This window comes from Luteimonas sp. AC640a, assembly GCF_979256585.1.
Map to the genome: position 1 here is coordinate 1 of NZ_CEEDOV010000001.1, position 112,758 is coordinate 112,758.

Here is a 112,758-nt window from a genome sequence, read left to right on the forward strand (position 1 = left end):
AAACTCGCTACGCTCAGACATGGGCTGCTCTTCGACCCCGCCGCCCTGCGATGCTCGGCTCGCTTTACGGCTCGATTGAAATCAAAAGCTGAAAGCGAAAGCAAAGCCGCAGCTGAAGCGAACGCGAGAATCAACGTCCATGGACTTCCGCCTACGCGGGAGTGACGACATCAGAACGACAGGGGAAAGCGATGGCGCACAGCCGCTAAGCGCAAATCAATCAGCCGCCAAGGCTGTCCTGATCTTCCTGCAGCTCCGGCTTCCACGGCACATCCGGCGGCGGGCGACCGTCGGTCTCCACGTCCTGCATGTTCGGATCGGTGATGCCGCAGGCGCCGCCGAACATCAGCAGTGCCACGTTGCACTGCACGGTCTTGCTGGTGCCGGGAATCGGGATCAGCACGGTCTTGACGCTGCGGCGCACCCATTCCTGCAACAGGGTTTCGCTGGGCGTCCAGAAACGGTCGAAGCTCGTCGGCTCGTAGTCGGTCGGCGGGCGCTTGAGCCAGGTGCCTTCGCGATCGATGCGGGCGAAATCCTCGGTGACGGTGCCGGGTGGCAGGCCGCCCCCCACACGTCCGTCACCGGCCAGACGCGGGCGACCGTCGGCGCCGAGCAGGCCGGATGGACTGCCGGGCTGGCCGCCTTGGCGCGCGGTGGCGGCGGCGCCCCAGTCGTCGGCAGCGCGTGTCGACGGGGCTGCGCCCGGCGGCATGCCCGCGCGCGTACCGGCGCCCGCTGTCGGATTCGGCGCAGGTGCGCGCGTCCCCGGCGGCGCAGGCGTCGATGGGCGTGGCGATGGTGTAGCGGCAACAGGCGCGGTGGGCGCTGGCGACGCGGGTGCCGGTGTGGGCGCAGTCGCTTCGCGCATGGGCACCGCGCGTTCGCGTGCGACGACGTCCGCGACCTGTCGGGTCGGCACGTCGGGCGTGTCGACCACGACCGAGGGCGCCTCGCGCGTCGGCAGGCGCAAGGTCTCGGTCGGCTGCGGCACGCTGCGATCGCGGACTTGGACCTCGACCTCGCGCTGTTGCACGGTGATTTCGGCCAGCGGCGCGGGCGTACGCAATGCGGGGATCTCGACGGCCTGCAGCTGCGCCTCGGGCACCTGGCGATCGCGCACGACGACCTCGGGCGCAGCGCCCGGACGCGGCGGCGGCAGGGTGAAGTCGATATCCGGCACGGGTGTCTGCGTGACCTGCAGCACCTGCTCGGTCGGCTCGACGGGCTCGATCGCAACCACGGCGTCCTGCGCGGTCGACGTGTCCTGCGGCGCGGTCGGCGCCGGCTGCGCGTCCGAAGGTGCGGGCGTCGCCGTCGGCGCGGGCGGCACTTGCACAACCGTGACCGGAACCGGCTCGCCTGGCTCGCCGGCGCCCGCATCCTCGGGCGTGCCGTCACCGATGAAGACGGCCTGCACCACGTGCTCTTCGCCCTGCGCGGCCGGCGCCGGCGCCGCGAAATGGGCTTGGGTCAGCAGCAACAGACCGCTGACCCAGAGCAGCTGCGCCAGCAGCGCGAGCGCCATCGACACGCGCTTCGGCCCGCGATGCTCGCGGGGCTCGGGCTCCCAGCGCGGATGCAGCAGGCTGCTCCAGGCGGCCAGCGCGTTCTTCGGTACGTGACCCTTGCGCCGCGGCGGTGCGGGCCGCGCGACGAGCACTGCGACGATCGCGCCGGCGGTCGCGCCGGTCACCGCGCCGACGCGCGCACGCATCGTATCGAACCAGCGGGTCCAGCCTTCGGGGAATCCTTCGGGCGCGTCTTCCGGCCGGATCGAACGGCGCCGGCGGCGGCGCAGCACGTCGATCAGATCGGCAGCAGTGAACATCCGGGGACGGCCGCCGGGTGCGGAGGCGTCAGGCCGCGTCGCGCGGCATGTACGGCGCGTCGCCGGTGTCGTGATCGGTCGCGTCGCGGACCGCGGTCACACCCGGTGCTTTTTCCATCAGCGTCTTCTCGATGCCCTGCTTCAGGGTGACATCGACCAGGCCGCAGCCGTGACAGCCGCCGCCGAAGCGCAGCACGACCACGCCTTCGGCCGTCACTTCCTGCACGCTGACATGGCCGCGGTGCTGGGCGAGCTGCGGATTGACCTCCTGCTCGACGACCCAGCGCACGCGCTCCACCAGGGATGCAGCTTCAGGCGGTGCCTCACCCTTGATCTTCGGTGCGCGGATCTGCAGCTGGCCGCCGGTGGCACGACTTTCGTAGTCGATCTCGGCGCCATCGAGGTACGGCACGCTCGGCGCGTCGAGCCACAGCGTGAAGCCCTCGCAATCGATCGCCCACTCGTCGCCCTGCAGGTCGTCGCTGCCGGCGAACTCCAGGCGCACATCGGCGCGCGGGGTACCGGCATGCACGGCCGACAGGCGCACACCCAAGCCCGGCAGCGTCTCGCGCTCGATCAGCTTGCGGAAATGCGTCTGCGCGTTTTCGGAGATGTTGATCATGCCGCGTATTCTAGCGGGCCAGCGCCCGCGCACACGCCGGTCGCCGTCTGCCGCATGAACGGCCCCAGACAGGAGATTTCACGATGTCAGACCTCGTTTCCCTCAGCCAGGCCCACTGCGTTCCACGCCGCGGCGACGACCACCGCCTGCCCGAAGCGCGCGTGCGCGAACTGCTGCCGCAGGTGGCCGACTGGACCCTCGCCGAAGACGGCCAGGCGCTGACCCGCACGTTCCGCTTCGACGACTACCACCGCACGATGGCATTCGTGAACGCGCTGGCGTTCATCGCCCACCGTGAAGACCATCATCCCGATCTCGGCGTGCACTACGACCGCGTCAACGTCCGCTACTCGACCCACGACGTCGGCGGCCTCAGCGAGAACGACTTCATCTGCGCAGCCAAGGCCGACCAGCTGGTCGCGTGAGAGAACACCCGATCCGGGCGCGCTGCAGTCGCGACGCGTGGTGCTTTCGAACGCGCGGACTGCCCGGCTCAGCGCAACCGGTCGAGCGCCTCGCGCAGATCGTCGGCCAGCGGGGCGTTGAGGACGTAGGCCTCGCCGTCGTCGAGGGTGAACTCCAGCGATGCGGCGTGCAGGAACAGCCGTCGCAGGCCGATCTGCTCGCGCATCCGCTTGTTGACCTCGACATCGCCGTACTTGTCGTCGCCGGCGACCGGGTGGCCGATGTGCTGGGCGTGGACACGGATCTGGTGGGTGCGGCCGGTTTCGATCCGGACTTCGCAGTACGACTGCCCGCCGCGCCGCTCCAGCACGCCGAAATGGCTCAGCGAGACCTTGCCCTGCGGATTGACCTGGACGTGGCGCTCACCGCCCTGACGCAGGCCGACGTGCAGCGGCGCATCGACGCTCATCGTGCCGTCGGGCATGCGTCCGGCTAGCAGCGTGAGGTAGCGCTTGCGGATGCCGGCGCCGTGGTCTTCGCGCAGCAGCGCCTGCAGTTGGGTCAGCGCCGAGCGCTTCTTGGACAGCACCATCAGACCCGAGGTGTCGCGGTCGAGACGGTGCACCAGCTCGAGCGGCTGGTTCGGCCGCAGCGCGCGCAGGGTCTCGATGACGCCAAAGCTGATACCGCTGCCGCCGTGACTGGCGATGCCGCTGGGCTTGCTGATCGCCAGCAGCCGTGCGTCCTCGAACACGATGCTGGCGTCCATTGCCGCCAGCAGGCCTTTCGAGGGCGTGCCGGCTTCGCCCGGAACCTCCAGTCGGACCGGTGGCACACGCACCTCGTCGCCGGCCTCGAGCTTGCGCTCGGCCTTGGCGCGGCCGCCATTCACACGGACCTGCCCGCTGCGCACGATCTTGTAGATGATCGACCTCGGCGCGCCCTTGAGCAGGCCGAGCAGGAAATTATCGAGGCGTTGGCCGTCGCGATCGTCCGGAACCCGGACCAATCGCACGCCACCGCCGCCGGCGGAGCCGGAACCGTTGTCAGTCATCGTCGCCTGTTTATCTGGTACACTCGGGCCGCGATCTAAGGTGCTGATTTCTTTGAAAGAACACGGGCCAAAAGCCTGCCTTTCAAAGGCTTCCGGACAGTGCGCGGCCACCGCCCCAGGGGCGGCCATGTTAGCGGCTGTCAGGCAGTACCGGCCATCGCCCGATGCCTGGCATCGGCGCTGAACACGTCCCGCGTGACGTTCGCGACCGCCCAACACCGGTCGCAAGCGGTCCGCGGCCTGCACTACCCAGACAAATCAAGAGCGCTCCCGCGGCCCGCCGTGGTGTCGTAGCGCTGGACAATCCGGTTCGTCGCTGCGCGTGCGCGGCGGCTTCAGGCTTCATCCAGGCGAAACGCCCCGGCGTTCCGCGCGTGAGAGCGCGCAAGGAAACGCAACCATGAAGCGCATGCTGATCAACGCGACGCAGGCAGAAGAACTGCGCGTCGCCATCGTTGATGGCCAGTCCCTGTACGACATCGACATCGAACAGCCGTCCAGGGAACAGAAGAAGTCCAACATCTACAAGGGCCGGATCACCAGGATCGAACCCTCCCTCGAGGCGGCGTTCGTCGAGTATGGCGCCGCCCGCCACGGCTTCCTGCCGCTGAAGGAAGTCTCCCGCGACTACTTCCAGGCCGGTGCCGACCCGAACAAGGGCGTCATCAAGGAACTCCTGCGCGAAGGCCAGGAAGTCGTGGTCCAGGTCGACAAGGAAGAGCGCGGCAACAAGGGCGCCGCCCTGACCACGTTCATCTCGCTGGCCGGCCGCTACATGGTGCTGATGCCCAATTCGCCGACCGCCGGTGGCGTGTCGCGCCGGATCGAAGGCGAAGACCGCGCCGAGCTGAAGAAGGCGATGGACGCGCTCGACATCCCCGACGAGATGGGCGTGATCATCCGCACCGCCGGTGTCGGCCGTGACGCCGAAGAGCTGCAATGGGATCTCGACTACCTGCTGAGCATCTGGCGCGCGATCGCCGAGGCCGCGCTGAGCAAGCCCTCGCCGTTCCTGATCTACCAGGAATCGCGTCTGATCACCCGTGCGCTGCGCGACTACATGCGCGCCGATATCGCCGAGATCCTCGTCGATACGCCGGAGATGTACGCCGAGGCGAAGGAATTCGTCGAGCAGGTGATGCCGCACAACCTGCGCAAGCTCAAGCACTACACCGACGATGTGCCGCTGTTCAACCGCTACCAGATCGAGTCGCAGATCGAGAGCGCCTACGAGCGCACCGTGCGTCTGCCGTCCGGTGGCGCGCTGGTCATCGACCAGACGGAAGCCCTGACTGCGATCGACGTGAACTCCGCCCGCGCCACCAAGGGCGGCGACATCGAAGAGACCGCGTTCAACACCAACCTGGAAGCAGCCGAGGAAGTGGCCCGCCAGCTGCGCCTGCGCGATCTCGGCGGCCTGGTGGTGATCGACTTCATCGACATGTCGTCGAACAAGCACCAGCGCGACGTCGAGAACAAGCTGCAGAACGCGCTCAAGTACGACCGCGCCCGCGTGCAGCAGAACAAGATCTCGAAGTTCGGCCTGCTGGAGATGAGCCGGCAGCGCCTGCGCGCGTCGCTGGGCGAGTCGAGCCAGATCGTCTGCCCGCGCTGCGAAGGCCATGGCCGCATGCGCAGCATCGAATCGCTGTCGCTGTCGATCATCCGCGTCGCCGAAGAGCACGCGATGAAGGACAACACCGGACAGGTGCTGGTGCAGGCCCCGGTCGAGATCGCGAACTACCTGCTCAACGAGAAGCGCAGCGCGCTCGAGGAAATCGAGAAGCGCCACGCCGCGCCGATCATCATCGTCGCCGACGAGCAGCTGCACACGCCGCACTACGAAGTCTCGCGCATCCGCGAGAACGAACTCGGTGAGGAAACCGCGCGTCCGAGCTACCAGCGCGGCACGCCGCGTCGCGTCGCGACGATCGCGCTGAGCAAGAACAACCTCAACGTGCCGCCGCCGGCCGTCACCAATGTGCGTCCGACGCAGCCTGCGCCGGTTCGCGAGCCGAAGCCGGAAGCCGTCGCGCCCGCACCGGCGCCCGTGCCGCAGCCAGCGCCTGCGCCTGCCGCACCGGTCGCCACCGGTGGCGTCATGGGCTGGCTGAAGACACTGTTCGCCCCCCCTGCCCCGGCCAAGCCGGCCGCACCCGCGCAAAGCGAACGTGCACCGCGCGCCGACAGTGGCGCACGTGGCGAGAACCGCGGTGATCGCAACGACCGGGGTCGCAACGGGGGTCAGCGACGTGACCGTCGCGGTGGTCGTCAAGGCCAGGGCGCATCGAACCAGGCACCTGTCGCGAACGAAGCGAGGTCTGCAGCGCCGACGCAGCCGGCCCGCGACGACACGCAGCGTGAAGCGCGTCGCGAACCTGCAGCTGTCGCCGATAGCGGCGCCCGCAAGGAGCGTCAGCAGGAACGTCGCCAGCGTCAGAAGCAACGTGGCCCGCGACAGAAGACCGAAGGTGACGTCACCGAGGCCCAGGCAGCGATCGCTGTCGTCGCGCCGGCTGCTGCGGCGTCGATCGACGCGCCCCGCGCTGCCCAGCTCGACACCGAGCAGACGGCGCCGGCTGCCGGAATCGACAGTGCGCCGGCTGCAGTGGCCGCGCACGCTACCCCGCGACGCGAGACAGCGCCGGTGAGCACCGATGCGGATGGCGATACGGACGACATCAACGACACCAGCGCGTCCGATGCCGATGGCAACGGCGAGGCCGGTGATGAAGACGGCAGCAACGGCCGTCGCCGTCGCGGTCGTCGCGGTGGCCGTCGTCGTCGTCGCGGCAAGGCTGGTGACGGCGCGGCCGGTGACGAGACGTCGCTGGACAGCGATGACGCAGGCGACGACGACACCGCCGTGGCCACCGGTCATGGCCAGCCCGAGTTCGATTTCGACGACCTGCCCGCACCTGCGGTGCGGCCGACCAGCGAACCGCGTCCAGCTGTCGAGCAGGACACGCGTCCAGCGTTTGCGGCGGCCGCTGTCGAGGCGACTGCAGTGGCGGCGGCGAGCGAGCCCGCGTCGCCGGCCGTTGAGTCGCCGGCGGTCGAAGCGTCTGCGCCCGCGCAGCCGGTCGACACCCGGACCGCGGCGCCTGTACCTGTCGAGGCCGAGGAGCCGCGCACCCCGCCCGAAGACGTGTCGCCGACCCTCGCAGCGCACGTGCCGCAGCCGGTGATCGACACGCCGGTCGCTGCAGCCGTGACGCCGATGCAGGATGCGGCGCCTGCCGATACCGCGGCGGCCGATGCCGCGAACGCCGCCCAGCCCGCGGAACCGGTCACGGCCGATCCGTCGCTCGACGCGTTGCCCGAAGCCGCGCCGAGCCCCCTCGCCGGGGCACCGGTCGCGGCCGCGCCTGCGATGGACGCGGACAGCGCTCCGGCACAGGTCGACGAGGCGCCGGCTGGGCCGCGCGCGCCGGTGACCCAGGGTCTGTTCGACGCGCCTGCAGCGGCTTCCGCACAGGTCGACCAGGCGCCGTCGTACGCGTCTGAAGCGACGGGCATCGCACCGGGCGAATCAGCGCTTCAGGACGATCCCGTGGCTGCGCCGCCGGCTGATCCAGGCCTCGGTGACGTGACGCTGGTCGAGACCGAGATTGTCGACGAGGACGAGGAGCCGGAGTCGGACTACCGCAACGACCCGCGCCTGCGTTCGCGTCCGAACGACGCCTGAGCCAGTCCGCGTCGCTGACAACGAAAAACCCCGGCCCAGGCCGGGGTTTTTTCTTGGGTGATCGCCCCGCCACGGCGGACGAGCGCCCACGCGATGCAGGCGACGCCGCAACGTCACCCGCTGCGCTAGATCGCAAGCTCCACCGGCGCGACGCGGTACTGGCTCGCGAGGCGTGCGAGCGCGATCGAATCCTGGATCTGCAGTTTCTCGAACAGACGCGACTTGTGCGTGTTGACGGTCTTGGCACTGAGACTCAATCGCCGCGCGATGTCTTCCTGCCGCAGCCCCTGCAGCAACAGCATCGCGACTTCCATCTCCCGCGGTGACAGCGCGTCGAACGGCGTTTCGTTGCCGCCGATCCCCGACAGCGCGAGATTCTGCGCGATGTTGCTGGCGAGATACCGTCGTCCGCGTGCCACGTCACGCACCGCGCGCACGAGCTCCGCGGCATCGCCGCCCTTGCCCACATAGCCCGACGCACCGGCTTCGATCATCCGGCGCGGCATCGGCCCGTCCTCGAGAATCGAGACCACGATCACCCTTGTTTCCGGCTGCCCGCGCACGACACGCTCGGTGACCTCGAGCCCGCTGACACCCGGCAGATGCAGATCGCACAGCACGATGTCCGGCTTGAGTCTGCGGATCAACGGCAGTGCTTCCTCGCCGCTTTCTGCCTCGCCGACCACTTCGATATCCGACTCGTTGGCAAGAATCATGCGCATGCCGGTGCGAACGAGCGCATGGTCGTCGACCATGAAGACGCGAATCGTCATCCCTGTTTCTCCATTCCCCTGCACCCCGGCGTCCGAGGCTACGCTGCGCAGGAGACGAATCGCAAGTCGGGAAATGCTGACTGCGTCGTCAGCCCGCGGCGCGCGCCGGCGTCATCGCCAGACGGATGTCGTCGACCATCGCATCGACAGGCTGGTCGTACTGGAATGCGAGGCGCAAACGTCCGTCGGGACCGATGAGGTAGTTCACCATCGTGTGGTCCATCGCGTATGACGAGCTCGTCGGCACTTGGCGATAGGTCACGCGGAACGACTGCGCGGCGAGCCGTGTCTGCATGTCGTCGCCGCGCAGCGCGACGATGTCGCCGCCGAATGCGCCGACGTACTGCGCGAGAATCTCGCCGGTATCGCGCTTCGGATCGACCGTGACGAACGCGATCTGCAGCCGCTCGCCATCCGCACCGAGTGCACGACGGATCTGCGAGGCCTTCAGCAGGCTGGTCGGACACACTTCCGGACAATGCGTGTAACCGAACGACAGCAACACGTAGCGTCCGCGGAAATCACCCAGGCCACGCGGTCGTCCCTGCGTGTCTTCGAGATCGAGACTGCGGCCGTAGGACACGCCGCGCAGGTCGGTGGCCGTGTACGGACCAGGCGGCGGCGTACTGCAGGCTGCGAGCAGGCACAGGGCTACGGCGATGGTGGCGAGGCGGGAGGACACGGTCGGACAGTCGGTCGAAGTCACAGAGCGGGATGCACAGCCGCCAAGTCTAGCGACGCATCGCTGAAGGTCCGCCGCGACCGATCGTCGCAGCGCGCGCCCTCAAAGCGTCTGGAGACGTTCGATCGCCGCGTCCAGTGTCGCGTCGTTCTTCGCGAAACACAGCCGCGCCAAGCGCTGACCAGCCGGAGGCGCCGCATAGAACGGCGACAGTGGAATCGCGGCCACACCCTTCTCGATCGTCAGCCAACGACAGAATTCGGCGTCGTCGAGATCGCTGACCGCCGAATAGTCGACCAGCTGGAAATAGCCGCCGGGCACCGGCAGGCACTGCAGCCGCGTGGTGGCGAGCTGCGCGGCGAAGGCGTCGCGCTTGGCCTGGTAGAACGCGCCCAGCTGCTCGTAGTGTTCCGGTTCTTCGCGCAGCATCTCGGCGAACGCATGCTGCGCCGGCGCGAACGTGCAGAACACGTTGTACTGGTGCACCTTGCGGAACTCTGCGCTCAGCGGCGGCGGCGCGATGCAGTAGCCGAGCTTCCAGCCGGTGCAGTGGTAGGTCTTGCCGAAACTCGACACGATGAAGCTGCGCTCGCGCAGTTCAGGCCAGCGCAGCGCCGACTCCTGGCGCGCGCCGTCGAACACGATGTGCTCGTAGACCTCGTCCGACAGTAGATAGATGCCGGTGTCGCGGAGCAACTCGGCGATCGCCTGCATGTCGGACGCGCCGAACATCGCGCCGGACGGGTTGTGCGGGCTGTTGACGATCAGCAGGCGCGTCTTCGGCGTGACCGCGTCGCGCACGCGCTGCCAGTCGGGCGCGAATGTCGCCGGATCCAGTGGCACGTGCACGGCCACCGCGCCGGCCAGCTCGATCGCCGGCTCGTAGCTGTCGTACGCGGGGTCTAGGACGATGACCTCCTCGCCCGCCCGCACCACGGCGTGGATGGCGTTGAACAAGGCCTCGGTGGCGCCGCTGGTGACGGTGATCTCCGCGTCGGCGTCGGGCAGATGCCCGTACACGCGTTCGGTCTTCTCCGCGATCGCCTGTCGCAACGCCGGGATCCCCGTCATCGGCGCATACTGGTTGTGGCCGGCGCGCATCGCCGCGGCGAGTGCGTCGACCAGGCGTTGCGGCACGTCGAAATCGGGGAAGCCCTGTCCGAGGTTGACGGCGCCGTGTTCGGCCGCCAGTTGCGACATCACGGTGAAGATCGTGGTGCCGACCTTCGGAAGCTTGGTCCGGATCATCGCCTGCGTGCCGTTGAGGATCTGAGGGGCCACGAGTGTACGGACGCGGAGCAAGGGGATAAACCGCCGCCATGAACAACCAGCATCCCATCGACGACACCCGTCTGGTCGCGTTGCTGCACGCCTATCTCGCTGCCCGCTACCGCTGGCAGCACCGCGACGACTGGCATGACATCGTCATCGGCCTGCCCACGCCGGGCCTCGATCTGCGCTATCCCGACGCCGAGGGCTACGGCCTGCTCTCGGCGTGGAATCCGATGTCCGACGCACGTGCGCCCACCGAGAACCGGCGCTCGGACAAGGCACTGGAAGCCGAACTCACCGCGCTCGGCCTGCCGCACATGCCGGCCTTCGCCAGCGCCACCGACCGCAGCTGGCGCGAGCCGAGCTGGATCGTCTTCGGCATGGAGGCCGCACCCTTCGACGCGCTGGCAAGCCGCTACGGCCAGCTCGGCACGCTGTGGTGGCCGCGCGAGGCACCGGTGCGCCTGCGCATGAATGCCCGGCGACCCGCCGGGCTGGAAGGCGACCAGCACGTCGACTGGCTGCGCTGACGCAAACCGCGTCGCTGCGGATAGGATGGCCGCGCGACCAGAGGGGTCGCGTCGAGGGCCTAGCGCCGCCGCATGTCCGAGTCCGCTTCCGTCCCACCGCTGCTCGCCGCCCGCGGCCTGTGCTTCCTGCGCGACGAGCGGCCGGTGTTCGGACCGCTCGATTTCGACGTCGCCGCCGGTGAGGCCCTGCTTGTGCAGGGCGGCAACGGTGCCGGCAAGACCACGCTGCTGCGCGTGCTGGCCGGGTTGCTGGAGGCCGAAGGTGGCACGGTCGAGGTCGGCGGCGCCCCGGTCGCCCGCGCAATGCGTGCCGGCACGATGGCGTATCTGGGGCATCTGCCCGGACTGAAGGCCGATCTCGACGCGGTCGAGAATCTGGATTTCCTCGCCCGTCTGCAGGGGCATCGCGCCAGCCAGACCGCCGAACGTGCGCTCGCGCTGGTCGGACTGGCCGCGCATGCGCACCTGCTGGTGCGGCAGATGTCGGCCGGGCAGAAGAAGCGGCTCTCGCTGGCGCGGCTGTGGATGTCGCCGGCGCCGCTGTGGCTGCTCGACGAGCCCTACGCCAACCTCGACCTGCAGGGCATCGAACTCGTGAACCGCATGGTCCGCGCCCAGCTCGGGGACGGCGGCGCGGCGCTGGTGACCACGCACGGCGCCTACGCCGCGCCGCCGGTGCGCACCCGCGAACTGGTCCTGGACGCCGCCGCATGAGCGCCACGCCGACCCTGCCCGGCAGCGCATCCGCGCTGATCACCCGCGACCTGCGCCTGCTGTGGCGGCGGCGCGGCGATGCGCTGCAGCCGGCGCTGTTCGCGTTGCTGGTGGTGGTGCTGTTCGCATTGGCACTGGGTAATGAACCCGCAACGTTGCGGACGGTGGCACCGGGCGTGTTGTGGGTCGCGGCGGTGCTCGCCGGCCTGCTCGCACTCGACACACTTTTCCGCGGCGACGCAGAGGACGGCTCGCTCGAACAATGGATGCTCAGCCCGGTGCCGCTGGCCTGGCTGGTACTGGTGCGTACCGCGGTGCACTGGGCGACGACGACGCTGCCGCTGCTGGTCGCCACCCCGCTGCTGGCCGAACTGCTGGGCCTGCCGCGCGCGCAGTTGCCGGTGCTGCTGGCCGGTCTCGCGCTGGGCACGCCGCTGTTGAGCCTGCTCGGCGCCGTGGTCGCCGCGCTGACCATCGGCATGCGCCGTTCCGGTATCCTGCTGGCACTGCTTGCCCTGCCCCTGTACGTTCCGGTGCTGGTGTTCGGTGCCGGCAGCGTCGCGATCGCGGCGCAGGGGCATGATCCATCCGGCGGGCTGTTGCTGCTCGCCGCGGGCCTTGCCGCCGCGCTCGTGCTGGCACCCGTCGCCGCGGCGACCGCCATCCGCATCGCACTCAATTGACCGGCCCCGCGACGGGTCTGGAGGGTCCCGTCGCCGACGTGCAATCCGTCCCGCAACGCCGCGCCACGCCCGCGACCGCATGTCCGTCATGCGCGCTCCGAGACCGCAAGCCAGCGACCCGCACGCCTAAATGAATTCCGTCCTCCTCTGGTTCCACCAACTCGGTTCACCCCCCACCTTCGACCGCTTCGCGCGGCGCTGGGCGCCTTGGGGCTATGGGCTGGGTCTGCTGACGATGGCCGTCGGCCTGTACGGCGCGCTCTATGTGGTGCCGGCCGATTACCAGCAGGGCGACAGCTTCCGCATCCTCTACATCCATGTGCCGAGCGCATGGATGAGCCTGGCCGTGTTCGCGGCGATGGCAATCTACGCCGCGATCGCACTCATCTGGCGGATCAAGCTCTGCGAAATCCTCGCCATGGCCTGCGCGCCGATCGGCGCCGCGTTCACCGTGATCACGCTCGCCACCGGCTCGATCTGGGGCCGGCCAATGTGGGGTACATGGTGGGACTGGGATCCGCGCCTGACCACCGAGCTGATCCTGCTGTTCCTGTATCTGGGCGTGATCGGCCTGTATCAGGCGATCGAGGACCGCCGCACCGCCGCACGCGCGGCCGGGCTGCTGGCGATCGTCGGCGTCGTGCTGCTGCCGGTGATCCGCTACTCGGTGGTGTGGTGGGATTCGCTGCACCAGGGCCAGACGATCCGCGTGTTCGGCGAATCGAGCATCGACGGCAGCATGCTGTGGCCGTTGCTGTGGATGGTGGTCGGCACCAAATTCTGGTTCGCCGGCTCGCTGCTGGCGCGCGCGCGCGCCGACAACCTGCGCCGCGAAGCCGGCAAGGACTGGGTGCGGGCCTTGGTCGCACCGACCGGAGACCGTGCATGACCTACATCGAATACGTCGTCGCCGCCTATGCGGTGTTCGCCGCCGTGCTGGCCTGGGATTTCATCGCGCCGCGCATCCGCACCGCGCAGCTGCTGCGTGCGGTGCGCCTGCTGGCATCGCGTCGGGCCGCCGCCACGACCGCGGCCGCCGACGACAACGCGGAGCTGACCCGATGAATCCGGTGCGTCGCCGCCGTCTGCTGTTCGTGGTCGCCATCGTCGCGGCCAGCGCCTTGTCGATGACGCTGATCGCGTTCGCGCTGCAACGCAATGTGTCCTATCTCTACACGCCGCACGAAGTACTGGGCGGGATCGCGGGCGCCGCGGTGTCGTCGGGCGAGGCGCGGTTCCGGCTCGGCGGCATGGTCGCCGGCGATTCGTTCTCACGCGCCGAAGGTTCGATGGAGGCGCGCTTCCGCGTCACCGATGGCGACGCCGAGCTGCCAGTGCGCTACACAGGACTGCTGCCGGATCTATTCCGCGAACACCAGGCGGTGATCGCGACCGGGCGCATGGACGGCGATACCTTCGTCGCCGAACAGGTGCTCGCGCGCCACGACGAGACCTATGTACCCAAGGAAGTCGCCGACAAGATGGGCCTCGCGCACGACAAGCACGGCATCGTGACGCCGGCCGACACGGACGCTGCGCAGTGATCGACGTGGTGCGTGGCGCACAGACCGGATTCGCCGATGCTGCCTGAGCTCGGGCAGATCGCACTGTTGCTGGCGCTGGTCGCCGCATTGCTGCAGACCGTGCTGCCACTGGTTGGCGCGCACCGCACTCTTACACCGTGGATGGCGACGGCGCGCCCGGCCGCGTACGCGCAATGGGCACTGACATTTCTCGCGTGGGCGGCGCTGACGGCCGCGTTCGTGCAGCAGGATTTCTCGGTGCGCTACGTCGCCGAGAATTCCAACTCGCTGCTGCCCATGGTCTATCGCTTCACCGCGGTCTGGGGCGGTCACGAAGGTTCACTGCTGCTGTGGGTGTTCGTGCTCGCGTGCTGGAACGCGGCGGTGGCGTGGTTCTCGCGCTCGCTGCCGGACGTGGTGCTGGCGCGCGTGCTCGCGATCATGGGCATGGTGTGCCTGGGGTTTCTCGCCTTCCTGATCTTCACCAGCAACCCGTTCGAACGCATCCTGCCGATGCCCCTCGAAGGCCGCGATCTGAATCCGCTGCTGCAGGATCCGGGGATGATCGTGCATCCGCCGATGCTCTACATCGGCTACTCGGGTTTCATGGTGCCGTTCGCGTTCGCGATCGCCGCCCTGCTCGACGGCAAGGTCGACGCGCACTGGCTGCGCTGGACGCGGCCGTGGACGAACGTGTCGTGGGCGTTCCTGACGATCGGCATCGCGTTGGGTTCTTGGTGGGCCTATTACGAACTCGGCTGGGGCGGCTGGTGGTTCTGGGATCCGGTCGAGAACGCGAGCTTCATGCCGTGGCTCGCCGGCGCGGCGCTGATCCACTCGCAAGCGGTGACCGAGAAGCGCGGCAGTTTCCACGGCTGGACGCTGCTGCTGGCGATCGCGACGTTCTCGCTGTCGCTGCTGGGCGCATTCCTCGTGCGCTCCGGGGTCTTGACCAGCGTGCACAGCTTTGCCGCCGACCCGACGCGCGGACTCTTCATCCTGGTGTTCCTCGGCCTCGTCGTCGGCGGTTCGCTGCTGCTGTACGCGCTGCGCGCGCCCGATGGCCGCGACGGCAAGCCGTTCGCCGCGACTTCGCGTGAAACGCTGCTGCTCGCCAACAATCTGTTGCTGGTCGCGGCTTGCGCGATGGTGCTGCTGGGCACGCTGTATCCGCTGCTGGCCGACGCGCTGAACCTCGGCAAGATCTCGGTCGGCCCGCCGTACTTCGGCCTGCTGTTCCTGCTGCTGATGGCGCCGCTGGTGCTGCTGTTGCCGTTCGGTCCGCTGACCCGCTGGCAGAACGAGGACATGTCGCGCCCGCTGCGCATGCTGCTGCCGTGGGCGGCCCTCGCGCTGATCGCGGCGACGCTCGCATTCTTCACCGCGCCGCAGGGCCCGTGGAAGGTCGCGATGGGCGTGGCCGGTGCGGTGTGGGTGGCCGGCGGCACGGCGCGATTCGTGTGGACCCGCCTGCGCGCGCCAAGCGGGCGCATGGGCGCGGAGATGACCGGCATGGTGCTCGGACACCTCGGCATCTCGGTATTCCTGGTCGGCGCGCTGCTGGTGGAGGGCCTCAATGTCCAGCGCGAAGTTGCGCTGCTGCCGGGCCAGTCGCTGGAGATCGGACGCGACGCGTTCGTGCTCGACAGCGTTGTGCATCACGTTGGTCCGAACTACGAATCCGACCGCGGCACGGTACGCATGCTGCGCGACGACCGTTTGGTGACGACGTTGCATCCCGAAAAGCGCACTTACGCCAGCGGCGGCCAGGTGATGACCGAAACCGCGATCCGTCCCGGCGTGTCGCGCGATGTCTACGTTGCGCTCGGTGAACCGCTCGGCGGCGGCGCCTGGGCGCTGCGCGTGCACATCAAACCCTTCGTGCGCTGGGTCTGGGCGGGCGCGTTCCTGATGGCACTGGGCGGCTTCGTGACCGCGGCCGATCGCCGCTTCCGCCGGCCGCGTCGCGAGAAGACCGCATGAGTGCCTCGCGCGCTCGCTGGCTGCCGCTGGCCGTGTTCGGTGTGATCCTCGCGCTGCTCGCCGCGGGTGTTTGGCTGAGCCGCAGTCCCGATCGCGACGCCCTGCCCTCGCCATTGATCGGCAAGCCGGCGCCGGCATTTCGGCTGCCCGTGCTCGGCGCACCGGAACGTCTGGTCACGCAGACCGATCTGCGCGGCACGCCGTATCTGCTCAACGTCTGGGGCAGCTGGTGCCCAGGGTGCCGCGAGGAACACGCGGTGGTCAGCGCGTTCGCCAAGACCGGCCGCGTACGCGTGATCGGCTTCAACTGGAAGGACGAGCCCGAAGACGCGACGCGCTGGCTCGCGCAGTTCGGCAATCCCTACGACCTCGTGCTCGCCGACTACGACGGCAAGGCCGCGATCGAATGGGGCATCTATGGCGCGCCGGAAACCTTCCTCGTCGATGGCGGCGGCACGATCCTGTGGAAGCACGTCGGCCCGATGACCGATGCGACCATTCGCGAGCAGCTGATGCCCCTCGTCGAACGACTGGAGGCGCCGTGATCCGCGCGGCATTGCTCGCGTTGCTGTTGTGTCTGACGTGGCCGCAGGCCGCGCGTGCACAGGTCGCGGTCGACGCCGCGCCGCTGCGCTTCGAGGACACGGCCGAAGAACACCGCTTCCACAGCCTCGTCGCCGAGTTGCGCTGCGTGATGTGCCAGAACCAATCGCTGGCCGATTCCAACGCGCAGATTGCCCACGACCTGCGCCGCGAAGTGCTGATGCTGATGCGCGAGGGACTGGATGACCCGGCGATCAAGGCGCATCTGGTCGCGCGCTATGGCGAGTTCGTGCTGTATCGCCCGCAGATCGGCCCGTCGACGTGGCTGCTGTGGTTCGGTCCGCTGCTGCTGCTCGGCGCCGGCGGCGTAGTGATCTGGCGCGTCGTCGCGTCTCGCAAGCAGGCAGCGCCGCTGCCGCCCGACGACACGGAGACCTGGTGATGCTGCTGTTCGTCGTGCTCGCGATCGTGCTGACGCTGGCGACCGTCGTCGCCCTGACCTGGGGGCTGCGCCGTGGCGCGTCGCGGGTGGCGATCGCGGTGACCCTGCTGGTGCCAGTGCTCGTGGCCGGTATGTACATGCTGGTCGGCACGCCGCAAGCGCTCGATCCCGCCGAGCTCGCCGCGCCCGATTCGCTCGACGATGCGATCGCGCGTCTGGAAACCGATCTGCAGCGCGATCCGCGACAGCCCGAAGGCTGGCTGCTGCTGGGCCGCGCATACGCGGGACTGGAGCGACACGCCGACGCGCGCGATGCGATCGCACGCGCGGCGAAGCTGCTGCCCGACGACGACGCGGTGCAGGTCGAAGCCGCGCAGGCGAGCGCGCGCGCAGCGCCGGATCGGCGCTTCGATGCGGCCGCGGTGCAGACGCTGCGCGATGTGCTCGCGCGCAATCCCGATCATCAACACGCACGCTGGTATCTGGGCATCGCCCTGCGTCAGGCCGGCGACGATGCCGGCGCGGTCACGACGTGGACACCCTTGCTGCCGCTGCTCGATGGTGCTGCTGCCGACGCGCTGCGCACCCAGATCGCCGTCGCGCGCACTGCCGCCGGCATGCCTGCGGGCGACGCATCGGCGACCACCGCAGCCCCGGCACCCGGCACGCATGCGTTACGCGTCCGCGTACGACTCGAACCTGCCGGCGCCACGCTGCACGGCGACGCGACGGTGTTCGTCATCGCCCGCCAGCCCGGCGGTCCGCCGATGCCGGTCGCGGTACAGCGCCATCCGGTCTCGGCACTGCCGCTCGATATCGTGCTGGGCGACGGCGACAGCCCGATGCCGACCCAGCCACTGTCGGCACTCGATTCGGTCGAGATCATCGCGCGCATCTCGCGCAGCGGTGACGCATCGCGCAGCGACGGCGACCTCGAATCCGCACCGGTGCGGGTGACGCTGCCGGCGCGCGATCCGGTCGAACTCGTCGTGCCCGCCGCAACGACGCCCTGACCGTCGCCACACACCGAGTCGCTACACTGGCGCGATGACCGAATTCATCCCGCCGGGCAGCCGCTTCATCGACCTGCCCTCGCCGTTCCCGATGAAGCGTGGCGGCGCGCTCCGTGGTGCACGCATGGCCTACGAGACCTGGGGCACGCTCGACGCCGAACGCGGCAACGCGATCCTGATCGTCACCGGCCTGTCGCCGGACGCGCATGCCGCCAGCCACGCCGACGACGACACACCCGGCTGGTGGGACGCGATGCTCGGCCCCGGCAAGCCGATCGACACCGACTGCTGGTTCGTGATCTGCGTGAACTCGCTCGGCAGCTGCAAAGGCTCCACTGGCCCCGCATCGAACAATCCCGACACCGGCGCGCCGTACCGGCTCGCGTTTCCGGAACTGTCGGTCGAAGACGGCGCCGACGCCGCTGCGCATGTCGTCGCCTCGCTCGGCATCGATCGCCTGGCCTGCGTGATCGGCAACTCGATGGGCGGCATGACCGCGCTTGCGTTGCTCGCGCGGTTTCCGGGACTCGCGCGCACGCACATCAACATCTGCGGCGCGGCGCGCGCATTGCCTTTCTCGATCGCGATCCGCTCGCTGCAGCGCGAAGCGATCCGCCTCGATCCGATGTGGCAGAGCGGCGCCTACACCGATGCCGCGTACCCCGAGAGCGGCATGCGCATGGCGCGCAAGCTCGGCGTGATCACCTACCGCTCGGCGCTGGAATGGGATGGCCGCTTCGGCCGCGTGCGGCTCGAATCCGATCGCCGCGAGGACGAAGAACCGTTCGGCCTCGAGTTCGAAGTCGAGAGCTATCTCGAAGGCCACGCGCGCCGTTTCGTGCGCCGTTTCGATCCCAACTGCTATCTCTATCTCAGCCGCTCGATGGACTGGTTCGACATCGGCGAAAGCTGCGGCGGCAGTACCGACGAGGGTCTGGCGAAGCTGCGCGTCGAACGCGCGCTCGCGATCGGCGTGCACACCGACATCCTGTTCCCACTGCAGCAACAACAGCAAATCGCCGACGGCCTGCGCGCCGGCGGCGTCGACGCGACATTCCTGCCGCTGGAGTCACCGCAGGGGCACGACGCGTTTCTCGTCGACATCGCGCGTTTCGGGCCTGCGATCGCTGGCTTTCTTGCTGCACTGCCGCCTGCAGCGCCCGCGGCCTCGGGCTAGACTCTTCGGATGCGCACAACACCCAGCATCACCGAGTGTCCCGACATCGCCTTCCAGGGGCGCGAACAGCTCATCGCAGCGATTGATGCCGCTATCTCTGCCGGCGACGACCACGCCGTCACCGCTGCCCTCCGCGGCGCGATGTGCAGCCTGATCCGCGACCCCGCGGTCGAACTACCGGCCTGCACGCAATCGCCGGTCGACGGCCATTACGCGCGACGCGAGCTCTATCGCAGCCCCGCGCACGGCTACAGCGTCGTCGCGATGACCTGGGCGCCCGGCCAAGGCACGCCGATCCACGATCATGACGGCCTGTGGTGCGTGGAAGGCATCTGGCGCGGCGCGCTGGAAATCGCCCAATACGAACTGCTGGAGTCCGATGGCGAACGCTTCCGGTTTCGTGCGGCCTCCGGCATGCAGGCCGGCGTCGGCAGCGCCGGCAGCCTGATTCCGCCACACGAGTACCACACGATCCGCAATGCGAGCCAGGACGCGGTTGCCGTGTCGCTGCACGTCTACCAGGCACCGATCGTGCATTGCGCACGGTTTCGTCTGGACGCCGATGACTGGTATCTGCGTTACGACGCGTCGCTGGTCGTCGACACCCTCGATTGAGCGCGCTGCGCGGGTGCGCTGCAACGTGAACAGGGGGGCGCATCCTGCGACCCCAGCCGCTACAGTGAGCCGGCTTTCCCCCGCTCTCTGTCGAGGCCGATGACCCGATCGCTGCTGACCGCCTCTGTGGCGATGTTGCTTGCCGCCTGCGGCCAGTCCCCCACCGTGCCCGACGCCGATGGCCGCGCCGTTGATGCGCTGGTCGACGCGCAGTTCGATGCGCTACTCGCCAACGATCCCGAAGCGATGACCATGCTCGGCATCGACAATCCGGATTCGCGTATCGCCGCCGGTCGCCTGACCGATGCCTCGCTGCTGCATCGCGCCGAATTGCGCGACACGCTCGCGGCAAACCTCGCTGCCCTCGACGACATCGACGACGATGCCTTTGCGCCCCAGCAGCAACGCACGCTGGAAATGGCGCACTGGTTCTATCGCAGCCAGGCCGATCTGCTCGGCTTCGACTGGTCGCCGGCCTGGTTGCCGCTGGGCACCAACCTCTATGCCGTCGACCAGCTGTCGAGCATTCCGATGTCGCTGCCGGGCTTCTTCAAAAACGCGCAGCCGGTGACCGGCGCGGCCGAAGCGCGCAACTACGTCGCACGGCTGCACGCCGTAGCGACGAAGATTGACCAGGTGCGCGACAACCTCGATCTGCAGGCGCGTCATGGCGTGATCCCGCCGCGCGTCGCGCTGGAAGGCGCGGCTCTGCAGATCCGTGATCTCGTGCGCGTGGGCGTGGACGGCAGCCCGTTCGTGCAGTCGTTCTCGCGCAAGCTCGACGGCGTGCCGGGTATCGACGCCGCGTTGCGCGAAGAACTGTTGGGTGACGCGCGCAGCGCGATCGAAGAGGCGACGCTGCCGGCCTACGCACGACTGCTCGCCCGCCTCGAAGCCGCCATCGCCACGCAGGATGCCGACAACGGCGTCTGGGCCTTGCCCGATGGCGACGACTATTACGCCGCCGCGCTGCGCTGGAACACCGGCGTGGGCATCGACGCGAGCCAGCTGCATGCACTCGGCCACGCCGAGGTCAGCCGCATCCGCGGCGAGATGGCCGCGATCGTGCGGGATCGTCTACCGCTGACAGAGATCGCCGCGCTGCCGACCGAGGATAGCGTCGATGCCGCGACCGAAGCAGCGGCGGCGAGCGTCACGGAGGAAGACCGCGAGGCCCTGCGCGCTTCCGTGCAAGCGCGGCTGGATACCATCGAGGCTGCATTGCCCGGTTACTTCAGCACGCTGCCGACGCAGCCGCTGGATGTCCAGCTGGCGCCGCCCGATGCGAGCGGCACTGCCGCCGTGTATTACATCCCGCCTGGCGGCGACGTCCGGCCCGGCACGCTGGTGCTCGATGTCGCACAGGTGCGTGCGCTGCCCGAAGGCGGGCTGCCGACGCTGGTCTACCACAACGGACTGCCCGGCCATCACCTGCAGGTCGGTCTCGCTCAGGCGCACATCGCGCTGCCGCGGCTGCGACGCAGCCTCGCGCCCACTGCGTTCACCGAGGGCTGGGCGATGTACGCCGAGCGACTCGCTGTCGAGATGGGCGTCTACGACGATGATCCGCAAGGCGATCTCGGCCGCCTGCGCGCCGAACTGGTACACGCCGCGCGACTGGTCGTCGATACCGGCCTGCACTCCGAACGCTGGAGCCTTGCGCAGGCACAGACCTATCTGCGCGATGTCGCCGGTTTGACCGAAGCGCAGGCGCGCAACGAAGCGCAACGACAACTGGTGCGTCCGGGCCGTGCATGTGCGCATACCGTCGGACTGCACACCCTGCTCGCGTTACGCAGTCATGCACGTCAGTCGCTGAAGAAGCGGTTCGACCTGCGCGCCTTCCACGGTGTGTTGCTGGAGAACGGCGCGTTGCCGCTCGATGTGGTGTCGCGCGCGGTCGATGCGTGGATCGCCGCGTCGAGGATCGAGGATGAAGGCGGCGCCGGCTGACGCGGCGCCCCACTGTCACTCGGTCAGCAGCCGCTTCACCTCGACCCGCAACGTGCGACCGCCTTCGATCAACCAGGCGCGTCCTTCGACGACGATGCCGTCGCCGACATGCGCCTTCTCGACCAGACCGTCCTCGACCGCGCCACCCGACGCGGCATCGAAGCGGACGTGCTCCGGCATCCGCGACACCGGCTGCGGGACGTCGGGGCGCAATGCAGGCGGCTGGTCTTCCACGTTCGAGACCATGTAGCCGTTCGGACACGGCGCGCGCACGCAGCGGATGTTGCTCAGATGCACACGGAACACGCCGTCGGCCAGACGCACCTGACCATTAGGCTGCGACGGCACGGTGTGGGTTCCCGCCGGCAACGCGACTTCGCGTTCGGCGACCGGTTCCGCATCGGCAACGCGCGTGGCGGGCTGACTTGCGCAGGCGGCTGCAGCCAGCGGCAGCAGCACCGCGAACAGGACCTGCAGACGGCGCGCGCGCGCGGCTGAAGGACGTGGCCGCGCAAGCATCCTGGCCGCCATCCGTTGCGGCTTCATTCGATCGTGCATGTCCCCTCCCGGGCTCCCGGCCCTGCGCCGGCACGCGCATCATGCCGGGCCGCATGTTTGAAGAACGCAAAGACGCCGGGATTCAGGCCGAGCCGCGCTTCCGCTATACTTCCGCGTCCGTGCCGGAGTGGCGGAATGGTAGACGCAGCGGACTCAAAATCCGCCGCCCTTAAAAGCGTGCGGGTTCGAGTCCCGCCTCCGGTACCAGTCGACGGCCCGCGTATGCGGGCCGTTGCCGTTTCAGTCCATCGAAACGCGTGCGCGCGGAGCCATCGACCCTCGCGTCACACGCCGGATCTCTCGGCTAGCATGCCTGCATGTGCCTGATCGCCATCGCCTGGAAAACTCGCGCCGATCTGCCGCTCGCGTTGATCGCGAACCGCGACGAATTCCACGAACGCCCGACCGCGGGCGCCGCGTTCGATCCGCAGCATACGGGCGTCTACGGCGGCCGTGATCTCGTGCAGGGCGGCAGCTGGCTGCTGGCCTCGTCGCGACGCCGGCTGGCCGCGGTGACCAACGTGCGCGCAGGCAGCGTGCCGGAAGCAGCCGCGCTGTCGCGTGGCTGCCTGGTGCGCGATTTCGTATCCGGCGGCGCATCGGCAGCCGACTTCGCGCAGGGTCTGTCAGAGACAGCGCAAGCCTATGGCCGCTTCAACCTGCTGGTCTGGGACGGCGATGCGCTGTGGTTCGCGAGCAATCATCCGCGCTTCGATGCCGCGCCGGTCGCGCCGGGTCTGCACGCGATGTCCAACGGCGCCTTCGACGCTCCATGGCCCAAAAGCACGGGGGCGACGCGGACGCTGGCGGCCTGGCTGGAGACGACTGCGGACGGCGGGCTGCCGGCATCGATCGACGATGCAGCGCTGGCGCCCCTGTTTGCCGGTCTGCGCGATACGCGGACGGCGCCGGATGCGACGTTGCCGGATACCGGCGTCGGACTCGCGCTGGAGCGGCGCCTGTCGCCCGCGTTTATCGAAGATCCTCGCTATGGAACGCGCTGCAGCAGTGTGGTGCTGGTGGATCGCGATGGCGTGCTGTTCTGCGAACGGCGCTTCGATGCGAATGGTCAGGTGATCGATACGTCGCGGCGGCGGTTGAACACGCGAAAACTATAACGCCCGATGTCGCGCATCTGCGCTCGCTGGCAATTGCGCCCGCGCTGCGTACACCCCCACCCGACCGGCCTCCGCAGACGTGCGAAAGCGCTGTCTCGGCGAGTCAGCACGCGGACTACTGTTACTCGGCCGCATGCGTTCAAGCTTGCTGCGATGCGGTTTCATGACTCTCCCTACCCGCGGGGCCGGCCGGGTGGGGGCAATCCGTGCGAGTGGATCAGGCGCTATCGAGCGCAACGATGATGCCGATGCACTCAGTTCGAAGTCGCCTCACACCGCACCGGCGCATCATTTTCCAGCGCCTGCTCCCAACCGTTGGGATTGCGCGTCGCAACCGTGTTGTTGATGCAGCTCTCGCTCTCGCCCGCCTGACGCGCGGTCATCGGCCCCGAGAGTCGTCGTACGCCATCGTCCACCGGCGTCACAGCTGCCAACGGCGCGCCCGCAGTGTCAGGCGCCGCAAGCTGCGCCGCGTCGGGATTCGGTGCTTCGGCCACGGGCTCGGGCTGCGCGAGCGGCGCATCCGCAGCAGGCGCCGGCTGGGCTGGCGCCACTGTTTCGACAGGCATCGTGTCGACCGGCGTCGGCGCCTGCTCGACGACCGCCGGCGGTGCAGCGTCAAAGCGGTCACGCAGCATGCCGCCGATGGCATCGGCGACGAGACTGCCGACCAGCACGGCGAGCGCGATCGGCAGGAAGAAGGCCCAGGGGGATACGGCATCACGGTCGTAGCGCATCGTCGGCTCCAGAAACCTCAGGGTCACACCGGCATTTCAAATGCCGGAAGCGAAGCGCGAGTCTGCCGTATTTCCGCGGCCGCCCGGTGCTTCGGGGACAGCGCCCTCGCATGTGGATGCACGCGTCCGGGCTTTGTCGGAAAGAACCACTACCCGGGGGACGCTCAGGGACGCGGCCACGGCCACCAGCCGCGACCGGTCAATGCATAACGATCGGCGGCGCGTTCGAAGCGGTTACGTACGCTGACCCCGCCGAACAGCAGGTACATCGGCAGGAACAATGGACCGAGCACCATGTACTGGTACACGTGTGCGCGTTCGTGGTCGGCCAGCTGGATCGGCGCGTCCTCGCACCAGGCGGCGCGATGCGCGTAGGTCGTGCAGCGCACGTCCAGTGAGTCGCCGGTGTGCAGGATCACGTTGCCGAAGGTGATCGCCCCGCCAGGCCCCCAGGGCCAGCGGTCGAACACGAGTGCGAGATCCGCGCGACGCAAGCGGCAGCACGCGCCGAACGGCAATCCGACGACGCCGCCAACGAGTCCGATCAGCGTATTGGGCGCCGTCCAGATCGCGCCGAGCAACAGCGTCGCGGCGCGCACCGCCGGATCCACGCTCAGCCCTCGCCTTCCGGCATCAGCATCCACAGCAGCAGGTAGACGAGCAGACCCGGAAACGCGGCGGACACCACCGAAATGATGACGAACAGCGCGCGTACCACGGTCGGGTTCCAGTCGAACCGACGGGCAATGCCGCCGGCGACGCCAGCGAGCACGCGATCCTCGCGCGTGCGACTCAATGCGGGCGATGTCGACATCAGTGCGCGCACGCGGGACACAGGCGCGTCATGCGCGCTGCGCCAGCCAGTCGTGGATCGCCGACGGCACCTGCGTCTGCGCGCGACCCGACACGTAGATACCGATATGTCCGCCACGGAACGACAGCTCCGAGTAATCCTGCGTGCCGACAAGCCCGCGCAGCGCGCGCGAGGCGTCGGGCGGCACCAGATGGTCCTGCTCGGCGAAGATGTTGAGCACCGGCATCTCGACCAGTCCTAGGTGCACTTCGCGATCGCCGATGACGATGCCGCCGTTGACGAAGCCGTTGCCCTGGTAGAACTGCTTGATGTACTGGCGGAAGGTTTCGCCGGCCTGGTCGGGCGAATCGAAGATCCACTTTTCCATGCGCAGGAAATCCTCCAGCGCAGGCGCGTCGTCGAGGATGTCGACCACGCCGACGTACTTCTGCACCAGCAGGCGCCACGGCTTCAATGTGAGGTAGCACGCGTTCATCATGTCGGCCGGCACGTTGCCGAGCGTGTCGACGAACAGGTCGACATCGAGATCGCGCGTCCAGTGCGCAAGCATGTTGTCGTCGGTGTGGAAATCCACCGGCGTGACCATCGTGATCAGATTGCGCACGCGCTCGGGATGCAGCGCGGCGTAGCTCAGTGCGAAGGTGCCGCCCTGGCAGATGCCGAGCAGGTTGATCGCATCGAGCCCCGCGCTGCGACGCAGGTGATCCACCGCGCCGCCCAGAAAACGTTCGATGTAGTCCTCGAGCATCAGGAATCGATCGGAGCGGTCCGGATAGCCCCAATCGAGGATGTAGACATCCTCGCCGCGTTCGAGCAGGCCCTTCACGATCGATCGGTTGTGCTGCAGGTCGACCATGTACGGGCGGTTGACCAGCGCATAGGCGATCAGCAGCGGCACGCGCGCGGTGGGCGCCTTCTCGCCGATGAAGCGGTACAGCACGACCTTGCCGTCGCGCCAGACTTCCTGCTTCATGGTCGCGCCGTAATCGAAGTCACCGACCTCGCGCAGCGTGCGCAGGCCGGCCCCCAGCTTCTGCTGGACGCGCGCGGCTTCGTCGGCAATGCGATCGGGCGTGATGTGCAGCGGTCCGGTCATGGTCAACGCTTCCCTTTACGCGGCTTGCCGCCCTTGCCCTGCAACGGCTCGGGCGCGATTGGAATCGGCGAGATGAAGCCGAGGTTGGGCAGGCTGGCGACGCGTGTCGGCGACCGTGCTGTCTTGCGCGACGCGCGCGCCGGCGCAGTCGGTGACTGCGTCGTGCGACGGGCGGACCGCGTGCTGCGCGCGGATGTTTTCTTGGCCGCGGCAGGACTGCGACCGCGGGGACTCGCTGCGGATCGCGACTTCGCTGCCGGCGCGGGCTTCGACACAGCCGTCTTCGCAGGTGTTGTCTTCGCGCCGGCCTTCTTCGCCGGTGCGACTTTCTTGGCAGGCGCTTTCGTGACGGCGCGCTTGGCCGTGGCGTTCTTCGCGGCCACTTTTTTGGCCGCGGTCTTCTTGACCGCAACCTTTTTCGCCGCCGACTTCTTCGCAGGCGCTCGTTTCGCGGCTTCCCGTCTCGCAGCCGGTTGCGCCGGCGCTGCGTCCTTTGCCGCAACACGCGGCTTGGACGCCACCGGATCGGGCGCCGGCGTCACGACACGCGTCGGCCCCGCGGGCCGGCGTGGCGGCACGCTCGATGTGGCGGCAGCATGCGCGCCCGCACCATCCACTGCATCGAGACGATCACGCATCCGGCGCAGGGCTCGTTCCAGATCGGCGATCTTGCGGTGCGCGCCGTCGAGCTCGGTGCGCGTCGGAAGGTCGAGCACGCGGCAGGCCTGTTCGACCTCGCGCTGCACGGCCTGACGCAGGCGCATCTGACCGCCGACCATCTCGGCATACGCCTTCCGGAACGCGGGCGACAGCGCAACGTCGGCATAGGCCTCTTCGGCGGCGTCGATCCATAGATCGAACAGCGCGCGAGGCGTTTCGATCGGGGTTGCCGGATCGCGCGTGGCGAGCTTGCCCTCGAAGATGCCGAACGCGGCCGTCGACGCCTGCATGAGCAGCGTCTGGTAACCCTGCTGGCTGCTCTGGTATTCGGAGAACGCGCGACCGAGGTGCTGCCAGCGCTCCTGATGTTCGCGTGTCAGACCAAAGGTCGGAAGCGAGAACGCATCGCGTCCACCGCCGCCCATCGCCTGGCCGGCACCGGCGGCGTCGAGCCAGGGCTTGAGCCGTTGCAACCACGTGTCCCAGCCTTCGATGCCCGGACCCTGCAGGCCACCGAACATCCTGCCGACGGGGTTGCCGCCCATGGCCTCGCGCCACGCTGCGGTGATTGCCGCGGGCGATGCCTCACGGCCCACGAATCCCGCAGCGACGCGTTGCATCTGCTCGACCCAGGGTCCGGCCATCGACTGGACGTGCCGCAGCGCATCGGCCCCGGCGTCGGGCGCCTGTGCGCCGCCTTTGAACCACTCCGACGGGTCGCCCCAGGGCGGCGCGCCCACACCCGGAGGCGCGGCGCCCATCGGGTTCCAGTCGTTCCCCGGCATCGTGCGCTGCAAGGCATCGCGCCACGCATCCCAGTAGCGGTGCGCGAGGCGCTCCAGATCCGCGACCTGCGCGTCCGGTCCCTGTCCCATGTTGAACATCGTCGACTCCTGCGAACCGCGTTCGATCATAGCAACGCCGCGTGGCGCCGTCGGGTCAGAACTTGGGAATGCGCAGCGTCTTGCTGACCATCATTGCGCCGGAGGCCGCGAATACCAGCACCAGCGGATGCAGCAGCCAGGGACCGAGGCGCAGCTCACCCAGCCACAGCGCACTGCCAATGCTGCCCTGCCATGCCGCAACCGCAAGCAGGACGACCAGCAGCAGGCTCGACGGGATCGGCGTGCCCTCGAAGAACTTCACCTTGTCGCTGCCCTGCGACAGCGTCTCGGCGGTCACGTTGTAACGCGCGAGGCGACTGACACCGCAGCAGACGAAGCCGGCGAGCACGAGCACATCCCAGCCGCCCTGCATGCCGCAGGCATAGGCCAGCGCCGCCGGGGCGACACCGAACGAGATCACGTCGGCCAGCGAGTCCAGTTCCCGGCCCAGCGTGGAGGCCACCTTGCGCCAGCGTGCGACGCGTCCATCGAGCGCGTCGAAGATGAAGGCCAGCGGGATCAGTGCCATGCCGACCAGCAGATCACGCACGCTTCCATCCTGCAGGTAACGCATCGCCGCGAAGACCGCGCCGGTGCCGCAGAAGGCGTTGCCCAGCGTGAACCAGTCAGCGAGCTGGAAGTCGCGGAGCATCGAAAAGTGGCGGGGTCGGGACATCGGGGCTCCAGGGGATGGCGTCGGGCGATGGTGCCCGGCTGGACCATGCGGTTGCGTGAGTATTGACAGGAAGATATCAATTCGATATCAATTCATAAACCACTCGAGGATGCCGCGATGCAAGAGAACCCGATCCGCTCCCTGCCCGGCATCCCGGTCCTGCTGGTCCAGCTGATGGTCCTCGCCCTGTGCGCGTGGACGCTGATGGGCACCGGCGGCGTGCTGCCGGTCGTCGCGATCGTCGTCGCCCTGGCGACCGCGTTCACTCTGATCGGCCACTACATGATCGAACCCAACCAGGCCGCAGTGCTGAGCCTGTTCGGCAAGTACGTCGGCACGGTCAAGGACGCCGGCCTGCGCTGGAACAACCCCTTCTTCACCAAAAAGAAGGTGTCGCTTCGCGTGCGCAACTTCGAGAGCGGCCGACTCAAGGTCAACGAGCTCGACGGCAGTCCGATCGAGATCGCCGCGGTCATCGTCTGGCGCGTCGTCGATTCGGCCGAGGCGGTGTTCAATGTCGACGATTACGAGAGCTTCGTGCACATCCAGTCCGAAGCAGCGCTGCGCGCGATGGCGACCAGCTATCCCTACGATCAGCATGAGGATGACCAGATTTCGCTGCGCAGCCATCCCACCGAGATCTCCGACCGCCTCAAGGAACACCTCGACGAACGCCTGACCGCGGCCGGCGTCGACGTGCTCGACGCGCGCATCAGCCATCTCGCCTACGCGCCGGAAATTGCCCACGCGATGCTGCAGCGACAGCAGGCAAACGCGGTCATTGCCGCGCGTACGCGCATCGTCGCCGGCGCCGTCGGCATGGTCGAGATGGCGCTGGCGGAACTGGAGAAGAGCGGCGTGGTCACGCTGGACGAGGAGCGCAAGGCGTCGATGGTCAGCAATCTGCTGGTCGTGCTGTGCAGCGATCGCGGCACCCAGCCGATCGTCAACACGGGTTCTCTGTACTGATGGCCCCGCACCACCTCGCCGCGCTGGTGTTCGCGTTGATGGCGGTACCGGCGTTCGTGTCGGCGCGCTGGCTGGTGCAGGGCCGTCTGCCGCTGTCGAGCGGCAGCAGCGGCATGACCGTGCGCGACAAGGCCGTCCTGGACCACAAACTCGCACGGCTGTTGCGCATGATCGGGCTGGCGATGCTGGCCACTGCGGTCGGGCTTGCGCTGTGGGGCGATCAGGAACGCCGTTTGCTCGTGTTGATCGTGGTGATGTTTCTCGCGGTCAACGGCCTCGCCGCGGCCTGCATCTTCACCGTGGCCAGCGCCAAGCGCCGCGCGCGAGGCGGTCGCGGGTGAGCGACAAGAAGGCCTATCCGCTGCGCATCAATGCCGCGATCCTCGCGGCCGTGCAGCGCTGGGCCGACGACGACCTGCGCAGCGCGAACGCGCAGATCGAATTCCTGCTGCGCGATGCGCTGCGACGCGCGGGCCGTATCGCGCCGCCAGCCGAACCCGAGCCGGAACCGAGCAAGGACACCGATCATGAGTGAACGCTGGCATTACAAGGTCGAGGAAATCAAGGTCAGCCTGCTGGGTGGCCTCAAGCCGGCGGCCATCGAGGAGCGCCTGCAGGCGCTGGGGCTGCAGGGCTGGGAACTCGTGAACGCCGTGCACACCGCGCCTGTCGGCCCCACATTGCTGTTCCTGAAGCGTCGGACATGACCTTGGCCCTCCATGCGCCGCGCCCGCGGCAGGACCTGCGCATCGCGGTGCTGCTCGCCGCTGCCAGCGCCGTTGCCACGCTCGCAGTGATTCCCTATCTGCTGCAGATCGATGCGGCGCGGATGACCGGCAATGGCGCGATCCCGCTGCCTGCACTGGTCGCGATCCAGGCAATGTCGATGTTCATTCTCTGCGCGCTGCTCGCCTGGGCAGGACTGCGCGTGGGCCATCGCGTCGGCCTGGGCGCGCCGCTGCTGCAGCACTGGGTCAGCCGCCATGGCGAGGCGCGCATCCGTGATCGCAAACCATTGCAGGCGATCGGTCTGGGGGTTGCTGCCGCGATCGCGATCCTGGTGCTGTCGCGGGTATTTGATCCGCTGTTGTTACCCACGACCGACGTTGAGATGACCGACATCGCAGGTGCGCGCAATGCGCTGTACGGGCTGATGGCCTCGTTCCATGGTGGCATCGTCGAAGAACTGCAGCTGCGGCTGTTCCTGATGACGCTGATCGCATGGGCCGCGACCTGGTTGCTGCGCAGGCGTGCCGGCTTCGACGGCACGTTGTCGCCTCGCGTCGCGTGGGCCGCGATCCTGGTCGCCGCGCTGCTGTTCGGCCTCGGCCATCTGCCGACCGCATCGATGGTCTGGGGCCTGGACGCCGGCGTCGTGTCACGCACCCTGCTGCTCAATGGCATCGGCGGCATCGTGTTCGGCTGGCTGTACTGGAAGCGCGGTTTCGAGATGGCCGTGCTGTCGCACTTCACGGCCGACCTCGTGCTGCACGCATTGGTGCCCCTGCTGCTGCCGCAGAGTGTGCTGTAGGAAGGCACGCTCCCATCCTGCTTCTTACCCAACGCCTGACGAAAGCACTCGATCATGCGCACCCGTTCCCGGCTGCCTGCTGCCCTGCTCTGCACCACCACGGGCAGTGCGTTTGCCCAGATGGCGACCGCGACCGCAGAGGCCGCTGAGCCGCTGCTCCCCGCATGCTCGAACAGCTGGACACCGTCGCCTACGTCTCTTTCGACCCGCAGATGATCGCCGCCGATGCATTGCGCCAAGTGCAGACACAGATCGCCGCGGGCGGTCTGGTCATCTCACGCGACGCCACGCGTCACACAGCATCGAGACATGACGGTCTTGGTGACACGCGTCCATCGCCTACAGGCGGCCTCGATGCGACGGTCGCGCTCAACGCAGAAGGCTACGTGCCGGCCTGCATTCCGTACCGGCTGCCGCAACAGCCTGCCGTCACCGACAGGCGACGCTAAGCTGTAGCCATGCACGCCAATCCGCCGCCCCGGTTTCTGCTCAACACCCCCGACATCGAACTCTGGCCCGCGCGTCTGCTGCGTGCGCGCAGCAATCGCGATGCGCGAGTGCTGTCGCGCGCGACCCAGGTGTTGCGACGCAAGCGCGATGGCGCATATCTCGCCGCTGTGCTGCCTGAAGGCGTGATCGGTCTGATGCCGCGCTGGCAGCGCGAGGCCGGCATCGATGACGCGCTGGACCTGCTGGATGCCGGCGCGTTACCGGCCCCGCAGTCTTCGGCGCCGGACCTGCCGCTGTCGCAGGTCGAGGCGCGGCTGGAGGCGCTCGGTCTCGATGCCGACGACTACGCTGCGCGCACCGGCCTGCGTCTCGTCGCCGAACCCGCGTGGCTGACGCTCGCCGGGTTCGATCGCTATCGCCGTCCCTTGTGGCTGGAGACGGGAACCGCCCGCGCCTGGCACGACATGCGGACAATCGCGGCGCGCGACGGCATCGCGCTCGATGCGGTATCCGGCTATCGCAGCCATGACTACCAGCTAGGCATCTTCGATCGGAAACGCGCGCGCGGCCTGTCGCTCGACGACATTCTCGCGGTCAACGCCGCACCCGGTTACAGCGAACACCACGCCGGCAGCGCCCTGGACATCAGCGCGCCCGGGGAGCCGCCGGCCGAGGAATCGTTTGAAAAGACGACGGCTTTCGAATGGCTGACCCGCCACGCCCCCGATCACGGCTTCACGATGAGCTACCCGCGCGACAATCCGCACGGCATCGTCTACGAGCCCTGGCACTGGCGATACCGGACAGCCGCAGACTGAGCGGCAACTGCTCCGCAATCAGCGCCGCAATGCGGCCACCGCCTGCAGCAGCCAGCCGAGCATCGTCAGCATGCCGCCCCAGGGCGCGAAGAAAGACGGCCCGCCGAACAGATGGCGCGACACCAGCGCGCCGGCGAACAGCAGCGTGCCAAGCAGCAACGCCGCCAGTGAAAGGAATTCGAGTGTGCCGCGCACCGCGCGCCCAAGCACCACGAGTGCGATGCCGTGGCCGAAGGCGAATACCGCCGCGGTCTGCAGCGCCGCGCGTGCGTCGCCGTCCACCGCATGTGCCGCATAGGCCGACAGCCCAACCGACACCCCCGCCAGCAGCGCGCCGGCCGCGACCAGTCCACCGACGTGCCGAGCGTTGCGTCCAGATCCGATGCCCATTGCCTGCTCCAATGCCGCATGTGCGGCGAGGTGTGGACCATCCGTCGAGAAAACGGCGGCCCTGAAACGACACACGCCGCATCCCGGAGGATGCGGCGTGTGATGCACAGCCTGCGCGTATGTGCGCCTGATTACTCGGCAGGAGCCGCTTCAGGTGCCTCGGCAGCCTCGGCAGGCGCCGGGGCTTCAGCAGGAGCCGGCGCTGCCGCCGGAGCCGCTGCGGCAGGTGCCGCATTCGGATCACGCAGCGTCCAGAACACTTCGAACTCTCCGTTCTCGGTGAACGCGGTGTCGATGCCGTTGGTGTAGTTCTCGTACGGGCGATCGGTGACTTCGTAGCCCTGCGTCAGCGCCCAGGCGCGGACGGCATTGCGCACGTTGTCCAGCTCGGCCATGAAGCCCTTGTAGCTCGCCTTGGCGACGCGAGCGCGCGGCACGAACATCGCCTTCACCGGGCCCAGCAGTTCCAGACCAGTCAGCTCGACGGCGTCGGTGGTCGATGCAGCGACCGGCGGCGCGGCGGCCGCAGTCTCGTCACCCTCGGCGGCTGCGGCAGGCGCAGCAGACGCGGCCGGACCGGTGCCCTTCTTGCGGACCGGCAGACCGATGTCGAACGTGTAGGTCTCACGACCCAGTTCGGTGGTGATGATGCGCAGCGGACCAGCGGCCTCGAGGTTGTTGGCGGCCATGGTGCGGTTGATCCACTCCACGTTGGCCTTCATCGAGTCCTGGATGACCTGGTTGTTGCGCTCGACCGCGCCGGCGGCGACGACCAGCAGGTTCTCGGCCGGACGATCGGCAGCGGCCAGGTTGGCCAGCGTGCTGCCTTCAGCGCGGTAATCGACGTTCGGCACCGCGGCCAGCATGTTGGTCAGACGACCCAGGCCCAGCTTGATGCCGTCGCCGACGTTACGGCTGACATACAGACCGGCGAAACGACCCAGCAGATCCCAGCCGTAATCAACGCTGTAGCTCTGGGTGATTTCGATGTTGCGGTTGTTGCGACCGGTCGGCTTCAACGTGAAGGTGGTCTTCTTGTTGTTGCCGCGGGTCGGGTTTTCCACGGCGTACACCACGCGGGTGCCCGGCTCGGATTCGGTGATCTCCCAGCTGCCGTCGCCGACACGCTTGAGGCTCGAGCTGTAGTCGATGCGGGCACCGACGCCGGCTTCTGGACCGGAGACCTTCAGCGTCGCATTCGGGTCATAGGCGGTGACCGGCGACCAGTCCTTGAAGCGGAGCACGCTGTTGAGCGTGTCGAACACGATCGTCTGACGACGGTTGGTTTCCGCTGATTCGGTCAGGGTGCGGCTGGAGGGAAGCAAAACGGCCACCACGAGAAACAGCACGGCGACGATGACGCAGGAAATCAGCAGTTCGAGCAGACGGGTCATTCAGAGTTCTCCAGGACCAAATCCGGCCTGAGGCGGCACAGACCGGCAATCGTATCAAGTTGCGTGTAACCGGGCGAGTGCAATCAAGCATCGATTCGCGAGTGGGCCCAACCTGCGCCATGCGCATCCGCGAACCGCCGCCACGCCAGGCGACGGCACATTCAGCAAGTCGATGTCGGCGCCCGGTGAAGCGGCCGCGTGATGCGGCGTACGGGCAGCAGAGGTTCCACTGCGAACGGGGCGAGGCGCTAGAACTGCCACGCACCCTTCGACGGGCGCGCGGGTCACTCAGACCAGTTGCAGTTCAAAGGCCTTGAGTACAGCGCGGGTGCGGTCGCGCACGCCGAGCTTGGACAGGGTGAGCAGGGCCCGCTTGCGAGGCATCGCCTCGCGGGCCACGCGAACGCCCGCCGTGCTGCGGCGGGCCGGACATCCTGCCGTCAGACCAGTTGCAGTTCGAAGGCCTTGAGCACGGCGCGGGTGCGGTCGCGCACGCCGAGCTTGGACAGGATGTTCGACACATGGTTTTTGATCGTGCCCTCGGCCACGCCCAGCGAATTGGCGATTTCCTTGTTGGAAAAGCCGCCAGCCATCAGGCGCAGGATCTCCGTCTCGCGATCGGTCAGCGGATCCGGCTTGTCGAGACTGACGAATTCGTTGCGCATCTGCTCCAGGCCCGTCAGCAGGCGCTGGGTCACCGCCGGCTGCACCAGCGAACCGCCGCCGGCGACGGTGCGGATCGCGCCGACCAGTTGATCCAGCGACACGTCCTTGAGCAGATAGCCCTTGGCGCCAGCCTTGAGCCCGGCCAGCACCAGCTGATCGTCATCGAACGTGGTCAGGATGATCGTCGGCGGCAGCGTGCCCGCGCGCGACAGCGCCTGGATCGCCTCCAAGCCCGACATTGCCGGCATGCGCATATCCATCAGCACGACATCGGGCTTGCACTCGGGAATCGTCTCGACCGCCTGACGGCCGTCGGAGGCCTCCGCGATCACTTCGATACCGCCGTCGAGCGCGAGCAGCGAGCGGATGCCCTGGCGCACCAGGGTCTGGTCGTCGACCAGGCAGACTCGGATCATGGTGCCTCCCATTGAAGATTCATGCCGGCGACTGCGCTTCGCCCCGGCGCGCAGCATCGCGCAGCCCGGTCGCATCCGCCAGCGGCAGTTCCAGTTTCAATACGAAACCGCGGTCGGGCGCGGTTTCCACCTGCAGCGTGCCGCCGTATGCGGCCAGGCGTTCGCGCATGCCGGTCAGACCGTTGCCGATCCGCGCCGCCTCCGCGCCGCGGCCGTCGTCGCGCGCATCGACACGGATGGTGTCGCGATCCTGGCTATAGCGCAGGCGCAGCAGGCTCGCGCCGGAATGGCGGACGGCATTGGTGATGATTTCCTGCGTGCAGCGCAGCAGCACATGCGCGCGTTCCGGATCGTCGACAACGAACTGCACCGGCAACTGCATGTCGACCTGCAGACTGGGCACATGCTCGGCGAGCGGCAGCAACGTCGCGCGCATGTCGATCGCATCGTCGTCGCGCAACTGGCTCACCGCCTCGCGCACATCGCTGAGCAACAGCTTGGCCAGGGTCTGCGCCTGCCCCACGTGTTCCTGCGCCTGGCCGCTGGCGAGATGGCTGGCGATCTCGAGATTCAGGCTGAGGGCTGTGAGATGGTGGCCGAGTAGATCGTGCAGTTCACGCGAGATGCGGGTGCGCTCGTTCACGCGCACGCTCTCGGCCAGCAACGCGCGGGTCGCGCGCAGCTCGGCATTGAGCCGGCGCTGGTTCTCGCGCGCCTGCGCCTGCTGGTGGGCGACGAAACCGGTGACGAAAGCGAATCCGGTGAAGCCGACGTACAGCGCCGCCTGCAACACGGCTTCGGGCCAGGTGAAATCGAGGCCGCGTACATAGACCGGCACGATCACGAGCTCGCAGGCCACCAGCAGCGCAACGCCCACCCACAGCGGCAGCAGCCACGGCAGCACGCAGGCCACGACCATCAGCAGGATGCTGCCCAGGCCACTCTGGCTGGAATAACTGATCGCGATCGCGCTGCCGGCCAGCAACAGCACCAGCAGATGATCGAACGCGCGGATCCGACGCTCACCCAGCCCGCGGGTCAACCAGGCATAACTCAGGCCGAAGACCGCCCACGCCGCCCAGGTCGGCCAGCTGTCGAGCACCAGACGCAAGCCGCTGTCGGTCAGTTGCTCGACCGGTGCCAGTGACAGCATCAACAGCGGCAGGCCGATCACCGCCCAGGTGAACAGGCCGGCGACACGCAATAGACGGTTGTGGTTCAGATCACGGAGCATGCCGGCATGTTAGGCGCATGTCGCCGCGTCCGGACGGGCCTGAAGTCATGCAGGCGATGTCGCCGCCGGTCGCCCGGTGGTCCCCGGCATGCAATAATCCGCCCTTGTGCGACGCGCAGCGGCAGGAGCGCCGCGACCGGTCGTTTCGCGCGTCCATCGGTTGTCTCTGGAGTCTGGAATGTCGATCGTCGTCCGCGACGTGCATGCGCACGAGCTGGATTCCATCCTCGAACTCAACAACGCTGCCGGTCCCTCGATCCTGCCGCTGGATGCGGCCCGTCTTCGCCACCTGCATGACACCGCCGAGTACTTCCGGGTCGCCGAACGTGATTCGGCGATGGTGGGGTTCCTGATCGGCTTCGGCGCCGGCAGCGGTCACGACAGCAGCAACTTCCGCTGGTTCGAATCGCACTATCCCGATTTCTTCTATATCGACCGCGTCGTGGTCGCCAGCCGCCGTCGCGGCGGCGGTGTGGGACGCGCTTTCTATGCCGACGTGCAGAGCTATTCCGAGGTCCGCCACCCGCTGCTGACCTGCGAAGTGTTCCTCGAACACGACAACGATCCGGTGCGTCTGTTCCATGGCAGCTTCGGCTTCCGCGAGGTCGGCCAGCACGTGATGCCGGGCACCGACATCCGCGCCTCGATGCTGGTCAAGGACCTGTGCAGCTATGCATGGGTGCGCGAAACCTACGGCGGCGCGCTGCCCGACGAACCCTGGCTGGGCCGCCCCCGCGTGCCTGCCCGCACCACCGAGGAGACGAAAGCCTGATGGCGTCCCGCCCCGCCCCCGCCGCCGATTTCGAACCGGCCGGCGAACTGAAGATCGGCCAGGTCGGCATCGCCAACCTGCGTGTGCGCACGCTCGACGTCGCGCGGCTGGCCGAGGAGATGCGCAGCCGCGTGACGCGCGCGCCCAAGCTGTTCGACCGCGCCGCGGTGATACTGGATTTCGGCGGTCTGGCCGAATTGCCCGACAAGACCACCGCACAGGCCCTGATCGACGCACTGCGCGACGCCGGCGCGCTGCCGGTTGCGCTGGCCTGGGGCAGCCCGGCCAACGCCGCGCTCGCCGAAGCGCTGGACCTGCCGGTGCTGTCGAAATTCCGCGCCCAGTACGAAAACGCCGACGCCGTGCCCGCACCCGTGCCGTCGCGCGCAGCGGCTGCGCCGGAGCCGGCCGCCGCGCCGCCGGCCACGAAGGTGGCGGCCGCGGCCGGGGAACCGGGCCTGGTCCAGGCAGGCGCCGTGCGCTCGGGCCAGCAGCTCTACGCCCAGAATCGCGATCTGACCGTGCTGTCCTCGGTCGGCGCCGGCGCCGAAGTCATCGCCGACGGTTCCATCCATATTTACGGCCCGTTGCGCGGCCGTGCACTGGCAGGCGCACAGGGCAGCGCGACTGCGCGTATCTTCTGCCGCAGTTTCCACGCCGAACTGGTCGCAGTAGCGGGCCATTACAAAGTGCTGGACGATATTCCCCGCGAACTCCATGGCAAGGCCGTCCAGGTCTGGCTGGAGCATGACGAATTGAAGATCGCCGCACTCGAGTGACGGCGACACACCAGGAGATGTGTTTTGGCTGAAATCATCGTAGTCACCTCGGGCAAGGGCGGCGTCGGCAAGACCACCAGCAGCGCGAGCATCGCCATCGGCCTCGCCCGTCAGGGCAAGCGCACGGCGGTCGTGGACTTCGACGTGGGTCTGCGCAACCTCGACCTGATCATGGGCTGCGAGCGCCGCGTGGTGTACGACCTGGTCAACGTGGTGCAGGGCGAAGCCTCGCTCAAGCAGGCGCTGATCAAGGACAAGCGGTTCGACAATCTGTACGTGCTGGCCGCGTCGCAGACCCGCGACAAGGACGCGCTGACCACCGAAGGCGTGGAACGCGTGCTCAAGGAACTCGCCGACGACGGTTTCGAATACATCGTCTGTGATTCGCCGGCCGGTATCGAAAAGGGTGCGTTCCTGGCGATGTACTTCGCCGATCGCGCTGTCGTTGTGGTCAATCCGGAAGTGTCGTCGGTGCGCGACTCCGACCGCGTCATTGGTTTGCTGCAGTCCAAGACGCGCCGCGCCGAGAACGGCGAGCGCGTGCAGGAGCACCTGCTGCTGACCCGCTACAGCCCGGCGCGCGTTGAGACCGGCGAAATGCTGTCGATCACCGACGTCGAGGAAGTGCTGGGCCTGAAGACGATCGGCGTGATTCCGGAGTCGGGCGACGTGCTCAATGCGTCGAACAAGGGCGAGCCGGTGATCCTGTCGGCCGAGTCGAACGCCGGCCAGGCCTACGACGATGCGGTTGCACGCCTGCTCGGCCAGGAGCGCCCGATGCGCTTCACGACCACCGACAAGAAGGGCTTCTTCAGCAAGCTGTTCGGAGGCTGATCATGGGTATGTTCGATTTCCTCAAGCCGAAGAAGAACACCGCCACGATCGCGAAGGACCGGTTGCGCATCATCGTCGCGCAGGAGCGGACCAATCGCGGTGCCCCCGATTACCTCCCGCTGCTGCAGCGCGAGCTGCTGGAAGTGATCCGCAAGTACGTCAGCATCGACGTCGAAGCGGTCAAGGTGGATCTGGTCAAGGATGGCGACCACGACGTGCTCGACATCTCGGTCGCGCTGCCTGAAGAGCGTCAGGCCACCGCCTGAGTCGTACGGGTGGATGCGCCTCGCGACATCGAAACGGCCGACGCGGCCGGACACGTGCTGTGTCTGGCCGAGATCGGGTTCGACGCGCCCGCCGCCCTGCTCGCCCGTTACGGCCTGACCCTGCATCGCGTGCCCGACGGCGCGCCGATTCCAGGCAGTTACTGGGGCGCGCCGGAGGCCGGCATCATCGGCGTCGACGTGCACGCGCGTGGCGATACACCGGTGCATTCGCTGCTGCACGAAGCCGGCCACCTGATCGTGCTGCCGCCCGAGCGCCGCGCCGCGGTGCACACCGATGCGACCGATTCGGTCGAGGAAGAAGACGCGACCTGCTACCTGCAGATCGTGCTGGCAGACGCGTTGCCGGGCGTCGGCCAGGATCGCCTGATGGCAGACATGGACACCTGGGGCTACACCTTCCGCCTGGGTTCGGCGCGCGCGTGGTTCGAACACGACGCCGAAGACGCACGCGCCTGGCTGATCGCGCGTGAGCTGCTGCCCGCTGTGGATCGGCTGGACGCCGCCGCGCTGTAGACGCGCGACGCGAAACGACGCACGCACAGCTGCACGCGAACGCAGCGCCCGGCCACGCTTGAGAGACATCTCAAACACTGTCATCCAGCACCCGCCTTCGGCACATCGACACTTGCAGCCCCGTGGGCGGCGCACTAGCCTCCCGGTTCCCTAGCTGACCGGAAGCTGTCCGTGAAACAACGCCACGCCCTGCTCGCCCTCGCCGTGGCCGCGAGCCTGACGCTCGCCGGCTGCAACCGCTCCGAATCCCCCGATGCCGCCGTGCCGGCCGGCAATGCCGCGGCGCCGGCCGGCGAAACCGCCGACCAGTTCATCGCGCGCGTCAATGAAGAAGTGCGCACGCTGATGCCGGAGCTGACCGCCTCGCAGTGGCTGTCGGCGACCTATATCAACGACGACAGCCAGTTGCTGGCCGCCAAGTACAACGAGCGCTATCTCGCCCAGCTCAACAGCTGGATCGAGCAGGCACGCAAGTTCGAAGGCCAGCAGATGTCGCCCGAGACCGCGCGCGCGATCAACCTGCTCAAGCTCGGCGCGGCGATGCCGCCGCCGCGCAATCCCGAACACCTCGCCGAACTCACGAAGCTCGCGTCGAAGATGGAAGGTACCTACGGCGCAGGCCAGTACTGCACCGGCGAAGGCGAAGCGCGCAGCTGTCGCCAACTGGGCCAGCTCGAAGACGTGCTGCGCAGCAGCCGCGATTACGACGCGCAGCTCGATGCCTGGCAGGGTTGGCATACGATCGCCCAGCCGATGCGCGCCGACTACACGCGCTTCGTCGAACTCGTCAACGAAGGCTCGCGCGACCTCGGCTTCGCCGATGCCGGCGAAGCCTGGCGCTCGGGCTACGACATGCCGCCCGCCGAGCTCGCCGCCGAGACCGATCGCCTGTGGAACCAGGTCAAGCCGCTGTACGAGCAGCTGCACTGCTACACCCGCACCCGCCTCGAAGCGCGCTATCCGGGCCGCGGCACCGTCGACGGCGGCCTGCTGCCGGCGCATTTGATGGGCAACATGTGGCAGCAGGACTGGGGCAACCTCTGGGACGTGTTGCAGCCCTACCCCAACGCCGGCGACCTCGATATCACCGGTGCGCTGGAGAAGAACTACCAGGCGCAGCTCAACGAGCGGATGGTCAAGGAGAACGCGCTGATCGATTCCGATCGCCGCGCCGACATCGCCCACGCCGCGCAGCTCGACAACGCCAAGCAGATGAACGAGCGCGCGCAGGATTTCTACACATCGCTCGGCATGCCCGCGCTGCCCGAAAGCTTCTGGACCAAGGCACAGTTCATCAAGCCGCGCGACCGTGACGTGGTCTGCCACGCCAGTGCCTGGGACATGAACATGGCCGGCGACGTGCGCACCAAGATGTGCACCAAGCCGAACGAGGAAGACTTCACGACGATCTACCACGAGCTCGGCCACGTCTATTACTACCTCGCCTACAACGGGCGTCCGCCGCTGTTCCAGAACGGTGCGCACGATGGTTTCCACGAGGCGATCGGCGACACCATCGTGCTGTCGATGACGCCGCAGTACCTGCAGTCGATCGGCCTGGTCGGCGAGCAGCAGCAGACGCAGGAATCGCTGGTCAATTCGCAGATGCGCATGGCACTGGCGAAGGTGTCGTTCCTGCCGTTCGGTCTGATGATCGACCGCTGGCGGTGGGGCGTGTTCGACGGCTCGATCACGCCGGAGAACTACAACAGCGCGTGGTGGTCGTTGAAGGCGCAGTACCAGGGCGTCGCCCCGGCCACCGCACGCGGCGAAGAGTTCTTCGACGCCGGCGCGAAGTACCACGTGCCGGGCAACACGCCGTACACGCGTTACTTCCTGTCGCACGTGCTGCAGTTCCAGTTCTACAAGGCGCTGTGCGATGCGTCCGGCCACACCGGTCCGTTGAACGAGTGCAGCTTCTACGGCAACAAGGCCGCCGGCGAGAAGTTCTGGGCGATGTTGGAGAAGGGCAACAGCCAGCCTTGGCAGCAGACGCTGAAGGAGCTGACCGGTGGAGAGCAGATGGACGCTGCGCCGGTGCTCGAATACTTCGCACCGCTGCAGACGTGGCTCACCCAGCAGAACGAAGGCAAGACCTGCGGCTGGACCGCGCCCGCCACCGCGCAGTCACCCGCACCTGCACCGGCCGCGCAGCCTGCCGCACCGGCGCCGACGCAGGGCTGATCCCACGTCGCGTGGACTCGAAGAAGGGCCGGCATTCGCCGGCCCTTCTTCGTTTCAGCGGAGCACCGGACTCACATCTGATCGGTCGGCTCCAGCGATGCGGGATCGCGCGGACAAGCCGGAAGTCGCGTGTCGCGCGAGAGTTCCCAACGCCAGAACATCCAGCCGACCAGCATGAAAGCCGCCGACGTCACCGCCAGCAGCAACGGCTGGTGGCTGACCAGCGGCGACAGCAGACCGGCGACCGCAGCATTGAGTACCAGACCGGTGAAGGCCTGCAGCGAAGACGCCGAGCCACGCTGGCGCGGATACATGTCGAGGATCGCGAGCGTGAGAATCGGAAACGTCAGCGCGATACCGAAGGAATTGAGCATCGCCGGCATCACCGCCCACGGAATTTCGGGCTGATCGACCAGCAGGTTGTAGGCGACGTTCAACGCCACCGCGACGCCACTGCAGGCGAAGCCGATGTTCGCCAGCCGCGTGCCGGTGATGCGCCCCGCCGCCCGGCCCGAGACCCAGGAGCCGATCATCATGCCGCTGATCATCGGCACGAAGAACCAGCCGAACTGGCGTTCGTTGAGGCCGAGCACGTCGACGACGAACACCGGGGTCGAGGCGATGTACAGGAACAGCGCCGAGAAATTGAACGCACCGGCGGCGGCGATCCGCTGGAAGCGACTGTTCGCGACGATCGACACGTAATCGCGCAGCAACCGCCGCGGCGCGAGCGAGATCCGGTGTTCGCGCGGATGGGTTTCCGGCAGCCACAGCCAGACGACGACCAGCAGCACCAGCGAGAACGCGACCAGGAACCAGAAGATCAGCGGCCAGCGGCCCCAGCCCAGCAGCCAGCCACCGATGATCGGCGCGATCGCCGGCGCGATGCTGAAAATCATCATGACCTGGCTCATCAGGCGCTGGGCGTCATCGCCCTGCAGCACGTCACGGATCACCGCGCGGCCGACGATCAGGCCCACGCCGGCCGACAGGCCCTGCAGCGCGCGGAACGACAGCAGCGTGGGCAGGTCGGTCGACAGCGCGCAGCCCACCGACGCGACCACGAAGATCGCGAGCCCACCAAGAATCACGGCGCGCCGGCCGATCGCATCCGACAACGGACCGTGGACGATGCTCATCAGCGCGTAGGCGATCAGATACACCGCGATCGTCTGCTGCATCGCCGCCGGGTCAGCATCCAGATCGCCGCCCATCGCCGGGAACGCCGGGAAGATGGTGTCGATCGAGAACGGCCCGAACATCGCCAGGCCTGCCAGCAGCAAGGCGAGTGTGCGGATCGACGGCATGCGCGGCTGTCTCACGCGCACACCTGCCACACGCTGGTCGGGAGAGACGCATCGGATAGCGCCGGCGCGCAGGCGACGGCAGGACAACAGGATTCGGACATCGGAACACCGGCGGACGTCCGCATTCACGGACCGGGCGCGGCGCAGGCGCCGCTTCGAAGCGCGACATCATAGGCCGGTCGATGCGTACGCCCCGGCAACGGCGCGTTCCGCGGGGCCGTCGCGACACGCGCGGGCGCGCGGAGTGGCCGGTATACTGCGCCGCGTATGCAGTGGGAGAAGCGGGCGCTCCTCGTGAGCGTCCCTGCCGTAGGCGCAACCGCCCGGAATCGCTCAGGCCCAGTACCGCTGCAGCGGCAAGACTCTGGAGAGACCGGAGGCCCGTATGGGCACACCCGGCGCCGAAGGGGCACGAAGCGCATCGCTTCCAAACTCTCAGGCAAAAGGACAGAGGGGCACGCGGAAGACCGGCGGTCTTCGGCCATCGTCGTCCAGAGCGGATCGACGTGGGCGTACGCCGGCATTCCTTGAGCCCCGCCTTTTCCGGATGCCCGCCATGACCGCTTCGACCCTGCGCGACCTCGAACACCACTCGGCCTTCGTCGAGCGCCACATCGGCCCGAACGATGCGGAGATCGCCCACATGCTCGGCGTGGTCGGCCACGACTCGCTCGATGCGATGACCGATGCGATCGTGCCGGGCAAAATCGCGTCCCGCGCGCCGCTCGCCCTGCCCGACGCGATGACCGAAGTCGAAGCGCTGGCGAAGATCCGCGCTGTGGCGACGCAGAACACGGTGCTGCGCAGCGTCATCGGCCAGGGCTACTACGGCACCCACACGCCGAACGTCATCCTGCGCAACATCCTCGAGAACCCGGCCTGGTACACGGCCTACACGCCCTATCAGGCGGAGATCTCGCAGGGCCGCATGGAAGCGCTGATCAACTTCCAGACGATGGTCACCGACCTGACCGGCATGGACATCGCCAACGCCTCGCTGCTCGACGAGGCGACCGCCGCCGCCGAAGCGATGACGCTGGCCAAGCGTTCGGCGAAGTCGAAGTCCAATGTGTTCTTCGTCGCCGACGACCTGCATCCGCAGACGCTCGACGTGCTGCGCACGCGCGCCGACGGCCTCGGCATCGAACTGCTGATCGGCCCCGCTGCCGATGCGAAGGATGCCGACAGCTACGGCGTGCTGCTGCAGTACCCGAACACCTTCGGCCGTATTGGCGATCACGCCGAAGTCGCAGACGCCGTGCACGCGCGTGGCGGCATCGTCGCGGTCGCGACCGACCTGCTGGCGCTGACCCTGATCCAGGCGCCGGGCCGCTGGGGCGCCGACATCGTCGTAGGCAACTCGCAGCGCTTCGGCGTGCCGTTCGGCTTCGGTGGCCCGCACGCCGGCTTCATGGCCTGCCGCGATGCCTACAAACGTTCGATGCCGGGCCGCCTGATCGGCGTATCGGTCGACGCCGCCGGCAACCAGGCCTACCGCCTGACGCTGCAGACCCGCGAACAGCACATCCGCCGCGAGAAGGCGACGTCCAACATCTGTACCGCGCAGGTGCTGCTGGCGGTGATGGCGTCGATGTACGCCGTCTACCACGGCCCCGACGGCCTGACTCGCATCGCCCGCCGCACGCATCGCTTCGCGTCGATTCTCGCGGCTGCGCTCGGCAAGGCCGGCACGAACGTCGGCGATGCATTCTTCGACACGCTGCACGTGACCGGCGTCGATGCCGATGCGCTGCACGCCAAGGCGCGCGATGCCGGCTTCAACCTGCGCGCGATCGACGCGTCGTCGGTCGGCATCAGCCTCGACGAGACCACGACCCGAGACGAGGTTGTCGCGCTGGCCGGGCTGTTCGGCGCCGACGTCGACATCGAAGCGCTCGACGGCGCGACTGCCGATGCGTTGCCGACGGCGCTCGCGCGCGACACGAAGTACCTGACCCACCCGGTGTTCAACACGCATCACAGCGAGCACGAGCTGCTGCGCTACATGCGCACGCTGGCCGATCGCGATCTGGCGATGGACCGCACGATGATCCCGCTGGGCTCGTGCACGATGAAGCTCAACGCGACTGCCGAGATGATCCCGGTCACCTGGCCCGAATTCGCCAACATCCACCCGCTGGCGCCGGCCGACCAGACCGTGGGATACACCGAACTGATCGACGGCCTGGAAGCGATGCTGGTCGAGATCACCGGCTACGACGCAGTGAGCTTCCAGCCCAACTCCGGCGCGCAGGGCGAGTTCGCCGGCCTGCTCGCCATCCGCGCCTACCAGCAGGCGCAGGGCCAGGGCCATCGCGACATCTGCCTGATTCCCGAATCCGCGCACGGCACCAATCCGGCGTCGGCCCAGATGGTCGGCATGACGGTGGTCGTGACCCGCTGCGACAAGGACGGCAATGTCGATGTCGACGACATCCGCGCCAAGGCCGAGAAGTATTCGGATCGCCTGGCCGCGATCATGATCACCTACCCGTCCACGCACGGCGTGTTCGAGGAAGACGTGGTCGCGATCTGCGACATCGTCCACCAGCACGGCGGCCAGGTGTACACCGACGGCGCCAACTTGAACGCCCTCGTCGGCGTGGCCAAGCCCGGCAAGTGGGGCTCGGACGTCAGCCATCTGAACCTGCACAAGACCTTCTGCATTCCGCACGGCGGCGGCGGCCCGGGTGTGGGCCCGTGCGCGGTCAAGTCGCATCTCGCGCCTTACCTGCCGCGCGCGCTCGGTGGCGATGGCGAGGTGGGCATGGTCTCGGCGGCGACGCACGGCTCGGCCTCGATCCTGCCGATCAGCTGGATGTACATCGCGATGATGGGCGCCGACGGCCTGCGCCGCGCCACCCAGGTCGCGCTGCTCAATGCCAACTACGTCGCCAAGCGCCTCGCGCCGCATTACCCGACGCTTTACACCGGCCGCAACGATCTGGTCGCGCACGAATGCATCCTCGATCTGCGCCCGATCAAGGACGCCACCGGCATCAGCGCCGAAGACGTGGCCAAGCGCCTGATCGATTTCGGCTTCCATGCGCCGACGCTGAGCTTCCCGGTGAGCGGCACGCTGATGGTCGAACCGACCGAGAGCGAATCGCTGCACGAACTCGACCGTTTCATCGACGCGATGATCCAGATCCGCGACGAGATCCGCGCGATCGAGGACGGCCGTCTGGATCGCGAGGACAACCCGCTCAAGCACGCGCCGCACACCGCGGTGCAGGTCACCGCCAGCGAGTGGACCCACGCCTATCCGCGGGAACTGGCCGCGTTCCCGCTGGCGACACTGCGGCACACGAAGTACTGGCCGCCGGTCGCACGCGTCGACAACGTGCACGGCGACAAGAACGTGTTCTGCAGCTGCATCCCGGTCGGTTCGGCCGAGGACGAGCCGGAAGCCTTCAGCGAGCCGGACGTCGTCTGATCCGACGATGCGGATCGGCCGGCGACGTACCGGTCGATCTGCGAATTGCGTCACAACCTGACCCGACCGTACGGTCGGGTCTGTTGTCTCCGCCGTAGGCGCGGAAACGCGCCGCGTCGCGGCGGGCTTCACCAGTTGTGAACATTGGCACGCGGGTTGCTACTGAGGCTCAGCCTCCCCCGCTCCGGTCCAGTCCATGCTCGTCGGCACCTACAACCCGCTGCTCGTCGCCATCTCGTACGTCGTCGCCGCGTTCGCGTCTTATGTCGCACTCGACATGGCCGGCCGGATCGCCGCGAGTGACGGCTGGGCCTCGCGCAGCTGGCTGATCGGCGGCGCGGTCGCGATGGGCTTCGGCATCTGGTCGATGCACTTCCTCGGCATGCTCGCGTTCGAGCTGCCGATCCCGCAGGGCTACGATCTCGCGGTGACGCTGTATTCGCTGCTGATCGCGATCTGCAGCTCGGCCTACGCCCTGCACGTGATCTCCGGCCGCGACCTGCCCGCGCGCAAGCTCGGCGTCGCGGCGCTGATCCTCGGCGCCGGCATCGCGGCCATGCATTACGTCGGCATGGAAGCCATGCACATGCAGCCGGGCATCGACTACCACCCGGGCTGGTTCGCGCTGTCGATCGTGATCGCGATCGCCGCTGCCGGCGCGGCGCTGTGGATCGCGTTCTCGCTGCGCCGCGAGGGCGCGGGCGTAGTGCGTGCGCGCAGCCTGGCGGCGCTGGTGATGGGCGTGGCGGTCGTCGGCATGCACTACACGGGCATGGCCGCGGCGGGCTTTCCCGAAGGCAGCATCTGCGGCGCCGCGATCGCCGGCGGCATCTCGCCGCAATGGCTGGCCAGCCTGGTCGGCGCGACGACGTTCGCCATCCTCGGCATGGCGCTGACGACCTCGATCCTCGACCGCCGCCTGCAGGAGCGCACCACGCTGCTCAGCGATTCGCTGAAGAAAGCGAACCAGGAGCTGACCTATCTCGCCCTGCACGACAATCTCACCAAGCTGCCAAACCGCCTGCTGCTGGAGGACCGCCTCGAACACGCGATCCGCCGCGCAGTGCGCAACGGCACCCACTTCGCCCTGCTGTTTGTCGATCTTGACGGCTTCAAGGCCATCAACGATGCCTACGGCCACCTCGTCGGCGACCGTCTGCTGCTGCAGGTCGCACGCCATCTCACGTCCGAAATCCGCGCCGAGGACACGCTGGCGCGCCTGGGCGGCGACGAGTTCGTCGTGCTGGCCGAAATCCGCGAGCCGGGGGACGCGGCCACGCTCGCCGACAAGCTGCTGCAGACGGTGGCGATGCCGGTGCAGATCGAGGGCGGCGAACTCAACGTGACCGGTAGCATCGGCGTGGCGATCTTCGGCGCCGACGGCACCAGCGCGCGCGAACTGATGGCCAACGCCGACGCGGCGATGTATTCGGCGAAGGATCAGGGGCGTAACGCCTACTGCTTCTTCGAGCCATCAATGAACCGCGGCGCACATGCCGAACTTGCGCTGATCCAGGATTTGCGCAGGGCGCTGGCGCTGGACCAGTTCACGCTGAACTACCAGTCCAAGGTGCGCGCGCCGGACGGGCCGCTGATCGGGCTGGAAGCGTTGTTGCGCTGGCACCATCCCGAGCGGGGCCTGGTCATGCCGGCGACCTTCATTCCGCTGGCCGAGAAGACCGGCCTGATCCTCGAGATCGGCCGCTGGGTCATCAACGAAGCCTGCCGCCAGCTGATGGAATGGCGCGCCATGGGCCGCGATGTACCGTCGGTGTCGGTGAACCTGTCGGCCACCCAGTTCCGCTCGCCCGGCCTGTTCGGCAAGATCAAGGAGGCGCTCGCACGCCACGGCATGCCGCCGTCGTCGCTGGTGCTGGAGATCACCGAGTCGACCGCGATGCACGACCCGGAAGCGAGTCTCGCCATCCTGCAGCGGCTGTCGGCGCTGGGCGTGCAGATCTCGATCGACGATTTCGGCACCGGCTATTCCAGCCTGCTGTATCTCAAGCGGCTGCCGGCCAGCGAGCTCAAGATCGACCGCGCCTTCGTCAAGGATCTGGTTGCCGGCAGCGAAGACGCCGCGATCGTCTCGGCGATCATCGCGCTTGGCCGCACGCTGAACCTCTCGGTGATCGCCGAGGGCGTCGAGACCGAAGCCCAGCAGAAGTTGCTGACCGAGCTCGGCTGCAGCTCGCTGCAGGGCTTCCATTTCGGCATGCCCGTCGACGCCGCGGCGATCGGCGCGCGGCTCTGACGGAACACCGGATGCGTCGGACCACGAACGCCCAGCGGTCCAACCACTGACGAAACGTTCGCCGCCTTCCGATTCCGGAGGCGCGGACGCGTCGCGTCAAACGATGTCGCTGGTTTCTTCAGCCAGGCTTTCCAGCAGTGCGTCGATCGGCATCGGACGTCCAAGGTGGTAGCCCTGCGCCTGGTCGCAGCCGTGCGCGCGCAGCCATTCGAGTTGTTCGGATTCCTCGACGCCTTCGGCGATGATCGCGAGCCCCAGGCCATGGCCGAGCGCGATCAGTGCGCGACAGATCGCGGCGCTGCGCGGATCCTCCGTCACATCGCGCACGAAGGCGCGATCGATTTTCAGATGGTCGAGCGGCAGTTCGCGCAGATACGTCATGCTGGAGAAGCCGGTTCCGAAATCGTCGATCGACAGGCACAGGCCTTCGTTGCGCAGCGTGCCCATCAGCGAACGCGCATCGTCGGGATGTCGCAGCAACACGCTTTCGGTCAGCTCCAGATGCAGCGCGTGCGGCGGCAATGCGTGCCGTTCGAAGAGCTTCCGGATCGATTCCGGGCTCATGTCGGCCTCGAACTGCACCGCCGACACGTTCACCGCGATCGCCACGTCGCCATGTCCGGCAGCGACCAGACGCGCGTGCATGCGCGCCGATTCCTCCAGCACCCAGCTGCCGATCGGCACGATCAGGCCGGATTCCTCGCACAGCGGAATGAACTGTGCCGGCGAGACGTAGCTGCCGTCCGGCTGACGCCAGCGCAGCAACGCTTCGATCGCGGCCAGGCTGCCGTCGTGCAGACGATGGATGGGCTGGAAATGCAGCTCGAACTCGCCACGCTCATGTGCCTGGCGCAGTTGCCGCACCATCGCCAGGCGGCTCGACGCCTGTTCGGCCATCGCCGCGCTGTAGTGCACGACTTGCTGGTTCTCGCGTCGCGCATGCAGCGACGCCAGCGCCGCATGTCCGATCACCTTCTCGGCGCCGACGTCCTCGCAGGGGCCACTCGCCAGTCCGATCCATGCTTCCAGCGGGAAGGTGCCGCCCTCGGCCTCGACCGGCATGCCGATCACGTCCAGCAATGCGGTCACCATCGCGTCCAGCTGGCGAGGATCGAGCGCGGCGACGACGAACGTCTCGGACGGCATGTAACCGCAGGCGCCAAAGCGCTCGGCGAGCTCGCTGATGCGCGCAGCGGCTGCGCACAGGATGTTCTCGCCGGCCCGGCGGCCGAGCGTCGGCGCGATCAGCTCGAGGTCACGCAGCTGCACGTAGGCGATCGCGAATCCGGCTTCGCCATCTGCCGAACAGTGGGAATCGAGCTGTTCGGCGAGCGCAGCGAGGGTCAGCATGCCGGTGGTCGGGTCGTGGTTCGCGCGCCAGGCCAGATCACGTTCGTATCCCATGCGCACACTGACGTCCTCGGCCAGCACGAGTCGCGCTGGCCGCCCGTCGAGCTCGATCGTGCGCGCGTGCACGCGCACCTCGATGTGCCGCGCATCGCGGGTCATCAGCATCCACAGCCGATCCTGTGCGTCCTCGCCACCGCCGGGCATCAACGCTTCGCGGCCTGCGGCCTGATCTTCCGGTGCGAGCAGATCGGTGATCGCCATGTGCAGCAGATCTTCGCGGCTGTAACCGTAGGTCTCGACCGCCGCCTCGTTGACTGCGAGGAAATGCAGATCTTCCAGATCGTAGACCCAGGCCGGCAGCGGATTGCGCTCGAAGATGTGCCGGAACTGCAGTTCGGCGCGCTCCATCCGCTGTTGTGAATCGCGGCGTTCGGTCACATCGATGACGGTACCGGTCATCACCGGCTCGCCCGCGTCGCAGACCGTCGCGCCGCGGGCCTTGAGCCAACGCACGCTGCCATCGCCCAGCCTGACGCGGTATTCCTGCACGAAGGGCTGCCGGTCGACCTGCGATGCAGAGAGCTCACCGCGGATGCGCGTGCGGTCGTCCTCGTGGATGCGCTCGAAAAAATCGCTCACCGGCACCCGGCCACCGCGTCGCGCCAGTCCGTAGAGCGCGACCATCTCGTCGGTGGCGCGCACATAGCCCCGGGTGGGATAGAGACGCCAGACGCCTGTACCGGATGCGAGCTGGGCCTGTTGCAGCCAGTCCGCCTGCTCGGCGACTTCTGCCGCCAGCCCTTTGCGCGCGGCCTCGTCACGCCGCGCGCGTCGGAGCACCAGACCGAACGCACCCCAGTAGAGCAGCGCCAGCACCAGCGCCGAAGTCGCGTAGATCCGCCACTGCGCGAGGGCTTCGCGCAAGCCGATACCGGCGCTGACGACGAACGGATAATCGCTGGTATTGCTGAAGGTCACCGCGCGCTTGACGCCATCGAGCTGGCTGACCATGTGCTCGCTGAGACGCGCGCCCTCGCCGCGCGCACCTGCCGGCAGATCGATCCGTTTGCCGACATGCGTGCCCAGATGTCCGAAACGCGCCACGACCACGCCGTTCTGGGTGTAGATCGTCGCGCTGCCTTCGCGTCCGATATCCAGCGCGTTGACCATGTTTTCCAGTTCGCCGGTGCGGAACATGGCGACCATCCAGGTGCCATTGCGCGTCGGGACTGCCAGCGGCAACACCCAGCCTTTCGACAGTGGCAGCAGCGGGCCGGCGGCGAGGTCGGCATCACCCGGCTCCAGCGTTCGCACCCATGCACTGATCCGGGGATCGGCCCCTGGCGTGGCGTTCCCCTTCGCATCGAAGCGCAGGACGGCCTCGAGTTCCTGGTGGCGGTTCACGACGCCGTGCACCCAGGCATCGAGGCGCGCGGCCGCTTCGGGCGCCGGCAACGTCGCGTCGGCTGCCTGCCCGGCTGCGATACCGTGCATCGCGCGCTGGATGTTGCGCAGCTCGTAATGCAGCAGACGATCGACGCCGGTGGCGAGCGCCATGCTCTGACGGGAGGCCGCATCCAGACGCGCCTGTCGATCGAGCAGTACCAGCGCGCACAGACCGATGGTGAGCACGGCCCCCAGCCAGATGCCGGTATTGCGCATCGCCCGGACGGACCGCAATCGTCGCTGCTGCGTGTTGTCGGCATCGGTCTCCATCTCGGATCTGTCCGCATGCAGCGACAGTCTGGCTCGCACTCCCGTTTGGAGGTTGCAGGATGCCGCGAAAGTCCAGGAGTGCGTCCCTGAGAAAATTCTGAAAGGCTCCCAGAAGCGGGCGCGGGTTGAAGACGGCAGCGGCTGGCTTTGTGTACCCGCCTGATTCACGGCGCATGCTCAGGCCGTGTCGCACGGTCGATGGACCCAATCCGGAGGTCCACCGCCATGACGTCGAAGTCCAACTCCGCAACCAATCCCGATCAGGCCCAGCAGGCCGATCACGTGGCGGTCAATGACCGCAAGGCATCGCGCGGCGACGACTACGCGCACGACAACAACCGTTCCGCTGAAGGCAACGATGCCTCGTTGACCTCCGGTCCGTCTTTCGAGCGTCGCGTCCGCGCCGATGGCAGCGTCGAGGAGGTGCCGCCACCGACGACCGGGGCCGATGACGATGCGGAGTCGAAGGCGTCCAAAGCGTCGACGGACCGTGCATCGAAAGGCGCCTAATCTGAAGCGGGTGTCGCGCACCGGCCTTCGCCGTGTGTGCGACCTCGCGTCTTCGAGTTGTTCTCCTGAAACACGCGCACGCGTGCGCGGGCAGGCGCATAGGTAAACCGTCGTCATGGCCTGCGCATCCTTAGGTTAGCCCCTGCGCATTCGCCCTTCGCACGCTTTCGTGGCGCAAATACCGATCGATCCGGTGTCGCGCTGCAGCAATCGCGCACGATCACAACGAAAACCTGACAACCGGTTCGCGCACGGCCAGCGTCGATCCCCTAGAATCCGCACCGTCCTCGCCCCCGGAGTCACCGTATGTCGTCTGCCCCTCTCGCCTACCGCCGCGTCCTGCTCAAGTTGTCCGGCGAGGCCCTGATGGGCGACGAGGATTACGGCATCGATCCCAAGGTCATCGGTCGTCTGGCCGACGAAGTGATCGAGGCGCAGAAGGCCGGCGCCGAAGTCGGTCTGGTCATCGGCGGCGGCAATATCTTCCGCGGCGCGGGCCTGGCTGCGGCCGGCATGGACCGCGTCACCGGCGACCAGATGGGCATGCTCGCGACGGTCATCAATGCGCTGGCGATGCAGGACGCGCTGGAGAAGCGCGGCGCTCGCGCCCGTGTCATGAGTGCGATCAAGATCAACGACGTCTGCGAGGACTACATCCGCCGTCGTGCGATTCGCCACCTGGAAAAGGGTCGCATCGCGATCTTCGCCGCCGGCGTCGGCAGCCCGTTCTTCACCACCGACTCGGGCGCCGCGCTGCGCGGTATCGAGATCGGCGCCGACCTGCTGCTCAAGGCGACCAAGGTCGATGGCGTGTACGACGCCGACCCGAAGAAGGTGCCCGATGCCAAGCGTTACGACCGCCTGACCTATGACGAAGTGCTGCGCCAGGGCCTCGAAGTCATGGACACCGCAGCATTCGCGCTCGCGCGCGACTCCGATCTGCCGCTGCGCATCTTCGACATGAGCCAGGCCGGCGTGCTGCTGCGCATCCTGCGTGGCGAGCCGATCGGCACGCTGGTACAGGGCCGCAGCTGAGCCCGTTCCGCGCGGCCTTGCGCTGCGCTGCGGCATCCCCCGGCCCCGTCGTCGGCCCCGGACGCTTATAATCGTCCGATTCGCACACGGACCGGGGCTGCCCATGCTCAACGACATTAAGAAAGACACCCAGACCCGCATGGCCAAGAGCGTCGAAGCGCTCAAGCACACGCTGGTCAAGGTGCGCACCGGTCGCGCGTCGACCGCACTGGTCGACAACATCAAGGTCAACTACCACGGTTCGGACATGCCGCTGAACCAGGTCGCCAGCGTGGTGGTGTCGGATGCCCGCTCGCTGATGATCACCCCGTGGGAGAAGCAGATCGTCGGCGCGATCGAGAAGGCGATCCTCGGCTCGGATCTCGGCCTGACGCCGAACACCGCCGGCACGACGATCCGTCTCAACCTACCCGCGCTGACCGAAGAGCGTCGTCGTGACCTGTCCAAGGTCGTGCACAGCGAAGGCGAGGACAGCAAGGTCGCCATCCGCAACATCCGCCGCGATGCCAACCAGCAGATCAAGGAACTCCTCAAGGAGAAGCTGATCTCCGAGGATGACGAGCGCCGCAGCGAGGACGAGATCCAGAAGATCACCGACTCGGCGATCAAGGATGTCGACGAGGTCGTCAAGGCCAAGGAACAGGAACTGATGTCGGTCTGACGGCCTGGCCGCAGTCCGCATGAACGCGCCAATTCCGACCGGGCCCGTCCCGCGCCACATCGCCGTCATCATGGACGGCAACGGGCGCTGGGCGGCGCGTCGCAAGCGTCCGCGTGCGATCGGCCACCGCGCCGGCGCGCGCACTGTCAATCTCTGCATCGATTTTTGCCTCGAACGCGGCGTTGGCGCGCTGACCCTGTTCGCGTTCTCCAGTGAGAACTGGGGGCGTCCGGATGAGGAAGTCGGCGCGCTGATGAAGCTGTTCCTCAGCGCGCTGGACCGTGAGGTCGGCGAGCTGCACCGCCGCGGCGTACGTCTGCGTTTCATCGGCGAGCGCGGTCGTTTCAGCGAAGCCATCCGCGCTCGCATGGTCGCCGCCGAGACACTGACCGCAGGTAATACGAAGCTCACGCTCGGCGTAGCCGCGAGTTACGGCGGGCGTCAGGACATCGCGTCGGCGGCGCGTTCGCTGGCCGAGGATGTCGCGGCCGGCCGACTGCGACCGGACCAGATCGACGAAGCCGCGCTCGGCGCACGCGTTGCACTGGCCGATCTACCGGAACCGGACCTCTTCATCCGCACCGGCGGCGACCTGCGGGTCAGCAATTTTCTGTTGTGGCAGCTCGCTTACACCGAGCTGTGGTTCACCGAGACACTATGGCCGGAACTCGGGGTCACGGAACTCGAGCAGGCCCTGCAGGTCTATGCCTCGCGGGAGCGACGCTTCGGGCTGACAGGCGAGCAGATCGCCACCGCACAGGACGCACCGCCCGGGGAGGGCCACCCATGACATCCACCCGCATTCTCGCGGCCCTGCTGATGGCGCCCGTCGCCATTGCCGCCGTGCTGCTGCTCAATACGCCGTGGATGGCCGCCGTCTCGGCGATCATCTTTCTCGCCGCGCTGTGGGAATGGCTGCGCCTGACCGACATCGACGACACCCTCGCGCGCACCGCGTTGCTGGCGCTGAACCTGCTGCTGATGGTGGCCGTGGTCTGGGCCTCGGCGACCGGCGGCGGCTCGCTGGTGCTGCTGAAGATTCTGGCGATGATCGGCGTCGCCTGGTGGCTGCTGGCGACGCTGTGGCTGCGCCATTACGACTTCGCCTCCGATCACGACACCAAGGCGCGCGTGTTCAAGCTCGCTGCCGGCACGCTGGCGGTGATTCCGGCCTGGGCCGCGCTGTGCGTGATCCACGCTGGCGAGAACGGCGGCCATGGCAACCGCTGGCTGCTGCTGGCGCTGGCGATCGTCTGGGCCACCGACACCGGCGCCTACTTCGCCGGCCGCAAGTTCGGCAAGCGCAAGCTCGCGCCGCGCATCAGCCCGAACAAGACCGTCGAAGGTTTGGCAGGCGGCGTCGTCGCGGGTGTTGTCGTCGCGGTCGCATTCGCGCCGCTGGCCGGCGCGACGGTCGCGCAGTTGCCACTGGTCGCCCTGGTTGCCGTGCTGACCGTACTGGCATCGGTGGTCGGCGATCTGTTCGAGAGCCTGCTCAAGCGCCACGTTGGCGCCAAGGACTCGGGCACGCTGATTCCCGGACACGGCGGCGTGCTCGATCGCCTCGACAGCGTGCTGGCCGCGCTACCGGTGTTCGCGTTCGGCCAGATCTGGCTCGGCTTCTGACGATGCACGCTGTCTTCCTGCGCCGCGGCCGGATGCGCCGCGCATGATCCGCAAGGTCGCGGTCTTTGGCGCCACCGGCTCGATCGGCACCTCGGCGCTGGACGTCATCGCCCGGCATCCCGAGCGTCTGCGCGCGAGCGTGCTCGCGGCGGGTCGCAATGTCGATGCACTGGTGGCGCTGTGCGTCACGCACCGGCCCGATCACGCGGTGATCGCCGATGCAGCGTTGCTCGACGCACTGGCGACCGCGCTGCACGAGGCCGGCCTCGACACCACGCCGCATGCCGGCATGCCCGCACTCGATGCCCTCGCCAGCGATGCAGAGGCCTGCGACACCGTCGTCGCCGCGATCGTCGGCGCGGCCGGGCTCGATTCGACATTGGCTGCGCTGCGCGCCGGCAAGCGCGTGCTGCTGGCCAACAAGGAGTCGTTGGTGCTGGCCGGTGCGCTGATGATGCAGGCCGCGCGCGACGCGGGCGCGACCATCGTGCCGATCGACAGCGAACACAACGCGATCCATCAGTGCCTGCCCGCCGACGGCGACTGCAGCGGCGTCGCGCGCATCATCCTGACCGCGTCCGGCGGCCCGTTCCGCGGTCGCGATCGTGCATCGCTGGCCGACGTGACGCCGGCGCAGGCCGTCGCGCATCCCAAGTGGTCGATGGGCCCGAAGATTTCGGTCGACTCGGCCACGTTGATGAACAAGGGTCTGGAACTGATCGAGGCGCATCACCTGTTCACGATGCCGGTCGAACGCCTCGACGTGCTGGTGCATCCGCAGAGTCTCGTGCATTCCTTCGTCGAGTTCATCGACGGTTCCACGCTCGCCCAGCTCGGATTGCCGGATATGCGCACCGCGCTCGCCGTCGGCCTGGGCTATCCGGACCGCATCGCCTCCGGCGTCACGGGCCTGGACCTGCTGCAACACGGCCGCCTCGAGTTCGAAGCGCCGGATACCGACGCATTTCCGTGCCTGGCCCTCGCCCGCGGCGCATTGGCTGCCGGCGGCACGGCGCCGGCGCTGCTGAACGCGGCGAACGAAGTGGCGGTTTCAGCCTTTCTTCAGGGGCACCTGCGTTTTCTAGCCATTCCCATGCTGGTCGAGCACGTGCTCGACACGCTTCCTGCCGCTGACGCGGTGTCGCTCGACGTGCTGCGCGATGCCGACGCGCGCGCGCGCCACGTCGCCACGCAGGCGATCGAAACCGGTGCCCTCCATTGAACAAGCGTGATGTCTGAATTTTTCGGCTCGGTGTGGTGGCTGATCGTCAGCCTCGGGGTGCTGGTGACCTTTCACGAGTTCGGCCACTACTGGGTCGCACGCCGCTGTGGCGTGCGCGTGCTGCGCTTCTCGATCGGATTCGGCCGCGCGTTGTGGTCGCGCCGCGGCAAGGACGGCACGGTCTACCAGATCGCGATGATCCCGCTGGGCGGCTACGTCAAGATGCTCGACGAACGCGAAAGCCCGGTGCCGGAGGCCGAAGCGCACGAGGCCTTCAATCGCGCATCGGTGTGGAAACGGATCGCGATTGTCGCCGCGGGCCCGATCGCCAATCTGATCCTGTGCGTGGTGCTGCTGTGGGCGATGTTCGTCATCGGCCGTCCCGATTACGCGCCTGTCGTCGGCCAGGCCAGCGGCATCGCCGAAACCTCCGGCCTGCGCGCCGGTGACCAGATCGATGCGGTCGGTGATCGCGAAACGCCGACTTGGATGGAAGTGCAGCTGGCGCTGCTGCCGGCCGCACTGGACCGCCAGGACGTCGCCCTGCGCGTCACCGACGAACGCGACCGCGACGTGGTTCGGGAGTTGCGCCTGTCCGAGCTGCCCGAGGACTTCGACCAGCGCCGCATCACCCCCGCGATCGGCCTGTGGCCGCGCCATTTGCTGTTGCCCGCGGTCGTGGGGCGGGTGGAGCCCGAATCCGCCGCCTGGGGCGTGCTGGCCGAAGGCGACCGCCTCACAGCCATCGACGGCAGCCCGGTGCGCGTGTTCGAGGACATCGGCCCGCTGGTACAGGCGCTGGGCGACCGTGGCGGCCAGGCGATGGTGGAGGTCGATCGCGGTGGCGATCGCCTCGCACTTGAAATCACGCCCAAGCGCATGGAGCTGCCTGACGGGCGCGGCGAATACTGGGCCTTCGGCATCGCGCCGCCCCGCGACCTGCCGATGCCTGCGAAGGACGCGATCCAGCAGTACGGCGTGCTCGCTTCGGTGCCGGCGGCGTTCCATGAAGTCGGTCATCTGACCGGCCAACTGGTCGGCATGATCGGTCGCGCCTTCAGCGGCCGGGTGGCGATCGAGAACACTGTGGCGGGCCCGATCACGATCGCGCGCGCGGCCAATACCTATGCCGGCCAAGGGCCTGCGTGGTACCTGACGATCCTCGCGTTGCTGTCGCTGAGCCTGGCGATCCTGAACCTCCTCCCCATCCCGCTGCTGGATGGGGGACACCTCTTGTATTACCTTATCGAGTTGGTCAAAGGCAGCCCGGTCAGCGAGCGCGCGATGGTGGCCGGGCAATACGTTGGCCTGGCCCTGCTGGCCAGCCTGATGGGCCTGGCGTTCTACAACGACATCCTCCAACTCGTGCGCTGACACCTGCCTCGACCCGGATTCCGCCGCACACACCGCGCCGGAACCACTCCCCTACCCGGATTCAAAGATGACGCGAATGCCTGACCGCCGACTGCTTGCCCTCGCCCTCGCCACGGTGATCGCCGCGCCGGCATGGGCCCAGACGGCCGCGAACGCACCTGTTGCCGCGCCTGCGCCCGCCGCCCTGCCCCCTCTGGCGCCTTCGAGCGCAAGCAGCTTCACGGTCAGCGACATCCGTGTCGATGGTCTGCAGCGCATCGGCGCCGGCACCGTGTTCACCTATCTGCCGGTCGAGCGTGGCGACACCGTCAACTCGACGCGCATCAGCGATGCGGTCCGCGCGCTGTACCGCACCGGTTTCTTCGAGGACATCCAGGTCGCGCGTCAGGGCGACATCCTCGTCTTCACGGTGAGCGAGCGCCCGGCGATCAACCGCCTGACGCTGACCGGCAACAAGGACATCAAGACCGAGGACCTGACCAAGGGCTTGACCGAAATCGGCCTGTCGGAAGGCGAGACCTTCGACCGCCTCGATCTCGACCGCGTGACCCAGGAACTGGTGCGCCAGTACAACAACCGCGGCAAGTACAACGTCAAGATCACCCCGACGGTGTCACGTCTCGACCGCAACCGCGTGGACATCGCGATCAACGTCGAGGAAGGCAAGGCGGCGAAGATCCGCCACATCAACATCATCGGCAACGAGACCTACGATCTCGACACGCTGACCGACAACTGGGAATCGGGCGAGTCGAACTGGCTCAGCTGGTACCGACGCGACGATCAGTACTCGCGCGAAAAGCTCGAGGGCGATCGCGAGAAGCTGCACAACTTCTATCTCGACCGCGGCTACATCGATTTCAGCGAAGACAGCGTCCAGGTCTCCATCAGTCCTGAAAAGGCTGACATGTACATCACCGCTGGCGTCACCGAAGGCGAGATCTACAAGGTGTCAGACGTGCAGATCACCGGCAACACGGTGCTGCCGAAGGAAGAGATCCAGAGCCGTGTCTTCGTCCAGAAGGACCAGGTGTTCTCGCGCGCACTGCTGGAACTGAGCTCGGACGCGATCATCGCGACGCTTGGCAACATTGGCTATGCGTTCGCGCAGGTGAACCCGATTCCGGAGGTCGACCGAGAGAACCGCACGGTCGCCATCAATCTGCAGGTCGTGCCGGGTCCGCGCGTCCAAGTGCGCCGTGTCCAGTTCAAGGGCAACAGCCGCACGTCCGACGAAGTGATGCGTCGTGAAATGCGCCAGTTCGAGGGCAGTTGGTACTCCCAAGCCGCGGTCGACCGCTCCAAGGTGCGCCTGCAGCGCCTCGGGTTCTTCGAGTCCGGCAGCGTCAACGTCGAGAGCCAGCCGGTACCCGGCAGCAACGATGAAGTGGATGTGGTGTTCAGCGTCACCGAGACCACCTCGGGCAGCTTCGTATTCGGACTCGGCTACTCGCAGCTTGCAGGCGTGACCACCTCCGTGCAGCTGTCGCAGAACAACTTCCTCGGCAGCGGCAATCGCGTGTCCGTCGAAGCGCAGCGCAACGTGTATCTGCAGCGCTACTCGTTCTCCTTCATGAATCCGTACTTCACCGACGGCGGAATGTCGCTGGGCTACAACCTGTGGTGGCGTGAATTCGATAATTCCGAATTCAATACCGCGCAGTACTCGTCGACGAGCGCGGCGGCGCAGACGGTTCTTGGCATTCCGCTGACCGAGAACGACTCGATTTCGCTGCTGCTCGGCGTCGATCGCAACCAGATCTTCACGTTCCGTGGCTCGTCGCCTGAATCGATCGTCGACTACGTGGACGCGTTCGGTTCGCGCACGTTCCACGCTTGGCGCAGCGAGTTGGCCTGGGCCCGCGACACCCGCAACGACTTCCTGCAGCCGACCCGCGGCATGCTGCAGCGCGTGTCGCTCGAGAGCACCCTGCCCGGTTCGACCGCCGAATACTTCAAGCTCAATTACGAGATCTCGAAGTACTGGCCGATCAACCGTCACCTGGTGCTCAACACCCGCGCCGAGATCGGCTACGGCGACAGCTACGGTAGCGATGTCGTGCGCAACGTCTGCTACACCGCACCCACACCGGCAACGCCACCGACGACGGCCAACCCGAATCCTCCCGCCCCGCCGCCTCCGCCGCCGCCGAGCGATCCTTGCGAAACTGGGTCTGATGATTACATCCGGACGCTCACCGCCAGCGGTCTTCCGTTCTATGAGAACTTCTACGCGGGCGGCCCGCGCTCGGTACGTGGCTTCCGTGACAACACCCTCGGTCCGCGTGAGACGGCGCTCGGCAGTTCGTTCCTGCAGCCGATTGGCGGTGCGCTCAAGACCATCGGTTCGGCGGAAATGTTCTTCCCGCAGCTGATCAAGTCGCCGGCTGCGCGTATTTCGGCCTTCGTCGACTTCGGCAACGTCTACAAGGACGTCGACAGTTGGGACGCGAAGGAATTGCGCGCGTCCGCAGGTGTCGCGCTGATGTGGCGCGCGCCGGTCGGCCCGATCTCGATCAGCTACTCATACCCGCTGCGCCAGCAGAAGGAAGTGCGTGGTGGCTCGGGCGACCTGATCAAGCAGGCCGACGAGATCGAGCGTCTGCAGTTCACGTTCGGCGGCGCGTTCTGATCCAGCGCGACCGATGACCGACACGCAGATCCGCCATACCGCCGAAGCGCTCGCGCAGCGCTTCGGTCTCGTTGTCCACGGCGCGCCGGAAATCTCGGTGTCCGGCGTGGGCACGCTGTCCGCCGCGACCGGCAGTCAACTCGCGTTCCTGTCCAACCCACGCTATCGCCCGCAGCTGGCCGACACCCGCGCCGGCATCGTGGTGCTGCGCGAAGCGGATGCGGACGGCTATGCCGGGACCGCGCTGATCGCGAAAGATCCCTACGTCGCCTACGCGAAGATCGCAGCGCTGTTCGATCCGGCCAGCGCAGCGCCGGCCGGCATACATGCGTCAGCGGTTGTCGATCCGGGCGCGCAGGTCGATGCCTCGGCGTCGATCGGCCCGCACGTCAGCATCGGCGCGCGCAGTGTAATCGGCGCCGGCGCGACGATTGGCGCCGGCTGCGTGATCGGCGAAGACTGCGTCGTGGGTGAAGGCAGCCGGCTGATCGCCCGCGTGACCTTGGTCAAACGTGTGCGTCTGGGCGCCCGCGTCACCATCCACCCGGGCGCCGTGCTGGGATCGGAAGGCTTCGGTCTGGCGATGGATGCAGGTCGCTGGATCAACGTGCCACAGCTCGGCGGCGTGGTGGTCGGCGACGACTGCGACATCGGCGCCAATACGACCATTGATCGCGGCGCGCTCGAAGACACCACGCTGGCAGAGGGCGTGCGCCTCGACAACCTGATCCAGATCGGACACAACGTGCGCATCGGTGCGCACACCGCAATCGCGGGCTGCGTCGGCGTTGCCGGCAGCACGAAGATCGGCAGTTACTGCCTGCTGGCAGGCAAGGTCGGCGTCGCCGGCCATCTTGAAATCTGCGACAAGGTCGTCGTCCACGCGATGACGATGGTGTCCGCATCCATCACAGAACCCGGCGAGTATTCCGCCGGCATTCCCGCCCAGCCCACGCGCGAGTGGCGGAAGAATGCTGTCCGGATCCGCCAGCTCGATTCGCTCGCGCGCCGCGTCACGGCGCTCTGGAAGGGGGAACCATGACAGACCCGATCACATTGCCGATCTACATCGATGGCGTCCACAAGCTGCTGCCGCACCGCTATCCGTTCCTGCTCGTCGATCGTGTCGTCGAGTTCGAGCATGGCAAGCGCGTGCTCTGCTACAAGAACGTTTCGGCCAACGAGGAGTTCTTCCAGGGGCATTTCCCCGGGCAGCCGGTGATGCCGGGCGTGCTCGTCGTCGAGGCGATGGCGCAGGCCGGCGGCATCCTGACCCATCTGACCAAGGGCAAGGACTGCGAGGGCAACCTGTCGTATCTGGTCAAGGTCGATGCGGCGAAGTTTTCGCGCATGGTGGTGCCGGGCGATCGTCTCGAGCTCGAGGTCACGATCAAACGCGAGATCCGCAACATGACGATGTACAGCGGTATCGCGCGCGTGGATGGCGAACAGGCAGCATGCGCGGAGATCCTCTGCGCCGAGGTCCCGCGCTGACATGGGCGCGGCGCAGGTCCATCCCAGCGCGGTCGTCGATCCCGGCGCGACGCTGGGCGACGACGTGCGCATCGGGGCGTTCACGCTGATCGGTGCGGATGTCGAAATCGGCGCCGGCACGATCATTGGCCCGCATTGCAGCATCCATGGCCCGACCCGCATCGGTCGCGAGAACCACATCCACGGCCATGCCGCGATCGGCGGCGAGCCGCAGGACAAGAAGTTCGCCGGCGAACGCGCGGAACTGGTGATCGGCGACCGCAACACGATCCGCGAATTCGTCACCATCAATCGCGGCACCGGCGACGGTGGCGGCATCACCCGCGTCGGCGACGACAACTGGTTCCTTGCCTACACGCACGTCGCGCACGACTGCGTGGTCGGCAACCGCTGTGTGTTCTCGAACAACGCCACGCTCGCCGGCCACGTCACGGTCGGCGACCACGTGATCCTCAGCGGCTTCGTCGGCATCCACCAGTTCTGCCGGATCGGCGCACATGCGTTCATCGGCATGGGCGCGTTCGTCAACGGCGACGTGCCGCCATTCGTGATGGTGGCGCAGGACGGCTATGGCCGGCCGCGCGGCATCAACGCCGAAGGCCTGAAGCGCCGCGGCTTCGACAGCGCACGCACTTCGGCGATCAAACGCGCCTACCGCGCCCTGTACGTTTCGGGCGATTCACTGGCCGATGCGCGCGTGCGTCTGGAAGAGATGGCGCAGGGCAGCGAAGACGTGCGCGCGTTTCTCGATTTCATCGAGGCAGGCGATCGACCGCTGCTGCGTTGATCTCTCTCGCGGCACGACGATCCGTCGATGCCGCACAATGACGCCGTGTCCAGTCTCGCGCCCGCACCCGTGTCCCTGATTGCCGACCGCACATCCGGTGCGCCGCTGCGCATCGCGCTCGTCGTCGGCGAAGCATCCGGTGATCTGCTCGGCGCCGGATTGATCGAACAGCTGCGCGCGCGCTATCCGCAAGCGATCTTCGCCGGTGTCGGCGGCGATGCGATGCGCGCGGCCGGTATGGAGACCTGGCACGACGCGTCCGAACTCGCGGTCATGGGGTTGTCGGAAGTGCTGCGCCATCTGCCGCGCCTGCTCAAGCTGCGCAAGACACTGCGCGCGCGCCTGCTCGACTGGCGACCGGATGTGTTCATCGGCATCGATGCGCCCGATTTCAATCTGGGTCTGGAGCGCACGCTCAAGGACCGCGGCATCCGCACCGTGCACTACGTCAGCCCCTCGATCTGGGCCTGGCGGCAGGGGCGCGCGGCGAAGATCGGCCGCAGCGCGGACCTCGTGCTGTGTCTGTTCCCGATGGAGCCGCCGATCTATGCGACGCATGGCGTCGACGCACGCTTCGTCGGTCATCCGCTGGCAGAGATGGTGGCGCTGGAGCCCGATCGTGCGGCCGCGCGTGATGCGCTCGGGCTGACGCACGACGCGCCCGTGCTCGCGGTGTTGCCGGGCTCACGCCTGGGCGAGATCGGCCGGCTCGGCGAGGTATTCCTCGATGCCGCCGCGCAAGTCGCCGCTGCGCTGCCCGGCCTGCGCATCGTCTTGCCGGCCGCGAACGCCGGCTGTCGCGCCGCGATCGATGCACTGCTCGCACAACCCCGATTCTGCACGCTCGACGTGCGCGTGCTCGACGGCCAGGCACGCGCCGCGATGGTCGCCAGTGATGTCGTGCTGCTCGCCTCGGGCACCGCGACGCTGGAAGCATTGCTGGCCAAGCGCCCGATGGTCGTCGGCTACCGCATCGCGGCGAGTACCGCGTTCCTGGTGCGCCTCTTCAAGCTGATGAAGGTCGATCGCTTCTCGCTGCCCAATGTGCTCGCCGGCCGCACGATCGCGCCGGAGTTCATGCAGGAAGACTGCACGCCCGAAAACCTGTCCGCCGCGGTGCTGCACTGGTTCCGCGATCCGGCCGCGGCGGATGCGCTGCAGCCGGTCTATCGCGATCTGCATCTGCAGCTGCGCCAGGGCGCGTCTGCGACCGCAGCCGATGCGGTCGCGCGTCTCGCCGTGCCCGCGCTGCCTGCGCCTGCCGCACACGGGCAGACGTCATGACCCGCCGCCTGCGCATCGCCGGTGTCGACGAGGCCGGGCGTGGACCGCTGGCCGGACCGGTCGTCGTCGCGGCGGTGATCCTGCATCCGAAGCGCCCGATCGACGGCCTCGACGATTCGAAGAAGCTGACCGAGAAGCGCCGCGAGGCGCTGTATCCGCAGATCATCGAACGTGCGCTGGCGTGGCGCGTCGAGTTCGTCGATGTCGACGAGATCGACCGCATCAACATCTTCCAGGCGACGATGGTCGGCATGGCGCGTGCGGTCCAGGCGCTGGCGCCGGCGGCCGAGCGCGTGCTGATCGACGGCAACCGCCTGCCGCGCGGCTTACCCTGCCCCGCGCGCGCGATCGTCGGCGGCGACGCGATCGAGCAGTCGATCATGGCGGCCTCGATCCTTGCGAAGGTGGCGCGCGATCGCGCGATGGTCGAGCTGCATACGCAGTTTCCGGATTACGGCTTCGATCGGCACAAAGGTTACGGCGCACCGACGCATCTCGCCGCGCTGCTCGCGCACGGCCCCTGCGTTCATCACCGCCGCAGCTTCGCGCCGGTGTCGCGTCTGCTGCCGGACGCCGTGTCGGATGTCATCGACGAACCCGTGACCGCGGACCTGTTCGCCGAGCCATTGCCGGTCTGAACTTCGCGCGCCGGACGCCCACGACTGAACCGTTCCCTGTGAGCCGGCACACACCTGCCGCGCCAGAGCGCGGCCCGCCCACTGTCAAGCCTTGTCCGGCCCCCGCCCCGGCCCTAACCTGACCCTCCGGTCGCCACGCCTTCGCAATGTCCGCGCGCTTCGCCCATCTCCACGTCCACAGCGAATACTCGCTCTCCGATTCGACGATCCGGATCAAGGAGTTGGTGAAACGCTGCGCCGCGCTCGACCAGCCGTCGGTCGCGCTGACTGACCGCAACAACCTGTTCGCGCTGGTGAAGTTCTACAAGGCCGCCGAGGGCGCCGGCATCAAGCCGGTGATGGGCGCCGACATCTCGCTCGCCGAAGGCGACGAACCCGCCTCGACGCTGACCCTGCTGTGCCGCGACCACGACGGCTATCTATCGCTGTCGCGCCTGCTCACGCGCGCGTGGATGGAAGGCCATCGCACCGATGGCGTCGTCGTGCGCCCGGAGTGGCTGCGCGAGGCGAATACCGGCCTGTTCGCGATCGCCGGCCGTCATGGCCCGGCGGCGAAGCTGCTGGCCGGTGGCCGCGACGATCTCGCGCGGCAGTGGTACGCGCAGTGGCGCGAGGTCTTTGACGATCGCCTGTTCCTGCAGCTCACCCGCTGCGGCTTCGACGACGAGGCCGTGCACAACGCGCTCGCGCTGCAGGTGTCGTCCGATCTGTCCTTGCCGGTGATCGCCGGCAACGACGTGCGCTTCCTCGATGCCGAAGGCTTCGACGCGCACGAGGCGCGCGTGTGCATCTCGACCGGACGCGTGCTCGACGATCCGCGTCGCCCGAAGCTTTACACGCGCGAGCAGTACCTGAAATCGGCCGACGAGATGGCCGCGCTGTTTTCCGATGTGCCCGATGCGATCGACAACACGCTCGCGCTCGCGCAGCGCTGCAATCTCGAACTGCGGCTGGGCACCTACTACCTGCCTGCGTATCCGGTGCCGGACGCGCACACGCTCGATACCTGGATCCGCTCGCAGTCGCACGACGGCCTGGTCGAGCGTCTGGAGAAATATCCGGTCGCAGCCGGCCACACGCGCGAGAGTTACATCGAACGTCTCGATGTCGAACTCGACGTCATCTGCAAGATGGGGTTCCCGGGCTACTTCCTGATCGTCTCGGACTTCATCAAGTGGGCCAAGGAACACGACATTCCGGTCGGTCCCGGCCGAGGTTCGGGCGCCGGCTCGCTGGTCGCGTGGGCGCTGAAGATCACCGACATCGATCCGCTGCCCTACGACCTGCTGTTCGAGCGCTTCCTCAATCCCGAACGCGTGTCGATGCCCGACTTCGACATCGACTTCTGTATGGACCGTCGCGACGAGGTCATCGACTACGTCGCCGCGAAGTACGGCCGCGACCGCGTCAGCCAGATCATCACCTACGGCACCATGGCCGCGAAGGCCGTGGTGCGCGATACGGGCCGCGTGCTCGGCTATCCCTACGGCATGGTCGACGGCATCTCGAAGCTGGTGCCGCCGACGCTGGGCATTGGCCTCGAGGACGCACTCGGACGCACCGACAAGTCGCGCAGCGACGATGCCTGGCGCTCCGACGAACTGATCGCGCGCTACAACGACGAAGACGACGTCCACGACCTGCTCGATCTCGCCCTGCAGCTCGAGGATCTGACCCGCAACGCCGGCAAGCACGCCGGCGGCGTGGTCATCGCGCCGTCACCGCTCAGCGATTTCTGCCCGCTGTACGCCGAACACGACGAGGGCAACCTCGGCCGCAACCCGGTCACCCAGTTCGACAAGGACGACGTCGAAACGATCGGCCTGGTGAAGTTCGACTTTCTGGGCCTGCGCACGCTCACGATCATCGACTGGGCGCTCAAGGCGATCAACGTACGTCGCGCGGCTGCGGACGAAGCGCCGCTGGACATCGCCGCGCTGCCGCTCGACGACGTCGAGAGTTACAAGCTGTTCGCGCGCGGCGACACGGTCGCGGTGTTCCAGTTCGAATCGCGCGGTATGCGCGAGCTGCTCAAGCGCGCGCAGCCCGACACGTTCGAAGACATCATCGCGCTCGCCGCGCTGTTCCGTCCCGGCCCGCTGGGTTCGGGGATGGACAAGGAATGGGTCGACCGCAAGCACGGCCGCACGGACGTGAGCTACCCGCATCCGTCGCTGGAGCCGGTGCTCTCGCCGACCTACGGCGTCATCGTCTACCAGGAACAGGTGATGCAGATCGCCCAGGTCCTGGCCGGCTACTCGCTGGGCGGCGCGGACATGCTGCGCCGCGCGATGGGCAAGAAGAAGCCCGAGGAGATGGCCAAGGAGCGCGCCAAGTTCGAAGCCGGCGCGGCGGCGAACGCCGTGGACCCGGTCCAGGCCACGCAGATCTTCGATCTGATGGAGAAGTTCGCCGAGTACGGCTTCAACAAGTCGCACTCGGCCGCCTACGCGCTGGTGGCGTATCAGACCGCGTGGCTGAAGGTGCACTACCCGGCCGAGTTCATGGCCGCGGTGCTGTCGTCGGACATGGACAACACCGACAAGGTCACTGGCTTCCTGACCGAGGCGCGGACGATGGGCCTGGACGTGCTGCCGCCCGACGTCAACGCGTCGGCCTACATGTTCGAGGCGATCGATCCGCAGACCATCCGCTACGGACTCGGCGCAGTGAAGGGCGTCGGCCGCGGCGCCTGCGAGAACATCGTCGAGGCACGTGTGCATGCGGGCGTGTTCCCCGACCTGCTGGATTTCTGCCGCCGCGTCGATTCCACGCGGCTCAACAAGCGCACGCTCGAAGCACTGATCAATGCGGGCGCGATGGACGCACTGGGCAGGAACCGGGCATCGCTGATGCTGCAGTTGCCCGAGGCGCTGAAGGCGACCGACCAGCTCACCCGCAACCGCAACGCCGGCATCGTCGACATGTTCGGCAGCAGCGTCGGCGACAGCGACGCGCTGCACATCGACCTGCCCGAGTGCGAGGAATGGCCGCTCAAGCAGAAGCTCGACGGCGAACGCGACACGCTGGGCCACTACCTCAGCGGCCACCCACTCGATCCCTATCGCGACGAACTGCAGGCGTTGGTCGGCACCGATCTGGGGCAGCTCGACAGCCTGTGGGCGGCGCGCGACCAGAAGGGGGGCGGTAACAGCTGGCGTCCGGAAACCCCCGTCATCATCGCGGGCCAGGTCGGCGCGATGCGCAAGCGCGGCGACTCGCAGGCCTTCGTGCTGCTGGAGGACGGCCGCGGCCGACTCGAATGCGGCTTCTTCGCCGATGCGAGTAGCGAGTACGCGCATCTGCTGACGCGCGACCGGATCCTGATCGTCGAAGGCGGCCTACGCGAAGACGAGTTCAGCGGCGGCTTCGCGTTGCGCGTGAAGCGCTGCTGGGATTTCCATACCGTCTGCCCGGAGCACGCGCGCCGGCTGTCGCTGCGTCTGGACCTGCGCGTACCCGGCACGCTGGCACGCGTGGAACAGGTGCTGGCTCAGCACCGTCCCGGCAAGACGCCGCTGCGTTTCGACCTCCTGCTGGAGGCCGGCAGCGCCGGCACGCTGGACGTCAACGGCACGCATTCGGTCCGCGTGGATGCCGAACTGCCCGGCACCCTGCGCGCCCAGGCCGGCGTGCGCATCGCGCGCCTGGACATCGCCAAGCCCTGGGCAAGTTGAGCGCAAACGACGCCGCATCCGGCTCCACAACATCCGTCAACATGCGTCGATCTGCGATCCAGACGCCCTCGTACGGCCTGATCGGGCGCTGTCCGCTAGACTGTCGCCCTTTCCGGCCCCGGCCGGTCCCGCGTGGCGCAGTGCGCCCGGGCCCGCACCGCGACCGCCTCCCAATGGACGGCTCTCCCGAATGAATCCGAATTACCTCGACTTCGAACAGCCCATCGCCGATCTCGAAGCGAAGATCCAGGAACTGCGTCAGGCCAGCGACGGACCGGCGGTCAACATCGACGCCGAGCTCGCCACGCTGCGCGACAAGCTGCGCAAGCGCACCGCGCACATCTTCCGCGACCTCACGCCCTGGCAGGTCTCGCAGCTCGCGCGCCACCCGCAGCGCCCGTACACCAACGACTACATCCGCAGCATCTGTGACGAGTTCGAAGAGCTGGCCGGCGACCGCGCGTATGCCGACGACGCCGCGATCGTCGGTGGTCTTGGCCGCATCGACGGCCGCAGCGTGGTGATCATCGGCCACCAGAAGGGCCGCGACACCAAGACCAAGGTGCGTCGCAACTTCGGCATGCCGCGCCCCGAGGGGTACCGCAAGGCGCTGCGCCTGATGAAGATGGCCGAGCGCTTCAAGCTGCCGCTGTTGACCTTTATCGACACGCCCGGCGCCTACCCCGGCATCGGCGCCGAAGAGCGCGGCCAGTCGGAAGCCATCGCCCGCAACCTGCTGGAAATGGCCGAACTCAAGACGCCGATCATCTGCACCGTGATCGGCGAAGGCGGCTCGGGCGGCGCGCTGGCGATCGGCGTCGGCGACCGCACGCTGATGCTCGAATACAGCACCTATTCGGTGATCTCGCCGGAAGGCTGTGCGTCGATCCTGTGGAAGGATGCCGGCAAGGCGCGCGACGCCGCCGAGCAGCTCGGCCTGACCGCCAAGCGGCTCAAGTCGCTGGGCCTGGTCGACAAGGTGGTGCGCGAGCCGATCGGTGGCGCCCACCGCAATCCGCGCCAGACCGCGACGCGCCTCAAGGCCGTGCTGATGAACGAGCTCGACCAGCTCGAACAGTTGCCGGTCGAGACACTGCTGCAGCGCCGATACGAGCGGCTGCGGAGCTACGGGGCGTACGAGGCGGCCTGAGGGAGCGACGCGATGGGACCGATCCTGCTGCTCTCGATCCTGCTGCAGATCGGCTGCGGCGTGCACGTGGTCCGCACCGGCCGGCCGCTGTACTGGATCTTCATCCTGCTGATCGGCTCCTACATCGGCGTGCTGGTGTATCTGCTCGCCGAAGTGCTGCCCGAACTGCGCAGCAACCGCGGTGCGAACCGTGCGCTGGGACGCGTGCGTGACCGGATCGATCCCACGCGCCACACGCGTGCGGCCAGCCGCGATCTGGAAATCGCCGACACGCTCGACAACCGTCGCCGGCTCGCCGAGCGCAAGCTCGACGATCGCGACTACGCCGGCGCAGAAACCTTGTATCGCGAGGCCCTGCGCGGCCTGTACGCGACCGACCCGACGCTGATGCTCGGCCTGGCGCAGGCCCAGTTCCATCGCGGCGAACCGTCCGCCGCGCGCGAAACGCTCGACGCACTGATCGCCGCGAATCCCGACTTCCGTTCGCACGACGGCCATCTGCTCTACGCCCGCGCGGTCGAAGCCGGCGACGATTTCACGGCCGCCGTCGAAGAATACGAAGCGCTGATCCAGGACTACCCCGGCGAAGAAGCGCGCGTCCGCTACGCAGGCCTGCTGCAGCGCCACGGTCAGACCGTCAAGGCCAAAGCGCTGTACGCCGACACGCTGCGCCGCGTCGATCTGGCGCCTGCGTACTACCGCCGCGAACAGCGCGAGTGGGTCGAGATCGCCAAGCGCGAAGCGCGCGACTGAATTCTCACCACGCGCGCAGGTACTGGTCCGGCGTCTCGATTTCGGCACCCAGTTCGCGCGCCGCGCGACGCGGGAAATACGGATCGCGCAGCAGTTCGCGCGCCAGCAGCACGATGTCGGCATCGCCGTTGGCGACGATGCGCTCGGCCTGCGCCGGCGTCGTGATCAGACCAACCGCACCGGTCGCGATGCCGACCTCGTCGCGGATGCGCCGCGCGAACGGCACCTGGTAGTCCGGCACCGCGTCGATCGACTGTCGCGGCGACAGGCCGCCGCTTGAGGTGTCGACGAGATCCACACCGCGCGCTTTCAGCAGGCGCGCCAGTTCGACGCTCTGCTCGATATCCCAGCCGCCTTCGACCCAGTCGCTCGCCGAGATGCGTACCCACAGCGGCAGGCGTTCGGGCCACACGCCGCGCACGGCATCGACGACGTCGAGCACCATGCGCACGCGATGGTCGAAGCTGCCGCCCCAGGCGTCGTCGCGCGTGTTCGACAGCGGCGACAGGAACTGGTGCAGCAGATAGCCGTGCGCCGCATGCAGTTCAGCGACCTCGAACCCCGCGTCGAGCGCGCGCAACGCGCTGGCGCGAAAATCGTCGACCACCTGCGCGATGCCGGCCGCGTCGAGCGCCTGCGGCGCCGGATAGTCCGCGTTGTAGGCCAGCGCCGAAGGCGCCACGACCTGCCAGCCGCCATCGGCGATCGGCACCGCGTTGCGCCCCCGCCACGGCGCGAACGTGCTGGCCTTGCGCCCGGCATGCGCGAGCTGGATCGCCGGCACCGCGCCCTGCGCGCGGATGAAGCGCGCGATCGGCGCCCAGGCCTGCACCTGCGCCTCGCTCCAGATGCCGGCGTCCTGCGGCGAGATCCGCCCTTCGGGCGATACCGCGCAGGCCTCGGTCATCACCAGTCCCGCGCCGCCGACCGCGCGGCTGCCCAGATGCACGCGATGCCAATCGTCGGGCAGGCCATCGACGGATGCGTACTGGCACATCGGCGAGACCGCGATGCGGTTGCGCAGCGTCAGGTCACGCTGGCGGAACGGGGTGAACAGGGCGGACATGCGGGACTTCCTGCGGATGCGATCCGCGACTTTAGGCTGCCGGCGGGCGCGCGAACACCGCACCACCGGATCGCTGCATCGCGTGGATGCGCGATCACCACCGCAGCACGGAAACCGCGAGGCCGGCCGGCCTCGATACCATGGCCGCATGTCGACCGAACTGCCGCTGCTGGACCTGCCGCCCGATGCCCATGGCCGCATCGTCGTCGGCTACAGCGGCGGGCTGGATTCCGGCGCGCTTCTGCACGCACTCGCGCTCACCCCGGCGTTGCGCACGCGCGGGCTGCGCGCCGTGCATGTGCATCACGGCCTCCAGGCCGGCGCAGACGACTGGGCCGCGCACTGCGTGGCGATCTGCGCACATCTCGAGGTGCCATGCAGCGTGGTCCATGTCGACGTGCCGCGTGACAGCGGCGAAGGCCTCGAAGCCGCGGCACGTACCGCGCGCCACGCCGCGTTCGCCGCGCAACTCGCCCCGGGCGATGTCCTCACACTCGCCCACCACCGGGACGACCAGGCCGAAACCGTACTGCTGCGTGCCCTGCGCGCGTCGGGGCCGGATGGCCTCGCCGCGATGCGTCCGTTACGCCGGTTCGCGAACGGCTGGCTGTGGCGGCCTCTGCTCGCGCTGCCACGTGCGCAGTTGCAGGCCTACGCGCAGGCGCATGGTCTGCACTGGATCGAGGACCCGAGCAACACCGCGGATAACGCCGACCGCAATTTCCTGCGCAATCGCGTGATGCCGCTGCTGCGCACGCGTTGGCCGCATGCAGACGCGGCGCTGTCGACGGTCGCCATGTTGCAGGCCGACACCAGCGCCCTGCTCGCTGCCGGCGACGACGATGCGCTGGCGACAGCGAGAACACACGATCCGGCCGTGTTGCGACTCGACGCGTTGCGCGCGCTTCCCGCCACACGACGCGCACGCGCGCTGCGCCTCTGGATCGACACACTTGGACTGCCTCCGCTGCCCGCGCGCGCCATCGACTGGTGCAACGCCGACCTCGAGACCGGCCGCACGGATCGCGTGCCCTGCTTCGACTGGGCCGGCCATCGCCTGCAGCGCTGGCGCGAGTTGCTGCAGGCCGCGCCGATCCGGGCGCCGCTGGATGCCGGCTTCACCGCGCAGTGGAAAGGCGGTGCACCGCTGCAGCTGCCCGACGGCGGCCGGCTTTGGCTGGACGGACCGACGGATGATCGTGCGTGGACTGTCCGCGCCCGCCAGGGCGGCGAGCGCATCCGCCTGCCCCGCCGTGCGCATACGCACGCACTCAAGCACGTGTTGCAGTCGCTCGGCGTGCCGCCCTGGGTCCGCGCCCATCTGCCGGTGCTGTGCGATTTCGATGGCCAGGTGCTGGCCGCGGGCGATCTCGCCTTCGACGCCGGCTTCGATACCTGGCTGCGCGAGGGCGGCGGCCACCTGCACTGGTCGCCGCCCGGCGCCATGCACACGGTGCCGCGCGCGCCGATCGCTTAAAATCCGCGGATGCCGAAAAAAACCGCAGCCACCGAAACCAGTCCTGTCGCCGACTTCGAAAACGCCCTGACCCAGCTCGAAACGCTGGTGGAGCGCATGGAGGGCGGCGAGCTGAGTCTCGAAGAATCGCTGGGCGCCTACGAGCGCGGGGTCGGTCTGTATCGGCGCTGCCAACAGGCGCTGGAAGATGCCGAGCTGCGCGTGAAGCTGCTCAGCGATCCCGCATCGCCGGAACGCGCGCAGCCCTTCGGTGATGCCGCGGTCGACGATTCCGATGCCTGACGCGTCGTCCGACACCGACGCGCTGATCGAGGCCTGGCGCGCCCGGACCGACGCCACGCTGCAGCAGGCCCTCGATACCGTCGCCGACGGCGAGCCGCGCCTGCACGCGGCGATGGGGCACGCGGTGCTGCTGGGCGGCAAGCGCATGCGTCCGCTGCTGGTGCACGCCACCGCCTACGCATTCGGTGCGCCCGCGGCCGCGGCCGATGCTGCAGCCGCGGCGGTGGAACTGGTGCACGCGTATTCGCTGGTGCACGACGATCTGCCGGCGATGGACGATGACGCCTTGCGTCGCGGTCAGCCGACCGTGCACGTCGCCTTCGATGAGGCAACGGCGATTCTCGCCGGTGACGCTTTGCAGACCCTCGCGTTCTCGCTGCTCGCCGAAGCACCGCTTGCTGCCGAAATCCGTCTGGCAATGGTCGCGACGCTCGCGCGCGCGTCCGGCGCAAACGGCATGTGCGGCGGCCAGGCGCTTGATCTGGCGGCAACCGGTGGCGGTGGCTCGATCGGTGTGGACGCACTCGAACGCCTGCATGCGATGAAGACCGGTGCGTTGCTGCGGGCCGCCGTCGCCCTGGGCGCACTCGCTGCAGGCGTGGATGCAGGCACACGCGCGCGCCTGGATGATTTCGCCGATGCGCTGGGCCTGGCCTTCCAGATCCGCGACGACCTGCTCGACATCGAGGGTGACAGCGCAACGCTCGGCAAGACCGCCGGCAAGGATGTCGCGCAGGACAAGGCGACGTTCCCGGCGTTGATCGGCGCCGATGCCTCACGTGCGCGCCTCGATGCACTCGCGACGCGCATGCAGGACGCGCTGGTTCCGTTCGGCGAGACCATCGCCCCGTTGACCGCACTCGGCCGCCGCGCGATCGAACGCGATTACTGAAAGACGCTGTTCGTCCAATCGTAGGACGGGTCGAGCGCAGCGAAACCCATCGTCCTGATGCCGGTCCCGTAGGACCGGCTGAATCCAGAGCTGATTTCGCGAATCATCTTCGCGCAGGTGCGGATGGCGATGATGGGTGTCGCTGCGCTCGACCCATCCTACGAAGCACGCCGCGAGTCGCGATTTCAGCTGCCGAAGAACTGGATCGTCAGCGGATGCTGGTAGTGCTCGCCGTTCAAGGCACGCACCGCGGCGAAGATGCTGCTGATCAGCCACAGCATCGCGAGGCCACACGCCGCTGCCACCAGCATCAGACCGGCCGGCAGCGTCACGATCGCGCCGATGCCGAGCGTCAGCACCGTGGCGCCGAGCAGGCCGATGGCGGCGACGAAGATCGCGCAGGCGTAGAGGCACATGCTCAGGTGGAAGTTCAGCGCGTCGCGCGCATGCGCGGCGACGAAGGCGTCGTCGTCGCGCTTGGCCAGATAGACCACGCCGGCCACCAGCGCGCCGGCAATGCCAGACATCCAGCTGGTGAGCAGCGCGAGCACCAGTGCACCGATGTGCATCGCCGCCGCCCAGTGGCGGCTGTCGTTGGCGGGCAAAGTCTGCGGAAAGGATGCGGTCTGCATGGGACACCTCCGGTCGCGAATCGTGCATGCAGCCTGCGCGTGCGTCGGCGCCAGCGCCAGACGCGGACGTCACCCGGACTTCCGGCACCCCCGCAACGCGACAGGCCCCGGCGCGGACGCCGGGGCCTGTGCGGTGCAGCCGGTTCGATCGCTTACTTGACCAGACGCAGCGCGAAGGGATACCGGTAGGCCACCCCATCGTTCGCCTTCATCGCGCCGATGATGGTCAGCACCAGCCATGCGATGCCGATCACGATACCGAGCGGCGCGGTCAGCAGCGCGCCGAGGCCGAAGGTCACCAGGGTGATCAGGAACAGCACCACGCCGACCAGCAGCAGGGTGATGTTGAAGTTCAGCGCCTCGCGCGCCTGGTCGGCGGCGAAGGGCATGGTGTCCTTCTTGATCAGCCAGATCACCAGCGGGCCGACGATGTTGCCGATGCCACCAGTGAACAGACCGGTCAATGCTGCCAGATGGCCGAACAGGCCCCACTGGCGTTCTTCCGCGGACGCGACGCCGGCGGGTGGAGGCGATGCGGTGGTGTACTTGTCGAACTCGCTCATGCGGAACGCCTCAGGTTGCGTGGAAGGACAGGCCGTGGCCTTGCGGCGCACTGTTCAGGGAAGCAGGGCGACCGTCAAGTGCTGCAACGTCACTCGCCGCCGGCAACGGTCATGCGGCCCAGCAGAATCGAGCCGGTGCGCACGTGCGATCGCGGGTCGATGTCGCTGCCCACGGCTTCGATGGTGGCGAACATCTGTTTCAGATTGCCGGCGATCGTGATGCCGTCGACCGCATGGCGGATCTCGCCGCCCTCGACCCAAAAACCCGACGCGCCGCGCGAATAGTCGCCCGTCACCGCATTGACGCCCTGCCCCATCAGCCCGGTGACCAGCAGGCCACGATCCATGTCGCGCAGCAGATCCTGCAGACCGCCGGCGTTGGCCGGAATCTCGAGGTTATGCACGCCGCCTGCGTTGCCCGTGCTCTGCAGGCCCAGCTTGCGCGCCGAGTAGCTGCCGAGCACATATCGCTGCAGGACACCGCCCTCGATCAGCGACGATTCGCGCGTGGCCACGCCCTCGGCGTCGTAGGCCGACGACTGGAATCCGCGCTCGAGAAACGGGCGCTCGAAGATGTTGAACCAGTCGGGAAACAGCTGCGTGCCGACGCTGTCGAGCAGGAAGCTCGCGCGGCGGTACAGCGCGCCGCCGGACACCGCGCCCAGCAAATGCCCGATCAGCGAGCGCGCGACCTCGGCCTGGAACAGCACCGGATAGCTGCCGGTCGCGAGCGGTCGCGGATCCAGTCGCGCCAGCGTGCGCTCGGCGGCGCGTCGACCGATCGAGGCCGGTGCGTCGAGATCGGACTCGGCAAGCGCCACGCTGTACCAGCCCTCGCGCTGCATCTGTTCGCCCTCGCCCGCGATCAGCGCGCAGCCGATGCTGTGGTGGCTGCCGCGCTCGGCGCCGATGAAGCCGTGGCTGTTGGCGTAGACGCTCAGCCCCTTCGACGTGCTGACCGAGGCGCCATCGGAATTGGCGATGCGCGGATCGGCATCGCGGCCGGCGGCCTCGCAGGCCAGTGCCAGATCCACGGCGGCATCCGCCTCCAGCACCCAGGGATGCCAGGCGTCGTATTCGTCGAAGCGGCCATCGGCACCGGGCCGCGCCATCAGTTCCGCATCGGCGAGGCCCGAGGCCTCGTCGTCCTCGGTGAAGCGCGCGATCGCGCAGGCCTGGTCGACGGTTGCGGCGAGGCTGTCCTCGCGCAGATCGGCGGTGCTGGCGGTGCCCTTGCGCTTGCCGAAGTAGACGGTGACACCGATGCCACGGTCGCGCGTGGACTCGACGGTTTCGACCTCGCCCATGCGCACGTTGACGCTGAGACCGGCATCTTCCGAGCACGAGACCTCGGCCTGGGTGGCGCCGGCGGCCCGGCAACGGTCGAGCAGGCGCTGCGACAGCGCGGCCAGTGCGTCGAGGCGGACGGCCGAATCATCGGCCGAATGAACGTCGATCAAGGCGTGGGACATGGGCAATGACTTATCCTGTTGCAATGAGAGGCATAAACGAAGATTCGGGCGAGTACCTGGGCCCCAGCCGCAAGCAGAACCGGCGCGAAGCGCTGGAAGTGCTGTCGCTGGCCGACGACCTGGCCGCGCTGTCCGAAAACCAGCTGGGCAAACTGCCCGTTCCCGAACACCTGCTGTCGCACATCGCCGAGGCGCGGCGCATCACCTCGCACATCGCGCGCAAGCGCCAGCTGGCATTCCTCGCCAAGCAGATGCGCCGCGAAAGCGACGAAACACTGGAAGCGATCCGCGACGCGATGGACGCCGGCGGCGCCGCGTCGCGCGTGGAGACCGCGCAGCTGCACCGCGCCGAAGCCTGGCGCACGCGCCTGCTCGACGATGGCGACGCCGCATTGGCGGAACTGCTCGATGCGTACCCGGAAGCCGATCGCCAGCGCCTGCGCCAACTGGTCCGCAACGCGCTGGCCGAGCGCGCAAAGAACAAACCGCCGGCCGCGTTCCGCGAGCTGTTCCGCGAACTGCGCAACGTGTTCGCGGCGGCGTCGCTGGCAGCGGGTGAAGAAGCGGCGGCTGAAGTCGAGCGCGAAAGCGACGAAGCTGCCGAACGCGGTGACGTCGACGACGCACACTGAGCGTCGTCTGCCGTCATTCCCGTGCAGACGCGAATGACGGCATCCGGCTGACGAAAGCGCGACCCGACGCGATGCCCGAGACCTGCAACAGCAACGGCAACGCCGCGAGACGCTTGCCCGCGCATGCCGGCTCTCAAGCCTGCGTGCCGCCGACGGTCAGCTGGTCGATCAGCAGATGCGGCTGGCCCACGCCGACCGGCACGCTCTGGCCGTCCTTGCCGCAGACGCCGACGCCTTCGTCGAGCGCCATGTCGTGGCCGATCATGCGCACGCGCTGCATCGTCTCCGGACCGTTGCCGATCAGCGTCGCGCCCTTGACCGGCGCGGTGATCTTCCCGTCCTCGATCAGATAGGCCTCGGTCGCCGAGAACACGTACTTGCCGTTGGTGATGTCGACCTGACCACCGCCGAAGTTCACCGCGTACAGGCCCTTCTTGACCGAGCGGATCATGTCCTGCGGATCGTCCTGCCCGGCCAGCATGTAGGTGTTGGTCATCCGCGGCATCACCAGATGCGCGAAGGATTCGCGACGGCCGTTGCCGGTCGGCGCGACGCCCATCAGGCGCGCATTGAGCGTGTCCTGCATGTAGCCGGTCAGCACGCCGTCCTCGATCAGCGTCGTGCAATGCGTCGGCGTGCCTTCGTCATCGATGTTCAGCGAGCCGCGCCGACCGGCGAGCGTGCCGTCGTCTACGATGGTCACGCCCTTCGACGCGACGCGCTGACCGATGCGGCCCGCATACGTGCTGGTGCCCTTACGCGCGAAATCGCCTTCGAGACCGTGCCCGACCGCTTCGTGCAGCAGCACGCCCGGCCAGCCGGCGCCGAGCACGACCGGCATCGTGCCGGCCGGCGCGTCGATCGCTTCGAGATTCACCAGCGCTTGGCGCAGCGCCTCGCGCGCGAAGCGTTCCGGCTTGCCGTCGCCCAGCAGTTCTTCGTAGGAGTACCGCCCGCCGTAGCCCGAGTAGCCGGATTCGCGGCGACCGTTGTGTTCCACCAGCACTTGGATGTTGAGCCGCACCAGCGGACGCACGTCGCCGGCGAGCACGCCGTCGCTGCGCGCCACCAACACGGTGTCGACGCCGCCCGACAGGCTGACCATCACCTGCTGCACGCGCGGATCGGCGGCGCGCAGCAGACGATCGACGCGACGCAGCGCTTCGACCTTCGCCTCGCTGCCGAGCGCGTCGATCTGGTCCTGGGCGGGATACAGATCGTGTGCGCGGGTGCGCGCCAGCGCGAGCGGTGCATGCGCGCGGCCATCGCGGGCGATCGCACGCGCCGACTGCGCCGCGCCCAGGAGCGCGACCGCATCGATGTCGTCTGAATAGGCGAAGCCGGTCTTCTCGCCGCTGATCGCGCGGACGCCGACGCCCTGCTCGATCGCATGCGAACCACTCTTGACAATGCCGTCCTCGACCGCCCAGCTCTCGCGGCGCGAGTGCTGGAAATACAGGTCACCGAAATCGATGCCGGGACCGAGCAACGCGGAGAACGCGCGGTCGAGGCCGGAAGTGTCGAGGCCGGCGGGCAACAGCAGGCGGGATTCGGCCAGCGCGAGCGCGCCGCCGGTGGAAACTGGAGATTCGGACATCCGACAAGTGTGGGGGCAAAGCCGCCGATGGCAAGCCGAAACTGAACCTGCACAGGCGCCGGTCAGTCGGCCGATTGCGGTCCCGTGCCCGCGCCCCGCGCGGGTTGTGCCGCGTCACGGCGCTCCACGACGTCCACCTTCGGATCCTGCCACGGGCCACTGACGTGATAGTTGCGCGCGCCGATTTCGGCCAGTGGTTTGCGCAGCACCGCGTTCGCGACCGCGCCGACGGCGGCGCCGACCGGGCCCAGCGTCAGTGCACCGACCGCCGGCAGCAGGTTGCCGGTCTTGGGCAGCACTTCGATGTCCTGGTCGTGCGTGCGCGCGGCAAGATCGGCGCTGCCGCGGATGCGGATTTCTGCGGCCGGCCCGTCAATGACGACGTTGTCGCCACGCGCGGTGCCGTTGCCGAAGCGGATGTCACCAGCGATGCGGTTGAAGCCGAAGCCCTTGCTGAAGAAATCGCGGAAATCGAACATCAGGCGCCGCGGCAGTTCGGCAACGCTGAGCAGGCCCAGCACACGTCCCGCGCCGGGCTCCACTTCGACCAGTTGGCCATCGCGCAGCGCAATCTTCATCGAACCTTCGAGCTGCGCCACCTGGAACGCATTCGGTGCGCCCGGCCACGCGGCGTCGAAATCCACGCGTCCCTGCCCGCCGACGATGCTGCCGGCGAAGCCCAGGCCCGACGCGAGCCGGCCGAAATTGTCGCTTTCCACATCGGCCTGGAGCGCGGTGCGCGCCGCCGTGCCGCGCCCGGTCCAGCGCCCGCTCACGTCGATGCGATGGTCCGGCGCGCGGACCTGCAGGCGATCGACCGCCAGACCGCCGGGAATGCGACGCGAGGCCGCGTCCACGCGGCCCAGCACGACGGTGCCGTAGCGCAGGTCGTCGATCGCGAGCTGGATCGGCGGCACCGATGCGGGATCGAGCGCGTCGTCGACCGGTGTCGATGCAGGCACACGCGCGATCAACGGTGCAGTCGGCGCCGCAACCGCCACGGCGTCCGGCTTGGGCGCAGGCGCCGGCCAGTGCAGGCGTTGCAGGGCGATCGCGATCGGCGCGCCATCGGTATCGGGAATCCGCACGTCGCCGGCCAGGGCGGCACCGTCGAGGCGCAGGTCGGTGCCCGCGTCGCGACGCGCAGCAGTGATGCGGGTCTGGCCGAGACGACCGCCGGCCAGTCGCAGATCAGCCGTGGTCACGTCGACCTGCTGCAGCGCGAGCCCGTCGCCATCACCACCCGCGCCCATCAGACCAATCCAGTCGAGCACGTCGACCACCGGCGTGCGGCCGAAGACGACGATGCCTGCAGCCGGCGCCGCGTTGTCGACGCGCGCCTGTCCCATGTCGACGCGGATACCCGCGCGCGCGCCGCTGGTACGCGCCCGCAGCGCGAGGCGATTGCCGAAGCCGACCCGCACATCGCCGGTACCGAAGGGCAGCGGCGCTTCGATGGTCGTGCGCAGCGCGCGCGCGGCGGGTTTGTCGAGCGGCGCCGGCAGCCGCAACGTTGTGCCGACGAGATCGGAACGCAGCAACAGGCGTGCGGCCGGTGCACCGGCGGCCGCGGGCGCGTTGGGCACCGCGACCTGCACCTGCCATGGCGCGCGGCCGCCGACATGCGGGCGCAGCCAAGCGAGATCGGGCGCGCGCGCCAGCAACGCGTTCGCATCGAGCGGCATGTCGAGTTCGCCTTCGAACGCGTTGCTGCGCTGGCGCACGTGACCGGTGCCTGCGCGCAACGCGAGCGTGCCGGCCTGTCCATCCTGATGGGCCTCCAGCGCGTCGGCATAAAACCCCGTCTGGTCGAAGGCCACCGAACCACGCACGTGGTCGAACGCGAGGTCGAAACGCGATTCGCGCATCGCGACGCCTTCCAGCTTCACTTCACCAGCGAGGCGCATCGGCGCGCCATGACCCACCACCACAGACACTGCGACGTCCGCCGGGCCTGCGACATCGAGCGCATCGAGCGTCTCCGCATGCGCGGTCTGGAACGGGCTCTGCCGCAGCAGCGCGAGCAGCTGCCCGGCATCGGCGTGCGCGGTGGCGGCGACCTCGACCGGGGTCTGCCCGTAGTCGCGGATCCCGGCGACCACATCGCGCAACGGCACGCCGACCAGTTCGCCGGTCGAGTCGTCGAGCCGGAAGCCGTCGTTGATGAAACGGATATGGCCACCGAGCCGCGTGATCGCCGGCCAGTCGTCCTGGAAACGGACCGTCGCATCGGCGATGTCGCCTTCGGCGAAGAACACGCCGCGTCGGTCCTTGCCGTTCTCGACACCGAACGGCCAGTCGTCGAGATCACCGGCGACGATGCCACGACCGTTTCGCACCGTGCCCGCGACCAGCGCCCTGTCCAACCACGTGCGTGCGGCGACCGGCATCCGGTTCCGCACCCAGAATTTCTTCGCGACCGGAATCTGCGCCGCGTCGACATCCGCGGCCAGATCGAGCCGCGGCCGCGTGCCGTCGCCATCGAACGACAGGCCACCGCGCGCATCGGCCGCGTAGCCATCGCCTTCCACGCGCAGGCCCGGGGTCTGGACGCGCCATGCGCCGCCATCGCGCCAACCGGCGATCTCGCCGTCGAGCCGCAGCGGGTGCGGCACGCCGAAACCGGACGGCCATTCGAACACCGGACGCGCGTCGGGATCAGGGCGGAACACGACGCCCTGACCGTCGCCGATCAAGGTGCCGCCGAGACCTTGCAGACCGGGACGATCGGCCGCCGGCGAGAATCCGAAATCCTCGATCCGCGCCGAGACGCGCACCGGACCGCCTGCACGCGCGGCGAAGGCGACATCGGACAGCACCGCGTGCGGCGCCGCCGCCTGCAGCCAGGCGCGCAGCGACGGCGACACGCCATCGCCGAGCGCGGCCAGCGCGATCAGCGGCGCCACCTCGACGCGTCCGGCGTGCATCGCCCACTGCTGCCCGCCGGCGAGGACCAGACCGTCGAGTACCTGTTCGCGGCCCTGCTGCGTGATCCGCAGCGTCGGCGCATCGAGACGCCAGTCGCCATCGGTATGGGTCCAGTGCAGACGCGCGGTGGCGCCCTCGAACGCGACCGTGGGCGCATCGCCTGCAGCCCGTGCCACATCGCCGGCGCGTTGCAGCGACAGCGTATCGAGCGCCACGTCGCCGGTGATCGCTTCGACCTTGCGTGCGCGCAGGTCGATCCAGGCGGTCACGCGGCCATGGCCTTCGCGGATCGCCATGCCGCTGGGCGCGAGCAAAGGCGACCACAGCTGCAGATCGTTGCGCGGCATCGCGACGTAGGCGCGGCCATCGCCCTGCGCGCGCAGCAGTTCGAGGCGCAAATCCAGCGGCGCGGCATCCGTATCGACCCACGCGCGCGCCGCGGCCCGGACACGTCGGCGATCGACCTGCATGCGCAGGTCCACGCGCGGCAGCGTGTGCGCGATCGACAGCGACGGTGCATCGATCGTCAGCCGCGCATCGACGACCTGCAGCTCGCCCAGGCCCTGCAACGCATCGAGCGGATCGTCTTCGGCATGAGCGGCGCCCGGCAGGCCGCGCACCTGCCAGCTGCCGTCGTCATTCCGCTGCAGCGTCAACGCGATCCCGTGCAGCCGCAATTCGGTCAAGGACCGGCCGGGCAGCAGACCCGAATACTGCGCGACCTGGATTTCAGCCGTGCCGATCGGCACCGCGGCAGCAGGATCGCCGATGCGCAGCCCGGTCACGCGCAGCAGCGGTCCCCGTCGTGTCCAGGTCGCATCGAGCGTGTCGAACGCGACCGGGCGACCGGCCCGCGCGCTGAGCCACGACGCGACCGTCTGCGGATTGCGCTCCAGCCAGGGCAGCGCGAACTGCGCGGCAACCACCGCGACCAGCGCCATCGTCACCAGCACCGCAGCCGCGAGATACCACGCGCTGCGCCGCACGCGGTGCAGGCGCGTCGCCCAGACGCCGGTCATGCCTGTGCCCACCCGGCGTGCGCGGGAGGCGCGGTCCGCCTGCGATGGCGCTCAGAGCAACACAACGTCGAACTGTTCCTGCAGGTACTGGTCGTCCGACTGGAAGCGGATCGACTTGCCGAGGAACTCCTCCAGCTCGACAACTGCGGCCGACTCCTCGTCGGTGATCGTCGACACGACCTTCGGCGATGCGATCACCAGCAGGCGATCGGCCTCGAACTGGCGTACCGCGCGCACGATCTCGCGAAAGATCTCGTAGGTCACGGTTTCGATCGTCTTGACGATGCCGCGTCCGTTGCAGGCCGTGCAGGCCTCGCCAAGCTGGCGCTCCAGGCTTTCGACGGTGCGCTTGCGGGTCATCTCGACCAGCCCCAGCGGCGAGAAGTCGTACACCGTGGTCTTGGCGTGATCCTTGGACAGCGACTTTTCCAGCGTCCGCAATACCTGCCGCTTGTGCTCGGCGTCCACCATGTCGATGAAGTCGATGACGATGATGCCGCCGAGATTGCGCAACCGCAGCTGGCGCGCGACCGCCTGCGCCGCTTCGAGATTCGTGCGGAACACGGTTTCCTCGAGATTGCGCTGGCCGAGGAATGAGCCGGTGTTGACGTCGACCGTGGTCATCGCCTCGGTCTGGTCGATGACCAGATAGCCGCCGGATTTGAGCGGTACGTCCTTCTTCAACGCACGCTGGATCTCGTCCTCGACGCCGTACAGATCGAAGATCGGTCGCGCGCCGGTGTAGCACTCGATGCGGTCGACGAGACGCGCCTGCTCGGCCGGACCCGGCGCCGGCAGGTACTGCGCGGCGAAGATGCAGAGCTTCTCGTAGGTGTCGCGCGAATCGACCTTGACCTTGTCGACATCGCGGCGCATCAGGTCCCGCACCGCGCGCATCGGCAGCGTCAGATCCTCGTAGACCCGTGCGCCCACGCGTGAATCGCCGGTGGTGTGTTCGATCAGCGCCCAGGCGCGCTGGAGATAGGCGATGTCCTCGGCCAGCGCTTCGGCACTCTGGCCTTCGGCGTTGGTGCGCACGATGTAGCCGTGGCCGCCGGTCGCCGCGGCGAGTTCGGAGACCAGCGTCTTCAGTCGCGTGCGCTCGACGTCATCCTCGATACGCGCCGACACGCCGACCACGCGCGACTGCGGCAGCAGCACGAGGTAACGCGAGGGAATGCTGATCTGCGTGGTCAGGCGCGCGCCCTTGGTACCGATCGGATCCTTGACCACCTGCACCACGATGTCCTGCCCGTCGCGCAGCAGTTCGGTGACCGGCAGTGTCGGCGCCGTCGACGGAAACAGGCTGTCGCCGCCCTCGCCATCGTTGCCGGTCTGCGGCGGCCGCATGACGTCGTTGGCGTGCAGGAACGCGGCGCGCTCCAGCCCGATATCGACGAACGCCGCCTGCATGCCCGGCATGACCCGCTGCACCTTGCCCTTGTAGATGTTGCCGACCACGCCGCGACGCCAGCCGCGTTCGATGTGCAGCTCCTGCAACATGCCGTTTTCGACCACCGCCACGCGGGTCTCGCGCGGGGTCACGTTGATCAGGATCTCTTCGGACATGTCCGGGTCACGCCTTGTGGTCGTGGATGGCGAAGGGCTGCGGCTGCAGTCCGAACGACCGCAGCAGCGCCGCGGTCTGTTGAAGCGGCAACCCGATCACGCCGGAGTGGCTGCCGGCCATGCGCGTGACGAACAGTTCCGCGCCGCCCTGGATCGCGTACGCGCCGGCCTTGCCGTGCGGCTCGCCGCTGGCGACGTAGGTCGCGATGGTGTCTGCGTCGAGCGTGTCGAAGGTGACCTCGGTGACGACGGTCGCCTCGGCCTGTCGGCCGGCGGCCACCAGCACCACGGCCGAAATCACCTGATGCGTGCGGCCCGACAGCGCCTGCAACATGCGGATCGCGTGGGCATCGTCGCGTGGCTTGCCGAACACGACGCCGTCCAGCACCACTTCGGTATCGGCGCCGAGCACGATGGCGTCCCCCGGCTCACCCCATTCCGCGAGCGCCCGCAGCCCGGCACGCGCCTTGTCGGCGGCGACGCGCAATACATACTCGGAGGCGGATTCGCCGCGGTCCTGAACTTCGGGCACATCGACATCGACCCGCCCGAAGGGCAGGCCGAGACGGGCCAGAAGATCGCGACGGCGGGGGGATTGCGAAGCCAGATGCAACATCCGGGAAGGATACCGTGCGGGCGATGTCCGACCGCCCGCTGAACCCGCGCAACCCCGGTCCGGCTCACGGGCCGTTCACCGGTACGTGACGACCCTTGTTCATCTCAATGGAGCCTCGAATGCACCTGATCCCCCGCCCCCTGCTGCTCGCCTGCGGCCTCGCCCTCGGAACCCTGTCGATGACTGCCAGCGCCCAGCCCGCCACGCACCACGCCGCGCCCAGCGATGGCACGCTGCTGTCGATCTCGGCGCAGGCAGAGGCCAGCCGGGCGCCCGATATCGCGACCCTTTCGACCGGCGTGGTGACCCAGGCCGCCGACGCCAATGCCGCGATGCGCGCCAACGCCGAGCAGATGTCCAAGCTGATGGGCGCGATCAAGGCCGCCGGCATCGCCGAACGCGACGTGCAGACCTCGGGCATCAACCTCAGCCCGCAATACCGCTACGAAGAAAACCAGCCGCCGACCATCACCGGCTACCAGGCCAACAACACCGTCAACCTCAAGGTCCGCGACATCGGCAAGCTGGGCGAGGTGCTCGATGCGCTGGTCGCCAGTGGCGCCAACCAGATCAACGGCCCCACGTTCGAGATCGAAGACGCGGAAGGCGTGCAGGATCTGGCGCGCGGCGAGGCGCTGAAGAAGGCGCAGGCCCGCGCCGAGGTGTATGCAGCGTCGCTGGGCATGCGCGTGCGCCGCATCGTCAGCATCAGCGAGGGCGGTGGCTTCCAGGCGCCGCGTCCGATGATGGCGATGCGTGCGATGGCCGACAGCGCGCCGCCGACTCCGATTTCACCCGGCGAAACCACGCTGTCCGCCAATCTCGACGTCGTTTTCGAACTGGGACGTTGACATGAGCCAGAACAGGACCACCCCCGAACCGCCGACCAGGCCCGGACAGAATCCCGGTTATCCGGAGAAGAACCCGACCGACAAGGGCGATGCCCAGCAGCCGGCAGACACCGGCGAACACAACCCGGACGACGGCGGCCTCGACCGCGAGCCGGAGAGCATGCCGCAGGATTGAATCTCCGCAATCGACTGCATCGACAGGGCCCGCCATGTGCGGGCCCTGTCGTATGCGGATGTGGATGGTGGAGCAATTGCCTCGCGGGATGGGTAAAGCGCCGCAAAACCCATCACCTGTGGTCTCAGCCGCAACGCACCGCCAATCCCGCGCTTGCATCCGTTCGTCGGGAGGGTCTTGTCGACATGCCGCAATCAGCGCAGGTTCGAGGCGAACGATGCGACGGCGCGGCTGGCCTTCGACCCCATTGGCACCGCTGCCACGTTGACGCTTCCACGGGCCATCCGGCCCGCACACAGGAGGTGGTGCATGGTGCTGCAGCCCATTGGTCCCCGCATGCGCGGACCCGTCCAGGAACCGTCGCGTCCCGATGCCGTGCGCATCGTCGGACTCAGCGGCACCCTCGCCCTCAACGCCATGTTGTTCATGGTCCTGCTGGTGCCGGCCAGTCGCGACGCGCTCGATGACGCCCTGCCGGAGCGCAAGCAGGAGTTCGAGTGGATCACCCCGCCCGCGCCGAAACCCGAACGACCGCCCGAGCGTGTCGAGGTGGTGCAACCGCGCAGCGCGCCGTCGCCGGTCGTGCCGCAGCAGACGGTGCCGCGGACCGTACCGGTCGATGCCGCCGTCGTCGTCGATGCCGGCACCCTGCTCGCGCTACCGACCGTCCAAGGCCCGCCAGTCGACGTCGCGCCAACCGTGATCGATACCACGCAGATGTTCGGCATCGCCCTGCAGTACGCGAGCGCACCCGCGCCCGACTATCCGCGTGCGGCGCTGACCGCGGGTGTGGAGGGCGTGGTGTTGCTGGAAGTCCACGTCGGCACCGACGGTCGCCCGATGGACGTGCGCATCCACCGCAGCAGCGGTAACCGCGACCTCGATCGTGCTGCCCTTCGCCATGTGCAGCGGATGTGGACGTTCCAGCCGGCGATGCGTGACGGCGTGCCGGTGGAGGCGATCGGGCTGGTGCCGATCGCGTTCAATCTGTCGAAGGGGTGATGGAGGTGCTGCTGTCCCGTCATCCTGTGGATTGGATGGCGGGCGGCGTTGTTCTTCGCACAGCCGACCTGGTCAGCAGGGGCTTGAAGCTCCTCCCCGTCATTCCGGCGGAAGCCGGAATCCAGGGTCTTGGCTATTCGCCAGTTGCCGAGCACACACGGAAGCACCTCACGACAGCCCGAATGATCGGTCCAGCGCCTTCGTTTTTCTGCCGCCCTTGCCGAAGTGCAGAAGGCACTGGATTCCGGCTTTCGCCGGAATGACGGGAGAGCTTTTCTGGGACGCCGACGCGTCGCGAGAATCAGCAAACCTGATGAAGACATCGCGCATCGACGCGCTCGAAGCTGGATCAATCGACAACCGCTACCCCGTCCTACGCCCGGTGATACGGATGATTGGCCAGCATCGCTGCGGCGCGATAGACCTGCTCTGCCAGCACCAGGCGCACCAGCATGTGCGGCAGCGTCAGCGGGCCGAGTGACCAGCGCTCGTCGGCGCGGGCCAGGACATCCGGGGCATGGCCTTCCGGCCCGCCGATGAGAAACGCGAGATCACGGCCCTGCATGCGCCAGTGTTCGAGCCGCTGGGCGAGGTCTTCCGAAGAATGCAGGCGGCCGCGACCATCGAGCGCGACCACCAGCGCGTCGCGTGGGACGGCGGCGAGCACGCGCGCGCCTTCGTCAGACATCGCGCGCACGGTGTCACGGCCCTTGCCGCGCAGGCCGGGCTCGACTTCGATCAGATCCAGCGGCAGCCAGTGCGACAGCCGCTTGCGGTACTCGGCGAAGCCCTCGGCCACCCAGGCGGGGGCGCGTTCGCCGACGGCGATCAGTTTCGCCTTCATGTCGCCGGTTGTCCCGACACAGGTGCCGGGACGCCGCGATCAGGCATCGCGACGCGGGCCGCGCGCGTCCTCCGGCGGCTGATCGCCGACGGTCCACAGACGCTCGAGCGCATAGAACTCGCGCACGCGCGGCAACATCACGTGGACGACGACATCGCCCAGGTCGACGAGCACCCACTCGGCTTCGCGCTCGCCTTCGACGCCCAGCGGCTGGCAACCCAGCTTTTTGGCGTGCTTGACGACTTCGTCGGCGATCGACTTGACGTGGCGGCTGGACGTGCCCGACGCGATGACCATGAAATCGCAGACGCTGCTGCGGCCACGCACGTCGATGTCGATGACGTCGACGGCCTTGATTTCTGCGACGGCCGCGCGGGCCACTTCGAGCAGCGCATCCGGGGACGGCGGCGGCTCGGGCAGGCGGGTCTTGATGACGTGTGCGGGATTGGACAAAGGTCTGGCTCGGAAAGTGCGGCGGAAATTATAGCGGAGCGCGGGCCGCCGCCCCGTACAACCCCTTCTCGCGGATGAATGCGGCCACAGCTGGCGGCAGCTCGTCGGTGGTCGAGGCGCCTGCCGCGAGTCGCGCGCGGATCGCGGTTGCCGAGACATGCGACAGCGGCTGATGCAGCCGCAGCACCCGTCCTGCGGGCTGCGATTGCAGATCCGAGGCCTCGCGGGTCCAGCGATCCTGCAGCGCATCTGCAAGCTCGGCCGGCAATTCCGCGTCGAGCGCACTGCCCGGCCGTTCGGCCACCACCAGATGCGCGAGCCCGAACAGATCGCGCCAGCGGTGCCAGTCCGGCAGCCTGAGCAGGCTGTCGGCGCCGACCAGCCAGGCCAGCGGCGTCGACGGACCGAGTTCGCTGCGCAGCTCGGCGAGTGTGTCGACGGTGTAACTGCGGCCGTGGCGTTCCAGTTCGCGGCGATCGAGCGCGAGGCCCGGCACGCCGTCGATCGCCAGCGCCACCATCGCCGCGCGCGTCGCGCCGTCGGCGCCGGGTGGTGCGCGATGTGGCGGATCGCCTGCCGGCATCAGATGGACCGTGCACGCCAGCGCATCGCGCGCGGCGCAGGCGATCGCCAGATGTCCGTTGTGGATCGGATCGAAGGTGCCGCCGTAGACGAGGTGCAGCGACATCGCAGCGGGTCAGGCGGCCAGCAGGGCGCCCGCGCGCGCGTCGGCGACCGCGACCAGCAGACGCTCCAGCGCGAGCCAGCCATCGACGGGATCCACGCCCCAGCGGCCGCGGCCCTTGGCGATGCGGTCGACGCGTCCGGCCTCGGCGACGAAACGCACCCAGCGCGCTTCGGGATGACGCTGCAGCGCGCGCCGGTAGCCGGCCTGGCGGGCATCCCAGATGCGCTGCGCCTTGAATTCGTTGGCCATGTTGCCGCCGCGGGCCTGCACCTGCGCCAGCTGCGCGGCCCGCGCGAGCTCCATGACGACCATGCCCATCAGCGCCGGAATCGCCGCGCCCTCCGCGCGCAGGCCGGCAAGCATGCGGACGACCTGCGCCGGCTGGCCGTTGAGCGTGGCGTCGAGCAGGCGGAACACGTCGAAGCGCGCGGCATCGGCGACCAGCGCCTGCATGCGCGGCCCGTCGAGCGTGCTGCCGTCGGCCAGCAGTGCGAGCTTGTCGACTTCCTGCGCGGCGGCGAGCAGATTGCCGTCGACGCGCTCGGCCAACTGCTGCACGGCGGCGCGGTCGGCGAGCACGTTGCGGCTGCGCAGGCGCGCCTCGATCCAGCTGTCCAGTTCGTGCGGCTTGACCTGCCAGGCGACGACGAGATGGCCGATGCCGGTGATCGCCTCGCTCCACTTGCCGCCATGCTGGCGGCTCCATTCGCCGCCGGTGACCAGCAGGGTCACGTCGGATGGCGGATCGGCGCAGAAGCCGCTGATGACCGCGGCGCCATCCTTGCCGGGCTTGGTCGTCGGCAGGCGGAGTTCGACCAGACGCCGGGAGGCGAACAGGCTCGGCGCGCGGAACGTGGCTTCGACCGCGTTCCAGTCGATGTCGCGGCCTTCGGGCTCGAAGACTTCGCGCTCTGCAACGCCCTGTTCGCGCGCGGCGGCGCGCACCGCATCGGCCGCTTCGAGCACGCGCAGCGGCTCAGGGCCGGCGATCAGATAGGCCGGACGCAACGGCTCGCGCGCGAGCTGCGCGGGCAGGCGTTCGGGCGTCAGTTCCACGAGCGGCGCATATAAATGTGGTCGCAACCGTCCACGAGCAGACTCACTCGCCTGCACGCTCCTGCGGCGTACGGAATACGGCGTCGATGCGACGCAGTATCGACGCACTCATCTCGCGCTCCATCTCCTTCGACAGCAAATCACGTTCGGAATCGGTTCCGATCGATTGCGTCGGTATTGACAGATACGCACGTGCGAGTTCCACAGCCTGCTCAGGCACGATGTCCTGTCCGTCGGCGCCAACCATCGAAAACACGACGGCATAACGCAAGTTGTATTCCTGCGCCCGGCCCTGCGCATCGATGCTCAACGGCGTCGAGGCCCAACGCTCAGATTCGATCCGCAGCGTCGCCACGTCCGTACGACTGGCGCTCGCACGCTGTACACCTGCGCTGTCCAAGGATCGGTTGAGCAACTGCGCGAGACTGCTGTAGCGGTCACGCGCCGTCACTTTCACGGGGCCGAGATCCGGCGGCAGTGTCAGCGCGTTGCGCAGATGGAAACCGCAGGCCGGCAGCAGGAGCACCAGACCGAGAATGGCGAGACGGATCGAAAACGGGCGAAGTCGGTTCATGCGAGGAGTCTGGACGAGGCAGAAGGGGGCGGCAAGCAGCGGTGGGCGGGTAACGGCGACGCCGGGTTCAGCCGGCGACGATGTTGACGATCTTGCCTGGCACGACGATGACCTTGCGCACCATCAGCGCGCCCAGGAACTTCGCGACGTTGGGCTCATTGAGCGCCATCGCCTCGATCGCGTCCTTGGGCAGATCGACCGCGACTTCGATCGTGCCGCGCAGCTTGCCGTTGACCTGCACCGCCAGCGTCAGCGCGTCACGCTCCAGGGCGGCCGGGTCGGCCTGCGGGAAGGTCTGGTCTTCGAGCAGCGTTTCCGCGTGCCCTAGCACCTGCCACAGCGTGTGCGCGATGTGCGGGGTGATCGGGTTGAGCAGCAACACGATGGTCTCGAAGGTTTCCTGACGCAGCGCGCGCGCGTTCGCATCCATCTCGTCGAACTTGCCGACGTGGTTGAGCAGTTCCATCACCGCAGCGATCGCGGTGTTGAAGCTGTGGCGGCGGCCATAGTCGTCGCCGACCTTCTGGATCGCTTCATGCAGCTGGCGGCGCAGGGTCTTCTGCGCGAGCGTGGCAGCGCTGGCATCGAACGCGCCGGCCTCCCCGCCCTGCACATGCTTCTGCACCTGGTTCCACAGGCGGCGCAGGAAACGCGACATGCCTTCGACGCCGGCCTCGTTCCACTCCAGCGACTGCTCGGGGGGCGCGGCGAACATCGAGAACAGGCGCACCGTGTCGGCGCCGTACTTGCCGATCATCGACTGCGGGTCCACGCCGTTGTTCTTCGACTTGGACATCTTCTCGGTGCCGCCGATCGAAACCGGCTGGCCGTCGATCTTCGAGGTCGCGCCGGTGATCCGGCCCTTGTCGTCGCGGGTGATCTCGACATCGGCCGGATTGATCCAGTCCTTGCCGCCGTTGCCCTGCTCCCGATAGAACGTATCGGCAATGACCATGCCCTGGGTCAGCAGGTTGATCACCGGCTCGTCGCTGCGCACCAGGCCTTCGTCGCGCATCAGGCGGTGATAAAAGCGGAAATACAGCAGGTGTAGGATCGCGTGCTCGATGCCGCCGATGTACTGGTCGACCGGCGTCCAGTAGTCGGCACGGTCGTCGACCATGTCGGCGGCGCCCGGCGAGGTGTAGCGCGCGGTGTACCAGCTCGACTCCATGAAGGTGTCGAAGGTGTCGGTCTCGCGTTCGGCAGCGCCGCCGCAGGTCGGACACGTGGTCTTGCGCCACTCGGGGTTGGACTTGATCGGCGACTGCACGACGCCCGGGTTGGCGAAGGCATCTTCGACATCCTCGGGCAGCAGCACGGGCAGTTGGTCCTCGGGCACCGGCACCGCGCCGCAGGCGTCGCAGTAGATCACCGGAATCGGGCAGCCCCAGTAGCGCTGGCGGCTGACGCCCCAGTCGCGCAGACGGAAGTTGACCTTGCGCGCGCCGCGGCTTTCCGCCTCGAAGCGCGACGCCAGCGCATCGAGCGCCTGCTGGAAATCGAGGCCGTCGAACTCGCCGGAATTCACCAGCCAGCCGCGGTCGGTATAGGCACCCTCTTCGGCGATGCGGCGCTCGAACGACTCGACGACCTGCACGGCCGCGCCGGTGTCGTAGACATCCAGCGACGCACCGCCATCGAGTGCGGACTGCATCGGATCGGTATGCGTGGCACGGTCGCGGCCGATTTCCTGCACCGCGTCGCGCACCTCGTCCGGCACGACCACCATCTGGATCGGCAGGCCGTAGGCCTTGGCGAATTCCCAGTCGCGCTGGTCGTGGCCGGGAACGGCCATGACCGCGCCGGTGCCGTAACCCATCAGCACGAAGTTGGCGACCCAGACCGGGATTTCCTTGCCGGTGACCGGATGGATCGCGCGCAGGCCGGTGTCCATGCCGCGCTTGACCTGGGTCTCCAGCTCGGCCTCGGACACGCCGCCGCGGCGCAGGTCGGCGATGAACTCGGCGAGATCCGGATTGGTTTCGGCCGCGCGCATCGCGAGCGGGTGCTCGGCGGCGACGGACACGAAGGTCACGCCCATCAGCGTGTCGGGACGCGTGGTGTAGACGGCGAGTTTGTCGTCGCTGCCGGCGACGTCGAACGCGAACTCCAGGCCTTCGCTGCGACCGATCCAGTTGCGCTGCATGGTCTTGACCGAATCCGGCCAGCCACCCAGCGTGTCCAGACCGTCGAGCAGTTCCTGCGCGTAGGCGGTGATCTTGAGGAACCACTGCGGAATCTCGCGCTTCTCTACCAGCGCGCCCGAGCGCCAGCCGCGGCCGTCGATGACCTGCTCGTTGGCGAGCACGGTCTGGTCGACCGGATCCCAATTGACGACCGAGTTGCGGCGATACGCCAGGCCCTTCTTCATCAACCGCACGAACATGCGCTGCTCGTGGACGTAATAGTCCGGCGCGCAGGTGGCGAATTCGCGGCTCCAGTCGATCGCATAGCCCAGCGACTGCAGCTGGCTGCGCATGTGCGCGATGTTGGCGTAGGTCCACTTGGCCGGCGCGGTCGCGTTCTTGATCGCGGCGTTCTCGGCCGGCAGGCCGAACGCGTCCCAGCCCATCGGCTGCAGCACGTTCTTGCCGATCATCCGCTGGTAGCGGCTGATGACATCACTGAGCGTGTAGTTGCGCACATGGCCCATGTGCAGCGCGCCCGACGGGTACGGCAGCATCGACAGGCAGTAGTACTTGGGCTTGTCGGCCCGTTCCGTGACCTCGAACGCGCGGGTCGACGTCCAGAAATTCTGGGCATCGGATTCCACCGGGGTGGGCTGGTAGGCGTTGGGATCGACGACGACGGGTTCGCTGGACACGGACTGCGTTCTGCATGCGGAGGACAGCCGGCAAGCCTACCGCAGGGCCGGGGGCGCCGCCACGCACACCGGGCCGCGGCAGGCCCGATCTGACGCCGGCCATATCCCGCAGCTACAATTCCACATCGCTTTGCCGAGTCTGCTCGTTGCCCGCTTCGTCCTCCCGATTCAAGGCCTACCGGCTGCCTGCGTTCGCGCTGGCGCTGGCGCTGCTGTTGGTGACGGGCGCGGCGAGCGTACTGGGCGTCAACAATCTGCGCGCGAGCAACGCCTGGATCGAGCACACCTATCAGGTGATCAACCGGATCGAGGTCGTCGACCAGCTTGTGCGGAGCAGCGAGGCCAGCGCGCGCGCCTACCGCCTGACCGGTCATGCCGATTTCCGCCGGGAGTATCTGCGCGTGGTGCCGGGCGTCGAGCGCGAGGTCGACGCGCTGCTTGCGCTGACAAAGGACAACCCGATCCAGGGCGCACGCGCGCGGGCGCTACAAGCGCTCGTGCAGACACACATGGAGGAGTTGCAGCGTCTCCACGACATCCAGGAGATGTTCGACATGGAGGCGGCACGCATCGCCACCAACGCGACCCGCACCTTGACCCAGTGGCGCCGTATCGAAGGGGTCAGCAATCAGATGCGTGTGGAGGAACGGCGCCTGCTTGCCGAGCGCGAGGCGCGCAGCGAACAGGCGGGTCTGTGGCTGACCGTGCTGGTCGTGCTGGGCACGCTGCTGTCCGGCGGCTTGATGATCTGGTTGATGTGGAACGTGACGCGCGAGAACCGGCGCGCGCGCATGCTGGAGCGCGAGGCACGCGATGTCGCGCACGGCATGGCGCTGACGATGGCCAGGGTCGACAAGCTGTCGGAGCAGCGGCATCGGCTGAGCCAGTATTCGGGGCTGCTGCAGAGCTGCGAAACCCGCGACGAGATCATGAAACTGACCGCCGACTCCGTCCTGGGATTGATCCCCGGTGCGAGTGGGCAGTGCTACCTGCTGCGCGCCTCGCAGAACTTCTATGAAAGCATCGCGACCTTCGGTGGCGACGTCATCAGCAGCGCCGACCTGCTGCTGCCCAACCAGTGCTGGGCATTGCGACGCGGCCAGCCGCACATCCTGACTGCAGGCGCGATCGGCATGCGCTGTGACCATCTGGATGCGAACGCCGCTCTGACTACAACCTCCAGCCTGTGCCTGCCGCTGGTCGCACAAGGCACCTCGGTCGGGCTGTTGCATATCAGTGTGCCGCTGGAGGGAGACCCGGAAGACAGCGACGCCGAGATCGTGGCGCAGATCGCCGAGCAGCTGGGTCTGGCGATCGCGAATCTGCAGTTGCGCGAAACGCTGCGCACGCAGTCGCTGCGAGATCCGCTGACCGGCCTCTTCAACCGTCGCTACCTCGAAGAAAACCTCTCCCGCGAACTGCAGCGCTGCGAGCGTCGCAATCTGCCGCTGTCGGTGCTGATGCTCGACGTCGATCACTTCAAACGCTTCAACGATACCCACGGTCATGCCGCAGGCGACGCACTGCTGAGCCAGGTCGGCCGCCTGATCCAGGCCAAGGTCCGCAGCGAAGACATCGCCTGCCGATACGGCGGCGAGGAGTTCACGGTGGTCATGCCGGAGATGGACGCCGAAGGTGCCTGCCAGCGTGCAGAGGCGATCCGCCGCGAGATCGAGGTCGCGACCGTATTGCATTTGCGCCAGACGCTCGGGCCAGTCACGGTGTCGATCGGTATCGCCACATATCCGGCAGACGGCACGACCCCCGAACTGCTGCAGCAACTGGCGGACGCTACCCTGTACCGGGCCAAGGCCGAAGGGCGCAACCGCGTACTGCACGTCTCGCACGTGTCCTGACCTCACCCACGCCGCGCGTCCGCGTGCTTCAATCGGGATCTGTCGTCATTTTCCGGACACCCGCATGACCCGTCGCCTCCGCACTCCGTCGCCCACCATGTTGGCCGGCCTGTTGCTTCTGCCTGTTGGCGCAGCCTCCGCGGCCCAGACAGCCGTGCACTGCGAGCGCCTGTTCGATGCGCGCAGCGGCCGCGTGCTCGGCGAGCACACGATCCTCGTCGAGAACGGCACGATCCGCGAAGTGATTCCAGGGCGCGCAAAGCTGCAGGATGGCGTTGAATCCATCGTGCTCGGCGACCGCACCTGTTCGCCCGGCTGGACCGACCTGCACGTGCACCTGGGCTCGCAGTCGAGTCCGGCGAGTTATTCGGAAGGCTTCCGCCTCGATCCGGTGGACTACGCGTTCCGCGCGGTCGGCTATGCCGAAAAGACGCTCTCCGCCGGCTTCACCACCGTGCGCGATCTCGGCGGCGAGGTCAGCCCGCACCTGCGCGACGCGATCAATCAGGGCATGGTGCCGGGGCCGCGCATCTTCGCGGCCGGCAAGTCCATCGCCACGACCGGCGGCCACGCCGATCCGAGCAACGGCTACAACTCGATGCTCTCGCACCTGCTGGGTCCACCCGGCCCGACCGATGGCGTCATCAATTCCGTCGACGATGCGCGCCAGGCCGTGCGCCAGCGCTACAAGGAAGGCAGCGACGTCATCAAGATCACCGCCACCGGCGGCGTGCTGAGCTACGCGCGCAGTGGCGACGCGCCGCAGTTCACCGTGGACGAAGTGCAGGCGATCGTCGACACCGCGAAGGACTACGGCTATCGCGTCGCCGCGCATGCGCACGGCACCGAAGGCGTGAAGCGTGCAGTGCTGGCCGGCGTGACGAGCATCGAGCACGGCACGCACATGGACGACGAGGTCATGCGGCTGATGAAGCAGCGCGGCACCTGGTATGTGCCGACGATCTATGCCGGCCGCTTCGTCGCCGACAAGGCGAAGGAGCCGGGCTATTTCCCGGAAGTCGTGCGCCCGAAGGCGGCAACGATTGGCGCGCAGATCCAGGACACCGCCGCGCGTGCGTATCGCGCCGGCGTGCCGATCGCGTTCGGCACCGATCAGGGCGTCGGCCCGCACGGCGACAACGCGCGCGAATTCCTCTACATGGTCGAGGCCGGCATTCCGGCGGCGTACGCGTTGCAGTCGGCGACGCTGCATGCAGCGACCGTGCTCGGCGTCGACGACCAGGGCGTCATCGAACCTGGCAAGCGCGCCGACATCATCGCGATGCCAGGTGACCCGGTCGCCGACATCAATGCGGTGATGGGCGTCGATTTCGTCATGACGGCCGGCCGCGTGCATCGCAGCCCGTCCGCGGACATCCCCGCGGACGATTGAGCCACGCCAAAGCGCTCCCTGTAGTCGCGCGCTTGCGCGCGATGAGCGTTGCCTGTGGAGCCTCACTGCGCGCAAGCGCGCGCCTGCACAGGACATTCCTACATCAGCGTAAGGACGGCAGGCGCCATGCCAGCAGCAGCGTCCAGCTCCACCAGCACACCAGCACCACACGCGCACCGATCTGATCGCCGAACAACGACGGCACCAGCAGGCACAGCGCCACCAGCGCGAAAATGACCAGCGACGGCCAGCGCACCGCGCACAGTGCGATGCCGGCCAGCAGCGCACCCGCACCGAACGCCAGGTTCCAGACCATCCACGCCGTGGCGTGCCAGCGGCTGGCGCCGGCATCGAGTTCGTTCGGGTCCAGGGCCAGAAGCCCCTGCGCGGCGAACGCCAGCGCGGCCAGCAGCAGCAGCCGCAGCGCGATGCCGGCGCCGAGCCCCGCGTCCGGCAGCGCCGCGCGCAGGCGCAATGCGGCGAACGCGATGACGAGACCCGGCCCGATCCACGCCAGCAGATTGAACAGCCACGCCATCGGCATGCCGCGCGCGCCCGACCACGCCAACGGCGCGCCCGCGGGCACGGCAGTCATCACCGCGAACAGCAACAGCGCCAGCAGCGTGCTGACGTGCGCGCCGGCGACCAGCGGCCGCACGCCGCTCATGCCGCCCACCGGAAGACGCCTTCGACACCGGTACCGAAGGTCCGCGCGATCCGGAACGCGAGTTCCAGCGACGGCGCATAGCGCCCCGCTTCCAGCGCAATGATCGTCTGCCGCGTGACGTGGCAGGCATCGGCCAAGGCTTGTTGCGTCATCTCGCCATGCTCGAAGCGCAGACGGCGGATCTCGTTGGCAATGGGGGTGCCGGTCATGCGGCGCGGCTCATCGACGATCCCGCCAGTACAGCATCGCCGCGCGCCATTGGCCGACAGCATTGGCAATGAAAAGCGCCATGAACACCGCTGCCACGGTGGCACGCGCATCAGGATCGAGGCTTGAGTAATAGGAAACGAGCGCATACACCGCAGCGCCCACCACGATCAGCGCCTCCATCGCTCGCTTCGCCCAGCGCGTGCCCTCTGACTGGATCGCGCGGTCCCGTTCGTCCTCCACGACACCGCGATGACGCGCCCGCTCGGCCAGACGGCGTTTCCGGAATGCAGGTGCGGCCACGACCATGCCGCCGTACCAGAACAACATCAGGTAGGGCCACCAGCCATCCCCGAGCCGTCCTGCCGCAATCATCTGCAGAAAGATCACCGCAGCGAGAAAGCCCTGAGCCAGGATCCAAGCGTCGCTTTCGGCGGGCGAAGGCTCTTCGCCATCGGCCGACATCCGCGTGCTTCGCCATGCCAGCCCCGCCACGTACACCAGCAGAATCAGCACGGGCCCAAGCGTCAGCGCCCGGATGGCCGGGTCTCTCGCGACAAACAGGATGCCGAAGCCGAGGAACGCAGCCGTCGGCCAGATCGCGGACCAGACAGAGACTCGCCCGACCGTCCCAGTACGGGCACTCGAGATTTGCATCCTGATCGACTCCACCAGCACAACGTAAAAAATAATTTACATCTCGACCAAGGGATGTCAACTATTTTTGACATGGTTGTATCCTGCCGATCCGTCGCCATCCTTCGGGATCGCGCCCGGCGCACCCTTCTTCAACGGATCCCCGCATGCTTCTCGACGGCAACGCCCCCGCCCCCGATGCACGTCCCCACGTCTTCGACGCGACCACCGCGACGTTCGAAACCGACGTCCTGCAGGCCTCGATGCAGACCCCGGTCCTGATCGATTTCTGGGCCGAATGGTGTGGACCGTGCAAGTCGCTCGGCCCGGTGCTGGACAAGCTGGCGGCCGAGTACAACGGCGCGTTCGTGCTGGCCAAGGTCGATGTCGACAAGGAACAGCAGATCGCGGCCGCGTTCCAGATCCGCTCGGTGCCGACGGTGTTCCTGCTGATCGGCGGCCAGCCGGTCGACGGCTTCCCAGGCGCACTGCCCGAAGGCGATATCCGCGAATTCCTGAAGAAGCACGGCATCGAGCCCGCCGAGGGCGACGCTGCCGAAGCGACCGAAGCCGCACCGCTGGACCCGGCTGCCGAAGTCGCGCGCCTGCGCGACGCGGTCGTCGCCGAGCCGGACAAGTCCGAACTCAAGCTCGACCTCGCGCTCGCACTGCTGCAGACCGGCGCGACGCAGGACGCCGAGACGCTGCTCGACGGCCTGCCGGCGAACCTCTCCACCGACGACCGCGCAGTGAAAGCACGCGCGCGTCTCGGCTTCGCCACCGTGCTGGCCGGCGCGCCGTCGACCGATGCGCTGCAGGCGACGATCGACGCCGATGCCGGCGATCTGCGGGCGCGCCATCTGCTCGGCGTGCAGCACATCGTCGCCGGCAACACGGAAGCCGGCCTTGAACAGTTCATCGAACTGCTGCGTCGCGATCGCGATTTCGACGAGGGACTGCCGCGCAAGGCGCTGATCGATGCGTTCCGCATCATCGACGATGCCGAACTCGTCGGCCGCTACCGCCGCAAGATGGCATCGCTGCTGTTCTGATCCGGCGCGCCTCCGGGCGCGTCCGTACAGCGGCGTATGGCAAGATCGGCGTCCCCTCGCCGATCGCCCGCCCATGACGCCACGCCGCTTCCGCCTGCTGATGAACCTGTGGCCGCCGTTCCTGTTTTCGGGCATCCGCGTGACCCGGATCGACGACGGCTTCCGGCACGCGCGTGTCGAACTGCGCCAGCGCTGGTTCAACCGCAATTACGTCGGCACGCACTTCGGCGGCAGCCTGTTCGCGATGACCGATCCGTTCTGGATGATCATGACGCTGCGCGCCCTCGGCAAGGATCACGTGGTCTGGGACAAGGCCGGCGAAATCGAGTTCATTCGTCCCGGCCGCGGCACCGTGCACGCGGCCTTCGATCTCGACGACGCGACGGTCGAGGCGATCCGCGCCGTCACCGCCGACGGCAGCAAGCATCTGCACTGGTTCACCACCGACGTCCTTGATGCCTCGGGCGAACTAGTCGCCCGCGTGCGCAAGCAGGTCTACGTGCGCCGCAAGCGGCGCAGTGGTCAGTCCGAGGCCGCGGTCGATTCGACGAGGTAGGCCGGCAACGGCAGCGACCAGGTAGCACCGCGGCTGGTGTCGTACTGCGCAATCTCCAGTGAACGTCCATCCGCGGTGACCGAGATGTCACGCGCGGGGCTGCGCAGGTCTGCGGGGCGGCGTGCGAGACGTTCGGCGAGCGTGCCGGTATCGGGCTGCTCGCGCAGCCAGGCGAGCGTGGCCAGGACTTGCAGGCGCGCGTTCTGGTCCTGGGCGCGCAGAGCGTAGATGTCGTATGCAGTACCTACGGTGTCACCCAGAATGCAGCCAGCACTGTTGGCGATGCATTCGAAACGACGCCAGATCGGAACCGGGCCAGTGCTGAAGCTGGGGTGCTGGTCCGTCTGCAGGGTGAGCGACTGCGCCGCGCACGGCGCAAACATCTGCTCGGCAATGATGGCGCGATAGCCCTCACGATCGAGCACCAGCCAGCTCCATGCGTTGTGTTCGCGCATCTCCGGCATCCACTCGGCGATGCCCATGCTCCACGCCAGTTCCCCGCGCATGGCTGGACAGATCGAACCCTCCGCGGCGATTGGAGCGGCGAGCGCGGCTCGGCACCTGGAAGGCAGCGGCATGTCGCGTGGCAGGTGGGCCATCATCCGGGCCAACAGCGCGCCGTACCCATCAGTCGTGAGCGCAATGCCCATCATCCGCATGATCAGCGTGTCGCTCTGCACGCCGATGCGCCGCCAGGCTGCAAGATCCCGGCAGGTCGCAGCGACGGCGTCCAGCTGATCCCCCTTCGCGAACCGCACCGCATGCGCAGTGAGCGGCCATCCCAGCAGCGTGAACGAGGGGGCTGGCACATTCGGATCAGGCGGCAGACGCCAGGCATGGTGGTCATAGGCCGACAGCGCCTCGACCCGCTGGATCAGACGAGCATTGGCGAGCACCAACGCAGCGTAATCGTCGAGCGCAGCGTCCACTTTTTCGAGGCAGTCCGAGCCGTTGAATCCGCACGGCTGAACACCAAGCCCGAGAGGATTCAGGTCAGGATACCGGGCGGCGGTGGTGGTGAATGACGCAGGCACTTTTCGCTGACGTGACGCTTCCGCCAGGGCTTTCATGTCGGCATCGGCCACTGAAGCGACATCCGCATCCGGTACGTCGTAACGCAGCACCCAAACCGCATCGAAGGCATTGCGCCCCGCGAACGCGTTCGGTGCTTCCCAACGCGCCAGCGCCGCGCGCTGTTCCGGCGTCGGCCCACGCAACCGCGACCACGTCCACAGCGCCGCCAGCACCAGCACCACGACCAGCAACCCCACACCCAACCGCTTCAACCAGCGCATGCCGCTTCCCCTGATCCGCGTCCTGCGGACCGGCAGTCTGCCACTGCGGCGGCGAGCATTCGAGACGGCCGACCCGCGCGCTCGCCTCGAGTCATAAGGCGCGACAGGTATCCTGTCTACCGCGACAGCCCCTGTTCCCGACGCATCGACGCGCTCGTTCGCGTGCTTGCGCCACGCCAGCAGATCCACGCCCGCCTCCACCGTCCTGAATGCCCGATGCTCCGACTCACCGACCTCAAACTGCCCCTCGACCACGACGATGCCGCGCTGCCCGCGGCGATCGTCGCGCGCCTGGGCATCCACGCCGACGAACTCACCGGCTTCACCGTCGCCAAGCGCAGCTACGACGCGCGCCGGCGCGGGGCGATCGTGCTGATCTATTCGGTCGACGTCGACACGCCGCGCGAGGCGGACATCCTGCAGCGGCTGGCGCTCGATCCCGAAGCCGCGGCCGCAGGCGATCAGGGCGATGGCGCCGTGGCCAGTGGCAGCGGCAAGGTCGGCGCATCGCCGGACACTTCGTACCGCTTCGTGGCGCGCGCCAGCGATGCAATGCCGCTGCGCCCGCTGGTGATCGGCACCGGTCCCTGCGGCTTGTTCGCGGCGCTGGTGCTCGCGCAGATGGGGTTCCGGCCGATCGTGCTGGAGCGCGGCAAGGCCGTGCGCGAACGCACCGTGGACACCTTCGGGCTGTGGCGGAAGAAGGTGCTCAATCCCGAATCCAACGTGCAGTTCGGCGAAGGCGGCGCCGGCACGTTCTCCGACGGCAAGCTCTACAGCCAGATCTCCGACAAGCGTCATCACGGCCGCAAGGTGCTGACCGAGTTTGTCGCCGCGGGCGCACCCGACGAAATCCTCTATGTCAGCAAGCCGCACATCGGCACGTTCCGGCTGGTGTCGATGGTCGAGCACATGCGCGCGACCATCGAATCGCTGGGCGGCGAGATCCGCTTCTCCAGCCGCGTCGACGATCTGCTGGTCGAATCCGATGCCGATGGCGTGCGCCATGTGCGCGGCGTGACCCTGGCCGACGGCGAAGAGATCCGCAGCGATCACGTGGTGATGGCGCTGGGCCACAGCGCGCGCGACACCTTCGCGATGCTGCACGCACGCGGCGTGTTTCTCGAAGCGAAACCCTTCTCCATCGGTTTCCGCATCGAACACCCGCAGTCGCTGGTCGACGCTGCGCGCTTCGGCCCGCAGGCCGGTCATCCGCTGCTCGGCGCGGCCGACTACAAGCTGGTGCACCACGCGCGCAACGGACGCTCGGTCTACAGCTTCTGCATGTGCCCGGGCGGCACTGTGGTCGCGGCCGCCAGCGAACCGGGCCGCGTGGTGACCAACGGCATGAGCCAGTACTCGCGCAACGAACGCAACGCGAATGCAGCGATCGTCGTCGGCATCACGCCCGAGGATTACCTCCCCTACGCGCCAGAAGGCGGACCGCTGGCCGGCATCGCGCTGCAGCGTCACTGGGAGTCGAATGCGTTCGCGCTGGGTGGCGGCGAGTACGAAGCACCGGGCCAGCTGGTCGGCGATCTGCTCGTCGGGCGCGCGTCGAGTGCGTTCGGCAGCGTGGTGCCGTCGTATACGCCCGGCGTGCGTCTGGGCGATCTGTCGGGCGCACTGCCCGAGTACGCGATCACCGCGATCCGTGAGGCGCTGCCGGCCTTCGATCGCCAGCTGCGCGGATTCGCGATGCACGATGCGCTGCTGACCGGTGTGGAAACGCGCACGTCATCGCCGTTGCGCATCACTCGTCATGCCGACGGCCAGAGCTTGAACACGCGCGGCCTGTTTCCGGCCGGCGAAGGTGCGGGTTACGCCGGCGGCATCCTGTCGGCAGGCGTGGACGGCATCAAGGCGGCGGAATCGGTGGCGATGGCGATGGTCGCCGCCGGGCACGCACGCGCAACCTGAGGCCAATCGCCTCGCACGCCGCGAAAACGAGCGCGTCGGATCCGGAAACGCATCACACCGTTTTCCGGCGCGCCGTCGGTATGCTGTGCGACGCACAGGGGGAACCATGCCGTACACGCCAACCGGGCCCGATTCGACGGTCTTTCCGGACATCGCCGGTTATCGCCTGCTGCGTATCGTCGGGCACGGCGGCATGGCCACGGTCTATCTCGGTACGCAGTTGTCGCTGGGCCGCGACGTGGCGATCAAGATCATGCTGCCCGAAGCGCTGGCCGACGAAGTGAGCCGGCGCCGCTTCGAGAATGAAGCGCGCACGATCGCCCGGCTCGAACACCCCAACATCGTCGGCATTCACGAAGTCGGCCGCACCGATGCGGGCCTGCCCTGGTATGCGATGCCGTATCTGCCACACGGCCATCTGGGCAACCGCGATCTCACTGGCGACCACGCCCGCGTGCGCGAGGTGCTGCGCGCATTGTTGTCGGCGCTGGCGTATGCACATGCGCGCGGCGTGATCCATCGAGACGTCAAGGCCGAGAACGTGCTGTTCGACGAAGCCGACCGGCCGCTGCTCGCGGATTTCGGCATCGCCCTGCGCCGCGGTTATGGCACGCGCGTCACGATGGTCGGGCTGGCTGTCGGCAGCACCGCCTACATGGCGCCCGAGCAGGCGCGCGGCCAGCAGGTCGACTTCCGCGCCGATCTCTACAGCGTCGGCGTGCTGGCCTGGGAGATGCTCAACGGCAGCCTGCCGTATCAGGGCGAAGACGCGCTGTCGATGGCGATCGCGCATACCCAGAATCCGATTCCGCGCCTGCCGCCGCCGCTGCGTCACTGGCAGCGTTTCATCGATCGCGCCCTGGCCAAATCGCCCGGGCGCCGGTTCGCCGACGCCAACCAGATGCTGCAGGCGCTGGCACAGGTGCCGCAGCGCGATGGCAAGCGTGAGCCGGTCATCACCGGCACGCTGCGGCGCCTCGGCGAAGGCGCCCGCCGCATCGGCGATGGCGCGCGGCAGGTGTCGCCGATGTTGTGGATTCCAGCCGTGCTGGTCGCCGCAGCCGGCATCGGATTTCTGCTACGCCCGTCGAATGCACCCGATCTCGAGCCGGCGGCGCCGCGGCAGGCGCTCGCCGCTGGCGGTGCAGCGGCGCCGGTCGATATCGAAGGGCTTGCCCACGACGATCCACGCGCACCAGCCGCCGCGGTCGCAGCGGGCGAACCCGCGACACTGAAGGCTGCGCCGGTATCCGCGTCGGACCGTCATCTCGCCGATGCCGAGCGCCAGTTGCGCGCCGGGCAGCTGGCCGCACCCGCTGGCGCGAACGCGTTCGAATCGCTGACCCGGGCTTGGCAGGCCGATCGCGAGCATCTGCGCTTCGCGCCGCTGTCCGGCCGCGCGCTCGATGCGGCGGGTGCGCGCGCCACCGCGCTGATCACCAAGGGCGACCACGTGGATGCCAGCGCGATCCTCGGCGCGGCGCGCCAGCACGCGTCCGCCACCGGCCAGGCCGATGGTGACGCAATGGGCCGTTTGCGCACCCGCATCGATGGCGCACTCGAAGATCGCATCCAACAGGCGGTCACCGATGTCGACCGCAGCGAGGCCGTGGCGAGCCTGGCGTCGGCAGAAGCCGTGGGGCTCGATGCCGCCGCCACGTCCCGCCTGCGGCGACAGGCCATGACCATTCCCGATGTCGCGGCGCTGGCCGCCCGCGTCGCTGGCGGCGCGCGCGTGATCCGCAGCAACGACGGCGTGTATGCCATCTCCAATGCACCGGTCAGCCGCGCGGATTACGGCGCCTTCGTCACGGCGACCGGCCACAAGTCGGCTTCATGCCGTGCGCGTGGTTCGGTGCTCCGTGCACTGTCGTCGAAGGACTGGGAAGACCCTGGTTTCGACCAGTCACCGACCGACCCGGTGGTCTGCGTGTCCTGGCACGACGCCGTGGAGTACGCCCGCTGGCGCAGCGAGCGTGAGGGCCGCAGCATCGTCGTCGCATCGACCGCGCAAGGCGCCAGTGTCGCCACGCGCGCGGTCGGTCCGGCCGAATGGCGCAGCGATTGCGCGGCCGCATGCAAGGACCGTATCGCCGCCGGCCGCAGCCAGCGCGACGAACTCACGAGCCGCGCACTCGATCCGCGTCGCGGTTACGACGACGTCGGCTTCCGGCTCGCGCATCTGCCCTGAATCAAGCAGTCAATCGACTGTGGCCGCGCCCCACGCTTCCGCAGTTCAGTCGTGGGGCGCATCATGTTGCGTCCCCCACCCCGCCCGCGGATGCCAATGAGTGCCCACACCCTGGGCGGACGCCTGCAGCGTCTGTTCCTCACCGGTCTGTTGACCCTGCTGCCGATCTGGCTGACCTGGATTGTGGTCAAGTTCGTCTTCGTACTGCTGTCCAACATGAGTACGCCCTGGGTCGCGCCGCTGGCGCACCGGATCGCCGCGGGTTTCCCGAATTCCATGGGCTGGGCGAATGCCGCGTCCGTGCAGGCCACGATTGCGATGCTGGCGACCATCGCGCTGATCCTCGGCGTGGGCTGGCTCGCGCGTCGCGTCATCGGCCAGCGGATGCTCTCGTGGGTGGACGCACTGGTGCGCCGGATTCCGTTGGCGAACGTGATCTATTCCAGTGCGCGCAAGCTGCTCGACATCCTGCAGACCAAGCCCGACGGCACCCAGCGCGTCGTGCTGATCGACTTTCCGCATGCCGAGATGAAATCGGTGGGATTCGTGACACGCGTGATCCGCGAACACGGCACCGGCCGCGAACTCGCCGCGGTCTACGTACCGACCACGCCGAACCCGACATCGGGCTACCTGGAAATCGTGCCGCTGGAGAAGCTCACGCCCACCGACTGGACCGTCGACCAGGCGATGAGCTTCATCATTTCGGGCGGCGCGGTCGCGCCGGACACGATTCCCTTCGACCCGCCGCCGCCGGCGCCCCGCGCCTCGGCGCCCGAAGGCACGCCCGCGCCCTGAGTCCGTGACCTCCGGCCCTTGCCGGTTGCGCACCGTGTTCGCCAGCATCGACCCCACTACCCACTGGAGCCCGACATGCAACAGCCGCTCGTTCTCGCCATCGCCGTCGCGATCGCCGTCGGCGGCGGACTCGCCGGCTGCAACCGTGATGCGCCCGCGCAGACTGCGGCGGCCACGGTCGCCGAGGTACCGGCCGAAGATGCCGCAGCGCGTGCCGCGCGGCTGACCACGCTGTATGCCGAGTACTGGGAAGAGGTGCTCAAGCTCAACCCGGTCCAGGCGACCTTCCAGGGCGATGCGCGCTACAACGATCAGCTGCCGGACTTCGGCAGCGCCGAGTACCGCGAACAGCTGCGCAGCTTCAACGCGCGCTGGCTCAAGACCGTCGAGGCGGTCGGCAGCGAAGGCCTGCAGGGCCAGGATCTGCTGAGCTATCGCATCTTCGTCGACGAGCGTCGCAACACGCTCGACGGTGAACGTTTTCCCGACTGGATGATGCCGGTCAACCAGATGGGCAGCATCGTCAGCTACTCGGTGCTGCTGGGCTCGGGTTCGAACGCGCAGCCGTTCGCCAACACCGCCGATTACGACGCCTGGCTGCGCCGTGCCGCACGCATCCCGGTGTTGCTCGACACCGAGATCGCGAACATGCGCGCCGGCATCGAGGCCAATGTCGTGCAGCCGCGCGTGGTGATGGAGAAGGTGCTGCCGCAGTTCGACACGATCCTTGTCGACGACGTGGAAAAGAGCCCGTTCTGGGGCCCGGTCACGAAGTTCCCGGACGACATGCCCGCCGCCGATCGCGAGCGCCTGACAGCTGCGTTCCGCACGCTGATCACCGACCAGCTCAATCCCGCGATCCAGCGCCAGCGCGACTTCATCGCCAACGACTACCTGCCGCATACGCGCGACAGCGTGGGCCTCGACGCGCTGCCCGACGGCATGGCCTGGTATGCGTTCTCGGCCAGGCAGCAGACCACGTCCGACCTGACGCCCGAAGCGATCCATCAGATCGGTCTGGACGAAGTGGCGCGCATCCACGAGCAGATCCGCGGCGTGATGGCGGAGACGAACTTCGAAGGCTCGCTGCAGGATTTCTTCCGCTTCATGCAGACCGATCGCCGCTTCGAGTTCCGCTCCGAGGACCAGCTGCTCGCGCATTACCGCGACATTGAACAGAAGATCGAGGCGAAGGTGCCCGAGCTGTTCTCGCTGACGCCGAAGGCCGGGTTCGAGATCCGTCCGATCGAAGCCTTCCGCGCCGCGTCGGCCGCGGGCGGCGAATACATGAGTCCCAGCGAGGACGGCAGCCGTCCGGGCATCTTCTACGTCAACACCTTCGATCTGCCCACGCGCAAGCGCTGGGACGCCGAAGACCTGTTCCTGCACGAGGCGATTCCCGGCCATCACTTCCAGCTCGCGCTACAGCAGGAGCTCACCGACCTGCCCGCGTTCCGCCGCTTCGGCGGCGAGACCGCGTACATCGAAGGCTGGGGCCTGTACGCCGAAAGCCTGGGCAAGGAACTCGGCCTCTACACCGATCCCTACGATTACTTCGGTCGTCTGCAGGGCGAGCTGTGGCGCGCGGTGCGCCTGGTCGTCGACACCGGCCTGCACAGCAAAGGCTGGACCCGCCAGCAGGTGCTCGACTACATGTTCGAGAACTCGTCGGTCAGCGAGCCTGATGCGGTCGCCGAAGCCGAGCGCTACATCGCATGGCCGGGCCAGGCGCTGGCCTACAAGATCGGCGAACTCAAGATCCAGGAATTGCGCAAGCGCAGCGAGGCCGCGCTCGGCGAGGCATTCGACATCCGGGAATTCCACGCCGAAGTGCTGAAGGATGGTGCGCTGCCGTTGCCGCTTCTGGAGGCGAAGATCGACGCGTGGATCGCGGAGCGGAAGGGGCGTGTGGATGCGCAGCCGGTGACGGCGGCGCCTGCTGACGTGGCGTCGTAGAGCTGGATTTTCGGTGGGCGGACCGGAGCGATCGCTGAGGGACCTTGCAATACTTCGAAGCCCGTCATCCCAGCGAACGCTGGGATCCATCTTCGCGGTAATGCCTCAGATCAAAATGGGCCCCAGCGTTCGCTGGGGCGACAGTGGACCGCGCGTAGAAGCCTTCCACGCTGAAGGCGCCGATTGGATTCCCGGGCGCCTCTCCATCGTTTGGAACAGCCGGACTTCGCTCTGCTTATGCGCACGAGTCGCTGGATCCCGGCGTCCGCCGGGATGACGGAGTAGTGGATGTCGTCATCCCGGCGAAAGCCGGGATCCAGCGACTTCGACTTGCCAACAGTGATCGGTCACTCCGAACGCCGCGACGCGCAAGGTGCGCCCCTGCCGCACCGCCGCTTGCCCTCCTCCATCCGTCAAGCGATGCTGCACGCCGGCCCGCGACGGGGAGGCGCCATGATCCGCACGATGTTCTCGGTGATGCTCGGCATGGTCGTCGCGTTGATGGTGATGCTCGGCCTGGAATTTGTCGGCTCGTGGATGTTCCCGATGCCCGCCGGGCAACTCGTCAACGAGGCGGACCTCGCGCAGATCGTCGCCAATGCGCCGATCGGCAAGCTCGTCTGGGTGCTGTGCGGCTGGTTGCTCGCCGCGGTGTGCGGGGGCTGGGTCGCGGCGCGGCTCGCACGCGTGCGCCGCATGAGTGCTGCGATCGCGGTCGGTGTGCTGATCGTGCTCGGGGTGATCGGCAATGCCTGGATGCTGCCGCATCCGCTGTGGATGACCCTGCTCGGCGTGATCGGGCCGATCCCGCTCGCCTGGTGCGGTGGCCGGCTCGCACTGCGGCGTGATCGCGCCGACGCGCCCGCTTAAGACAAAGGACGTTCCATGCAGGCATCGCTGCTGACCACATTGCTGTTGCCGCTCGCGCTCGGCGTGATCATGTTCGGCCTCGGCCTCGGCCTGACGCTCGACGATTTCCGCCGCGTCGCACGCTATCCGCGCGCAGTGCTGATCGGGCTCGCACTGCAGATCGGCGTGTTGCCGTGGGCGGCGCTCGGGCTCGCGCTGCTGTTCCGGCTGCCGCCCGAACTCGCGGTCGGCCTGATGCTGCTGGCCGCATCGCCGGGCGGCGCGACCGCCAACATCTACAGCCACATCGCGCGCGGCGACGTCGCGCTCAACATCACCCTGACCGCGGTCAACAGTGTGCTGTGCCTGATCACGCTGCCGGTCATCCTCAACCTGTCGCTGGAATTCTTCCTCGGCGCCGGTCAGTACGTGCCGCCGCCGACGCGCAAGATCGTCGAGGTCGCGCTGATCATCCTGCTGCCGGTCAGCATCGGCATGCTGGTGCGCGCTTTCGCCAGCGGATTCGCCTCGCGCATGGAAAAGCCGATCCGGTTGCTGTCGGTGATCGTGCTGGTGCTGCTGATCATCGCGGCCGTCGCCGGCACCTGGGACACGCTGCTGGCGTACTTCGCCGCGGTCGGCATCGCCTGCCTGCTGTTCAATCTGGTCAGCATGGGGGCCGGCTACGCGGCGCCGCGGGCGCTGAAACTGCCGCGGCGACAGGCAATCGCGATCGCGATGGAGATCGGCATCCACAACGGCACGCTGGCGATCTTCATCGCGCTCAGCGTGCTCGGTAACGCGACGATGTCGGCGCCGGCCGCGGTTTACAGCCTCCTGATGTTCTTTACTGCCGCCGCCTTCGCCGCGTGGCTCAACCGGCCCGGCGCGCGCGACGAGAACGCGACGGCCTGAAGCGGTTGCAGGACGCGGCATACGCGGCAGACTGTGCGTCCGCCTGTCGCTGGAAGTCCGATGCGCCCGTCCCTGCCCGTCTGTTCGTTCGCCACCTGTCTGCTGTCGGCGGCGCTGTCCGCCAGCGCCGCGGAGCCGCCGCTGCCGCAACTCGAGGCCTACACAGTCGATGCGTCATGGCGGCAACCGATCGCGCCTGTCCGCATCGCCGACCGCACCTGGCAGATCGGTACCGAAGGGCTGACCGCACTTCTGGTGATCACGGACGGGGGCGCCGTGCTGATCGATGGCGGCATGCCGCAGGCTGCGGATGCGCTGCTGGCGAACATGGAACGGCTGAAGGTCGCGCCCGAAGACCTGCGCCTGCTGCTGTCGAGCCACGCGCACGCCGACCACGCCGGTCCGTTCGCCGCGCTCAAGCGCCGCACCGGCGCGCACCTCGTCGCCAATGCCGAGTCGGCCGCGCTGTTCGCGCGCGGCGGCAGTGACGATCTGCACTTCGGCGACGAGATCACGTATCCCCCGGTGCAGACCGACCGCATCGTCATGGATCACGAAGTCGTGTCGCAGGGCGGCACCGATTTCACGGTGCACTTCATTCCCGGCCACACGCCCGGCAGCGTCGCGTGGACCTGGACCGATACCCGCGATGGCCGCCCGGTGCGTATCGCGTATGTCGACAGCCTCAGTGCGCCGGGATACCGGCTGCAGGGCAATCCGCGATACCCGCGGCTGGTCGAGGACTACCGGCGCTCGTTCGAGGTGGTCCGCGGCCTGCCCTGCGATTTGCTGCTGACGCCGCATCCCGGTGCGAGCAACTGGAATTACGCGGCCGGCAATACGGCGGGCGCGGACGCGCTGACGTGCGCGGCGTATGCGGATGGCGCGCAGACGCGATTCGACGCGCAGCTCGCGGAAGAACAGGCGAAGTCACGTTGAGCGCGTGATCGAAAAGTGGGCATCGACGATCGCCCGTTCGTTCGATCGAATGTGGGGTGACGGGTTTCGCTGCGCTCTACCCATCCTGAAAACCGTTCGAAACAGAAGGCCCCGCATCTGCGGGGCCTTCTGCGTTGGGTCAAGCGATGCGTGGACTCACTCGCCGCTGCCGAAGGTCCCGTAGGTCTTCAGCTGCTCGGCGACGGCCGCATCGCCGACCACCACGATGCTCTGCTGCTTCGGGTCGAAGAACTCGCGCGCGACCGACTGCACCTGCGCCGCGGTGACGTTGTTGACCTTGTCGACGTAGGTGCTGAGGTAGTCGGCCGGCCGTCCGAGCAGCCAGTTGCCGGCGAGCGCGGACGCGACCGCGTACTGCAGCTGGTTCTGGAACAGGTAGGTGCCGGCGGTGAAGCGTTTGGCGCGCTGCAGTTCGTCGGCCGGGACCGTCTGCTCGCGCATCTGCTCGAACTCCTTGAGGAATTCGCCGATCGCGGCCCCGGTCACTTCGTTGCGCACATCGGCCTGGGCCTGGAACGATCCGCCCTCCGCGCGCAGGCCGAAGCTGCTGCCGGCGCCGTAGGTGTAGCCCTTGTCCTCGCGCAGATTGCGCATCAGCCGGCTGTCGAAGCCGCCGCCGAGGATCGTATTGGCCAGCGCTGCGGGAATCGCGCGGTCGTCGTCGGCATCGAAGGCCGGGCGACCGATGCGCACCGCCGACTGCACGCTGTTCTGGCGCGGCACCAGCACGAACTGCGGGCCCTTCGGATACGCCGGCGCGGCGACCTCGGCGATCGGATCGCCGCTGCCCTGCCAGTTGCCGAACATCGACTCGGCCAGCGCCTTGGCCACGTCCGGCGTCACCGGCCCCGCGATCACCAGCAATGCGTGGTCGGGCCGGAAGCGCGCGGCATGCGCGGCCTGCAGGCCGGCGATGTCGGTGCCGTTGATCGCGGCTTCGGTCGGCAGCGTGTTGCCGTAGGGATGATCGCCGAACAGCACCCGGCCCATCGCGCGATTGGCCTGGTAGCTCGGCTGCGCCTCCGCGGCCTTGAGGCCCTGCAATGCGTTGGTCTTCGCCAGCTGCACTTCGTTGGCCGGGAACGCCGGGTTGCGCACCACGTCGGCGAACAGCGCCGCCAGCGGCTGCGCCGACGACGACAGTCCGGACGCGCTGACGAACAACCCGTCGTTGCTTGCAGTCGCGCCGATCGAGCCGCCGAGGCGATCGAGTTCCTCGGCGATCTGCACCGAGCTGCGTGTGGCGGTGCCTTCGCGCAACAGGCCGGCGAGCAGGTTCGACATGCCCGGCAGCTGCGCCGGATCACTGGCGAGACCGCCGCGTACGGCCAGCACGTAGTCGACGCGCGGCAGGCCGCCCTGGCGCGGCAGCACCCAAACGGTCAGCCCGTTGTCGAGCGTGTGTTCGACGAGGCCGAGTTCGGGCAGCGGCTTGTCGGCGCCGTAATCGGGAAGACCCGCCGGCAGTTCGGTCGGCGGCACGGTGGCGGGCGGTGCGCCGGCGGCGGCCGGCTGCTGCGCGTAGGCCGCGCTGGCGAACAGGCAGGCGCCGAGCGCCAGTGCGAGCGGACGCATGCCGCGGGTCGGAATGTGGTGCTTGTCCATGTCGATCTCCTCAGTCCTGCGCCGGTGCGGCAGCAGGCGCCGGCGCAGCCGGCGGGGCGATGCCGCGCGCAGGCGCCATCGCGGCGGGCACGCGATCGATGACGGTGCGGTTGGCATCGGTCAGATAGGTCTTCGCCACACGCTGCACGTCGGCGACGGTCACCGTCTGCACCCACTCGGGGACCTTGTTGAGCGTCTCCGCATCGCCCCACAGCAGCTGCGCCTTGGCGAGCTCGTCGGCGCGCGAGATGAAAGGCTCGAGACCGTTGACGTAATCGGCGAGCAGCTTGGTCTTGGCGGCGGCCAGCGTCTCGGCCGGCACGCCCTCGGCAACGATGCGCGCGACTTCCTCGTTGACCGCGCCCAGCACCGCGTCCGGCTCGACGTTGGGCTTGTACAGCGCGAACAGGGTCAGCAGCGTCGGACCGTCGTAATCCCAGGCGTGACCCAGCGGCCAGCCCAGGCCGCCGTCGATGTTGAGCAGTTGCTCGCGGCCCTTGA

At 68.0% G+C, this 112,758-nt stretch carries 104 protein-coding genes, 1 tRNA gene, 1 pseudogene and 1 riboswitch (1 of these 107 only partly in view); of the genes and pseudogenes, 66 read left to right on the plus strand and 40 right to left on the minus strand.

Going from position 1 to position 112,758, the window contains the following annotated elements; translation table 11 throughout:
* Positions 1 to 220 precede the first annotated feature (220 nt).
* Positions 221 to 1,831 carry a hypothetical protein gene (locus ACZ9YD_RS00005; RefSeq protein WP_465073088.1) on the minus strand — a complete coding sequence of 537 codons (1,611 nt, stop codon included), beginning with the start codon at positions 1,829 to 1,831 and terminating at the stop codon, positions 221 to 223.
* Positions 1,832 to 1,859: 28 nt separating this feature from the next.
* Complete coding sequence (locus tag ACZ9YD_RS00010; protein ID WP_465073089.1) at positions 1,860 to 2,453, minus strand: NfuA family Fe-S biogenesis protein; 594 nt, start codon at positions 2,451 to 2,453, stop codon at positions 1,860 to 1,862.
* A gap of 83 nt (positions 2,454 to 2,536) precedes the next feature.
* Between ACZ9YD_RS00010 and ACZ9YD_RS00015 the strand changes: the two genes are divergently transcribed.
* On the plus strand, positions 2,537 to 2,878 hold the full coding sequence (locus ACZ9YD_RS00015) for a 4a-hydroxytetrahydrobiopterin dehydratase (protein WP_465073090.1): 342 nt from the start codon (positions 2,537 to 2,539) through the stop codon (positions 2,876 to 2,878).
* Positions 2,879 to 2,946: 68 nt separating this feature from the next.
* On the opposite strand, the gene ACZ9YD_RS00020 is transcribed toward ACZ9YD_RS00015, so the two are convergent.
* Positions 2,947 to 3,912 (minus strand): RluA family pseudouridine synthase, encoded by a 966-nt coding sequence (locus ACZ9YD_RS00020; protein ID WP_465073091.1) that lies wholly within the window; start codon positions 3,910 to 3,912, stop codon positions 2,947 to 2,949.
* Between the two features lie 409 nt (positions 3,913 to 4,321).
* Between ACZ9YD_RS00020 and ACZ9YD_RS00025 the strand changes: the two genes are divergently transcribed.
* A complete protein-coding gene (locus ACZ9YD_RS00025) occupies positions 4,322 to 7,600 on the plus strand; it encodes an Rne/Rng family ribonuclease (RefSeq protein ID WP_465073223.1) in 3,279 nt (1,092 codons plus the stop codon).
* Positions 7,601 to 7,725: 125 nt separating this feature from the next.
* Here ACZ9YD_RS00025 and ACZ9YD_RS00030 read toward each other — a convergent pair whose 3' ends face one another.
* From ACZ9YD_RS00030 to ACZ9YD_RS00040, 3 genes are all read right to left on the minus strand, one after another.
* The gene (locus ACZ9YD_RS00030; protein ID WP_465073092.1) at positions 7,726 to 8,373 is read right to left on the minus strand and encodes a response regulator; all 648 of its coding nucleotides are present in this window, start codon (positions 8,371 to 8,373) and stop codon (positions 7,726 to 7,728) included.
* A gap of 88 nt (positions 8,374 to 8,461) precedes the next feature.
* Positions 8,462 to 9,055 (minus strand): SCO family protein, encoded by a 594-nt coding sequence (locus ACZ9YD_RS00035; protein ID WP_465073093.1) that lies wholly within the window; start codon positions 9,053 to 9,055, stop codon positions 8,462 to 8,464.
* 102 nt (positions 9,056 to 9,157) lie between these two features.
* On the minus strand, positions 9,158 to 10,303 hold the full coding sequence (locus ACZ9YD_RS00040) for a pyridoxal phosphate-dependent aminotransferase (protein WP_465073224.1): 1,146 nt from the start codon (positions 10,301 to 10,303) through the stop codon (positions 9,158 to 9,160).
* 71 nt (positions 10,304 to 10,374) lie between these two features.
* Between ACZ9YD_RS00040 and ACZ9YD_RS00045 the strand changes: the two genes are divergently transcribed.
* The 13 genes from ACZ9YD_RS00045 (at position 10,375) to ACZ9YD_RS00105 (ending at position 21,503) form a co-directional block, all read left to right on the plus strand.
* Positions 10,375 to 10,857 (plus strand): DUF3293 domain-containing protein, encoded by a 483-nt coding sequence (locus tag ACZ9YD_RS00045; RefSeq protein ID WP_465073094.1) that lies wholly within the window; start codon positions 10,375 to 10,377, stop codon positions 10,855 to 10,857.
* 72 nt (positions 10,858 to 10,929) lie between these two features.
* Positions 10,930 to 11,571: a heme ABC exporter ATP-binding protein CcmA gene (gene ccmA, locus ACZ9YD_RS00050; RefSeq protein ID WP_465073095.1), complete on the plus strand. Its 642-nt coding sequence runs from the start codon at positions 10,930 to 10,932 to the stop codon at positions 11,569 to 11,571.
* Complete coding sequence (ccmB, locus tag ACZ9YD_RS00055; protein WP_465073096.1) at positions 11,568 to 12,254, plus strand: heme exporter protein CcmB; 687 nt, start codon at positions 11,568 to 11,570, stop codon at positions 12,252 to 12,254. Before ccmA ends, ccmB begins: the two co-directional genes overlap by 4 nt.
* Before the next feature lie 130 nt (positions 12,255 to 12,384).
* On the plus strand, positions 12,385 to 13,143 hold the full coding sequence (gene ccmC / locus ACZ9YD_RS00060; RefSeq protein ID WP_465073097.1) for a heme ABC transporter permease CcmC: 759 nt from the start codon (positions 12,385 to 12,387) through the stop codon (positions 13,141 to 13,143).
* Entirely contained in the window at positions 13,140 to 13,319 is a 180-nt protein-coding gene (gene ccmD, locus ACZ9YD_RS00065) for a heme exporter protein CcmD (protein WP_465073098.1), read from the plus strand. The genes ccmC and ccmD overlap by 4 nt, the downstream gene beginning before the upstream one ends.
* The gene (ccmE, locus tag ACZ9YD_RS00070) at positions 13,316 to 13,798 is read left to right on the plus strand and encodes a cytochrome c maturation protein CcmE (RefSeq protein WP_465073099.1); all 483 of its coding nucleotides are present in this window, start codon (positions 13,316 to 13,318) and stop codon (positions 13,796 to 13,798) included. The genes ccmD and ccmE overlap by 4 nt, the downstream gene beginning before the upstream one ends.
* Positions 13,799 to 13,834: 36 nt before the next feature.
* Entirely contained in the window at positions 13,835 to 15,760 is a 1,926-nt protein-coding gene (locus tag ACZ9YD_RS00075; RefSeq protein WP_465073100.1) for a heme lyase CcmF/NrfE family subunit, read from the plus strand.
* Positions 15,757 to 16,305, plus strand: coding sequence for a DsbE family thiol:disulfide interchange protein (locus ACZ9YD_RS00080; protein ID WP_465073101.1), 549 nt, complete (start codon positions 15,757 to 15,759; stop codon positions 16,303 to 16,305). The genes ACZ9YD_RS00075 and ACZ9YD_RS00080 overlap by 4 nt, the downstream gene beginning before the upstream one ends.
* On the plus strand, positions 16,302 to 16,745 hold the full coding sequence (locus ACZ9YD_RS00085) for a cytochrome c-type biogenesis protein (RefSeq protein ID WP_465073102.1): 444 nt from the start codon (positions 16,302 to 16,304) through the stop codon (positions 16,743 to 16,745). Before ACZ9YD_RS00080 ends, ACZ9YD_RS00085 begins: the two co-directional genes overlap by 4 nt.
* Positions 16,745 to 17,758: a tetratricopeptide repeat protein gene (locus tag ACZ9YD_RS00090; protein WP_465073103.1), complete on the plus strand. Its 1,014-nt coding sequence runs from the start codon at positions 16,745 to 16,747 to the stop codon at positions 17,756 to 17,758. Before ACZ9YD_RS00085 ends, ACZ9YD_RS00090 begins: the two co-directional genes overlap by 1 nt.
* 34 nt (positions 17,759 to 17,792) lie before the next feature.
* Positions 17,793 to 18,935, plus strand: a complete 1,143-nt coding sequence (gene metX / locus ACZ9YD_RS00095; RefSeq protein WP_465073104.1) for a homoserine O-acetyltransferase MetX — start codon at positions 17,793 to 17,795, stop codon at positions 18,933 to 18,935.
* 9 nt (positions 18,936 to 18,944) lie between these two features.
* On the plus strand, positions 18,945 to 19,550 hold the full coding sequence (locus tag ACZ9YD_RS00100) for a cysteine dioxygenase family protein (protein WP_465073105.1): 606 nt from the start codon (positions 18,945 to 18,947) through the stop codon (positions 19,548 to 19,550).
* Positions 19,551 to 19,649: 99 nt separating this feature from the next.
* On the plus strand, positions 19,650 to 21,503 hold the full coding sequence (locus ACZ9YD_RS00105) for a DUF885 domain-containing protein (protein ID WP_465073106.1): 1,854 nt from the start codon (positions 19,650 to 19,652) through the stop codon (positions 21,501 to 21,503).
* 15 nt (positions 21,504 to 21,518) lie between these two features.
* Here ACZ9YD_RS00105 and ACZ9YD_RS00110 read toward each other — a convergent pair whose 3' ends face one another.
* Positions 21,519 to 22,061 (minus strand): hypothetical protein, encoded by a 543-nt coding sequence (locus tag ACZ9YD_RS00110; RefSeq protein ID WP_465073107.1) that lies wholly within the window; start codon positions 22,059 to 22,061, stop codon positions 21,519 to 21,521.
* Between the two features lie 121 nt (positions 22,062 to 22,182).
* On the opposite strand from ACZ9YD_RS00110, the gene ACZ9YD_RS00115 reads away from it, so the two are divergent.
* Positions 22,183 to 22,268: transfer RNA gene (locus ACZ9YD_RS00115), tRNA-Leu, on the plus strand.
* Positions 22,269 to 22,378: 110 nt separating this feature from the next.
* Complete coding sequence (locus tag ACZ9YD_RS00120; RefSeq protein ID WP_465073108.1) at positions 22,379 to 23,179, plus strand: NRDE family protein; 801 nt, start codon at positions 22,379 to 22,381, stop codon at positions 23,177 to 23,179.
* A gap of 254 nt (positions 23,180 to 23,433) precedes the next feature.
* Here ACZ9YD_RS00120 and ACZ9YD_RS00125 read toward each other — a convergent pair whose 3' ends face one another.
* From ACZ9YD_RS00125 to ACZ9YD_RS00150, 6 genes are all read right to left on the minus strand, one after another.
* A complete protein-coding gene (locus tag ACZ9YD_RS00125) occupies positions 23,434 to 23,916 on the minus strand; it encodes a hypothetical protein (protein ID WP_465073109.1) in 483 nt (160 codons plus the stop codon).
* A gap of 164 nt (positions 23,917 to 24,080) precedes the next feature.
* Positions 24,081 to 24,515, minus strand: a complete 435-nt coding sequence (locus tag ACZ9YD_RS00130) for a hypothetical protein (protein WP_465073110.1) — start codon at positions 24,513 to 24,515, stop codon at positions 24,081 to 24,083.
* A 14-nt stretch (positions 24,516 to 24,529) separates the two neighbouring features.
* A complete protein-coding gene (locus ACZ9YD_RS00135; RefSeq protein ID WP_465073111.1) occupies positions 24,530 to 24,730 on the minus strand; it encodes a PspC domain-containing protein in 201 nt (66 codons plus the stop codon).
* A gap of 28 nt (positions 24,731 to 24,758) precedes the next feature.
* Positions 24,759 to 25,826: a class III poly(R)-hydroxyalkanoic acid synthase subunit PhaC gene (gene phaC, locus ACZ9YD_RS00140; RefSeq protein ID WP_465073112.1), complete on the minus strand. Its 1,068-nt coding sequence runs from the start codon at positions 25,824 to 25,826 to the stop codon at positions 24,759 to 24,761.
* Between the two features lie 2 nt (positions 25,827 to 25,828).
* Positions 25,829 to 27,370 (minus strand): poly(R)-hydroxyalkanoic acid synthase subunit PhaE, encoded by a 1,542-nt coding sequence (locus ACZ9YD_RS00145; RefSeq protein WP_465073113.1) that lies wholly within the window; start codon positions 27,368 to 27,370, stop codon positions 25,829 to 25,831.
* A 55-nt stretch (positions 27,371 to 27,425) separates the two neighbouring features.
* A complete protein-coding gene (locus ACZ9YD_RS00150) occupies positions 27,426 to 28,046 on the minus strand; it encodes a CDP-alcohol phosphatidyltransferase family protein (protein WP_465073114.1) in 621 nt (206 codons plus the stop codon).
* A gap of 117 nt (positions 28,047 to 28,163) precedes the next feature.
* On the opposite strand from ACZ9YD_RS00150, the gene ACZ9YD_RS00155 reads away from it, so the two are divergent.
* The 7 genes from ACZ9YD_RS00155 (at position 28,164) to ACZ9YD_RS00185 (ending at position 31,814) form a co-directional block, all read left to right on the plus strand.
* On the plus strand, positions 28,164 to 29,015 hold the full coding sequence (locus tag ACZ9YD_RS00155; RefSeq protein ID WP_465073115.1) for an SPFH domain-containing protein: 852 nt from the start codon (positions 28,164 to 28,166) through the stop codon (positions 29,013 to 29,015).
* Positions 29,015 to 29,356 (plus strand): hypothetical protein, encoded by a 342-nt coding sequence (locus ACZ9YD_RS00160; protein WP_465073116.1) that lies wholly within the window; start codon positions 29,015 to 29,017, stop codon positions 29,354 to 29,356. The genes ACZ9YD_RS00155 and ACZ9YD_RS00160 overlap by 1 nt, the downstream gene beginning before the upstream one ends.
* Complete coding sequence (locus ACZ9YD_RS00165; RefSeq protein ID WP_465073117.1) at positions 29,353 to 29,550, plus strand: type II toxin-antitoxin system antitoxin; 198 nt, start codon at positions 29,353 to 29,355, stop codon at positions 29,548 to 29,550. Before ACZ9YD_RS00160 ends, ACZ9YD_RS00165 begins: the two co-directional genes overlap by 4 nt.
* Positions 29,543 to 29,722, plus strand: coding sequence for a DUF4177 domain-containing protein (locus tag ACZ9YD_RS00170; RefSeq protein WP_465073118.1), 180 nt, complete (start codon positions 29,543 to 29,545; stop codon positions 29,720 to 29,722). The genes ACZ9YD_RS00165 and ACZ9YD_RS00170 overlap by 8 nt, the downstream gene beginning before the upstream one ends.
* Positions 29,719 to 30,546: a CPBP family intramembrane glutamic endopeptidase gene (locus tag ACZ9YD_RS00175; protein WP_465073119.1), complete on the plus strand. Its 828-nt coding sequence runs from the start codon at positions 29,719 to 29,721 to the stop codon at positions 30,544 to 30,546. The genes ACZ9YD_RS00170 and ACZ9YD_RS00175 overlap by 4 nt, the downstream gene beginning before the upstream one ends.
* Positions 30,547 to 30,710: 164 nt before the next feature.
* Positions 30,711 to 30,995, plus strand: a complete 285-nt coding sequence (locus tag ACZ9YD_RS00180; protein ID WP_465073120.1) for a hypothetical protein — start codon at positions 30,711 to 30,713, stop codon at positions 30,993 to 30,995.
* Between the two features lie 9 nt (positions 30,996 to 31,004).
* The gene (locus ACZ9YD_RS00185; protein ID WP_465073121.1) at positions 31,005 to 31,814 is read left to right on the plus strand and encodes a M15 family metallopeptidase; all 810 of its coding nucleotides are present in this window, start codon (positions 31,005 to 31,007) and stop codon (positions 31,812 to 31,814) included.
* Between the two features lie 18 nt (positions 31,815 to 31,832).
* Here ACZ9YD_RS00185 and ACZ9YD_RS00190 read toward each other — a convergent pair whose 3' ends face one another.
* The 4 genes and pseudogenes from ACZ9YD_RS00190 to ACZ9YD_RS00205 form a co-directional block, all read right to left on the minus strand.
* Complete coding sequence (locus tag ACZ9YD_RS00190) at positions 31,833 to 32,204, minus strand: DUF423 domain-containing protein (RefSeq protein ID WP_465073122.1); 372 nt, start codon at positions 32,202 to 32,204, stop codon at positions 31,833 to 31,835.
* A gap of 242 nt (positions 32,205 to 32,446) precedes the next feature.
* A pseudogene (locus ACZ9YD_RS00195) lies at positions 32,447 to 33,598 on the minus strand (polyketide cyclase); the annotation flags it as partial.
* Positions 33,599 to 34,038: 440 nt separating this feature from the next.
* Positions 34,039 to 34,680 (minus strand): response regulator, encoded by a 642-nt coding sequence (locus ACZ9YD_RS00200; RefSeq protein WP_232137691.1) that lies wholly within the window; start codon positions 34,678 to 34,680, stop codon positions 34,039 to 34,041.
* 19 nt (positions 34,681 to 34,699) lie between these two features.
* A complete protein-coding gene (locus ACZ9YD_RS00205; protein ID WP_465073123.1) occupies positions 34,700 to 35,914 on the minus strand; it encodes a sensor histidine kinase in 1,215 nt (404 codons plus the stop codon).
* A gap of 178 nt (positions 35,915 to 36,092) precedes the next feature.
* Here ACZ9YD_RS00205 and ACZ9YD_RS00210 point away from each other — a divergent pair, with 178 nt between their 5' ends.
* From ACZ9YD_RS00210 to ACZ9YD_RS00235, 6 genes are all read left to right on the plus strand, one after another.
* Entirely contained in the window at positions 36,093 to 36,686 is a 594-nt protein-coding gene (locus ACZ9YD_RS00210) for a GNAT family N-acetyltransferase (RefSeq protein WP_465073124.1), read from the plus strand.
* Positions 36,686 to 37,465 (plus strand): septum site-determining protein MinC, encoded by a 780-nt coding sequence (gene minC / locus ACZ9YD_RS00215; RefSeq protein ID WP_465073125.1) that lies wholly within the window; start codon positions 36,686 to 36,688, stop codon positions 37,463 to 37,465. Before ACZ9YD_RS00210 ends, minC begins: the two co-directional genes overlap by 1 nt.
* 24 nt (positions 37,466 to 37,489) lie before the next feature.
* Positions 37,490 to 38,299: a septum site-determining protein MinD gene (minD, locus tag ACZ9YD_RS00220; RefSeq protein ID WP_232137697.1), complete on the plus strand. Its 810-nt coding sequence runs from the start codon at positions 37,490 to 37,492 to the stop codon at positions 38,297 to 38,299.
* Between the two features lie 2 nt (positions 38,300 to 38,301).
* The gene (minE, locus tag ACZ9YD_RS00225) at positions 38,302 to 38,565 is read left to right on the plus strand and encodes a cell division topological specificity factor MinE (protein WP_465073126.1); all 264 of its coding nucleotides are present in this window, start codon (positions 38,302 to 38,304) and stop codon (positions 38,563 to 38,565) included.
* A 27-nt stretch (positions 38,566 to 38,592) separates the two neighbouring features.
* Complete coding sequence (locus tag ACZ9YD_RS00230) at positions 38,593 to 39,099, plus strand: hypothetical protein (RefSeq protein ID WP_465073225.1); 507 nt, start codon at positions 38,593 to 38,595, stop codon at positions 39,097 to 39,099.
* Positions 39,100 to 39,270: 171 nt separating this feature from the next.
* A complete protein-coding gene (locus tag ACZ9YD_RS00235; protein ID WP_465073127.1) occupies positions 39,271 to 41,283 on the plus strand; it encodes a M2 family metallopeptidase in 2,013 nt (670 codons plus the stop codon).
* A gap of 71 nt (positions 41,284 to 41,354) precedes the next feature.
* On the opposite strand, the gene ACZ9YD_RS00240 is transcribed toward ACZ9YD_RS00235, so the two are convergent.
* Positions 41,355 to 42,590: a multidrug effflux MFS transporter gene (locus ACZ9YD_RS00240; RefSeq protein ID WP_465073128.1), complete on the minus strand. Its 1,236-nt coding sequence runs from the start codon at positions 42,588 to 42,590 to the stop codon at positions 41,355 to 41,357.
* Between the two features lie 354 nt (positions 42,591 to 42,944).
* Positions 42,945 to 43,051, plus strand: a riboswitch (glycine riboswitch).
* 86 nt (positions 43,052 to 43,137) lie between these two features.
* On the opposite strand from ACZ9YD_RS00240, the gene gcvP reads away from it, so the two are divergent.
* The gene (gene gcvP / locus ACZ9YD_RS00245; RefSeq protein WP_465073129.1) at positions 43,138 to 46,026 is read left to right on the plus strand and encodes an aminomethyl-transferring glycine dehydrogenase; all 2,889 of its coding nucleotides are present in this window, start codon (positions 43,138 to 43,140) and stop codon (positions 46,024 to 46,026) included.
* Between the two features lie 196 nt (positions 46,027 to 46,222).
* Positions 46,223 to 48,280, plus strand: a complete 2,058-nt coding sequence (locus ACZ9YD_RS00250; RefSeq protein ID WP_465073130.1) for a putative bifunctional diguanylate cyclase/phosphodiesterase — start codon at positions 46,223 to 46,225, stop codon at positions 48,278 to 48,280.
* Positions 48,281 to 48,376: 96 nt separating this feature from the next.
* Here ACZ9YD_RS00250 and ACZ9YD_RS00255 read toward each other — a convergent pair whose 3' ends face one another.
* Positions 48,377 to 51,346, minus strand: a complete 2,970-nt coding sequence (locus ACZ9YD_RS00255) for a bifunctional diguanylate cyclase/phosphodiesterase (RefSeq protein ID WP_465073131.1) — start codon at positions 51,344 to 51,346, stop codon at positions 48,377 to 48,379.
* 225 nt (positions 51,347 to 51,571) lie between these two features.
* Here ACZ9YD_RS00255 and ACZ9YD_RS00260 point away from each other — a divergent pair, with 225 nt between their 5' ends.
* The 16 genes from ACZ9YD_RS00260 to ACZ9YD_RS00335 all read left to right on the plus strand — a co-directional run bounded on the left by ACZ9YD_RS00260 (position 51,572) and on the right by ACZ9YD_RS00335 (position 70,189).
* Positions 51,572 to 51,856, plus strand: coding sequence for a hypothetical protein (locus ACZ9YD_RS00260; protein ID WP_465073132.1), 285 nt, complete (start codon positions 51,572 to 51,574; stop codon positions 51,854 to 51,856).
* A gap of 306 nt (positions 51,857 to 52,162) precedes the next feature.
* Entirely contained in the window at positions 52,163 to 52,891 is a 729-nt protein-coding gene (gene pyrH, locus ACZ9YD_RS00265) for a UMP kinase (protein ID WP_232137702.1), read from the plus strand.
* 103 nt (positions 52,892 to 52,994) lie between these two features.
* Positions 52,995 to 53,552, plus strand: coding sequence for a ribosome recycling factor (gene frr / locus ACZ9YD_RS00270; protein ID WP_232137703.1), 558 nt, complete (start codon positions 52,995 to 52,997; stop codon positions 53,550 to 53,552).
* 19 nt (positions 53,553 to 53,571) lie between these two features.
* Complete coding sequence (gene uppS / locus ACZ9YD_RS00275) at positions 53,572 to 54,342, plus strand: polyprenyl diphosphate synthase (protein ID WP_465073133.1); 771 nt, start codon at positions 53,572 to 53,574, stop codon at positions 54,340 to 54,342.
* Positions 54,339 to 55,178, plus strand: a complete 840-nt coding sequence (locus ACZ9YD_RS00280; protein WP_465073134.1) for a phosphatidate cytidylyltransferase — start codon at positions 54,339 to 54,341, stop codon at positions 55,176 to 55,178. The genes uppS and ACZ9YD_RS00280 overlap by 4 nt, the downstream gene beginning before the upstream one ends.
* A gap of 43 nt (positions 55,179 to 55,221) precedes the next feature.
* Entirely contained in the window at positions 55,222 to 56,400 is a 1,179-nt protein-coding gene (locus ACZ9YD_RS00285; RefSeq protein WP_465073135.1) for a 1-deoxy-D-xylulose-5-phosphate reductoisomerase, read from the plus strand.
* A 9-nt stretch (positions 56,401 to 56,409) separates the two neighbouring features.
* Complete coding sequence (gene rseP / locus ACZ9YD_RS00290) at positions 56,410 to 57,774, plus strand: RIP metalloprotease RseP (RefSeq protein WP_465073136.1); 1,365 nt, start codon at positions 56,410 to 56,412, stop codon at positions 57,772 to 57,774.
* A 67-nt stretch (positions 57,775 to 57,841) separates the two neighbouring features.
* Positions 57,842 to 60,406: an outer membrane protein assembly factor BamA gene (gene bamA / locus ACZ9YD_RS00295; protein ID WP_465073137.1), complete on the plus strand. Its 2,565-nt coding sequence runs from the start codon at positions 57,842 to 57,844 to the stop codon at positions 60,404 to 60,406.
* A 28-nt stretch (positions 60,407 to 60,434) separates the two neighbouring features.
* On the plus strand, positions 60,435 to 61,448 hold the full coding sequence (gene lpxD / locus ACZ9YD_RS00300) for a UDP-3-O-(3-hydroxymyristoyl)glucosamine N-acyltransferase (RefSeq protein WP_465073226.1): 1,014 nt from the start codon (positions 60,435 to 60,437) through the stop codon (positions 61,446 to 61,448).
* On the plus strand, positions 61,445 to 61,900 hold the full coding sequence (fabZ, locus tag ACZ9YD_RS00305; protein ID WP_310234863.1) for a 3-hydroxyacyl-ACP dehydratase FabZ: 456 nt from the start codon (positions 61,445 to 61,447) through the stop codon (positions 61,898 to 61,900). Before lpxD ends, fabZ begins: the two co-directional genes overlap by 4 nt.
* Position 61,901: 1 nt before the next feature.
* A complete protein-coding gene (gene lpxA, locus ACZ9YD_RS00310) occupies positions 61,902 to 62,687 on the plus strand; it encodes an acyl-ACP--UDP-N-acetylglucosamine O-acyltransferase (protein ID WP_465073138.1) in 786 nt (261 codons plus the stop codon).
* Positions 62,688 to 62,714: 27 nt separating this feature from the next.
* Complete coding sequence (gene lpxB, locus ACZ9YD_RS00315) at positions 62,715 to 63,971, plus strand: lipid-A-disaccharide synthase (protein ID WP_465073139.1); 1,257 nt, start codon at positions 62,715 to 62,717, stop codon at positions 63,969 to 63,971.
* The gene (gene rnhB, locus ACZ9YD_RS00320; RefSeq protein ID WP_465073140.1) at positions 63,968 to 64,609 is read left to right on the plus strand and encodes a ribonuclease HII; all 642 of its coding nucleotides are present in this window, start codon (positions 63,968 to 63,970) and stop codon (positions 64,607 to 64,609) included. The genes lpxB and rnhB overlap by 4 nt, the downstream gene beginning before the upstream one ends.
* Positions 64,610 to 64,755: 146 nt before the next feature.
* Positions 64,756 to 68,286: a DNA polymerase III subunit alpha gene (gene dnaE, locus ACZ9YD_RS00325; RefSeq protein ID WP_465073141.1), complete on the plus strand. Its 3,531-nt coding sequence runs from the start codon at positions 64,756 to 64,758 to the stop codon at positions 68,284 to 68,286.
* Between the two features lie 190 nt (positions 68,287 to 68,476).
* Positions 68,477 to 69,436, plus strand: a complete 960-nt coding sequence (locus ACZ9YD_RS00330) for an acetyl-CoA carboxylase carboxyltransferase subunit alpha (protein ID WP_232137718.1) — start codon at positions 68,477 to 68,479, stop codon at positions 69,434 to 69,436.
* A gap of 12 nt (positions 69,437 to 69,448) precedes the next feature.
* The gene (locus tag ACZ9YD_RS00335; RefSeq protein WP_465073142.1) at positions 69,449 to 70,189 is read left to right on the plus strand and encodes a tetratricopeptide repeat protein; all 741 of its coding nucleotides are present in this window, start codon (positions 69,449 to 69,451) and stop codon (positions 70,187 to 70,189) included.
* Between the two features lie 4 nt (positions 70,190 to 70,193).
* Here the strand turns inward: ACZ9YD_RS00335 and ACZ9YD_RS00340 are convergent, their stop codons facing one another.
* A complete protein-coding gene (locus ACZ9YD_RS00340; RefSeq protein WP_465073143.1) occupies positions 70,194 to 71,255 on the minus strand; it encodes an NADH:flavin oxidoreductase/NADH oxidase in 1,062 nt (353 codons plus the stop codon).
* Between the two features lie 148 nt (positions 71,256 to 71,403).
* Between ACZ9YD_RS00340 and tilS the strand changes: the two genes are divergently transcribed.
* The 3 genes from tilS to ACZ9YD_RS00355 are packed head-to-tail and all read left to right on the plus strand — an operon-like array spanning position 71,404 to position 73,906.
* Entirely contained in the window at positions 71,404 to 72,732 is a 1,329-nt protein-coding gene (gene tilS, locus ACZ9YD_RS00345; RefSeq protein WP_465073144.1) for a tRNA lysidine(34) synthetase TilS, read from the plus strand.
* A gap of 9 nt (positions 72,733 to 72,741) precedes the next feature.
* Positions 72,742 to 73,014, plus strand: coding sequence for an exodeoxyribonuclease VII small subunit (locus ACZ9YD_RS00350; protein ID WP_465073145.1), 273 nt, complete (start codon positions 72,742 to 72,744; stop codon positions 73,012 to 73,014).
* On the plus strand, positions 73,007 to 73,906 hold the full coding sequence (locus tag ACZ9YD_RS00355) for a farnesyl diphosphate synthase (protein WP_465073146.1): 900 nt from the start codon (positions 73,007 to 73,009) through the stop codon (positions 73,904 to 73,906). Before ACZ9YD_RS00350 ends, ACZ9YD_RS00355 begins: the two co-directional genes overlap by 8 nt.
* A 185-nt stretch (positions 73,907 to 74,091) precedes the next feature.
* Here the strand turns inward: ACZ9YD_RS00355 and ACZ9YD_RS00360 are convergent, their stop codons facing one another.
* From ACZ9YD_RS00360 to pmbA, 3 genes are all read right to left on the minus strand, one after another.
* Positions 74,092 to 74,538 (minus strand): DUF4870 domain-containing protein, encoded by a 447-nt coding sequence (locus tag ACZ9YD_RS00360; protein WP_465073147.1) that lies wholly within the window; start codon positions 74,536 to 74,538, stop codon positions 74,092 to 74,094.
* 152 nt (positions 74,539 to 74,690) lie between these two features.
* The gene (locus ACZ9YD_RS00365) at positions 74,691 to 75,101 is read right to left on the minus strand and encodes a DUF4870 domain-containing protein (RefSeq protein ID WP_465073148.1); all 411 of its coding nucleotides are present in this window, start codon (positions 75,099 to 75,101) and stop codon (positions 74,691 to 74,693) included.
* An 89-nt stretch (positions 75,102 to 75,190) separates the two neighbouring features.
* Positions 75,191 to 76,573 (minus strand): metalloprotease PmbA, encoded by a 1,383-nt coding sequence (gene pmbA / locus ACZ9YD_RS00370; protein ID WP_465073149.1) that lies wholly within the window; start codon positions 76,571 to 76,573, stop codon positions 75,191 to 75,193.
* 23 nt (positions 76,574 to 76,596) lie between these two features.
* Here pmbA and yjgA point away from each other — a divergent pair, with 23 nt between their 5' ends.
* Positions 76,597 to 77,205, plus strand: a complete 609-nt coding sequence (gene yjgA, locus ACZ9YD_RS00375) for a ribosome biogenesis factor YjgA (RefSeq protein WP_465073150.1) — start codon at positions 76,597 to 76,599, stop codon at positions 77,203 to 77,205.
* 133 nt (positions 77,206 to 77,338) lie between these two features.
* Here yjgA and tldD read toward each other — a convergent pair whose 3' ends face one another.
* The 4 genes from tldD to ACZ9YD_RS00395 all read right to left on the minus strand — a co-directional run bounded on the left by tldD (position 77,339) and on the right by ACZ9YD_RS00395 (position 84,934).
* Positions 77,339 to 78,802 carry a metalloprotease TldD gene (gene tldD, locus ACZ9YD_RS00380; protein WP_465073151.1) on the minus strand — a complete coding sequence of 488 codons (1,464 nt, stop codon included), beginning with the start codon at positions 78,800 to 78,802 and terminating at the stop codon, positions 77,339 to 77,341.
* Between the two features lie 62 nt (positions 78,803 to 78,864).
* Positions 78,865 to 82,749 carry a YhdP family protein gene (locus ACZ9YD_RS00385; RefSeq protein WP_465073152.1) on the minus strand — a complete coding sequence of 1,295 codons (3,885 nt, stop codon included), beginning with the start codon at positions 82,747 to 82,749 and terminating at the stop codon, positions 78,865 to 78,867.
* Between the two features lie 51 nt (positions 82,750 to 82,800).
* Positions 82,801 to 84,318, minus strand: a complete 1,518-nt coding sequence (gene rng / locus ACZ9YD_RS00390; protein WP_465073153.1) for a ribonuclease G — start codon at positions 84,316 to 84,318, stop codon at positions 82,801 to 82,803.
* A 7-nt stretch (positions 84,319 to 84,325) separates the two neighbouring features.
* Positions 84,326 to 84,934, minus strand: coding sequence for a Maf family protein (locus tag ACZ9YD_RS00395; protein WP_465073154.1), 609 nt, complete (start codon positions 84,932 to 84,934; stop codon positions 84,326 to 84,328).
* A 119-nt stretch (positions 84,935 to 85,053) separates the two neighbouring features.
* On the opposite strand from ACZ9YD_RS00395, the gene ACZ9YD_RS00400 reads away from it, so the two are divergent.
* The 3 genes from ACZ9YD_RS00400 (at position 85,054) to ACZ9YD_RS00410 (ending at position 86,962) form a co-directional block, all read left to right on the plus strand.
* Positions 85,054 to 85,785 (plus strand): SIMPL domain-containing protein, encoded by a 732-nt coding sequence (locus ACZ9YD_RS00400; protein ID WP_465073155.1) that lies wholly within the window; start codon positions 85,054 to 85,056, stop codon positions 85,783 to 85,785.
* Between the two features lies 1 nt (position 85,786).
* Positions 85,787 to 85,960 (plus strand): hypothetical protein, encoded by a 174-nt coding sequence (locus ACZ9YD_RS00405; RefSeq protein ID WP_465073156.1) that lies wholly within the window; start codon positions 85,787 to 85,789, stop codon positions 85,958 to 85,960.
* A 336-nt stretch (positions 85,961 to 86,296) separates the two neighbouring features.
* Complete coding sequence (locus ACZ9YD_RS00410; protein WP_465073157.1) at positions 86,297 to 86,962, plus strand: energy transducer TonB; 666 nt, start codon at positions 86,297 to 86,299, stop codon at positions 86,960 to 86,962.
* Between the two features lie 168 nt (positions 86,963 to 87,130).
* On the opposite strand, the gene ACZ9YD_RS00415 is transcribed toward ACZ9YD_RS00410, so the two are convergent.
* The 7 genes from ACZ9YD_RS00415 to leuS form a co-directional block, all read right to left on the minus strand.
* The gene (locus ACZ9YD_RS00415) at positions 87,131 to 87,292 is read right to left on the minus strand and encodes a hypothetical protein (protein WP_465073158.1); all 162 of its coding nucleotides are present in this window, start codon (positions 87,290 to 87,292) and stop codon (positions 87,131 to 87,133) included.
* A gap of 43 nt (positions 87,293 to 87,335) precedes the next feature.
* Positions 87,336 to 87,806, minus strand: a complete 471-nt coding sequence (gene rlmH / locus ACZ9YD_RS00420; protein ID WP_465073159.1) for a 23S rRNA (pseudouridine(1915)-N(3))-methyltransferase RlmH — start codon at positions 87,804 to 87,806, stop codon at positions 87,336 to 87,338.
* A gap of 39 nt (positions 87,807 to 87,845) precedes the next feature.
* Positions 87,846 to 88,259 carry a ribosome silencing factor gene (rsfS, locus tag ACZ9YD_RS00425; RefSeq protein WP_465073160.1) on the minus strand — a complete coding sequence of 138 codons (414 nt, stop codon included), beginning with the start codon at positions 88,257 to 88,259 and terminating at the stop codon, positions 87,846 to 87,848.
* Positions 88,260 to 88,287: 28 nt separating this feature from the next.
* On the minus strand, positions 88,288 to 88,947 hold the full coding sequence (nadD, locus tag ACZ9YD_RS00430) for a nicotinate-nucleotide adenylyltransferase (protein WP_465073161.1): 660 nt from the start codon (positions 88,945 to 88,947) through the stop codon (positions 88,288 to 88,290).
* A gap of 9 nt (positions 88,948 to 88,956) precedes the next feature.
* Positions 88,957 to 90,003 carry a DNA polymerase III subunit delta gene (gene holA / locus ACZ9YD_RS00435; RefSeq protein WP_465073162.1) on the minus strand — a complete coding sequence of 349 codons (1,047 nt, stop codon included), beginning with the start codon at positions 90,001 to 90,003 and terminating at the stop codon, positions 88,957 to 88,959.
* Positions 90,004 to 90,046: 43 nt separating this feature from the next.
* A complete protein-coding gene (locus tag ACZ9YD_RS00440) occupies positions 90,047 to 90,577 on the minus strand; it encodes an LPS-assembly lipoprotein LptE (protein WP_465073163.1) in 531 nt (176 codons plus the stop codon).
* A 67-nt stretch (positions 90,578 to 90,644) separates the two neighbouring features.
* Positions 90,645 to 93,401, minus strand: coding sequence for a leucine--tRNA ligase (leuS, locus tag ACZ9YD_RS00445; protein WP_465073164.1), 2,757 nt, complete (start codon positions 93,399 to 93,401; stop codon positions 90,645 to 90,647).
* 146 nt (positions 93,402 to 93,547) lie between these two features.
* Here leuS and ACZ9YD_RS00450 point away from each other — a divergent pair, with 146 nt between their 5' ends.
* Together ACZ9YD_RS00450 and ACZ9YD_RS00455 are read left to right on the plus strand one after the other, a co-directional pair.
* Positions 93,548 to 95,257, plus strand: coding sequence for a sensor domain-containing diguanylate cyclase (locus ACZ9YD_RS00450; RefSeq protein ID WP_465073165.1), 1,710 nt, complete (start codon positions 93,548 to 93,550; stop codon positions 95,255 to 95,257).
* Between the two features lie 64 nt (positions 95,258 to 95,321).
* Entirely contained in the window at positions 95,322 to 96,650 is a 1,329-nt protein-coding gene (locus ACZ9YD_RS00455) for a metal-dependent hydrolase family protein (RefSeq protein ID WP_465073166.1), read from the plus strand.
* A 103-nt stretch (positions 96,651 to 96,753) separates the two neighbouring features.
* On the opposite strand, the gene ACZ9YD_RS00460 is transcribed toward ACZ9YD_RS00455, so the two are convergent.
* Genes ACZ9YD_RS00460 through ACZ9YD_RS00470 form a run of 3 tightly spaced genes read right to left on the minus strand, consistent with a single transcriptional unit; the run spans position 96,754 to position 98,181 of the window.
* A complete protein-coding gene (locus ACZ9YD_RS00460; protein ID WP_465073167.1) occupies positions 96,754 to 97,317 on the minus strand; it encodes a hypothetical protein in 564 nt (187 codons plus the stop codon).
* The gene (locus ACZ9YD_RS00465) at positions 97,314 to 97,526 is read right to left on the minus strand and encodes a helix-turn-helix transcriptional regulator (RefSeq protein ID WP_465073168.1); all 213 of its coding nucleotides are present in this window, start codon (positions 97,524 to 97,526) and stop codon (positions 97,314 to 97,316) included. Before ACZ9YD_RS00465 ends, ACZ9YD_RS00460 begins: the two co-directional genes overlap by 4 nt.
* 10 nt (positions 97,527 to 97,536) lie before the next feature.
* Entirely contained in the window at positions 97,537 to 98,181 is a 645-nt protein-coding gene (locus tag ACZ9YD_RS00470; RefSeq protein ID WP_465073169.1) for a hypothetical protein, read from the minus strand.
* 146 nt (positions 98,182 to 98,327) lie between these two features.
* On the opposite strand from ACZ9YD_RS00470, the gene trxA reads away from it, so the two are divergent.
* Both trxA and ACZ9YD_RS00480 read left to right on the plus strand, forming a co-directional pair.
* Entirely contained in the window at positions 98,328 to 99,212 is an 885-nt protein-coding gene (gene trxA / locus ACZ9YD_RS00475) for a thioredoxin (RefSeq protein ID WP_465073170.1), read from the plus strand.
* 73 nt (positions 99,213 to 99,285) lie between these two features.
* Positions 99,286 to 99,768, plus strand: coding sequence for a DUF4442 domain-containing protein (locus tag ACZ9YD_RS00480; protein WP_465073171.1), 483 nt, complete (start codon positions 99,286 to 99,288; stop codon positions 99,766 to 99,768).
* Here the strand turns inward: ACZ9YD_RS00480 and ACZ9YD_RS00485 are convergent.
* Positions 99,735 to 101,063 carry a hypothetical protein gene (locus ACZ9YD_RS00485; RefSeq protein WP_465073172.1) on the minus strand — a complete coding sequence of 443 codons (1,329 nt, stop codon included), beginning with the start codon at positions 101,061 to 101,063 and terminating at the stop codon, positions 99,735 to 99,737. The two genes, ACZ9YD_RS00480 and ACZ9YD_RS00485, sit on opposite strands and share 34 nt — an antisense overlap.
* Before the next feature lie 216 nt (positions 101,064 to 101,279).
* On the opposite strand from ACZ9YD_RS00485, the gene ACZ9YD_RS00490 reads away from it, so the two are divergent.
* The 7 genes from ACZ9YD_RS00490 to bla all read left to right on the plus strand — a co-directional run bounded on the left by ACZ9YD_RS00490 (position 101,280) and on the right by bla (position 110,631).
* The gene (locus ACZ9YD_RS00490; RefSeq protein WP_465073173.1) at positions 101,280 to 102,983 is read left to right on the plus strand and encodes an NAD(P)/FAD-dependent oxidoreductase; all 1,704 of its coding nucleotides are present in this window, start codon (positions 101,280 to 101,282) and stop codon (positions 102,981 to 102,983) included.
* Between the two features lie 106 nt (positions 102,984 to 103,089).
* Positions 103,090 to 105,174: a protein kinase domain-containing protein gene (locus tag ACZ9YD_RS00495; protein ID WP_465073174.1), complete on the plus strand. Its 2,085-nt coding sequence runs from the start codon at positions 103,090 to 103,092 to the stop codon at positions 105,172 to 105,174.
* 96 nt (positions 105,175 to 105,270) lie between these two features.
* The gene (locus tag ACZ9YD_RS00500) at positions 105,271 to 105,972 is read left to right on the plus strand and encodes a DUF502 domain-containing protein (protein ID WP_465073175.1); all 702 of its coding nucleotides are present in this window, start codon (positions 105,271 to 105,273) and stop codon (positions 105,970 to 105,972) included.
* A 75-nt stretch (positions 105,973 to 106,047) separates the two neighbouring features.
* A complete protein-coding gene (locus ACZ9YD_RS00505) occupies positions 106,048 to 107,928 on the plus strand; it encodes a DUF885 domain-containing protein (protein WP_465073176.1) in 1,881 nt (626 codons plus the stop codon).
* 453 nt (positions 107,929 to 108,381) lie between these two features.
* Positions 108,382 to 108,798 (plus strand): hypothetical protein, encoded by a 417-nt coding sequence (locus tag ACZ9YD_RS00510; protein ID WP_465073177.1) that lies wholly within the window; start codon positions 108,382 to 108,384, stop codon positions 108,796 to 108,798.
* Positions 108,799 to 108,813: 15 nt separating this feature from the next.
* Positions 108,814 to 109,692, plus strand: coding sequence for a bile acid:sodium symporter family protein (locus tag ACZ9YD_RS00515; RefSeq protein ID WP_465073178.1), 879 nt, complete (start codon positions 108,814 to 108,816; stop codon positions 109,690 to 109,692).
* 60 nt (positions 109,693 to 109,752) lie between these two features.
* Positions 109,753 to 110,631 (plus strand): subclass B3 metallo-beta-lactamase, encoded by an 879-nt coding sequence (gene bla, locus ACZ9YD_RS00520; RefSeq protein WP_465073179.1) that lies wholly within the window; start codon positions 109,753 to 109,755, stop codon positions 110,629 to 110,631.
* A 156-nt stretch (positions 110,632 to 110,787) separates the two neighbouring features.
* Here bla and ACZ9YD_RS00525 read toward each other — a convergent pair whose 3' ends face one another.
* On the minus strand, positions 110,788 to 112,257 hold the full coding sequence (locus ACZ9YD_RS00525) for a M16 family metallopeptidase (RefSeq protein ID WP_465073180.1): 1,470 nt from the start codon (positions 112,255 to 112,257) through the stop codon (positions 110,788 to 110,790).
* A gap of 10 nt (positions 112,258 to 112,267) precedes the next feature.
* Positions 112,268 to 112,758, minus strand: partial view of a M16 family metallopeptidase gene (locus ACZ9YD_RS00530; RefSeq protein WP_465073181.1) — the end only. Its footprint extends 931 nt past the window's final position; only the last 491 of its 1,422 coding nucleotides appear in the window; its start codon lies off the right edge, out of view — the gene reads right to left on this strand; its stop codon occupies positions 112,268 to 112,270.

Excerpts from the sequence above, each read along its gene's own strand:
- ACZ9YD_RS00005 (WP_465073088.1), bottom strand. The coding sequence starts at position 1,831 with ATGTTCACTGCTGCCGATCTGATCGACGTGCTGCGCCGCCGCCGGCGC.
- ACZ9YD_RS00010 (WP_465073089.1), bottom strand. The coding sequence starts at position 2,453 with ATGATCAACATCTCCGAAAACGCGCAGACGCATTTCCGCAAGCTGATC.
- ACZ9YD_RS00015 (WP_465073090.1), top strand. The coding sequence starts at position 2,537 with ATGTCAGACCTCGTTTCCCTCAGCCAGGCCCACTGCGTTCCACGCCGC.
- ACZ9YD_RS00020 (WP_465073091.1), bottom strand. The coding sequence starts at position 3,912 with ATGACTGACAACGGTTCCGGCTCCGCCGGCGGCGGTGGCGTGCGATTG.
- ACZ9YD_RS00025 (WP_465073223.1), top strand. The coding sequence starts at position 4,322 with ATGCTGATCAACGCGACGCAGGCAGAAGAACTGCGCGTCGCCATCGTT.
- ACZ9YD_RS00030 (WP_465073092.1), bottom strand. The coding sequence starts at position 8,373 with ATGACGATTCGCGTCTTCATGGTCGACGACCATGCGCTCGTTCGCACC.
- ACZ9YD_RS00040 (WP_465073224.1), bottom strand. The coding sequence starts at position 10,303 with ATGATCCGGACCAAGCTTCCGAAGGTCGGCACCACGATCTTCACCGTG.
- ACZ9YD_RS00045 (WP_465073094.1), top strand. The coding sequence starts at position 10,375 with ATGAACAACCAGCATCCCATCGACGACACCCGTCTGGTCGCGTTGCTG.
- ccmA (WP_465073095.1), top strand. The coding sequence starts at position 10,930 with ATGTCCGAGTCCGCTTCCGTCCCACCGCTGCTCGCCGCCCGCGGCCTG.
- ccmB (WP_465073096.1), top strand. The coding sequence starts at position 11,568 with ATGAGCGCCACGCCGACCCTGCCCGGCAGCGCATCCGCGCTGATCACC.
- ccmC (WP_465073097.1), top strand. The coding sequence starts at position 12,385 with ATGAATTCCGTCCTCCTCTGGTTCCACCAACTCGGTTCACCCCCCACC.
- ccmD (WP_465073098.1), top strand. The coding sequence starts at position 13,140 with ATGACCTACATCGAATACGTCGTCGCCGCCTATGCGGTGTTCGCCGCC.
- ccmE (WP_465073099.1), top strand. The coding sequence starts at position 13,316 with ATGAATCCGGTGCGTCGCCGCCGTCTGCTGTTCGTGGTCGCCATCGTC.
- ACZ9YD_RS00075 (WP_465073100.1), top strand. The coding sequence starts at position 13,835 with ATGCTGCCTGAGCTCGGGCAGATCGCACTGTTGCTGGCGCTGGTCGCC.
- ACZ9YD_RS00080 (WP_465073101.1), top strand. The coding sequence starts at position 15,757 with ATGAGTGCCTCGCGCGCTCGCTGGCTGCCGCTGGCCGTGTTCGGTGTG.
- ACZ9YD_RS00090 (WP_465073103.1), top strand. The coding sequence starts at position 16,745 with ATGCTGCTGTTCGTCGTGCTCGCGATCGTGCTGACGCTGGCGACCGTC.
- metX (WP_465073104.1), top strand. The coding sequence starts at position 17,793 with ATGACCGAATTCATCCCGCCGGGCAGCCGCTTCATCGACCTGCCCTCG.
- ACZ9YD_RS00100 (WP_465073105.1), top strand. The coding sequence starts at position 18,945 with ATGCGCACAACACCCAGCATCACCGAGTGTCCCGACATCGCCTTCCAG.
- ACZ9YD_RS00105 (WP_465073106.1), top strand. The coding sequence starts at position 19,650 with ATGACCCGATCGCTGCTGACCGCCTCTGTGGCGATGTTGCTTGCCGCC.
- ACZ9YD_RS00110 (WP_465073107.1), bottom strand. The coding sequence starts at position 22,061 with ATGCACGATCGAATGAAGCCGCAACGGATGGCGGCCAGGATGCTTGCG.
- ACZ9YD_RS00120 (WP_465073108.1), top strand. The coding sequence starts at position 22,379 with ATGTGCCTGATCGCCATCGCCTGGAAAACTCGCGCCGATCTGCCGCTC.
- ACZ9YD_RS00125 (WP_465073109.1), bottom strand. The coding sequence starts at position 23,916 with ATGCGCTACGACCGTGATGCCGTATCCCCCTGGGCCTTCTTCCTGCCG.
- ACZ9YD_RS00135 (WP_465073111.1), bottom strand. The coding sequence starts at position 24,730 with ATGTCGACATCGCCCGCATTGAGTCGCACGCGCGAGGATCGCGTGCTC.
- phaC (WP_465073112.1), bottom strand. The coding sequence starts at position 25,826 with ATGACCGGACCGCTGCACATCACGCCCGATCGCATTGCCGACGAAGCC.
- ACZ9YD_RS00145 (WP_465073113.1), bottom strand. The coding sequence starts at position 27,370 with ATGTTCAACATGGGACAGGGACCGGACGCGCAGGTCGCGGATCTGGAG.
- ACZ9YD_RS00150 (WP_465073114.1), bottom strand. The coding sequence starts at position 28,046 with ATGTCCCGACCCCGCCACTTTTCGATGCTCCGCGACTTCCAGCTCGCT.
- ACZ9YD_RS00155 (WP_465073115.1), top strand. The coding sequence starts at position 28,164 with ATGCAAGAGAACCCGATCCGCTCCCTGCCCGGCATCCCGGTCCTGCTG.
- ACZ9YD_RS00160 (WP_465073116.1), top strand. The coding sequence starts at position 29,015 with ATGGCCCCGCACCACCTCGCCGCGCTGGTGTTCGCGTTGATGGCGGTA.
- ACZ9YD_RS00170 (WP_465073118.1), top strand. The coding sequence starts at position 29,543 with ATGAGTGAACGCTGGCATTACAAGGTCGAGGAAATCAAGGTCAGCCTG.
- ACZ9YD_RS00175 (WP_465073119.1), top strand. The coding sequence starts at position 29,719 with ATGACCTTGGCCCTCCATGCGCCGCGCCCGCGGCAGGACCTGCGCATC.
- ACZ9YD_RS00180 (WP_465073120.1), top strand. The coding sequence starts at position 30,711 with ATGCTCGAACAGCTGGACACCGTCGCCTACGTCTCTTTCGACCCGCAG.
- ACZ9YD_RS00185 (WP_465073121.1), top strand. The coding sequence starts at position 31,005 with ATGCACGCCAATCCGCCGCCCCGGTTTCTGCTCAACACCCCCGACATC.
- ACZ9YD_RS00190 (WP_465073122.1), bottom strand. The coding sequence starts at position 32,204 with ATGGGCATCGGATCTGGACGCAACGCTCGGCACGTCGGTGGACTGGTC.
- ACZ9YD_RS00200 (WP_232137691.1), bottom strand. The coding sequence starts at position 34,680 with ATGATCCGAGTCTGCCTGGTCGACGACCAGACCCTGGTGCGCCAGGGC.
- ACZ9YD_RS00205 (WP_465073123.1), bottom strand. The coding sequence starts at position 35,914 with ATGCTCCGTGATCTGAACCACAACCGTCTATTGCGTGTCGCCGGCCTG.
- ACZ9YD_RS00210 (WP_465073124.1), top strand. The coding sequence starts at position 36,093 with ATGTCGATCGTCGTCCGCGACGTGCATGCGCACGAGCTGGATTCCATC.
- minC (WP_465073125.1), top strand. The coding sequence starts at position 36,686 with ATGGCGTCCCGCCCCGCCCCCGCCGCCGATTTCGAACCGGCCGGCGAA.
- minE (WP_465073126.1), top strand. The coding sequence starts at position 38,302 with ATGGGTATGTTCGATTTCCTCAAGCCGAAGAAGAACACCGCCACGATC.
- ACZ9YD_RS00240 (WP_465073128.1), bottom strand. The coding sequence starts at position 42,590 with ATGCCGTCGATCCGCACACTCGCCTTGCTGCTGGCAGGCCTGGCGATG.
- gcvP (WP_465073129.1), top strand. The coding sequence starts at position 43,138 with ATGCCCGCCATGACCGCTTCGACCCTGCGCGACCTCGAACACCACTCG.
- ACZ9YD_RS00250 (WP_465073130.1), top strand. The coding sequence starts at position 46,223 with ATGCTCGTCGGCACCTACAACCCGCTGCTCGTCGCCATCTCGTACGTC.
- ACZ9YD_RS00255 (WP_465073131.1), bottom strand. The coding sequence starts at position 51,346 with ATGGAGACCGATGCCGACAACACGCAGCAGCGACGATTGCGGTCCGTC.
- ACZ9YD_RS00260 (WP_465073132.1), top strand. The coding sequence starts at position 51,572 with ATGACGTCGAAGTCCAACTCCGCAACCAATCCCGATCAGGCCCAGCAG.
- pyrH (WP_232137702.1), top strand. The coding sequence starts at position 52,163 with ATGTCGTCTGCCCCTCTCGCCTACCGCCGCGTCCTGCTCAAGTTGTCC.
- frr (WP_232137703.1), top strand. The coding sequence starts at position 52,995 with ATGCTCAACGACATTAAGAAAGACACCCAGACCCGCATGGCCAAGAGC.
- uppS (WP_465073133.1), top strand. The coding sequence starts at position 53,572 with ATGAACGCGCCAATTCCGACCGGGCCCGTCCCGCGCCACATCGCCGTC.
- ACZ9YD_RS00280 (WP_465073134.1), top strand. The coding sequence starts at position 54,339 with ATGACATCCACCCGCATTCTCGCGGCCCTGCTGATGGCGCCCGTCGCC.
- ACZ9YD_RS00285 (WP_465073135.1), top strand. The coding sequence starts at position 55,222 with ATGATCCGCAAGGTCGCGGTCTTTGGCGCCACCGGCTCGATCGGCACC.
- rseP (WP_465073136.1), top strand. The coding sequence starts at position 56,410 with ATGTCTGAATTTTTCGGCTCGGTGTGGTGGCTGATCGTCAGCCTCGGG.
- bamA (WP_465073137.1), top strand. The coding sequence starts at position 57,842 with ATGACGCGAATGCCTGACCGCCGACTGCTTGCCCTCGCCCTCGCCACG.
- fabZ (WP_310234863.1), top strand. The coding sequence starts at position 61,445 with ATGACAGACCCGATCACATTGCCGATCTACATCGATGGCGTCCACAAG.
- lpxA (WP_465073138.1), top strand. The coding sequence starts at position 61,902 with ATGGGCGCGGCGCAGGTCCATCCCAGCGCGGTCGTCGATCCCGGCGCG.
- lpxB (WP_465073139.1), top strand. The coding sequence starts at position 62,715 with ATGCCGCACAATGACGCCGTGTCCAGTCTCGCGCCCGCACCCGTGTCC.
- rnhB (WP_465073140.1), top strand. The coding sequence starts at position 63,968 with ATGACCCGCCGCCTGCGCATCGCCGGTGTCGACGAGGCCGGGCGTGGA.
- dnaE (WP_465073141.1), top strand. The coding sequence starts at position 64,756 with ATGTCCGCGCGCTTCGCCCATCTCCACGTCCACAGCGAATACTCGCTC.
- ACZ9YD_RS00330 (WP_232137718.1), top strand. The coding sequence starts at position 68,477 with ATGAATCCGAATTACCTCGACTTCGAACAGCCCATCGCCGATCTCGAA.
- ACZ9YD_RS00335 (WP_465073142.1), top strand. The coding sequence starts at position 69,449 with ATGGGACCGATCCTGCTGCTCTCGATCCTGCTGCAGATCGGCTGCGGC.
- ACZ9YD_RS00340 (WP_465073143.1), bottom strand. The coding sequence starts at position 71,255 with ATGTCCGCCCTGTTCACCCCGTTCCGCCAGCGTGACCTGACGCTGCGC.
- tilS (WP_465073144.1), top strand. The coding sequence starts at position 71,404 with ATGTCGACCGAACTGCCGCTGCTGGACCTGCCGCCCGATGCCCATGGC.
- ACZ9YD_RS00350 (WP_465073145.1), top strand. The coding sequence starts at position 72,742 with ATGCCGAAAAAAACCGCAGCCACCGAAACCAGTCCTGTCGCCGACTTC.
- ACZ9YD_RS00355 (WP_465073146.1), top strand. The coding sequence starts at position 73,007 with ATGCCTGACGCGTCGTCCGACACCGACGCGCTGATCGAGGCCTGGCGC.
- ACZ9YD_RS00360 (WP_465073147.1), bottom strand. The coding sequence starts at position 74,538 with ATGCAGACCGCATCCTTTCCGCAGACTTTGCCCGCCAACGACAGCCGC.
- ACZ9YD_RS00365 (WP_465073148.1), bottom strand. The coding sequence starts at position 75,101 with ATGAGCGAGTTCGACAAGTACACCACCGCATCGCCTCCACCCGCCGGC.
- pmbA (WP_465073149.1), bottom strand. The coding sequence starts at position 76,573 with ATGTCCCACGCCTTGATCGACGTTCATTCGGCCGATGATTCGGCCGTC.
- yjgA (WP_465073150.1), top strand. The coding sequence starts at position 76,597 with ATGAGAGGCATAAACGAAGATTCGGGCGAGTACCTGGGCCCCAGCCGC.
- tldD (WP_465073151.1), bottom strand. The coding sequence starts at position 78,802 with ATGTCCGAATCTCCAGTTTCCACCGGCGGCGCGCTCGCGCTGGCCGAA.
- ACZ9YD_RS00385 (WP_465073152.1), bottom strand. The coding sequence starts at position 82,749 with ATGACCGGCGTCTGGGCGACGCGCCTGCACCGCGTGCGGCGCAGCGCG.
- rng (WP_465073153.1), bottom strand. The coding sequence starts at position 84,318 with ATGTCCGAAGAGATCCTGATCAACGTGACCCCGCGCGAGACCCGCGTG.
- ACZ9YD_RS00395 (WP_465073154.1), bottom strand. The coding sequence starts at position 84,934 with ATGTTGCATCTGGCTTCGCAATCCCCCCGCCGTCGCGATCTTCTGGCC.
- ACZ9YD_RS00400 (WP_465073155.1), top strand. The coding sequence starts at position 85,054 with ATGCACCTGATCCCCCGCCCCCTGCTGCTCGCCTGCGGCCTCGCCCTC.
- ACZ9YD_RS00405 (WP_465073156.1), top strand. The coding sequence starts at position 85,787 with ATGAGCCAGAACAGGACCACCCCCGAACCGCCGACCAGGCCCGGACAG.
- ACZ9YD_RS00410 (WP_465073157.1), top strand. The coding sequence starts at position 86,297 with ATGCGCGGACCCGTCCAGGAACCGTCGCGTCCCGATGCCGTGCGCATC.
- ACZ9YD_RS00415 (WP_465073158.1), bottom strand. The coding sequence starts at position 87,292 with ATGCGCGATGTCTTCATCAGGTTTGCTGATTCTCGCGACGCGTCGGCG.
- rlmH (WP_465073159.1), bottom strand. The coding sequence starts at position 87,806 with ATGAAGGCGAAACTGATCGCCGTCGGCGAACGCGCCCCCGCCTGGGTG.
- nadD (WP_465073161.1), bottom strand. The coding sequence starts at position 88,947 with ATGTCGCTGCACCTCGTCTACGGCGGCACCTTCGATCCGATCCACAAC.
- ACZ9YD_RS00440 (WP_465073163.1), bottom strand. The coding sequence starts at position 90,577 with ATGAACCGACTTCGCCCGTTTTCGATCCGTCTCGCCATTCTCGGTCTG.
- ACZ9YD_RS00455 (WP_465073166.1), top strand. The coding sequence starts at position 95,322 with ATGACCCGTCGCCTCCGCACTCCGTCGCCCACCATGTTGGCCGGCCTG.
- ACZ9YD_RS00460 (WP_465073167.1), bottom strand. The coding sequence starts at position 97,317 with ATGAGCGGCGTGCGGCCGCTGGTCGCCGGCGCGCACGTCAGCACGCTG.
- ACZ9YD_RS00465 (WP_465073168.1), bottom strand. The coding sequence starts at position 97,526 with ATGACCGGCACCCCCATTGCCAACGAGATCCGCCGTCTGCGCTTCGAG.
- ACZ9YD_RS00470 (WP_465073169.1), bottom strand. The coding sequence starts at position 98,181 with ATGCAAATCTCGAGTGCCCGTACTGGGACGGTCGGGCGAGTCTCTGTC.
- trxA (WP_465073170.1), top strand. The coding sequence starts at position 98,328 with ATGCTTCTCGACGGCAACGCCCCCGCCCCCGATGCACGTCCCCACGTC.
- ACZ9YD_RS00480 (WP_465073171.1), top strand. The coding sequence starts at position 99,286 with ATGACGCCACGCCGCTTCCGCCTGCTGATGAACCTGTGGCCGCCGTTC.
- ACZ9YD_RS00485 (WP_465073172.1), bottom strand. The coding sequence starts at position 101,063 with ATGCGCTGGTTGAAGCGGTTGGGTGTGGGGTTGCTGGTCGTGGTGCTG.
- ACZ9YD_RS00490 (WP_465073173.1), top strand. The coding sequence starts at position 101,280 with ATGCTCCGACTCACCGACCTCAAACTGCCCCTCGACCACGACGATGCC.
- ACZ9YD_RS00495 (WP_465073174.1), top strand. The coding sequence starts at position 103,090 with ATGCCGTACACGCCAACCGGGCCCGATTCGACGGTCTTTCCGGACATC.
- ACZ9YD_RS00500 (WP_465073175.1), top strand. The coding sequence starts at position 105,271 with ATGAGTGCCCACACCCTGGGCGGACGCCTGCAGCGTCTGTTCCTCACC.
- ACZ9YD_RS00505 (WP_465073176.1), top strand. The coding sequence starts at position 106,048 with ATGCAACAGCCGCTCGTTCTCGCCATCGCCGTCGCGATCGCCGTCGGC.
- ACZ9YD_RS00510 (WP_465073177.1), top strand. The coding sequence starts at position 108,382 with ATGATCCGCACGATGTTCTCGGTGATGCTCGGCATGGTCGTCGCGTTG.
- ACZ9YD_RS00515 (WP_465073178.1), top strand. The coding sequence starts at position 108,814 with ATGCAGGCATCGCTGCTGACCACATTGCTGTTGCCGCTCGCGCTCGGC.
- bla (WP_465073179.1), top strand. The coding sequence starts at position 109,753 with ATGCGCCCGTCCCTGCCCGTCTGTTCGTTCGCCACCTGTCTGCTGTCG.
- ACZ9YD_RS00525 (WP_465073180.1), bottom strand. The coding sequence starts at position 112,257 with ATGGACAAGCACCACATTCCGACCCGCGGCATGCGTCCGCTCGCACTG.